The 115,343-nt window shown below is 37.5% G+C and carries 113 protein-coding genes (1 of these 113 running past the window's edge); 32 read left to right on the forward strand and 81 right to left on the reverse strand.

What is annotated here, in order from left to right; genetic code table 11:
* Window positions 1–116 (forward strand): IS3 family transposase (locus LCM23_RS26170; protein ID WP_404826601.1); only part of this gene is annotated, 116 nt, incomplete at its 5' end.
* Between the two features lie 97 nt (window positions 117–213).
* Here LCM23_RS26170 and LCM23_RS09015 read toward each other — a convergent pair.
* The gene (locus LCM23_RS09015) at window positions 214–672 is read right to left on the reverse strand and encodes a GNAT family N-acetyltransferase (RefSeq protein WP_224936657.1); all 459 of its coding nucleotides are present in this window, start codon (window positions 670–672) and stop codon (window positions 214–216) included.
* A 326-nt stretch (window positions 673–998) separates the two neighbouring features.
* Between LCM23_RS09015 and LCM23_RS09020 the strand changes: the two genes are divergently transcribed.
* From LCM23_RS09020 to LCM23_RS09035, 4 genes are all read left to right on the forward strand, one after another.
* Window positions 999–2,354 (forward strand): sigma-54 interaction domain-containing protein, encoded by a 1,356-nt coding sequence (locus tag LCM23_RS09020; protein ID WP_224936658.1) that lies wholly within the window; start codon window positions 999–1,001, stop codon window positions 2,352–2,354.
* Between the two features lie 220 nt (window positions 2,355–2,574).
* Window positions 2,575–3,867 (forward strand): CitMHS family transporter, encoded by a 1,293-nt coding sequence (locus LCM23_RS09025; protein WP_224936659.1) that lies wholly within the window; start codon window positions 2,575–2,577, stop codon window positions 3,865–3,867.
* A 16-nt stretch (window positions 3,868–3,883) separates the two neighbouring features.
* Window positions 3,884–5,200 carry an acyclic terpene utilization AtuA family protein gene (locus LCM23_RS09030; protein ID WP_404826594.1) on the forward strand — a complete coding sequence of 439 codons (1,317 nt, stop codon included), beginning with the start codon at window positions 3,884–3,886 and terminating at the stop codon, window positions 5,198–5,200.
* 4 nt (window positions 5,201–5,204) lie between these two features.
* Window positions 5,205–5,519, forward strand: coding sequence for an AtuA-related protein (locus tag LCM23_RS09035; protein WP_224936661.1), 315 nt, complete (start codon window positions 5,205–5,207; stop codon window positions 5,517–5,519).
* Window positions 5,520–5,568: 49 nt separating this feature from the next.
* Here the strand turns inward: LCM23_RS09035 and LCM23_RS09040 are convergent, their stop codons facing one another.
* The 13 genes from LCM23_RS09040 to LCM23_RS09100 form a co-directional block, all read right to left on the reverse strand.
* A complete protein-coding gene (locus LCM23_RS09040; protein WP_095371690.1) occupies window positions 5,569–5,757 on the reverse strand; it encodes a DUF6440 family protein in 189 nt (62 codons plus the stop codon).
* Between the two features lie 110 nt (window positions 5,758–5,867).
* Complete coding sequence (locus tag LCM23_RS09045; RefSeq protein WP_224936662.1) at window positions 5,868–6,356, reverse strand: small multi-drug export protein; 489 nt, start codon at window positions 6,354–6,356, stop codon at window positions 5,868–5,870.
* Between the two features lie 106 nt (window positions 6,357–6,462).
* Window positions 6,463–7,188: an ABC transporter permease gene (locus LCM23_RS09050; protein ID WP_224936663.1), complete on the reverse strand. Its 726-nt coding sequence runs from the start codon at window positions 7,186–7,188 to the stop codon at window positions 6,463–6,465.
* 14 nt (window positions 7,189–7,202) lie between these two features.
* Entirely contained in the window at window positions 7,203–8,219 is a 1,017-nt protein-coding gene (locus LCM23_RS09055) for a LytTR family transcriptional regulator DNA-binding domain-containing protein (RefSeq protein WP_224936664.1), read from the reverse strand.
* A 955-nt stretch (window positions 8,220–9,174) separates the two neighbouring features.
* Window positions 9,175–10,248 carry an NAD(P)/FAD-dependent oxidoreductase gene (locus LCM23_RS09060; protein ID WP_224936665.1) on the reverse strand — a complete coding sequence of 358 codons (1,074 nt, stop codon included), beginning with the start codon at window positions 10,246–10,248 and terminating at the stop codon, window positions 9,175–9,177.
* Entirely contained in the window at window positions 10,248–10,577 is a 330-nt protein-coding gene (locus tag LCM23_RS09065; protein WP_224936666.1) for a (2Fe-2S)-binding protein, read from the reverse strand. Before LCM23_RS09065 ends, LCM23_RS09060 begins: the two co-directional genes overlap by 1 nt.
* A 32-nt stretch (window positions 10,578–10,609) precedes the next feature.
* A complete protein-coding gene (locus tag LCM23_RS09070; RefSeq protein WP_224936667.1) occupies window positions 10,610–11,668 on the reverse strand; it encodes an NAD(P)/FAD-dependent oxidoreductase in 1,059 nt (352 codons plus the stop codon).
* Complete coding sequence (locus tag LCM23_RS09075) at window positions 11,658–11,981, reverse strand: (2Fe-2S)-binding protein (protein ID WP_224936668.1); 324 nt, start codon at window positions 11,979–11,981, stop codon at window positions 11,658–11,660. The genes LCM23_RS09070 and LCM23_RS09075 overlap by 11 nt, the downstream gene beginning before the upstream one ends.
* Before the next feature lie 13 nt (window positions 11,982–11,994).
* The gene (locus tag LCM23_RS09080) at window positions 11,995–12,795 is read right to left on the reverse strand and encodes an ABC transporter permease (protein WP_224936669.1); all 801 of its coding nucleotides are present in this window, start codon (window positions 12,793–12,795) and stop codon (window positions 11,995–11,997) included.
* A complete protein-coding gene (locus tag LCM23_RS09085) occupies window positions 12,792–13,706 on the reverse strand; it encodes an ABC transporter permease (RefSeq protein WP_224936670.1) in 915 nt (304 codons plus the stop codon). The genes LCM23_RS09080 and LCM23_RS09085 overlap by 4 nt, the downstream gene beginning before the upstream one ends.
* Before the next feature lie 4 nt (window positions 13,707–13,710).
* Entirely contained in the window at window positions 13,711–14,778 is a 1,068-nt protein-coding gene (locus LCM23_RS09090) for an ABC transporter ATP-binding protein (protein WP_224936671.1), read from the reverse strand.
* Between the two features lie 15 nt (window positions 14,779–14,793).
* Window positions 14,794–15,858 (reverse strand): ABC transporter substrate-binding protein, encoded by a 1,065-nt coding sequence (locus tag LCM23_RS09095; protein ID WP_224936933.1) that lies wholly within the window; start codon window positions 15,856–15,858, stop codon window positions 14,794–14,796.
* 171 nt (window positions 15,859–16,029) lie between these two features.
* Complete coding sequence (locus LCM23_RS09100; protein WP_224936672.1) at window positions 16,030–16,752, reverse strand: GntR family transcriptional regulator; 723 nt, start codon at window positions 16,750–16,752, stop codon at window positions 16,030–16,032.
* A 172-nt stretch (window positions 16,753–16,924) separates the two neighbouring features.
* Here LCM23_RS09100 and LCM23_RS09105 point away from each other — a divergent pair, with 172 nt between their 5' ends.
* Complete coding sequence (locus LCM23_RS09105) at window positions 16,925–17,365, forward strand: hypothetical protein (RefSeq protein WP_224936673.1); 441 nt, start codon at window positions 16,925–16,927, stop codon at window positions 17,363–17,365.
* Between the two features lie 335 nt (window positions 17,366–17,700).
* The gene (locus LCM23_RS09110) at window positions 17,701–18,522 is read left to right on the forward strand and encodes a hypothetical protein (RefSeq protein ID WP_224936674.1); all 822 of its coding nucleotides are present in this window, start codon (window positions 17,701–17,703) and stop codon (window positions 18,520–18,522) included.
* A 44-nt stretch (window positions 18,523–18,566) separates the two neighbouring features.
* Here LCM23_RS09110 and LCM23_RS09115 read toward each other — a convergent pair whose 3' ends face one another.
* Window positions 18,567–19,472, reverse strand: coding sequence for a DMT family transporter (locus tag LCM23_RS09115; RefSeq protein ID WP_224936675.1), 906 nt, complete (start codon window positions 19,470–19,472; stop codon window positions 18,567–18,569).
* 118 nt (window positions 19,473–19,590) lie between these two features.
* On the opposite strand from LCM23_RS09115, the gene LCM23_RS09120 reads away from it, so the two are divergent.
* Entirely contained in the window at window positions 19,591–20,277 is a 687-nt protein-coding gene (locus tag LCM23_RS09120) for an ArsR/SmtB family transcription factor (RefSeq protein ID WP_224936676.1), read from the forward strand.
* A 373-nt stretch (window positions 20,278–20,650) separates the two neighbouring features.
* Here the strand turns inward: LCM23_RS09120 and LCM23_RS09125 are convergent, their stop codons facing one another.
* Window positions 20,651–20,920 (reverse strand): hypothetical protein, encoded by a 270-nt coding sequence (locus LCM23_RS09125; protein WP_224936677.1) that lies wholly within the window; start codon window positions 20,918–20,920, stop codon window positions 20,651–20,653.
* 10 nt (window positions 20,921–20,930) lie between these two features.
* Window positions 20,931–22,292: a TRAP transporter large permease subunit gene (locus tag LCM23_RS09130; RefSeq protein ID WP_224936678.1), complete on the reverse strand. Its 1,362-nt coding sequence runs from the start codon at window positions 22,290–22,292 to the stop codon at window positions 20,931–20,933.
* Window positions 22,293–22,473: 181 nt separating this feature from the next.
* Here LCM23_RS09130 and LCM23_RS09135 point away from each other — a divergent pair, with 181 nt between their 5' ends.
* The 3 genes from LCM23_RS09135 (at window position 22,474) to LCM23_RS09145 (ending at window position 25,065) form a co-directional block, all read left to right on the forward strand.
* The gene (locus LCM23_RS09135; protein ID WP_224936679.1) at window positions 22,474–23,217 is read left to right on the forward strand and encodes a GntR family transcriptional regulator; all 744 of its coding nucleotides are present in this window, start codon (window positions 22,474–22,476) and stop codon (window positions 23,215–23,217) included.
* A gap of 129 nt (window positions 23,218–23,346) precedes the next feature.
* A complete protein-coding gene (locus LCM23_RS09140; protein ID WP_224936680.1) occupies window positions 23,347–24,729 on the forward strand; it encodes an acyclic terpene utilization AtuA family protein in 1,383 nt (460 codons plus the stop codon).
* A gap of 15 nt (window positions 24,730–24,744) precedes the next feature.
* Complete coding sequence (locus LCM23_RS09145) at window positions 24,745–25,065, forward strand: DUF4387 domain-containing protein (RefSeq protein ID WP_224936681.1); 321 nt, start codon at window positions 24,745–24,747, stop codon at window positions 25,063–25,065.
* A 741-nt stretch (window positions 25,066–25,806) separates the two neighbouring features.
* Here the strand turns inward: LCM23_RS09145 and LCM23_RS09150 are convergent.
* The 15 genes from LCM23_RS09150 to LCM23_RS09220 form a co-directional block, all read right to left on the reverse strand.
* A complete protein-coding gene (locus tag LCM23_RS09150; RefSeq protein WP_224936682.1) occupies window positions 25,807–27,192 on the reverse strand; it encodes an oligosaccharide repeat unit polymerase in 1,386 nt (461 codons plus the stop codon).
* A gap of 42 nt (window positions 27,193–27,234) precedes the next feature.
* Window positions 27,235–28,443: a lipopolysaccharide biosynthesis protein gene (locus LCM23_RS09155; RefSeq protein ID WP_224936683.1), complete on the reverse strand. Its 1,209-nt coding sequence runs from the start codon at window positions 28,441–28,443 to the stop codon at window positions 27,235–27,237.
* A 165-nt stretch (window positions 28,444–28,608) separates the two neighbouring features.
* The gene (locus LCM23_RS09160; RefSeq protein ID WP_224936684.1) at window positions 28,609–29,136 is read right to left on the reverse strand and encodes an acyltransferase; all 528 of its coding nucleotides are present in this window, start codon (window positions 29,134–29,136) and stop codon (window positions 28,609–28,611) included.
* Window positions 29,137–29,138: 2 nt separating this feature from the next.
* Window positions 29,139–30,296, reverse strand: coding sequence for a glycosyltransferase family 4 protein (locus LCM23_RS09165; RefSeq protein ID WP_224936685.1), 1,158 nt, complete (start codon window positions 30,294–30,296; stop codon window positions 29,139–29,141).
* Between the two features lie 2 nt (window positions 30,297–30,298).
* Window positions 30,299–31,273, reverse strand: coding sequence for an SDR family oxidoreductase (locus LCM23_RS09170; RefSeq protein ID WP_224936686.1), 975 nt, complete (start codon window positions 31,271–31,273; stop codon window positions 30,299–30,301).
* 2 nt (window positions 31,274–31,275) lie between these two features.
* Window positions 31,276–32,664: a nucleotide sugar dehydrogenase gene (locus tag LCM23_RS09175; protein WP_224936687.1), complete on the reverse strand. Its 1,389-nt coding sequence runs from the start codon at window positions 32,662–32,664 to the stop codon at window positions 31,276–31,278.
* An 11-nt stretch (window positions 32,665–32,675) separates the two neighbouring features.
* On the reverse strand, window positions 32,676–33,812 hold the full coding sequence (locus LCM23_RS09180; protein WP_224936688.1) for a glycosyltransferase family 4 protein: 1,137 nt from the start codon (window positions 33,810–33,812) through the stop codon (window positions 32,676–32,678).
* A gap of 30 nt (window positions 33,813–33,842) precedes the next feature.
* Window positions 33,843–34,463, reverse strand: coding sequence for an acetyltransferase (locus tag LCM23_RS09185; RefSeq protein WP_224936689.1), 621 nt, complete (start codon window positions 34,461–34,463; stop codon window positions 33,843–33,845).
* On the reverse strand, window positions 34,460–35,104 hold the full coding sequence (locus tag LCM23_RS09190; protein ID WP_263624187.1) for a sugar transferase: 645 nt from the start codon (window positions 35,102–35,104) through the stop codon (window positions 34,460–34,462). Before LCM23_RS09190 ends, LCM23_RS09185 begins: the two co-directional genes overlap by 4 nt.
* A complete protein-coding gene (locus LCM23_RS09195; protein WP_224936935.1) occupies window positions 35,104–36,219 on the reverse strand; it encodes a DegT/DnrJ/EryC1/StrS family aminotransferase in 1,116 nt (371 codons plus the stop codon). Before LCM23_RS09195 ends, LCM23_RS09190 begins: the two co-directional genes overlap by 1 nt.
* Window positions 36,220–36,721: 502 nt before the next feature.
* Complete coding sequence (galU, locus tag LCM23_RS09200) at window positions 36,722–37,606, reverse strand: UTP--glucose-1-phosphate uridylyltransferase GalU (protein WP_224936690.1); 885 nt, start codon at window positions 37,604–37,606, stop codon at window positions 36,722–36,724.
* 16 nt (window positions 37,607–37,622) lie between these two features.
* Entirely contained in the window at window positions 37,623–39,443 is a 1,821-nt protein-coding gene (locus LCM23_RS09205; RefSeq protein ID WP_224936691.1) for a polysaccharide biosynthesis protein, read from the reverse strand.
* A 195-nt stretch (window positions 39,444–39,638) separates the two neighbouring features.
* Window positions 39,639–40,400, reverse strand: coding sequence for a tyrosine-protein phosphatase (locus tag LCM23_RS09210; RefSeq protein WP_224936692.1), 762 nt, complete (start codon window positions 40,398–40,400; stop codon window positions 39,639–39,641).
* Window positions 40,401–40,498: 98 nt separating this feature from the next.
* On the reverse strand, window positions 40,499–41,191 hold the full coding sequence (locus tag LCM23_RS09215) for a CpsD/CapB family tyrosine-protein kinase (RefSeq protein ID WP_224936693.1): 693 nt from the start codon (window positions 41,189–41,191) through the stop codon (window positions 40,499–40,501).
* Window positions 41,166–41,918, reverse strand: coding sequence for a YveK family protein (locus tag LCM23_RS09220; RefSeq protein ID WP_224936694.1), 753 nt, complete (start codon window positions 41,916–41,918; stop codon window positions 41,166–41,168). Before LCM23_RS09220 ends, LCM23_RS09215 begins: the two co-directional genes overlap by 26 nt.
* 222 nt (window positions 41,919–42,140) lie before the next feature.
* On the opposite strand from LCM23_RS09220, the gene LCM23_RS09225 reads away from it, so the two are divergent.
* Window positions 42,141–42,908, forward strand: a complete 768-nt coding sequence (locus tag LCM23_RS09225; protein ID WP_224936695.1) for an SGNH/GDSL hydrolase family protein — start codon at window positions 42,141–42,143, stop codon at window positions 42,906–42,908.
* Window positions 42,909–42,997: 89 nt separating this feature from the next.
* Here the strand turns inward: LCM23_RS09225 and LCM23_RS09230 are convergent, their stop codons facing one another.
* From LCM23_RS09230 to LCM23_RS09255, 6 genes are all read right to left on the reverse strand, one after another.
* The gene (locus LCM23_RS09230) at window positions 42,998–44,440 is read right to left on the reverse strand and encodes an SLC13 family permease (protein WP_224936696.1); all 1,443 of its coding nucleotides are present in this window, start codon (window positions 44,438–44,440) and stop codon (window positions 42,998–43,000) included.
* On the reverse strand, window positions 44,437–45,615 hold the full coding sequence (locus tag LCM23_RS09235) for a glycerate kinase family protein (RefSeq protein ID WP_224936697.1): 1,179 nt from the start codon (window positions 45,613–45,615) through the stop codon (window positions 44,437–44,439). The genes LCM23_RS09230 and LCM23_RS09235 overlap by 4 nt, the downstream gene beginning before the upstream one ends.
* 231 nt (window positions 45,616–45,846) lie before the next feature.
* A complete protein-coding gene (locus tag LCM23_RS09240) occupies window positions 45,847–46,386 on the reverse strand; it encodes a PepSY domain-containing protein (RefSeq protein ID WP_224936698.1) in 540 nt (179 codons plus the stop codon).
* A gap of 97 nt (window positions 46,387–46,483) precedes the next feature.
* Complete coding sequence (locus tag LCM23_RS09245; RefSeq protein WP_224936699.1) at window positions 46,484–47,224, reverse strand: PepSY domain-containing protein; 741 nt, start codon at window positions 47,222–47,224, stop codon at window positions 46,484–46,486.
* Window positions 47,225–47,301: 77 nt separating this feature from the next.
* Complete coding sequence (locus LCM23_RS09250) at window positions 47,302–48,684, reverse strand: sensor histidine kinase (RefSeq protein WP_224936700.1); 1,383 nt, start codon at window positions 48,682–48,684, stop codon at window positions 47,302–47,304.
* Window positions 48,681–49,376: a response regulator transcription factor gene (locus tag LCM23_RS09255; protein WP_224936701.1), complete on the reverse strand. Its 696-nt coding sequence runs from the start codon at window positions 49,374–49,376 to the stop codon at window positions 48,681–48,683. The genes LCM23_RS09250 and LCM23_RS09255 overlap by 4 nt, the downstream gene beginning before the upstream one ends.
* A 314-nt stretch (window positions 49,377–49,690) precedes the next feature.
* On the opposite strand from LCM23_RS09255, the gene LCM23_RS09260 reads away from it, so the two are divergent.
* Window positions 49,691–50,116: a hypothetical protein gene (locus tag LCM23_RS09260; RefSeq protein WP_224936702.1), complete on the forward strand. Its 426-nt coding sequence runs from the start codon at window positions 49,691–49,693 to the stop codon at window positions 50,114–50,116.
* A gap of 364 nt (window positions 50,117–50,480) precedes the next feature.
* On the opposite strand, the gene LCM23_RS09265 is transcribed toward LCM23_RS09260, so the two are convergent.
* Complete coding sequence (locus LCM23_RS09265) at window positions 50,481–53,672, reverse strand: leucine-rich repeat domain-containing protein (protein WP_224936703.1); 3,192 nt, start codon at window positions 53,670–53,672, stop codon at window positions 50,481–50,483.
* A 391-nt stretch (window positions 53,673–54,063) separates the two neighbouring features.
* Here LCM23_RS09265 and LCM23_RS09270 point away from each other — a divergent pair, with 391 nt between their 5' ends.
* Window positions 54,064–54,966, forward strand: a complete 903-nt coding sequence (locus LCM23_RS09270; RefSeq protein WP_224936704.1) for a hypothetical protein — start codon at window positions 54,064–54,066, stop codon at window positions 54,964–54,966.
* On the opposite strand, the gene LCM23_RS09275 is transcribed toward LCM23_RS09270, so the two are convergent.
* The 3 genes from LCM23_RS09275 to LCM23_RS09285 all read right to left on the reverse strand — a co-directional run bounded on the left by LCM23_RS09275 (window position 54,917) and on the right by LCM23_RS09285 (window position 58,679).
* Window positions 54,917–56,929 carry a penicillin-binding transpeptidase domain-containing protein gene (locus LCM23_RS09275; RefSeq protein ID WP_224936705.1) on the reverse strand — a complete coding sequence of 671 codons (2,013 nt, stop codon included), beginning with the start codon at window positions 56,927–56,929 and terminating at the stop codon, window positions 54,917–54,919. The genes LCM23_RS09270 and LCM23_RS09275 overlap by 50 nt on opposite strands.
* A 103-nt stretch (window positions 56,930–57,032) precedes the next feature.
* The gene (locus LCM23_RS09280) at window positions 57,033–58,409 is read right to left on the reverse strand and encodes an MATE family efflux transporter (protein ID WP_224936706.1); all 1,377 of its coding nucleotides are present in this window, start codon (window positions 58,407–58,409) and stop codon (window positions 57,033–57,035) included.
* A 69-nt stretch (window positions 58,410–58,478) separates the two neighbouring features.
* Window positions 58,479–58,679 (reverse strand): hypothetical protein, encoded by a 201-nt coding sequence (locus tag LCM23_RS09285; RefSeq protein ID WP_224936707.1) that lies wholly within the window; start codon window positions 58,677–58,679, stop codon window positions 58,479–58,481.
* 98 nt (window positions 58,680–58,777) lie between these two features.
* Here LCM23_RS09285 and LCM23_RS09290 point away from each other — a divergent pair, with 98 nt between their 5' ends.
* Window positions 58,778–59,698 (forward strand): nuclease-related domain-containing protein, encoded by a 921-nt coding sequence (locus LCM23_RS09290; protein WP_224936708.1) that lies wholly within the window; start codon window positions 58,778–58,780, stop codon window positions 59,696–59,698.
* Window positions 59,699–60,859: 1,161 nt separating this feature from the next.
* Here the strand turns inward: LCM23_RS09290 and trhO are convergent.
* Complete coding sequence (trhO, locus tag LCM23_RS09295; protein WP_224936709.1) at window positions 60,860–61,810, reverse strand: oxygen-dependent tRNA uridine(34) hydroxylase TrhO; 951 nt, start codon at window positions 61,808–61,810, stop codon at window positions 60,860–60,862.
* A 286-nt stretch (window positions 61,811–62,096) separates the two neighbouring features.
* Between trhO and LCM23_RS09300 the strand changes: the two genes are divergently transcribed.
* Together LCM23_RS09300 and LCM23_RS09305 are read left to right on the forward strand one after the other, a co-directional pair.
* A complete protein-coding gene (locus tag LCM23_RS09300; RefSeq protein ID WP_224936710.1) occupies window positions 62,097–62,984 on the forward strand; it encodes a helix-turn-helix domain-containing protein in 888 nt (295 codons plus the stop codon).
* Window positions 62,985–63,028: 44 nt separating this feature from the next.
* On the forward strand, window positions 63,029–63,253 hold the full coding sequence (locus LCM23_RS09305) for a hypothetical protein (RefSeq protein WP_095371652.1): 225 nt from the start codon (window positions 63,029–63,031) through the stop codon (window positions 63,251–63,253).
* 47 nt (window positions 63,254–63,300) lie between these two features.
* On the opposite strand, the gene LCM23_RS09310 is transcribed toward LCM23_RS09305, so the two are convergent.
* On the reverse strand, window positions 63,301–63,450 hold the full coding sequence (locus LCM23_RS09310) for a hypothetical protein (RefSeq protein WP_224936711.1): 150 nt from the start codon (window positions 63,448–63,450) through the stop codon (window positions 63,301–63,303).
* A gap of 382 nt (window positions 63,451–63,832) precedes the next feature.
* Between LCM23_RS09310 and LCM23_RS09315 the strand changes: the two genes are divergently transcribed.
* Window positions 63,833–64,879, forward strand: a complete 1,047-nt coding sequence (locus LCM23_RS09315; protein ID WP_224936712.1) for a C40 family peptidase — start codon at window positions 63,833–63,835, stop codon at window positions 64,877–64,879.
* Between the two features lie 90 nt (window positions 64,880–64,969).
* Window positions 64,970–65,281, forward strand: coding sequence for a hypothetical protein (locus LCM23_RS09320; protein WP_095371650.1), 312 nt, complete (start codon window positions 64,970–64,972; stop codon window positions 65,279–65,281).
* Here the strand turns inward: LCM23_RS09320 and LCM23_RS09325 are convergent.
* The gene (locus LCM23_RS09325; protein ID WP_224936713.1) at window positions 65,278–66,108 is read right to left on the reverse strand and encodes an alpha/beta fold hydrolase; all 831 of its coding nucleotides are present in this window, start codon (window positions 66,106–66,108) and stop codon (window positions 65,278–65,280) included. The two genes, LCM23_RS09320 and LCM23_RS09325, sit on opposite strands and share 4 nt — an antisense overlap.
* A 20-nt stretch (window positions 66,109–66,128) precedes the next feature.
* Window positions 66,129–66,335, reverse strand: coding sequence for a hypothetical protein (locus tag LCM23_RS09330; protein WP_224936714.1), 207 nt, complete (start codon window positions 66,333–66,335; stop codon window positions 66,129–66,131).
* 83 nt (window positions 66,336–66,418) lie between these two features.
* Between LCM23_RS09330 and LCM23_RS09335 the strand changes: the two genes are divergently transcribed.
* A complete protein-coding gene (locus LCM23_RS09335) occupies window positions 66,419–66,763 on the forward strand; it encodes a hypothetical protein (protein WP_224936715.1) in 345 nt (114 codons plus the stop codon).
* A gap of 10 nt (window positions 66,764–66,773) precedes the next feature.
* On the opposite strand, the gene dnaN is transcribed toward LCM23_RS09335, so the two are convergent.
* Both dnaN and LCM23_RS09345 read right to left on the reverse strand, forming a co-directional pair.
* A complete protein-coding gene (dnaN, locus tag LCM23_RS09340; protein WP_224936716.1) occupies window positions 66,774–67,880 on the reverse strand; it encodes a DNA polymerase III subunit beta in 1,107 nt (368 codons plus the stop codon).
* Between the two features lie 454 nt (window positions 67,881–68,334).
* Window positions 68,335–68,967, reverse strand: a complete 633-nt coding sequence (locus LCM23_RS09345; protein ID WP_224936717.1) for an NAD(P)-dependent oxidoreductase — start codon at window positions 68,965–68,967, stop codon at window positions 68,335–68,337.
* A 154-nt stretch (window positions 68,968–69,121) separates the two neighbouring features.
* On the opposite strand from LCM23_RS09345, the gene LCM23_RS09350 reads away from it, so the two are divergent.
* The 4 genes from LCM23_RS09350 (at window position 69,122) to LCM23_RS09365 (ending at window position 73,414) form a co-directional block, all read left to right on the forward strand.
* Window positions 69,122–69,541, forward strand: a complete 420-nt coding sequence (locus LCM23_RS09350; RefSeq protein WP_224936718.1) for an Rrf2 family transcriptional regulator — start codon at window positions 69,122–69,124, stop codon at window positions 69,539–69,541.
* A 110-nt stretch (window positions 69,542–69,651) separates the two neighbouring features.
* On the forward strand, window positions 69,652–71,232 hold the full coding sequence (locus LCM23_RS09355; RefSeq protein WP_224936719.1) for an ATP-binding protein: 1,581 nt from the start codon (window positions 69,652–69,654) through the stop codon (window positions 71,230–71,232).
* 2 nt (window positions 71,233–71,234) lie between these two features.
* Entirely contained in the window at window positions 71,235–71,933 is a 699-nt protein-coding gene (locus LCM23_RS09360) for a response regulator (protein WP_224936720.1), read from the forward strand.
* Window positions 71,934–72,088: 155 nt separating this feature from the next.
* Window positions 72,089–73,414, forward strand: coding sequence for a CitMHS family transporter (locus LCM23_RS09365; protein ID WP_224936721.1), 1,326 nt, complete (start codon window positions 72,089–72,091; stop codon window positions 73,412–73,414).
* A gap of 60 nt (window positions 73,415–73,474) precedes the next feature.
* Here LCM23_RS09365 and LCM23_RS09370 read toward each other — a convergent pair whose 3' ends face one another.
* A complete protein-coding gene (locus LCM23_RS09370) occupies window positions 73,475–74,329 on the reverse strand; it encodes a hypothetical protein (protein WP_224936722.1) in 855 nt (284 codons plus the stop codon).
* 321 nt (window positions 74,330–74,650) lie between these two features.
* On the opposite strand from LCM23_RS09370, the gene LCM23_RS09375 reads away from it, so the two are divergent.
* The 3 genes from LCM23_RS09375 (at window position 74,651) to LCM23_RS09385 (ending at window position 76,077) form a co-directional block, all read left to right on the forward strand.
* The gene (locus LCM23_RS09375; RefSeq protein WP_224936723.1) at window positions 74,651–75,064 is read left to right on the forward strand and encodes a VOC family protein; all 414 of its coding nucleotides are present in this window, start codon (window positions 74,651–74,653) and stop codon (window positions 75,062–75,064) included.
* A gap of 21 nt (window positions 75,065–75,085) precedes the next feature.
* Complete coding sequence (locus LCM23_RS09380) at window positions 75,086–75,451, forward strand: hypothetical protein (RefSeq protein ID WP_224936724.1); 366 nt, start codon at window positions 75,086–75,088, stop codon at window positions 75,449–75,451.
* Between the two features lie 425 nt (window positions 75,452–75,876).
* On the forward strand, window positions 75,877–76,077 hold the full coding sequence (locus LCM23_RS09385; RefSeq protein WP_224936725.1) for a hypothetical protein: 201 nt from the start codon (window positions 75,877–75,879) through the stop codon (window positions 76,075–76,077).
* A 2-nt stretch (window positions 76,078–76,079) separates the two neighbouring features.
* Here the strand turns inward: LCM23_RS09385 and LCM23_RS09390 are convergent, their stop codons facing one another.
* The 4 genes from LCM23_RS09390 to LCM23_RS09405 form a co-directional block, all read right to left on the reverse strand.
* Entirely contained in the window at window positions 76,080–77,015 is a 936-nt protein-coding gene (locus LCM23_RS09390; protein ID WP_224936726.1) for a hypothetical protein, read from the reverse strand.
* A gap of 58 nt (window positions 77,016–77,073) precedes the next feature.
* Window positions 77,074–77,391, reverse strand: a complete 318-nt coding sequence (locus tag LCM23_RS09395) for a DUF3784 domain-containing protein (RefSeq protein ID WP_224936727.1) — start codon at window positions 77,389–77,391, stop codon at window positions 77,074–77,076.
* Window positions 77,392–77,568: 177 nt separating this feature from the next.
* On the reverse strand, window positions 77,569–77,961 hold the full coding sequence (locus tag LCM23_RS09400; RefSeq protein ID WP_224936728.1) for a hypothetical protein: 393 nt from the start codon (window positions 77,959–77,961) through the stop codon (window positions 77,569–77,571).
* 384 nt (window positions 77,962–78,345) lie between these two features.
* On the reverse strand, window positions 78,346–78,921 hold the full coding sequence (locus LCM23_RS09405; protein WP_224936729.1) for a hypothetical protein: 576 nt from the start codon (window positions 78,919–78,921) through the stop codon (window positions 78,346–78,348).
* 328 nt (window positions 78,922–79,249) lie between these two features.
* Between LCM23_RS09405 and LCM23_RS09410 the strand changes: the two genes are divergently transcribed.
* Window positions 79,250–80,077 carry a DUF817 domain-containing protein gene (locus LCM23_RS09410; RefSeq protein WP_224936730.1) on the forward strand — a complete coding sequence of 276 codons (828 nt, stop codon included), beginning with the start codon at window positions 79,250–79,252 and terminating at the stop codon, window positions 80,075–80,077.
* A 340-nt stretch (window positions 80,078–80,417) separates the two neighbouring features.
* On the opposite strand, the gene LCM23_RS09415 is transcribed toward LCM23_RS09410, so the two are convergent.
* Both LCM23_RS09415 and LCM23_RS09420 read right to left on the reverse strand, forming a co-directional pair.
* Window positions 80,418–81,698 carry an efflux RND transporter periplasmic adaptor subunit gene (locus tag LCM23_RS09415; protein ID WP_224936731.1) on the reverse strand — a complete coding sequence of 427 codons (1,281 nt, stop codon included), beginning with the start codon at window positions 81,696–81,698 and terminating at the stop codon, window positions 80,418–80,420.
* A gap of 14 nt (window positions 81,699–81,712) precedes the next feature.
* On the reverse strand, window positions 81,713–82,375 hold the full coding sequence (locus tag LCM23_RS09420; RefSeq protein WP_224936732.1) for a hypothetical protein: 663 nt from the start codon (window positions 82,373–82,375) through the stop codon (window positions 81,713–81,715).
* Between the two features lie 316 nt (window positions 82,376–82,691).
* Between LCM23_RS09420 and LCM23_RS09425 the strand changes: the two genes are divergently transcribed.
* Together LCM23_RS09425 and LCM23_RS09430 are read left to right on the forward strand one after the other, a co-directional pair.
* Entirely contained in the window at window positions 82,692–84,323 is a 1,632-nt protein-coding gene (locus tag LCM23_RS09425; RefSeq protein WP_224936733.1) for an SWIM zinc finger family protein, read from the forward strand.
* Window positions 84,316–87,144, forward strand: a complete 2,829-nt coding sequence (locus LCM23_RS09430) for a DEAD/DEAH box helicase (protein ID WP_224936734.1) — start codon at window positions 84,316–84,318, stop codon at window positions 87,142–87,144. The genes LCM23_RS09425 and LCM23_RS09430 overlap by 8 nt, the downstream gene beginning before the upstream one ends.
* 40 nt (window positions 87,145–87,184) lie before the next feature.
* Here LCM23_RS09430 and LCM23_RS09435 read toward each other — a convergent pair whose 3' ends face one another.
* The 5 genes from LCM23_RS09435 to LCM23_RS09455 form a co-directional block, all read right to left on the reverse strand.
* Window positions 87,185–87,430 carry a hypothetical protein gene (locus tag LCM23_RS09435; RefSeq protein ID WP_224936735.1) on the reverse strand — a complete coding sequence of 82 codons (246 nt, stop codon included), beginning with the start codon at window positions 87,428–87,430 and terminating at the stop codon, window positions 87,185–87,187.
* Window positions 87,431–88,497: 1,067 nt separating this feature from the next.
* A complete protein-coding gene (locus LCM23_RS09440; RefSeq protein ID WP_224936736.1) occupies window positions 88,498–92,427 on the reverse strand; it encodes a S8 family serine peptidase in 3,930 nt (1,309 codons plus the stop codon).
* A 585-nt stretch (window positions 92,428–93,012) separates the two neighbouring features.
* On the reverse strand, window positions 93,013–93,168 hold the full coding sequence (locus tag LCM23_RS09445; RefSeq protein WP_224936945.1) for a hypothetical protein: 156 nt from the start codon (window positions 93,166–93,168) through the stop codon (window positions 93,013–93,015).
* Window positions 93,107–93,517: a single-stranded DNA-binding protein gene (locus LCM23_RS09450; protein ID WP_373370929.1), complete on the reverse strand. Its 411-nt coding sequence runs from the start codon at window positions 93,515–93,517 to the stop codon at window positions 93,107–93,109. The genes LCM23_RS09445 and LCM23_RS09450 overlap by 62 nt, the downstream gene beginning before the upstream one ends.
* 184 nt (window positions 93,518–93,701) lie before the next feature.
* Window positions 93,702–94,172, reverse strand: coding sequence for a DUF7878 domain-containing protein (locus tag LCM23_RS09455; protein ID WP_224936738.1), 471 nt, complete (start codon window positions 94,170–94,172; stop codon window positions 93,702–93,704).
* 181 nt (window positions 94,173–94,353) lie between these two features.
* Between LCM23_RS09455 and LCM23_RS09460 the strand changes: the two genes are divergently transcribed.
* The gene (locus tag LCM23_RS09460) at window positions 94,354–94,785 is read left to right on the forward strand and encodes a YwpF-like family protein (RefSeq protein WP_095371620.1); all 432 of its coding nucleotides are present in this window, start codon (window positions 94,354–94,356) and stop codon (window positions 94,783–94,785) included.
* Window positions 94,786–94,914: 129 nt separating this feature from the next.
* Here the strand turns inward: LCM23_RS09460 and LCM23_RS09465 are convergent, their stop codons facing one another.
* From LCM23_RS09465 to spoIIID, 7 genes are all read right to left on the reverse strand, one after another.
* A complete protein-coding gene (locus LCM23_RS09465; RefSeq protein WP_224936739.1) occupies window positions 94,915–95,190 on the reverse strand; it encodes a hypothetical protein in 276 nt (91 codons plus the stop codon).
* 182 nt (window positions 95,191–95,372) lie between these two features.
* A complete protein-coding gene (gene fabZ / locus LCM23_RS09470) occupies window positions 95,373–95,795 on the reverse strand; it encodes a 3-hydroxyacyl-ACP dehydratase FabZ (protein ID WP_095371618.1) in 423 nt (140 codons plus the stop codon).
* 147 nt (window positions 95,796–95,942) lie between these two features.
* Complete coding sequence (locus LCM23_RS09475) at window positions 95,943–96,224, reverse strand: DNA-directed RNA polymerase subunit beta (protein WP_095371617.1); 282 nt, start codon at window positions 96,222–96,224, stop codon at window positions 95,943–95,945.
* A gap of 14 nt (window positions 96,225–96,238) precedes the next feature.
* The gene (locus tag LCM23_RS09480) at window positions 96,239–97,075 is read right to left on the reverse strand and encodes a flagellar hook-basal body protein (protein ID WP_224936740.1); all 837 of its coding nucleotides are present in this window, start codon (window positions 97,073–97,075) and stop codon (window positions 96,239–96,241) included.
* Window positions 97,076–97,104: 29 nt separating this feature from the next.
* The gene (locus LCM23_RS09485) at window positions 97,105–97,920 is read right to left on the reverse strand and encodes a flagellar hook-basal body protein (RefSeq protein ID WP_224936741.1); all 816 of its coding nucleotides are present in this window, start codon (window positions 97,918–97,920) and stop codon (window positions 97,105–97,107) included.
* 146 nt (window positions 97,921–98,066) lie between these two features.
* Window positions 98,067–99,068, reverse strand: a complete 1,002-nt coding sequence (mreB, locus tag LCM23_RS09490) for a rod shape-determining protein (RefSeq protein ID WP_224936742.1) — start codon at window positions 99,066–99,068, stop codon at window positions 98,067–98,069.
* Between the two features lie 437 nt (window positions 99,069–99,505).
* Window positions 99,506–99,778 (reverse strand): sporulation transcriptional regulator SpoIIID, encoded by a 273-nt coding sequence (spoIIID, locus tag LCM23_RS09495; protein WP_095371613.1) that lies wholly within the window; start codon window positions 99,776–99,778, stop codon window positions 99,506–99,508.
* A 652-nt stretch (window positions 99,779–100,430) separates the two neighbouring features.
* Between spoIIID and LCM23_RS09500 the strand changes: the two genes are divergently transcribed.
* Window positions 100,431–101,087 carry a LysM peptidoglycan-binding domain-containing protein gene (locus LCM23_RS09500; protein WP_263624189.1) on the forward strand — a complete coding sequence of 219 codons (657 nt, stop codon included), beginning with the start codon at window positions 100,431–100,433 and terminating at the stop codon, window positions 101,085–101,087.
* Between the two features lie 79 nt (window positions 101,088–101,166).
* Here LCM23_RS09500 and LCM23_RS09505 read toward each other — a convergent pair whose 3' ends face one another.
* The 14 genes from LCM23_RS09505 to LCM23_RS09570 form a co-directional block, all read right to left on the reverse strand.
* Window positions 101,167–102,033, reverse strand: coding sequence for a M23 family metallopeptidase (locus LCM23_RS09505; RefSeq protein ID WP_224936743.1), 867 nt, complete (start codon window positions 102,031–102,033; stop codon window positions 101,167–101,169).
* Between the two features lie 201 nt (window positions 102,034–102,234).
* Entirely contained in the window at window positions 102,235–103,266 is a 1,032-nt protein-coding gene (gene spoIID / locus LCM23_RS09510) for a stage II sporulation protein D (RefSeq protein ID WP_224936744.1), read from the reverse strand.
* Between the two features lie 462 nt (window positions 103,267–103,728).
* Complete coding sequence (gene murA / locus LCM23_RS09515; protein ID WP_095371609.1) at window positions 103,729–105,045, reverse strand: UDP-N-acetylglucosamine 1-carboxyvinyltransferase; 1,317 nt, start codon at window positions 105,043–105,045, stop codon at window positions 103,729–103,731.
* A 33-nt stretch (window positions 105,046–105,078) separates the two neighbouring features.
* On the reverse strand, window positions 105,079–105,828 hold the full coding sequence (locus tag LCM23_RS09520) for a YwmB family TATA-box binding protein (protein WP_224936745.1): 750 nt from the start codon (window positions 105,826–105,828) through the stop codon (window positions 105,079–105,081).
* A gap of 220 nt (window positions 105,829–106,048) precedes the next feature.
* Entirely contained in the window at window positions 106,049–106,285 is a 237-nt protein-coding gene (locus tag LCM23_RS09525) for a DUF1146 family protein (protein WP_224936937.1), read from the reverse strand.
* A gap of 209 nt (window positions 106,286–106,494) precedes the next feature.
* Complete coding sequence (nuoN, locus tag LCM23_RS09530) at window positions 106,495–107,994, reverse strand: NADH-quinone oxidoreductase subunit NuoN (RefSeq protein WP_224936746.1); 1,500 nt, start codon at window positions 107,992–107,994, stop codon at window positions 106,495–106,497.
* Window positions 107,995–108,001: 7 nt separating this feature from the next.
* Window positions 108,002–109,495: a complex I subunit 4 family protein gene (locus LCM23_RS09535; RefSeq protein ID WP_224936747.1), complete on the reverse strand. Its 1,494-nt coding sequence runs from the start codon at window positions 109,493–109,495 to the stop codon at window positions 108,002–108,004.
* Window positions 109,495–111,360 (reverse strand): NADH-quinone oxidoreductase subunit L, encoded by a 1,866-nt coding sequence (gene nuoL / locus LCM23_RS09540; protein WP_224936748.1) that lies wholly within the window; start codon window positions 111,358–111,360, stop codon window positions 109,495–109,497. Before nuoL ends, LCM23_RS09535 begins: the two co-directional genes overlap by 1 nt.
* 48 nt (window positions 111,361–111,408) lie before the next feature.
* Window positions 111,409–111,723, reverse strand: coding sequence for an NADH-quinone oxidoreductase subunit NuoK (gene nuoK / locus LCM23_RS09545; protein WP_095371603.1), 315 nt, complete (start codon window positions 111,721–111,723; stop codon window positions 111,409–111,411).
* Window positions 111,716–112,231, reverse strand: coding sequence for an NADH-quinone oxidoreductase subunit J (locus tag LCM23_RS09550; RefSeq protein WP_224936749.1), 516 nt, complete (start codon window positions 112,229–112,231; stop codon window positions 111,716–111,718). Before LCM23_RS09550 ends, nuoK begins: the two co-directional genes overlap by 8 nt.
* Window positions 112,228–112,647 carry an NADH-quinone oxidoreductase subunit NuoI gene (gene nuoI, locus LCM23_RS09555; RefSeq protein WP_224936750.1) on the reverse strand — a complete coding sequence of 140 codons (420 nt, stop codon included), beginning with the start codon at window positions 112,645–112,647 and terminating at the stop codon, window positions 112,228–112,230. The genes LCM23_RS09550 and nuoI overlap by 4 nt, the downstream gene beginning before the upstream one ends.
* 15 nt (window positions 112,648–112,662) lie before the next feature.
* Entirely contained in the window at window positions 112,663–113,670 is a 1,008-nt protein-coding gene (gene nuoH / locus LCM23_RS09560; protein WP_095371600.1) for an NADH-quinone oxidoreductase subunit NuoH, read from the reverse strand.
* Window positions 113,670–114,770, reverse strand: a complete 1,101-nt coding sequence (locus LCM23_RS09565; protein WP_224936751.1) for an NADH-quinone oxidoreductase subunit D — start codon at window positions 114,768–114,770, stop codon at window positions 113,670–113,672. Before LCM23_RS09565 ends, nuoH begins: the two co-directional genes overlap by 1 nt.
* Window positions 114,771–114,776: 6 nt before the next feature.
* Window positions 114,777–115,343: the final stretch of an NADH-quinone oxidoreductase subunit C gene (locus LCM23_RS09570; RefSeq protein ID WP_224936752.1), read on the reverse strand. It continues 612 nt past the right edge of the window; 567 of the gene's 1,179 nt are visible here — the last part of the coding sequence; its start codon lies off the right edge, out of view; it ends in the stop codon at window positions 114,777–114,779.

Consider the following 115,343-nt stretch of genomic DNA (forward strand, 5'->3'; position numbering starts at 1 on the left):
AAGAAGAGCTAGAGCAAGCTCTTGAGGATTACATTTACCATTACAATTACAAACGAAGACAAAAGAAACTAAAGAAACGCGCGCCGATTGAATATCGACACGCGCTCACTGCTTAGCTTATTATGTTGTCTACTTGACAGGGGCAAGACCAATTTCAAAGCTTTTTTGTGTCTTTAATAGGTTGTTCTACATTTAAAGCAAAGGGTTTAGATTTTATTTGCTCTCATTTACTGTGTACTTAAATAAGAGTTCCCCATTGTCAGGGTCCCTTTCATTCATACATTCGAACCCAATACTTTCGTATAAGCGATAGGCCGTTTTATTTTCATCAATGATACTTAAATATATCACGTTTACCCCATATTCTTTTGAAACGATATCAATAAGTTTCTTCATCGCAGTTTTCCCATAGCCTTTGCCTTGATAGTTTTCATCGATCATTATTCTATCAATCCAAGTCTCTTTATTAGGACCAAAAGAACCATACATAGCAAATCCGATCATTTCTTCATCCAAATATATAGCTACTGGATGCCACTCTCGATGGGCATTCGCTTCATTTAAACATTCATCTACGGTTTCAATGAACTTTTCTTGTCCAGACTTTAATTTTATATTTCTAACGTTTAATTCATTCGTAACATCTATATCTTTAAAATGCAGTTTACTCATTTATAAATTAATCCTCCAACACTTCAATCTTATTTTTAAAATTTACTTCCGTATGTTGAAATCTTACCATAAGTATCACAAGCCTTTGTGTTTTCTCATCTGACAAACCCATCTCTATTCAAATAGTACCCTCATTTGCAGGTTGCTACCTTAAGTCTGCAAATATCTCTTAGCAGAAAAGCGTCCCATTAAAACAATTGCGTTGACTTCATCCTATTCTCAGGGAATTTTCTATGGTGTTTTAAACAACTAGATTCGTAGGTAGTACAAATTCTCCAATTACCATATAATTTAAATATTCCGTATTTTTTAAGGAGTTGAGAATCATGCAATTACAAAATAATAAGATTGGCTGGCTTGAAGGGATTATTGAGGCCATTCATGATGGAATTCTGGTAATCGATCACGTTGGTGTGGTGCAATTAATAAATGAGGAGTATACACATATTACAGGTGTCAGTGCAGAACAGATAGTAGGAAAGCTATTACAAGAGGTACGACCAGGAGCACTTCTGCCCACTGTTTTAAAAGACGGCTTGGCACGAGAAGGTGTATTCCGAAAAGAAATGACAATGGAATATGTTGTAGATATGGCTCCCATTTGGGATCAAGGGAAAATCATTGGTGCCGTTTCTGTTTGTAAAAGTATTCCTGAAGTTTATCGATTAAATAAAGAGCTGAAAAAAAGTCGTAAACGAGTCACTATGCTTGAGAGAGCTGTTGGTAGAATTCATCAGGCAAAATACACCTTTGCAAATATTATCGGAAGTGATGTCCAATTAAAGCAGACGATAGAACAAGCCAAAAGAACCGCACAAACAGATATGAATATTTTATTATCCGGTGAATCTGGTACTGGCAAAGAGCTTTTCGCACAGGCCATCCATAATGAAAGTAAGAGACGTGTAGCACCCTTTGTTCCAGTTAATTGCGCTGCTATCCCAAGCTCCTTATTAGAAAGCGAGCTTTTTGGCTATGAGGAGGGAGCTTTTACTGACTCTAACCGTGACGGAAAGATTGGGCTCTTTGAGCTTGCCAATCACGGCACGCTGTTTCTCGATGAAATCGGTGATATGTCATTTGAACTTCAGGCCAAGCTTTTGCGGGTCTTACAAGAGGGCTCTTTTAGAAAAATTGGTGGTCTCGAGGAACAAACGGTTGATGTTCGAGTAATTGCAGCAACGAATAAAGAATTGCAAAGCATGGTAGAAAAAGAACGATTCCGCGAAGATCTTTTTTATCGAATTAATACGGTTCATTTAACCATACCGCCTCTTAGGGAAAGAAGAAATGATATTACCGAAATCATCGCCTTTTTATTAAAAAATGAAGCACACATTACTTTTGATCCAGAAACCATTTTTATCCTTGAACACTACCATTGGCCAGGGAATATCAGAGAACTGAAGAATGCGATTCAATACGCCATTAGCATGTGTGATCATCAAGTCATTCGCCAGGAACATCTACCTGACACAATCAAGAAAGCGTTTAATGCAACGCAACAACAATCAATAACGCTCCAGCCGCTAGAAAAGATACTGAATGATACAGAGAGAACAGCCATACAAAGTGTACTTAATCAAACAGGGACGACAGTGAAAGGAAAAAAGAAAGCGGCACAAATCTTAGGTATATCACTTGCTTCCTTATATAACAAATTAACGAAATATCATATTTAAGCCTGCTTTCTAAGGAATTAGAAATTATAAACCCTTTTCTAATATTCTAGAAATTACGCTATCACTGATATGAAGGGCTCTTTTAAACCTTCATGTTTCTAATTCTTTAGAAATGACAATCCATCATTTTAAAAAATCCCTTTCCTATCAAGGCTTATTTTTTGGCATAAATCATGCATAACGAAATGTAAGCGCTTAATACAGTTAAGGAGGTTTTTATTTGTTATCCATCATGGGGTTCTTAACCATCGCAATTTTTCTATATTTAATTTTATCGAAAAAAGTGTCTGTGATTGTCGCTTTAATATTAGTACCAGTTTTCTTTGGGCTTTTCACAACTGACTTGAACAGTCTCGGCGCGATGATTCTTGAAGGAGTTACTTCTGTGGCACCAACAGGGATTATGCTTGCTTTTGCCATTCTTTTCTTTGGTCTCATGAGTAAAGCAGGTCTTTTCGATCCAATTATTTCTAGAATATTAAAACTTGTGAAAGGGGATCCGTTAAAAATAGTCATCGGTACAGCCATTATTGGAATGGTCACACATTTAGATGGCTCGGGTGCCTCTACATTCCTCATCACGATTCCTGCTTTACTTCCTTTATATGAACGTTTAGGAATGAGCCGGCTTGTGCTCGCAGGTGTAGTGGCCCTTAGTGCTGGGACAATGAATATCGTTCCATGGGGCGGTCCAACTGCACGCGCATCAAGTGCACTTGGTATAGATACGGCAACATTATTCAATCCCCTGATTCCCGCTATGATCGCTGGGCTTATTTGGGTGCTATTTGTTAGTTATTACTTTGGTAAGAAGGAAAGGAATCGCATCGGTATTCAGAACTTTCAATATGATTTTAATCAAGAATTAAGCGAAGAGGAAAAAAAGGCAAGAAGACCTAAACTTCTTTGGCTCAACTTCCTTCTTACTATTTTAACCATTGTTGCATTAGTAAAGGTATGGCTCCCTCTACCCGTGATTTTTATGGTTGCCTTTGCTCTAGCTCTAATTCTAAATTACCCGAACCCTAAAGACCAACAAGAACGAATAACTGAACAAGCTACAGGCATGGTCACAGTGGTATCCATTATATTCGCTGCGGGTATCTTCACTGGTGTTCTCTCAGGCACAGGCATGATTGAAGCAATGGCAAATACACTTGTATCCATAATACCTGAAAGTACTGGTTCCTTTATGGGCCTCATTGTTGCCATTACAAGCATGCCCCTCAGTCTCGTATTTACACCAGACGCTTATTATTTCGGTATCCTACCCGTTCTAAGTGAAACAGCCGCCAACTACGGGGTAGCCGCTGAAAATATTGGTCGTGCAGCTATATTAGGGCAGATGACAACTGGATTCCCTCTCAGTCCTTTAACGGCAGCTACCTTTTTGCTACTAGGATTAGCCAGAGTAGAGTTAGCTGATCATCAACGATTTATTTTCATCTGGGCTTTTGGCACAACCATTGTAATGACAATTGTTGCTCTTATTACTGGTGCAATTGCCATCTAATTTTATATGAAAAGGAGTGTTCGACTTGCTTCGAATTGGATCAGGAGCAGGATTCGCGGGTGACCGTATTGATCCTGCCATCTCTTTAATAGAAAATGCACAACTTGACTACCTAGTACTGGAAGGATTAGCAGAACGAACCATTGCGCTATCTCAAAAACAGAAACAGAAGGATGCCAACAAAGGGTATAACGAATATCTCGAAGACAGAGTTCGCCCACTACTCCCTTCTCTTTTAAAAAATAAAGTCAAACTTATCACAAATATGGGGGCGGCTAATCCAATTGCCGCAGCAAAGACTATTTTACAAATGGCTCGAGATTTAAACCTTACATGTAAAGTTGCAGCGGTTTCAGGCGACGATGTCTTAAACGATTTAAACTTTCATCAGTTCGAAACAGAAGACGGAGAAAATTTAATGACATTTGAACCCATTGTTTCGGCTAATGCCTACCTTGGCATTGAAGCGATCTTACCTGCTTTAGAAGCAGATGTAGATGTGATTATTACAGGTAGAGTGGCTGACCCTTCCCTTTTTTTAGCGCCACTCATCCATCACTTTCAATGGAATCAAGATGACTTTGACTTGATGGGGCAAGGCACTTTAATTGGACATTTACTTGAATGCGCTGGACAAGTGACAGGTGGATATTTTGCTGATCCTGGCCTGAAAGAAGTAAATAACCTAGCAGATCTTGGATTCCCCTTCGCCATCGTAGCTGAAGATGGCAAGGCGATAATTACAAAACTCCCTAATAGTGGTGGTGTCGTCAATACTCAAACAGTAAAAGAGCAATTACTTTATGAGGTGCATGACCCAAGTCAGTACTATACCCCTGATTGTATTGCGAATTTTAGTACAGCACAAATGGAAGAAATAAAGCCAAACGAAGTGCTTGTTTGGGGAGCTACAGGTAAAAGAAAACCAGATAGACTGAAAGTATCTATCGGTTACCATGCAGGTTACCTTGGAGAAGGTATGATTTCCTATGCCGGATCAACTGCCGTCAATCGCGCCAAACTGGCGGAATGGGTGATAAACGAGAGATTACGTGCCAATGTACCTCAATTACGAACAGACCTAATCGGCTTAACGGCTCTCCATCATACAACTTATACTCACACAACACCTTACGAAGTCACTGTGAGAGCTGCCGCTTTATGTAAAGAAGAGCAGACAGCCAAAATGATTGGACATGAAGTTGAAGCACTCTATACAAACGGACCTGCTGGAGGGGGCGGGGCACGGAAAAAAACAGAAGAAGTGATAGGAATCGTTTCTACCTTTATTGATCGCTCAGCAATAACAATTCATACTGAAATAATGGAGTGATAAGATGGCAACAGTTAAATTATTGCACATTGCACATAGTCGAACAGGTGATAAAGGGGATACATTGAACTTCTCCCTCATCCCCTATAACGAAAAAGATTACGCTTCTATCGCCGAACAGGTGACAAGTGAGAAGGTCAAAGACCATTTACAAGCAATCATCAAGGGCGAAGTAATCAGATATGACCTGCCCAACTTACATGCTTTTAATTTCGTTTGTACAAAGGCCCTTCTCGGTGGTGTGACGACTTCCATCGCATGGGATGCTCACGGAAAAAGCATCAGTAGTGCCCTATTAGAAATGGAAATAAATATTTAAATAAAAGAGTTAGAAACGACTGTTTCTAACTCTTTTTTCGCATAAGAGATTACTCTGGTTTCTTTACAACAACCTTCCCGTTTTCATCTAACAACGGTGTAAGTCCACTTCCGCCTGTACTTGCCCATGTATGAACATAATGGACCCCGGTTTCACGATCAACGAGGATAGAAAGCAGCCCTGATGAGTAACTTTCTTTCAATATTTCTACAAAACGGGTCTCTCTTTTTTTAAACACATCAACACTCCTTACAAAAATTCATTATCATCGTATTTAGTAAGATGATTGACCATAATACAAAGCATACTGATAAAAGTATTTGTAATAGTAAGTGGAAGTATTTCATTTTAGGAGAACAAATTAATACCAGACATGATTAAAATTCCAATAACAAGTGCCTGTGCTATGATAGCAATGGTTGCCCATAAACTGACATAGCTTTTTCTTGCCCCTCCTGCTAATCCGATTGCTGCCGAAATATGAAATCCCCATAGAAGTCCTGCTAAAGAAACGCCAGGTACACCATACTTTTCAAAATATTTCTTTGCTTTCATCATGCGTTTACTTGGTTCTTTCTCCTTTTCCTTTCCTTTCATCAACTTTGACCTCAGCGCATTGATGACCCATATAAAAGCCATGACTGATACCCAGTTACCTAATATCGCTACTAAAATAACAGGGACTCCAGGAAATCCTAAAAGAAACCCAAATGGAATGGCACCGTATGATTCAAAAAACGGGATGAGCGATAAAACAAAAATACTCAGTAACTGTAGAAATAAATTATCTTCTAGTGCTGGCATTAAATTTAAATAGAATTCTTGTATGTCTTGCATATTTTCTCCCCTCTCATGTTTGCCTACTTTTAGTATGAAGGATAATCCCTTCTATATCAGCAACTTCTGCATGAAAGGAGGGAAATTCATTCCGAGTGGAGACGATTTATGCCTCAATGGAGACCTTTTTTTGCCTTCTCTTTATGAGAAAGAGCAAAGCAATGCCACCCCAAATGAATGGCACAATCATAAACTTCAATCCAGAGGTAAAGTCATCATTTTCAATCAGAGTAAGACCACGTTCGATGTGATAATTGGGAAAAAGAATGGTTAACTTATTCAGGATCGAAGAATAAACCAATCCTTCTATTAAGAAATAAACAATCATAATTGGCCATCCATATAAACTTACATCAATTGTATTTTTTGCATATTCAGCGATAGCAGTCCCAATTAAAAGCCACATACAAAAAAATGGGATGGTAAATATACTGGCCATCAGTATTTGCACTAAACTATAACCATAAATAATCATACCAATAGTGAACAAAAGATAAGACATACTATAGGTAACGATGGATTTAGCTAAGAAAATATTTATTCGCCTTATCTTCATCAAACGATATAATATGCCTGTCCCCTGCTCTTTTTCTTCAACCATTATGTTCCCTTGTGTATACATTGTCACCAAAATACTAATAAAACTAAGTAGTGAAGTCATGCCTTTGAAAAAGGTAATCTGTTCATTTGAAAAGGTGATGGTCAAATTATTTAATACATAAATGAAAAAAATCATCGCGAAGGCAGTGAAAAAGAGTAATAATACTTGCCCATTAAAGCGCAAATCTTTTAGCTCCCTTATCATTAAGACCTTAATTTGCTGTACATTCATGCAAATCACCCCTTTTACCAGTTCAACAGTTCTTTTAACTCCCCATATCGTGATTTGGATAAAGGAACCGTCTTTTCATTTTCCAATGTTAGGCTATAACTATTCTTACTCCATACCACAACTTCCCTAACACGCTGCAAATTAACTAAGTAAGAGCGATGACAGCGAAAAAAACCGTAAATATGTAATCTCGTTTCAATGTCCTTCATTGAAACAGTTGATATAAACTCTTCATTATTCACATGGAGAATCGTTTGTCTATCTCTCGTTTCCACAAAATCAATCTCTAATGGGTCAAATAGAATAAATTTATCGTCTGATTTAGCTGATATTTTCTCGAATCTTTGTTGGTATATCGTTTCGTCTTCTGTGTCACTAGCCTCTTTTTCCTCTACTTCTTCTTCGGCTTCCTCATTATATTCAAGCCGCTGTAGTCCTCTATCGGTCAAACGGAATACTTTTGTCCCTATACGAATGCTCTCTTCTAAAGAAGAGGTAAGAATAATAATGAAACTATCCTTTTTCAACAATTCATTAAGAATACGATTCAATACCTGCTTCGATTGGAGATCAATGTGATAAGTAGGTTCTTGAAAAATATAAATGGTCGTAGGTTGAATCAAACTGCGTGCAAATTGTAATCGTTTTTTCTCTGAGAATGTTAGTCCTTTGTTTTTCTTATTACGGACTTCATTTAATTCAGCAAGCGCTAAAATCCTCTCTATATCTACTCTTACACCATACAAGTCACACCAAAAACGAATCGTTTGCTCGGGGGTTAACCGTTTATATTCGCCCATATTCGTGCGGTAAAAGAATAAATCCTCCACCCCATGGAGAACACCGTCTGAGAGACGGATTTCATTTGTCATATAACTTCTATCTTCCTCCATTAAGGATAAAAATGCATGCATATATTCCATGTCTGCTTGAATCGCAACCACATCTTTTTTTTCAATGGTCAATTGTATAGAAGGCAAGACAACTGTATTGCCAACGACCTTCCCAAAACCTTCAAAAATGAATGACATATACACTCTTCTCCTTCTGAACCTATTTATTATGACGGATTTCTAGAAGTGGTACCTTCATAATGAACGAAAAAGAGGAAAAAGCAAACGAAAAGGGAGCAAATCTTGGTTAAACTCATCCTTTTATTATTTACGCCTCACCGAGTGGTCATTCATTTTATCCCGGTGTATAAAACTGATACTTTATTGTATTGAAGGAAATTATAAGGAATGAACTGTTTTTTCATCTTGATGAAAGCTGTGAGACATACTGGTCGTCTAAAGGGGCGTACGCGATCAGTTAGCCGAAATTTCATCATAATATGATTGGAGAAGTGGGGAAATTTTGACTCCTTCCGGTAAAGAATAAAAAAGGGGGTGCAGAAGATGGCTCATATTATAACGATCAAGTATAGATAATGGCACAGAGAAAAGGACATTTTGAGATACCATGTGGCAAGATCGATTTACTATCTCACCACATTTCTTTAAGGAAATAAACAATATTGAAAAATAACCGTTATTGCTCCCAAGTCTCAGCTTCACGAACGCTGACTCTCTATATATACAAATTAGAACCTGCTAGTGGCTATGGATTAACGAGAGATACGTGGTTACTTTTCTAACAGCCTGCCCCGGGGAAATATTACGTAAGAAAATCCAATGATTAAGAATTGTTTCATTATATTTTAAGAGGAATATTGCGGATTTGCGCGACTACCTCAATCACATTCCCCCTATTTAGTCGCGTCTCCCTCCTCTCTTCAACAAAATTCTACATTTCCAATCATTTTCCGGGAAATAAGATAAGCATTCGACTAGAAACAATTATTTTCCGTAAGGTAAGAAGCAAGAAATTAAATATATTTCACCATCATGTGCAAAAAAGGAAAAACGCCTTAGGGAATCAGGAGAAATATGGTAATTACAACTTTGATTGCGACAAAAATAACCGTTGTTGTTCCGTTTCTTCTCTTCAGGCAAACCGACTAATCCCATACCTCTCAATCGGAATTGAGGTTTCCTTATCAATTATTAACTCCGTAATTAATGTGCCTATAAGCGGTGATAGGGTTACACCACTGTGGGTAGCTGCTACATATAAGTTTTCAATATTAGGCACGGCACCAATGATAGGAAATCCATCTTCCGGCATGGCACGTATGCCAGAGAAAGCACGAACAATTTTTGCTTTTTTAATGGCTGGCACATAACGGATGGCCATATTGGCTGTTTCTTGCATTACATTAAGTGTGGTGGAGCGATTAAACCCTTTATTTTCCATGGAATACCCCATCAAAACCTCACCATTATTTGCTTGTCTAAGACCGCTCACTGTATGATTCAGAAAAGGTTTAAGCGGTTCGGAAACTAAAATTTGTCCTCTTACTTGATTCATTGGAATATGAACATCAATCATTTTCCCCAACTCTCTGGACCATGTTCCCCCAGCTAGAATAAGCCTTTTACATCGATAAGTATCCTTCGTTGTAGCTACGATAAACCCACCATTGATTTTCTGAAGGTCATGAACAGGGTTATACGTTGAGTATTGCACTCCTTTTCTTTTAGCTGCTCTCATATACATATCTATGAGTCGAAAAGGATTTACATTTCCATCTATGGAGCTATAGGTGGCTCCTTCGACATCCGGATTCATGAATGGCTCTTTTTCCAATACCTCTTCTTTTGATAATACTTTAATATCTATACCAATTTCTTTATATGCTTCTGCTAGTTTCATTGCCTTCACTCTATCCTTTTCATGAAAAAATGGTGATAGTCCGCCTGTTCGTTTATATTCGACATCACCAATTTTTTTCGATAGATAAGGATATAACTCAGCACTATAATAATTCAATTCTGCATACCATGAAGGTGTTTTATTATGCACCCATACCCATGCCTGAGTAGAGCCAGAAGTACCTGCTAAAGGGTATTTTCGATCAATGACTAATATACTTTCTTGGCTTCTTTCTGAAAGATGATAGGCAATCCCGCTACCCACGACTCCTCCACCTATCACAATTGTATCGAATTGAGTGTTCATCACTTCACCTTCCCATCTGTCAGCTCTATTTCATCAAGTACAGACTTGACTGTAGAAAACTGTTGGCTATCTGTCGCTAATGCCTCCAAACTGACAGGCGAAATGGGCATCCGAAAACGAGGTGGATAAATTTGTTCCATCGACAACTCTGTTTGCTTGTGTATCACTTCAGCTACTAATTTACTGCATATTTTTGACTGACATGCACCCATTCCGCAACGAGTTATTCTTTTAATATCATCGAATGTTCTTCCGCCCTGAGTGATTACTTCTTCTATTTCTTCATAGCTTATTTCTTCACATCTGCAGACAATTACTGACTTATCCATTCAATCCCCTTCTTATCTTCAATTTTAATAATCTAAGAAATAAATTGATCTTTTAATTGTGGTGTGGAAAATTGTTTAATATGCTCTTTTCTTGCTGAAAATGTATCGCTCTCTTCTTCATTCTCTAACTTACTATATAGCGAATTCCTTACTACTTCAGTTTCTTCTGGCGGTAATGATTGAAGCGCTTCACACACGCTAGCAGCCGCTAACATTCCCGTTAGAATAAGAGCGGAATGATTACTGACTCCAGTTGCATTTCCTGTGACATATACATGATCCTTACTTGTTTGAAGTTGATGATTGTAAACAGGAAGCCAGCCCCCGAGTTCTGCTTGATATCTAAGGGCACAGTCCAATTGATACACGATATCTAATATAGGAGATTGTCCCCCATCTATTAGAACGATGTCAGGCTTTAAGGTGATCATCCCATGAGGAGTTTGTATGTCAATTTCTTCTAGCTTCCCATTGCCTCTAGCCTCAATAATTGAGCTATTTTCATACAACGGTATATTCATATCCCCGAAAGTGGAGTTTCCTAACTGTTTGTTTTGTTTTACTATAGCGACGATATTTACTTCTACACTAAGCAGAAGTTCACAAACATCGCTGGCAAAGGAGTTATCACCATAAATCACTGCTGAAGATCCTGGTTTTACTCGATCCCGATTCACTACACTTTGTGCTGCTCCTATCGTCATCACACCTGGTAAGGTCCATTTAGGAAAAGGTATCGCATTTTCAGCTGCCCCTGTTGCGATGATGATTTTTTCAGCAAATACCGGGAAAACATCTTTATCATTTGTCACACCAATCTGTCCATCTTCATATACACCAATGACACGATGACCTAACAACCACTCCACTGCCAGTCCTTCTAACCGTTCCACTAAAAATTGAGCAAGCTCAAAACCTCTCATGTTTGGGAATATATCGGGTAAAGCTAATATTTGGCTTTGTTGCCATAATTGCCCGCCTGCTTGTTGATGTTCATCGATGATTAGAACACATAGACCTGTCTTGGCTACTTCATAGGCTGCCGTTAAACCGGCGGGACCAGCTCCAATAATTAATACGTCAGCCTTCATCAATATCTCTCCTTAATTCGGGGTCTTCTAGCCCTTCACTTATTTTCATCCCATCTCTTACTTTCCTCATACAGGTTTTCACGTGATCTTCTCCGTCCACAGTCATATAACAACTACAACATCTACCCTTTGAACAAAACATTCCCCTTGCTTGAACGAGCTTCCTACTTTGCCCTAGCTTCTTCACATTATTGGCCATTAATGCACCAGCAATCGATTGGTTATCATAGGCTTCAAGAGGTTGCTCATTCAAATAAATAGTAATGGGTTTGTTCAATTGCTCACCTAATATTGGATGCTCTTTTATATGCACGACTTTCACCTCTCTAATTTTTAGAAGAGAATATTTTCCCTACTCCCATCACCCGCTCAATTATAATCATTAGAACGACCGTCATAATGATCATGATGCTAGACACCGAGGCGATAATGGGATCATATTGATATTGCATATACGTATAGATTCGTACCGGTAATGTCACTACATCCGTACTTACGATAAAGAGGGCTACGGTTAAGTCGTCAAACGATGTAATGAATGCAAAGATGGCTCCCGCAATAACCCCGGACTTAATCACCGGTAAAGTGATTTCAAAAAACACTCGAATAGAACTGGCGCCTAGATTCATTGCAGCCTGTTCAATCACTCGGTCAAACCCTACTAAACTAGCAACAACTAATCTCATTACAAATGGAACAGTTAATATAATATGTCCAAGGATTAATGACAGTGGGCTTGTTGCTAGTCCAATCCATGAGTAAAATTGTAATAGCGCCACACCAAAGACAACTGAAGGTATAAGTAAGGGTGAACCAATTAATTGTACAATCGCATTTTTCCCCTTAAACTCCCTTCGAACAACTGCTAAAGCAGACATGGTACCAATGATTGTTGCAATGATTGCTGTGCCAAAAGCTACACTGATACTTAAGATGAAGGAATCGATAAATTCCGGATGTTCGATTAACTCTATATACCATCTCAAAGTAACGCCTTCAGGTGGAAAAACGATATATTCTGTCGTGGTTAAAGATGATAATAAAACGACGACAATGGGTGCCAATAAGAATAAATACACTATTAAACAAGAAAGACTTAGTAATATGCTCGGTAACTTTTTCTTCATTGGATCGCCACCCCTTTTTCCGATTTGCTAAGGACTTTACTGTATATAAGGATGGTGATGGTAGCAACTAAGATCAATAAGAAGCCAATCGCTCCACCATAAGGCCAGTTCATCATAACAGCCACCTGTTCATAAGTAATATAGGACATCACTTTCACTTGTGGTCCCCCTAGAATAGATGGAGTAACGAAGGAACTAACGCTTAAACTAAAGACCATTACCGAGCCTGCGAAAATGCCGGGTAAAGTTAATGGCAATACAATCGACACAAACGTTCTCAAGTTACTTGCCCCTAAGTTTTTTGAAGCGCGAATAATAGAAGGATCAATTCTCTCTAAAGCCCCCATAATACTTAACACCATATAAGGAAACAGCACATGTACCATTCCGACAATTACACTAAATTCACTATAAAGTAAGGGAGCCGGTTCATTAATCAATCCCGTTGTCATTAGGGTTTGATTAATCACCCCATTATTCGATAGTAAGATGACCCAACCATAACAACGAATAACCATACTAATTAACAAAGGAGACAGAACCAGCAACGTTAAATAATTTTTCATCCGAGGCTTGGCCTTCGTTATTTGGTAGGCAACAGGATAAGAAATAATAATTGTAATGATTGTCGTAATTAAACCAATTTTTATTGTTCGCCAAAGCACACTTATATAAAAAGGATCAGACAAAAATTGAATATAATTCGCTAGCGTCCACTGATTGCCAATCCCAGTACCAGCATCAAACGTTTTAAAGCTAGTAACAAATAAAAAGAACAAGGGGAGCAAGAAAAAGAAAAGAAAGATAGCTAGTGTAGGAATGAGCAATAACCATGTATCTCTCCGTTTTTTAAAGTTCTTTTTCTTTTGCATAAGGACGATTTCATTATCTACGCGTGTATTTAACTCCATTTCCTCACCTCACATTCCTAGAAGGCAGGATATCCTCTGCTTGCCAGAAGGTTTGCACTTTACTGCCTTCTATAATTGAGTGTGGATTTAAAGCTGTATTCGGAATGTCTGCAATTAAATCTTTATCTTCTACTTTAAGGAAATACCTTGTTTTAGCACCTAAGAACATTTTCTTCATTACGATCGATTGAAATCCCTCTCCCTCATGTTTTTGAGTAATGACAATTTTTTCTGGTCGAACAAAAAAATCAAGTTTCTCATTCGTTCGGAGTTGGAAAGGAAGTAACTGTTCATCTCCATAGAAATTAACTCTACTTTCATTCCCATTCTCCCCGCCTACTACTACGCCTTGTATTTTATTAACTTCTCCAATAAATTGAGAGACAAAGTCCGTTTTAGGTTGATTATAGATGGTTATTGGATCATCGACTTGTTCAATTCGCCCTTCATACATCACGGCAATCCGATCAGATATGGCTAAGGCCTCTTCTTGGTCATGTGTAACAAAAATAGTCGTGATACCTACTTGCTTTTGAATATCCACTATCTCTTCACGCATTTCTTGTCTTAGCTTCGCATCCAGATTACTTAAAGGTTCATCAAGCAACAAAACTTTTGGCTTGATTACTAATGCGCGGGCTAATGATACCCGTTGCTGTTGCCCACCTGATAATTCCTTTGGATACCTTTTCTCATAGCCAGCTAACCGAACCATGTCTAATGCTTCTAACACTCTTTTTTTTGCTTCTACCTTTGATACTTTTCTCAATTTGAGCCCATATGCAATATTGTCAAACACAGTCATATGTGGGAATAACGCATAATTTTGAAATACCATCCCCATTTCTCTTTTGTTAGCAGGAAGCAGATGAACGGCTTGTCCATCTACCTCTATTCGTCCTCCATCGACATCCAGAAAGCCAGCAATCATATTTAATGTCGTTGTTTTCCCACATCCAGATGGACCAAGAAAAGAAATTAACTCCCCCTTACTAATTTCTAAGGTTAGATCCTTCACTACTTCTGTACGATTGAATGTTTTCACTAAATTGTTTATCCGCAAGTAACCCATAATTGATTCACCTCCTTAATGTGATACTTCAATTTCTTTATTCGCACGCTCTGTCCATTCAGCACGCTTACTATTCACTACTTCCCAATCAACTTTAATGAGCTTAGCAATCTCTTCTTCGCCGTAAACGACTTTACTTGCTACCTCTTCATCTAACTCAACTTCTTTATTAGCTGGGCCATCGAATAACTCAGCTGCAAATAATTGCTGCGCATCCTCATCTAAAACGAAATTAACAAACTTCTGTGCTAACTCTTGATTTGGGGCATCTTTCACAACACTAACAGTTGCCATTAAGGCTGGCGCCCCTTCTTCCGGGGTAACATATTCAATCGGAAAACCCGAATCTTGTAATGTTAGGACACGACTACTCCCCCAGGCACTTGCTACCGCTTGCCCTTGTAAGAAGTAATTAGAAACATCGGCTGTTTTGTCAAAAGTAATAGTGTTTTGCGCGATTTCTTTCATCTTCTCAAAACCCGGCTCCATGTCTTCTATACTTCCGCCATTGGCAAGTGAAGCCATTAATAATGTGTGAACGCCATAAGTATTCGCAATTGAAGGCAATACTACCTTGCCTTTATACTTAGGATCAGCTAAATCATTCCATGAAGTTGGGGGTTCCCAGCCATTTTCATCAAAATACTTTTTGTTATATGCAAGACCTGTAGTAATAAATCCAAACCCAACCCCAATATTATCTTTGTCCTTAGCAATATCATATAAATGAGCTAAATTCGTAACGATCTCTTCATCTAAAGGAGCTAATAACCCGAATGATTTTGCTTGTGCCTGTGGTCCATCATCAAGAAAAACAACATCAATTTGTGGATTATCCTTTTGTGCCTGAATTTTGGATAGCGTATCAACAGAGCTACCTGTAATGTAAGTCACTTTCACATTATTTTCCTTTTCAAATTTAGGAATCAACACTTCCTTCATCTTTTGTTCATAGCTACCACCATATGCAGCTAATACAAGTGTCTGTTGTTTCTCCTCACCACTTGACTCAGTCGAACCACCACATCCTGCAACCAAAAGTAACAGTCCAACGATTACGATAACCATCCATTTCTTCATCACTTCCATACCCCCATCATTAGATTGACTTCATTTATAATTAGATTGCCTAATTACCTATAATAGATTTTTAATTTTAAATATTCAGTAATTTAATAATAAAAATATAATAATATGATATTATAACTTTAATAGGGTAAAGGAGAAGAAACAAGCAAACGTCTCTCTCCATTAATTAAAATCAACTTCTGTAAAATAAGTTTCTTTGTCCGGTCTCACATAAAACATTGAGTATTCCACGATTTCCTTTTCCTTAGAGTATGTAAATCGTTCCCACTCAAATACGGCTGTATTCTCAGAAATACCTAATACCTCTGCTTGTTTACCTGTAGCTATATAAGGCTTTATAAAAAGCTTAGCTTTTCCTAAATTGATATGAAACTTATGGCGTAGCATGTTGTAAATTAAATCATTATTAATATCTTCACTTGTTATTCCATGACAATGAACATATGGTAAATATGTATATTCCAGTGATATCGGTTCACCATCAACAAGCTTTAAACGTTCAATTCTTACCACCTGATCGCCATGATTCAACTTCATCTTCTCAACCATTTCACTAGAAGCAATCTCTATAGCAAAGTGTAACAACTCATGGGGGTGCGACTCCGATTGGTCAGTTGTTAACGAGATTAATTGATTAATATCTTGTTCTTTTCTTTTTCCTAAAACAAATGTCCCTTTCCCTCGTTGTCTCATCAAAAAGCCTTTATTGACCAGCTCAATAATTGCCCTCTTTACTGTTATCGTACTAATATTAAATAATGTAGCCAACTCCTGTTCAGTGGGCAATTGAAAACCTTCATCCCACTGACCTGAACTTATTTTATACTCCAACACCTGCTCCACTTGGCGATATAATGGGAGATGTGAATCTTTATTAATTTCCATATATGTATACTCCTCAGATTATAATATTATAACTTTATAAATCATAAGTTTAAGCTGACTTGCTTTATTTGTCAATGTTTTCTGAAAATTCCACCTTGCAAAATCTCCCTTCACCATGCTAGCTATCTAGGCATACACTATGTTGAAGAAAAATGGAATGGAGAGATTAGGTATGTATCCATATAATTATTATCATGTGTATAGAACACAACCCACTCTTTGGTCACCAGAGGAAGCCATTCAGAATCTTAATCAATTTAAAAATCAATATATTCGAGTGCACATCACCGGGCTTGGATGGGTTGTTGCTCAATTATTAGGTATTAGTACAGGAGTGGTGACGCTAAATGTCTATCGCCCTGGTAGTCATGTGCCAGAATTTATGAGGATTAATCAGGCAGAACTAACTGGGTTAACACCACTAGGATTTACCCCACCACCTGAAGTTACCGGTGGTGCAGGCGGCGGTGGCGGAACACCTGGAGGACCAACCGGACAACCGGGAGGCGGTGCACCTGGCGGCGGTGGCGGGATGCCTAATCCAGGCGGCGGAACACCTGGTGGAAAACCACCTTGGTGTGCATATATGCCGTGGCACCCTTATTGTCAATAAGATACAAAATGCGACCATCCCTTTACCATTAAGGGCTGGTCGTGTTTTTTACTTGCCTGCCATTTTTCTCTCCTTTTGGGACCTTATTTTCTTTTTGAACAATCTGTTACTCAGAATATAAAGTGGTTTTCGCTATTACCACCCCGTTTTTAAACTTCTATCCATGGATAACGCATCCTTTGTATAAAATAAATGCTCAAAAGAATACCATCCAAGGAAAATATATGATTTGTATGGTTATAATAGAAAATTTTTTTATTTGGCGAAGCACAATTGGGTGATTTCATCATAAATTATGAAGACACTATACGGAGATTTGCATGAGGAGGCACAGTATGTATTATTATTACGGTCCATTCGGGCCACAACCTTATTATCAACCTCAGAGCTATAACCATAACGTTCGCGGCTTACCAGGAGGATTTCCTGGCGCTGGCGGCTTTACAGGAGGAGATGGGCCCCCATCAGGTGGTGCACCAAACTTAGATGATTTCATGCCTGGCCAAGGCTCACCAAATAACGGCGGTGGTATGCCAAACTTAGGGGATTTTATGCCCGGACAAAATAATGGTGGGAGTATACCCAATCCAGCTGATTTCCTACCAGGACAAAATGGGAATGGAAGCGGCATGCCAAACTTACAAGAATTATTACCAGGACAAAACGGGTCCAACAGTAATGGTGGAGGTTTACCAAACTTACAAGACATCCTCCCTGGACAGGGAGGGTCTGGATCAAATGGCGGTATGCCAAGCTTAGAGGACCTAACCGAACTTATCCCGCAACCGAACGAGTCAAACGGACAAAACGGGCAATCAGAAGGTAGTAGTGGGACAAATGGCAACGGACAATCAGGTGAAAACGCAGGTGAGGAAGGATCAACAGCACCTGCCTTACCAGCACCACCATCACACTATACCGTCAACAAATATCACTCTCTACTAAAAAATCCACAAACCGCCAAAAACATTCTACAAAGCAAAGGTTCCGCCTGTGTAAACAAATGGAGCATCATCCAACTAACGGATGGGCAAATCCTATTAATGCATATTACAGGGCACGACGCAAACGGGCAAACACAAGGCGTATTTTGGCCATCTGGCCGGTATGGTGCGTTTGGTAGTAGTGATATTTCAGGGTATAGTTGCAGAGAATGAGTGAATAAAGGTCGCCTCGGGATGGCGGCCTTTTTGTTTATCTATTATCCACTTTTTGTTTTATTTTGTACGAAAGAAGTTTCGCCTACAACTTCTTTTTTGAAGCTATTATTTACCAGATAGATGCCTAATAAAATAAATGAACCCCCAACTAAAAGCGAAAAAGAAATAGGTTCATCAAGCAAGACGTATCCAGTCAAAACACCAAAGAATGGAGCTAAAAATAAATAGGAACTCGTCCTCCCTGGATTGCCTTTTTGTAAAAGGAAATACCAAACCGCAAATTGCACAATAGAGGACATGATACTTAGCCATAACAAAATAAGCACTGAATGCTTCGTCACATGAAAGAATGGTTCTTCAAATACGCTACTAAAAAATAGGAGAATGCCGCCACCAAACAACATCTGATAAGCAGAAAGCACCCACGTATCGAAACGCCCACTCCAGCGATTAACTAATAAAGTAGAAATAGCCCAAAAAACAGCAGAAAAAGCGCCAAACACTAGACCAACCCTAAAATCATTAATGCCCCCTAATGTAATTCCTACGCCTACGAAACCTAAGACAACACCACTCCACTGATACCATTTATAACGGTGACCCAATAAAATAGTGCCAAAAACAATGACTAATAGCGGATTCATAAAAGTTAAAATAGAAGATTCACTTGCTGTTATCGTTCTTAAACTGATAAATATGCATCCCATGACCCCAGCTGTTTGAAAAGAACCTATTAATAGCACTCTCCCCCAATTTTTCATGCTACGAGGGTGCTCTCTCTTCTGTATCAACACAATCACCATCATGATTAAACCAGCTAGAAAAAAGCGTAAACCTGCCAATAACAAAGGGGATGAGTAACCTAACCCTATTTTCCCTATCGCAAAAGATGAACCCATTAGTGCTGTAGTCAACATAATTAAAGTAAAAAAGTTGAATTTCTTCATGTATATTATCCTCCCAAACAATACCCCCACCTACCTTGTAAATAGGTTTTCTTCGTATTATTATAAAACCTATATCATACGATACTTATCGAAGTATGGAATACAGAGGTGTGAAAAAATGAGTATACATCCGAATATTACGGCACTAACAGCCCTACTTGCTGAAAAATCTAGAGCCACGATACTGGCAGCTTTAATGGATGGAAAATTCCATACAGCAAGCGAACTAGCCTATATGGCCACCATTAAACCCCAGACAGCCAGCTTTCATCTTGCCAAACTAGTAGAAAACAATCTCGTGATCAGTGAAAAAAATGGCCGATTTCGCTATTTCCGCTTAGCAAACGAGGAAGTGGCCAACACACTAGAAATATTTATGTCCATCTCCCCTCCACCTGAAGTTCGCTCTTTAAAACAATCAAGCCAACTAAAAAGATTAGAAAACGCCCGAACTTGTTACGACCATTTAGCCGGCCGTCTGAGTGTGACATTAACCAATATCATGCAAGAAGAAGGATATATTGAGAAATCCAATAAGAGGTTTATCATAACAACAAAAGGCGAGCACTTTTTCAAAGAATTAGGAATAGATTTAATTGCTCTATCTAGAAAACGCCGCTCCTTCTGCCATGCTTGTCTGGACTGGAGTGAACGTACACACCATTTAGGCGGCGCTTTAGGGAATGGTCTATTTGAAAGATATATCGAATTGGGGTGGTTAGAATCTAGAGAAAACTCGAGGGAAATTGTTATAACTACCGAGGGGAAATCTGGATTTAAAGAATTTTTTGGACTATCCATATGACTTCTTTTCAAGTACTATTTCTCATATTATGTTCTAAATAGCCAATAACCTCTAAACAAATTCCGACATCATTAATCATTTCTCGGGAAATAAGGAAAAAATTTGTCAAACACAGCTCCGATTTTTATAACTAATAACTATTACAACTAAGCGCAGCTTCAGCAACAAAAAAAGTGTTAGTTGTAAAGGAAATTACGGTAAACATCTAAACATCACAATACCAGTTGCTGAGAATAAAGTGAAAGAGGCTGCTGGTTGGCAGCCTTTTGTAAAATATTCTTGAACATTCCTTTCCTACTACACTATCAAGGTAAGAAAGACAAAATCTCCTATGGTTTGTTGGCTCTGCTAATAGGCTTATTATCCATAAACCTCACATATATAACTTTTCCTCCTCCTTCTTCCCTTCACTCTTCATCGTTAATGAGTGTTCTTTTCGTATATATATATCAATAATGCCGAACAATACTGCTATCGCCGCTAACTTAATGCACCAATTCATCACTATACCAGCAAAAATGGCTATTAATTCTCCTTGATTCCCACCCATAACGATAGCTATTAGAAAAAGGATTGCCACAATGAACCCCAAAGTTAATGTAATCAATGCAATCATTCCATATATCTTTTTAAATAGACTCATATCATCACCCCTATAACCCTAAAATTGGTAGTATGCCAGTTAGTAAGATCATACACAATATTAAATGAAGAATAACCCATATTACTGAGAGTTTGACCGTTTTTGTAAAATCAGAATTTGCTATCCCCATCGCCACGTACATGCCTAATGCGAGTGGAGGGGTCATTCCCTCTAGCGCACCTGTCATAGCTGGTAATAAAGCTGCAAATAGAATAGGGTCGCCCCCAAGTGCACTGGCGGCAGCAATTACTGCACCACCAAGAATAGCTACTTGCGCAGTTCCAGGTAATACCATACCAAGAGCCATAAAGAAAATTGGAATAATAATAATAAGGAGCGTTATGCTTAAACCTAATGAAACAAACCATTCTTCGATTGCTTTTTCTGCACCAATTCCAGAGAAAGCCTGTGAAGTGGCATAAGCAAAATAAATGGTAACCGCAATAGGTACTACTTGTTGAAGTGAGCCTGAAAAAGTTGACAACATTTTTGATAGAAACTCTTTTCTTTTAGCAAACGACTTTCTACCGATAAAAACAGCATAAGCTCCAGCTAAACCAGGGGTAAACATTAATACCGAACTAGAATAGGCCCCACTACCACTTTCCCCAATTCTACCTAATAACCAATCTTTTGCCTGTGCATCTAAGAATAGAGGGAGGAATATGATGATTGGAATGAATAAAGTAGCCCAACCCGACTTCAAACTTTTTTTGAAAGAAGGAATTTCTGTAGCAGGAATCGGCTGTACTTTATAAACGCGACAAAGCACATACAACGTTAACCATCTTTGGACAAAGAACCAAACACCTATACTGTATGCTGCCACCATCCATCCACTTAATGTGATACTACCAGGTGAGACTTTTTCAAGCACACCATATGTCAAAACAATAATTCCAGCTGGAGGGATAATATTACCTAACATACTTGCTGACATCTCTGTTGTTGCTGCAAAATGTGGAGGAAACCCTGTCCTTTTCATCATAGGAATCGTAAATACACCGGTTGTTGCAACATTACCTGGACCTGTCCCCGACAATGATGCCATAAATGTACTACCTAATAAGGCAACATAGCCTGCTCCTCCTCTAAATCTTCCAACTAAGGAAATTATAATCTGCACAATTCTATTAACAACATTTGTTGCATCGAAAAGTACAGCAATGACCATAAAAGCAAAGATCACATAAAATAAACTACTTGTGGAGGGATACAATAAATACTCTAAAAACTTATTCCACTGTCCTGTAATCGCAATGATAAAAACAAAGGTAAGGGCCATTATTTCATACATAGGTCGCTTGAAAACCACGAAAAATACAGCTACAAAGACTAATAATGCTAATAGTATCCATAAAGCAGCAGGCATTAACATCCCTCTTTCCCCAATTTGTCATAAGTGGTTATATCAATTTATTTGATATTATAGCAGGTATTTTTATTTTTTCAATAAGTATTCAGAAGTTTCTAAATCTTATTAAAATATGGTAGTTATTTCCCTTTAGATGTTATAATCACATAAACTAAGTTGGATCAGGAAGGTGTTAAAAATGCTTAATCGTCATAGTTCTACACCACTCTACGAACAAGTTGCACAGCTTATTCAAGAAAAAGTAAATGAAGAAACTTGGCAGGCCGGTAAAAAACTCCCTTCCGAAAGGGAACTTTGCGATCTTTTTGCTGTAAGCCGCATTACCATTCGTCAAGCTATTAAACAATTAGAAGACCAAGGTATTCTTTATAGAACACATGGAGTGGGCACTTTTATTTCACGAAAAACCAAGTTACAACAACCTTTAGAGCAAATCAATAGTTTTCAACAAATGTTAGAACAACAAGGGGTCATTGCTTCAACCAAAATATTAGCAAACAAACAAGTACTCAGTTCTGTCCAAATGGCTAAAATACTTAATCTTCAACCGACCGATTATGTAAGTAATCTTCAGCTCATCGGATACGGTGATGAACAACCAATGGTCTATTATAATAGTTATTTTTCTATACCTGTCGGGCAATCCATCATACCAAATGCACAAGCAATGGAAACACAAGGTAAACCTTTTTCAACATTGGATCTCTACCCTTTAACAAATACATATCAGCCAACTCACTTAGAACAAACATTTGAAGCACATACAGCAAATAAGGAACTTGCATCTACAATGCAAATTGAAGAAGGTTGGCCCATTTTCCAAGTAACTTCTATCATGTATAAAGATGCTTATCCTTTAGAATATAGGGAAGCCTTCTATCGTGGTGACCAATATCGCTTTTTTATAAAAAGAAAACTGTGAAACCTGCCTAGCCAACTTTTTTGTTGGCTTTTTTTATTTGTTAATTAAATTCTGAATTGACAAATAATTTTATCAGTGTATTATATTGTATTAAGTGGTTATAACAACTTAGCACAAGGAGGAATCTTTATGACAAAAGAACAATTAAGAATCGTTAGTCCGAATGGACATTTAGGATTTGCCCCAACAAAAGAGGAGAGCTTTCGTATTGCAGCTGCTACAAAACCTGATTATTATTGTTGCGATTCAGGAAGCGACGATATTGGAGCTGCCGCTTTAGGTGCAGACCGATCAGTAAGTATGTACCAATGGCAAAAGCATGATCTTGAACTAATGTTGCTCGCCTCACGTGAACAAAATGTACCAATGATTGTCGGTTCTGCGGGTGATTGCGGCACGAAAAGCAGAGTAGATTTATATGTAGAGATCATAAAGGATTTAGCTAAGGAACATCAACTTCCACCTTTCAAGATTGCCTATTTCTACTCTGATGTAGACACTGTATATTTAGCTGACAGAATCAAAGAAGGTACTCGAATAGAAGGTTTAGATAATCGAGAGGATTTAACAAAAGTAGATGTTGAAAAGACAACTAGGGCGGTAGCGGTAGCAGGCATCCACCCTTATATAAAAGCTTTAGAAATGGGGGCAGATGTTATTATAGGTGGTCGCTCAAGCGATTGCGCTGTTTTCGCAGCCCCAGCTATTTTTGAAGGATTTCCAGAGGAACATGCCTATTATTTAGGTAAAGTTCTCGAATGTGCCTCATTTTGTGCAGAACCTTACGGCGCTAAAGAAAGTGTAATTGGTACGATTACACATAATGATGTAAAGGTTACTGCAATGGCACCACATCAAAAATGTACCATTGCTAGCGTTGCGGGCCATGCAATGTATGAGAGGTCAAATCCTTATTTTGAATACTTTGCCGGGGGTATGCTTGACATGACCCATTGCAAGTACGAACAATATGATGAAAAGACAACAAGAATTACAGGACAAAAATATATACCTATTCAGGGAGACACAAAAATAAAAATAGAAGGCTCTGGTAAAGTCGGCGAAAAATATATTGGCATCGCAGGAGTTCGTGACCCCTATACCATTCAACATATTGATAAAGTCATACAGTTAAGCAAAGAACAAGTAAAAGAAGAATTCCCAACTACAAACTATCATCTGAACTACCGTATATTCGGCAAAAATGGTGTGATGGGTGAAATGGAACCTATTCGAGATATTCAATCACACGAACTCGGCATTGTAGTCGAAGGGATAGCAGACACAAAAGAACTAGCCGAAGCGATTACACTCATGGGCACAAGACAAATCTTCTACGCACGCTTACCAGAAGTAAAGGGAACGGCTGGTACAGCTGCATTTATTGTAGACGAGGTCCTTCCTTCCACCGCTTCTTATTCGTGGACCATTAATCATACTTTACCAGTTAAAGACCCTATGTCCCTTTTCAAACTAAACATTGAAACAATACAAGAAACCATTAAAGTGTAATGAGGAGTGAATAACATGAACACAATACCCTTAGGCGAATTAGCCAAGACCATTCGAAGTAAAAACGCAGGAACCGATCGCATCACATTTGACATTATTTTTCGAGAACAAGAAAACTATGATTTAGTCAAAAAAAGCGGTGTAATAAACAAAGAAAGCATTGCCGCACTCTTCCATATCAACAAAGATCGCATCACTGATTTAGTAGAGTTTGACCCTGCCTACGCCATTAAATTTACAATCAGCAGAACCGCCCCGAGTGGTAGTCCAGGTGAAGGAGATATATTTGGGTGTCAGCAGTATCCTCCTTTGTTGGGGGTGGAGGTGCCGGTGTAAAAAACGTATCTTAACTATGCAAGGACACAACAAAACATTTACCTATCGCAATTGTCAATTCCCCCCTAAATCAGATAGGAAAATCCGAACTTGTTCGGGTTTTCCTTTAGCTTACATATAACTCTTCATTTATATTGCACCGAATGATCTGTGCAACAGGACAAAAAATAACTCCTCCAGACTACCTTTTTTAACCAGAACTATTCTCGTATTAAATGACAATATAAATATATATTTCCAATTCAATATGTGCAATGTTTGTACGTGAACTATGAGGTGATTTGTAATGAAGGAATTAGATGTAATGAGTTACATACAGGCGTAAATGAAACTTTAAATGGATTGCAAGAAAGTAAACTAGAAGTAGCATTTCAAAACTTATCAATGAGACATTAAGTCTATAAACCTAACAGCCTAACAAGCTTGCTAGCATCAAAAATAATCCATCATTGAGGCATGGCATCACCCCATCCAATGGCATTCGGGATGATGTCATCCTATGCACCACTTTCATCCATGAACTCCGCCGTCAACAGGCAACCCGTCAAAGATGTCGAAAAAAACAATTAGAAAAACTTGTTTCTTAACTTGAGCAACAAAATGCGGGTAAGCGTCATTTCTTCCTCTAACGGACAAACTAATTTTTTGATGAAGAAAAACAAAGCCAGTGAAATTTTACTTCTCGTAAAATTTTACTGGCTTTGTTTGTTTTTAGAGGAGTGTTTTGTCTCAGCCTCCTGACTATTTTACTTTTAACCTATTATTAATGTAGTAAATTATTATAAATAATAATAAGAAGAAAGATATATCATTTGCAAGTATTGAACCATTTTGCCCCATTGCAAAACCTATTCTTGCAATCGGTATGCTTAAAAAGAAGTACATATCAATTCTATTATGATTATCTTGAATCTTTATAAAATATTTAACTAACAGTAAATATAAAATCATTATTATTGGTGAGAATAAAAAGCCTAAATAAAAATAGCCTTGTCCTATAATAGGTATAATTTGAGATACATGGTCACTAAAAAAAATCCGTTCATTAAAAAATGTAGAGCTTGGTTTTATATCAATTTCTTTTAATATTAAATTTAGACCTAAGACTGGCCTTAATAATTCATGCCCCAAGTGCCATAGCTTTCTTTCTCCTTCATTTAGGTGAGCAGCCTCAATTGCAATTGCAACATTATATGGCCCGCCTAAATAAATTTGTAAAGTACTTGTTACATCTAATAATTTATCTTCTCCACCGGATAGACTTGCATGATTACGTTGATCATTAATAAATGAAGTAACAAGAAGTATACTTAGTAAAAATGGTATTAATGAACGTTTTATAACCTGAGGATATAGTTTGAAAAATAATAGAATACTTGCTATCGCAGTAATGATGAAGTCTGCCCTGTTATCACCAAAATAAATGGATATACTAAATAAAACTAATAAAAATGAAAGGAAAATATAAAATTTATTTCCACTTGAAGTAAACTTTTTATTTAATAAATTTAAGATAATAATAAATATTAAATATTTTGCTATAACTAAACAATAAGTAAGGAGCGTAACAAATAGTGGTCCTTGACCAAAATCTCTAAAATCATCCGATACTTTTAAAAATGAAAAGCTTTTTAATGCCTGTGGGAATAATGTAGTCATTCCAAATGATAGACTAATAAATAAAATATATATAAAAATACTGCTAGGTGGTTTTAATACCTTATTAAGTCTATTGCTTGGTTTTTTATAGTTTTTAAAAATTATAAAGGTAAATAATGATACTATAATCAATTCATAACTCATAAGATATATAGCGCTATGAAAAGATTCACTTAAAGGTGGTATTGTGGACCTTCCTCCATAATATTTTGTCATAGTGATTAACAGAGGTAGGATAACATATCTCGTAAAACTTACTGCAATAAATACATGGATAAAAATATTATTTAACCTTCTCCTAATAGGTGATATAAATATCACATACACAACGCCGTATATTAGTGGTAATAAAAACAAATTTCTATAACCCGGGTGTGCAACATTATAAGCGACAAATACAGATATCATTGTTGATAATGTAAAAACTATTATAGATATAAAAATATCTATTTTTTTGCTCAAATACAAAATTATATCCCCCTGAAGCTAAATTTCAGTTTAATTTTTAATTTAATTAATTGAGTTGATCTTTTTAGTTATAAAGTATACTCGTAATAATAACTGAAAGATGGCACTTATTATCAAAGTAATTGCTGCTCCCTTAATACCATATGTTGAGACGAACCAATAACCTCCAATAATTGTTAGAAATAAGTTAAGAAGGTTAATCTTTGGTTGTATACTGATATATCTCATAGCCATCATTGCATTATCGAAATTAAAAACAAATAAATTTATTAAAACTGAAAGCACACAAAGAATTAGTATATTATGGAAATCTGCGTAATTATCACCATAAAAAAATCTTAAAAATTGTTCACCAAATAATATTGCAAAGCCCATTATCCAAATTCCAATTAGGAAAGATAATAAAGGTAAATAAATAAAAATATATTTTTTGAATAATAATATTTGCTTATTTTTATAAAATGACGATAACTTAGGCAAAAGCACTTGTGTAATAGAAGTCATAAAAAGGTTAGCAATATTGGCGAGATAGATTATAGCTGAGTAATAACCCAAGACCTCTGGGTCTTCCAAATACTCTAAGACATATCTAGTGTAATTTGTATTTATCGAAACAATCATCTGTACAAGACCTAATGGTAATCCTAATAATATTAGTCCCTTTATACCCAGCCAACTAGAATTTTTTGTGTTAGTTTTATATTTGTATAAAATGATGTTTCTTTCTACCATTAAAAGAAAAAATAACTGTAAAATTATTTGAGATAATAAGGCAATCGTTAAATCCCTAAAAATTATTAAGAAACAAGCAAATATTAGTAGTAATATTGTTTGTTTACCAATCATTAACTTACCTACTAAGTTGAGATTGTTATATTTATGTGGAACTGAATAGTATAAATCGGAATCTAAATCTAGAATTTTAGATATTCCTACAAGTATTATTACTATAGTATATTGTGGATAAACAAAAGCCCCAATAATCACCATTATCAATAGAGCAGTTATACTAAATAGTCTTCGTGTCACGATGTAATCACTGAGGTCATCTGTAGTACCAGTAATATACAAAGACCTTAATTTCATATTAGCAAAAAGGGAAATTGGTGCTGCTACTGCAAACCCTAAGGAATATATACCAACCTCTATTGGTGTTAATGTCTTTGCAATTAATATAACCATTACCCATTTAGCAAGTGCGACAAATGCATTTGCAAAAAATATCCATGAAAGATTTTTAATAAGTTTCATAGTACCCACATTCTTCTAGTATTATCAACTTTTTAAACCATTGCTTATTCATGTCTTTTGTCTTTAATGTTCAAAGTCAATATAAATTTAACTGATCCAAATTTAATTTAAGTAGCATCCATAAGATGATTAAAAGTTGTCAAAAAATTAGTTTATATAAATAGGTTAAATTCTTGGTTGAATCATCTTAGCTGGTATACCTGCAACTTTACCACCTGCCACGATATCTTTTGTCACAACGGCTCCAGCAGCTACAATACTTGATTTACCAATAGTAACTCCTGATACGATTACAACGTGACCACCACACCACGTACCATGACCAATACTTATAGGTGCACTAATTCCTTTATTGAGCACTTTACCATCTTTAATTAAGTGATTACTGCTTGCAATAACAGACATCGGGCCGATAATTACATTATCACCAAATTCAATTCTACCCTTACCTTGAACATAACAATAATGTGAAATGTAACAGTCATTCCCTATGAAAATACTTCCGGGATTATTGATGATAACGCCTTTTCCAATTTGAAGCCTTTTCCCACAACTCCCTAAAAATAGCCCTATAAGGCCTCCTCTTATTCTATTAGTCACAATATGATTTGGGAGCAAAGCAGTAAATAAGTTAATCAAATGAATTGGAATATCTCGGCCAAAAAAACTCACTAAAAATTTTAAATACTTCACTTTCAATTCCCTCTTTTTAAATTCGCAGATTCTTCCACAAATTTTTTTAAAAATTTTGTTCTTCGATTATATAATTCTGATTTTAAATATCCTTTCGAATTATTATGATTTTTTATGGCTTGTTCTACCATAAGATCCGGTGTGAAATTTTTAAAAACTGTGCAAAAACTATCAACGTTACCTTTTTTAAAAACAAACTCGTCATCTATTAATTCTGGAATGCCTCCAGCGTTTGATCCCACAATTGGACAACCTCTACTCATTGCCTCTATAACAGCTCTTGGTAAACCCTCTGTTAAACTAGATTGAATATAGATATCTATTTCATCTAACCATAAAAATACATCATTATGATTTAGTTTACCTAAAAACTTTACCGAATCAGCCACTCCATAACTATTAGCGATAGATTTTAGGGAGTTCTGATCCCCCCCACCTACTAATTGATATTCTATGTTATACCCTTGAGATTTTAGATCTGATATAGCTTTAATAACATCTTGCTGCCCTTTATAGATGTTTAGAGTAGCACAAGTGCCTACTACCAATTTCTCTTTCAAATTTTTACTCTTTATCTTTTCTAAACGTTTATTAATTGAGTCACTTATATTAGGTAAAGTTACATTAGAACAGGAAATACTTTGACCATTAGTGGGATAGACTTTTTGTAAATACTGCTCTGTCACATACACAACATAAGGTGCGTCAGATATTGCCTTTTTACACAAAATTGACATTATTGGTGCAACTACTTTCTTAGAAGTGCTTTGATTCCATAAGCTATCCCAAGCACTTCCAACAACTTCGACAAGAAATGGCTTGTTTAATTTCTTAGTACTTCTTAACGCATATAATCCTAAAATACTAGGTAATCTGATTATCACGTAGTCACTACTAGCAATTTTTTTATCTATAGCTTCTCGTACTTTAAGTAATCTGAGTTGGCCAAAACTTTTCACATTTAGAAACTTGATATTATTGTTAACCCTTGGAATGTTCTTTGATTCTTCTAAAGAGATTTCAGCATCTCGTCCGACTATTTCTAATTCGTTAAATACTAGCAAATACCTGTTGAAAAATTCGTCATCAAATCCATATGAATGGTAATAAACTCCATCCCTATGTGGAAATTTATGATCATGAACAAATAATGCCTTCATAACTATAGATTCTCCTTATACCACTCAATGGCAGCTTGAATTCCTCTTTCAAAACTCCATTCTGGATTATATTCCAGCATCTCTTTCGCCTTACTAATATCAGCATTACTATGCTTAATATCACCTTTTCTCTCTGGTCCAAATATCGGTTGAATATCTTTACCTAATGCGCTTAACAATTGAGTATAGATATCAATAAGAAATTCTCTTCCGCCATAAGCTATGTTGTAAGCTTGTCCTGCAGCTTTATGAGCTGCTTTACATGCTTTCAAATTTGCTTCAATTACATTCTCAATGTAAGTAAAGTCACGGCTTTGCTTTCCATCACCATTTATTGTAGGTTGTTCATTATTAAGCAACTGCTTTATAAATTTTGGAATAACGGCCGCATATGCACCATGGGGATCTTGTCTTCTACCAAATACATTGAAATAGCGTAACCCGTAGGTATCAAGGCCATATAATTTGGAATATAGCATCCCATACTCCTCAACTACTTTTTTAGTAAGAGAATATGGTGATAAAACGTTACCTTCTCTTCCTTCCTTTTTGGGAAGGTTCGGTTCATCCCCGTACACCGATGAGCTTGATGCATAGACAAATTTCTTAACACTATTTTGCCTCGCTGCTTCCATCATGTTTAAAGTACCTCTTATGTTAATTTGTTCATATAACAATGGCATCTCTATACTTCTTGGAACACTTCCCCATGCTGCTTGATGTAAAACAAAATCGACACCTTTACAGGCTTTCATACATGTTTCAAAATCGCGTATATTCCCCTCAATAAATTCATAATTAGGGTTATCGATAAACTCTTCAATGTTTTCCTTTTTCCCAGTTGAAAGGTTATCAAGCCCTCTAACTTGATAGCCCAAATTAAGTATAGCCTCTACTAAATTAGTACCAATAAAACCAGCTGATCCAGTCACTAAAAATCTAGTTTTCTCTGAAAACCTAATACTTTCATATCCCAACTTTATAACCTCCAATATAATAGACCAGCATTTTCAGCTTCTTTTCTATCAAAAATTCCTTTGATATCAATCAATACACGGTTATTATTTCTATCAAGTTTTTCTAATACATTCTCCGATGTGGCAGCAATTTCAGCCATTACTACAGAATTAATATAATCTGAGGACCCGAACATTGCTAATACATCTTCCAAACTAATTGCTCTAAACTCCTCGTGTGGAACTGCAAAGATAACTGCGTCCATTTCTTTTATATCTTCAATTTCGTATAGATTAATTCTATATTCATTCCATAAATCTTCTTTATCTGCTGAAGGGTCCACAACTTTGACTTCTATTCCGTACTCTTCTAATTCTTTAATGACATCTACTACTTTAGTATTTCGTACATCAGGAGTATTCTCTTTGAATGTAACACCAAAAATAGCTACTTTTGCATCATTTATTTGTTTATTTGCCTTAATCATCTTCTTAACTGTGCTTTCAGCTATATATTTACCCATATCATCATTTATTTTCCTTCCCGAAAGAATGATTTGGGAATGGTAACCCATTTGCTCTGCTTTATACGTTAGATAGTAAGGATCAACCCCTATACAGTGACCTCCGACTAGCCCTGGAGAGAAATTGAGAAAGTTCCATTTGGTTCCTGCTGCTTCAAGAACTTCTTTTGTGTCTATTCCCATTTTATTAAATATTATAGATAGCTCATTCATAAAAGCGATATTGATATCACGTTGTGAATTCTCAATAACCTTTGCAGCTTCAGCCACTTTAATACTTGTTGCTTTATGCACACCAGCTTCAACCACTAATTCATATACTTTGGCAATAGTATCTAAAGTTTCTTTATCTTGCCCTGATACGACTTTTATAATGGTCTCTAATCTATGAATTTTGTCTCCAGGATTAATTCTTTCGGGTGAATAACCAACTTTAAAATCAACACCGCATTTCAATCCTGACTCTTTTTCTAATATTGGTACACAAATATCTTCAGTTACACCTGGATAGACTGTAGATTCAAAGACAACTATCGAACCATTTATTAGATTCCTACCCAAAGTACGGCTAGCGGATTCCACCGGAGTTAAATCAGGTGTATGATCATCCTTTACAGGTGTTGGAACGGCTACAATATGAAACCTTGCTTCCCTAAGTCTTGCTTCATCTGAAGTAAATTGAACTGTTGTATCTTTGATTACTTCATTTCCCACTTCTTTTGTAGGATCTATACCATTTTGATATAGATCGATTTTTTCCTTATTAACATCAAAACCAATTACATCAACCTTTTTTGCAAATGCAACCGCTATTGGCATTCCTACATAACCGAGGCCAACTATTGAAATTTTCTCATCTCTAGTAACAATTCTTTCAAAGATTGTCATACTTACCACTCCTAAATTATCTTGTACTGTTTATCTAGGTTCTTCAATTCCATGTGTTCTAAAATAACATTATTTATTTTATTTACATCAAACATATCAGTTGCCCTTTTATATCCTTTTTCCGCCATCTTAATAGTCATCTCGGGGCTGTCATACATTGCTATCATTTTTTCAGCCAGCACATCAGAATTCTTAAGAGGTACCAAATAACCAGTTTGCCCGTCATCTACTGTCTGTCTACAGCCTGAAACATTTGTTGCAACAACTGCCCGTCCAATTGCCATAGCTTCAACCAACACTCTACCTTGTCCTTCGTGATATGATGGAAGGGTGACTACAAAACTTTCCTCGATAAACGGGCGAACGTCATCAGTCTTGCCTAAATATTCTACAATACCTTCATCTGTCCATTTTTTCAGTTCTTCGGGGGAGACTGCTGTTGGATTTGTATCAAATGGACCAAGAATTTTAAATTTCATAGTTGGTCGTTTTTCTTTTGCAATTTTTGCAGCGTTTAGAAATTCATAAATACCTTTGTCTCTTATTAACCTAGCAATAAATAGAAAAGTATCCGAATTTCTTAAAGGCCTTTTATTAAATAAACTTAGATTTATTCCCGAACTTCCTATTATAATAACCTTTTGTTTATCAACAATTTTTCTTTTCTTAAACAACTCTAAATCATCGTCATTTAAAAAGAATAAAGCTTTACATTTTTTAAAAGCCAGTTTATATATAGGTACCAATACCTTTTGTATCATTCTTAACTTTAAAGAACTCCCACGAATAACAGACCCTGCACCAGTCATAAGTCCATAAATGTTTTTTACGCCACTCAAATAGGCCGCCAAACTACCATAAATATTGGGCTTTATTGTATATGATAGAAAAACATCTGGCTTTTCAAGACGGAGTAGTCGAATAATATCCAAAACTAGAACAACATCTTTCAGAGGATTCATACCGGTCCTGTTCATTCTAATTGGAAGATATTTTGCACCTAGTTTTAATACTTTTTCCTCGATATCTCCGTTATCATTTGGAGCACACGCTACTACTTCATGGCCATTATCAACCATAGCTTTAATCATGTCCCCTCGAAAATTCACCAATGAGGGTCCATAACTTCCTAAAATGAATACTTTCATACATTCCACCCCCAAAAACTATATACAAAATCAGTTAATTTTTTTTGCTGGGACCCCAACAAATATCCCAGATTCATTTGTATCCCTAACAACAACAGCGCCTGCACCAACTTTGCAGCCACTGGAGATGTTTACGTTATTACTTACCACACTACCAATACCTAACCAAGAACCTTTTCCTACCTTAACTGTTCCTGCTAGATTCACGCCGGGCGATATATGAACAAAATCTTCTATTTGATTATCATGATCTATAGTAGAACCAGTATTAACGATGCAGCCTTTTCCAATATTTGTACAACAGTTAATAATTACTCCCGCCATAACAACGGTCCCAAATCCTATCTCTACTTGTTCTCCAACCACTGCATTCGGGTGAATTAATACAGGAATACTGGCCTCTACTGTTTCCAGCATTTCATGAATCCTTTGTCTTGTAACATTATTACCAATACCAACAAATACTTCATACTCATCCAAATGAGAAAAAACATCATCTGATGTTCCAATGACTTCTAAACCCATCGATGATTTAAGGCTTTTGTCGTCATCTAAAAACGCAATGTTTTGCCATTTATTCATTTTCAATGCAATATCTGCAACAACTTTTCCATGGCCGCTAGCGCCAATTATTAAAAGCTTGTTTTTCATATTTCCATTCTTTCCTTTTCGGTTCCCTTAAAAGGCTCAATCGTAGCAGCAGTTTCTGAATTAATACCTTCTCTGACGAAGACCTTTTTTATAGTTAAAAAGATTATCTTCCAATCCTTAATGAAACTTACATTCTCTACATACTCAACATCTAGATTAAATTTGTCTTCCCAACTAATCGCATTTCTACCACTAACCTGCGCCAAACCAGATAATCCCGGCCTTACTTCATGACGTCGTTTTTGATGATTGTTGTATAACGGTAAATACTGCACCAATAATGGCCTAGGGCCAATTATGGACATATTACCCTTCAAAATATTAAAAAGTTCCGGTAGTTCATCAAGAGATGTAGAACGCAGTAACTTACCAAACTTCGTCAACCTAACACTATCAGGTAGTAACTCCCCTTTATCATCTCTTTCATCCGTCATGGTCCTAAACTTATACATTAGAAAAACTTCTTCATTAAGCCCAGGTCGTTTCTGCTTAAATAGCACAGGGCTACCTAACTTTGTTCTCACAAGTACAGCAACTATTAAAAATACTGGACTAAGAACAATAATAGCTATTAAAGAAAGTATAAAATCCATTGGTCTTTTCAAAAACGTTCTATAAATACCACCTTTGGATTTCTTCATTATTCTAACCATAGCCCTTTAATAGTTTTAACGACTCTTTCCAAATCCACATCCGTCACCTTCGTATCAGACGGCAAACATATACCATTCTCAAACAAATTCTCCGATACACCATCACCAACAAAATCAAATTTCTCAAAGAAAGGCTGCATATGCATGGGTTTCCATACTGGTCTTGACTCGATGTTTTCTGCTTCCAATGCTTCAAAAATATCAATCGGTCTTACTTTACCAGTCAACGTCATCGAACTTAACCAGTAATTTGGTTCATCCCATTCATTACTAGGCATAAATTCAACACCTTCAAGCCCACCAAGCTCTCTTTTATAAAACTCAAAAATGTAGTTCTTTTTGGCAACTCTTTGATTTAACACTTTAAGCTGCCCTCTACCAAGCCCAGCAACCACATTACTCATTCGATAATTAAACCCTAATTCGCTATGCTGATAATGTCTTGCTTGATCCCTTGATTGAGTAGCCCAAAATCTCGCCTTTGCAATTCGCTCTTCATTATCAGAAACAAGCATCCCACCACCTGAAGTCGTGATAATCTTGTTCCCATTAAAAGAAAAGATGCCATAATCACCAAAAGTCCCTGTATGCTTCCCTTTATAGTAAGTACCTAAAGACTCCGCAGCATCTTCTATAACCGCTACATTATGTTTCTTACAAATCTCCATAATCTTATCCATATCTGCGGACAAACCATATAAATGAACAACAATTACTGCCTTCACTTCTGGATACTTTTCAAATGCTTCTTCCAAAGTTTTCGGACTCATATTCCATGTTTCGTAATCACTATCGATAAAAACAGGAATTGCATTTTGATAAATGATTGGATTTGCAGTAGCTGAAAAGGTAAGTGTTGGACAGAAAACAATATCACCTTCCCCAACTCCTGCTGCTTTAAGAGCTAAGTGAATAGCAGCTGTTCCTGAAGACAGTGCTGCAGCAGCTTTAGAACCAACCTTCTCAGCAAGTTCTCTTTCAAATCCATTTACGTTTTCACCAAGGGGTGCAATCCAGTTTGTATCAAAAGCTTCCTTTATGTATTGCATTTCATAACCTTCATCACTCATATGTGGTGAAGAGAGGAATATTCTTTCTTTCACTTTTGTCGATTCCATCTTCTAGACTTCCTTCCCTTGTTAAGTTAAATATTAGTAGATTAGTACTTAATTAAAATTAGTTATTTTTCCATTCCAATCAACTACTAACCCACTAAACGTTATCTATGTCGAAGGCTACCTTGGAAAATCTATTCAATCAATCTCTATTTCTCACAAAAATGATTGATAAAATTATTGCAAAGACCTGACTTTGAGATTCTTATCATCTTTAAACCCAAAGAAAAAGCAGTTACAGCGAAATAGCCATAAACGCTTTTACCTTGAAATTACTAATAACTAGTAACTTTTCTTAACATATGCAGTTACTTTATATAGAATAAACAGGCATCCAACCCCACCTCACACCACACTACCGACAACCAAGTGTCTAAGGTCTATCCAAGACCCACAGCATAACCGAGTGCCTTCATTGATAAAGGTTAGAAGACATCACCTTTTTCGTTTCTTTGATCGTTTTTTATTAAAAAAATCCGAGAATCTACTATTATATAGTGCTGTTTTTGTGTTCGTTTATTTTTTCGTCTAGGAAGGTTAGTAGTTCGGGTTGTAGTGCTTTGTTTTTGAGTGCCATTTCGATGGTTGTTTTGATGAATCCGAGTTTTTCGCCGACGTCATGGCGCCTGCCTTCGAAGTCGTAGGCGAAGACGCGTTGGATTTGATTTAATTCCTGGATGGCGTCGGTTAGTTGGATTTCACCGCCTGCTCCTCGTTGTTGTTTTTCAAGGAACAGGAAGATTTCTGGCGTGAGCACATATCTTCCCATGATGGCTAGATTAGAAGGAGCCGTTCCTTCTGCTGGTTTTTCAACAAAATGATTGACTTGGTAGCGACGATTGCTTTGTATCGCTGGGTCAATAATGCCATAACGATGCGTTTCTTCCATTGGGACAGTTTGCACACCGATGATGGAGGAAAGGGTTTGATCGTATTCATTGATGAGCTGTTTCAGACATGGTGTTTCCGCTTCAACAATATCGTCACCAAGAAGGACGGCGAATGGTTCGTCGCCGATGAATTTGCGGGCACACCAAACAGCATGTCCTAGCCCTTTCGGTTCTTTTTGGCGAATATAGTGAATATCGACTTTCGAAGGCTCTTTCACTTTTTCGAGCAAGTCGAATTTTTGTTTCTGTAACAAGTTTTCTTCTAGTTCATAGGAATGGTCGAAGTGATCCTCGATCGCTCTTTTGCCTTTTCCAGTGACGATAATAATGTCTTCAATACCTGATGCCACTGCTTCTTCGACGATGTATTGTATCGTTGGTTTATCGACGATCGGCAACATCTCTTTTGGCATAGCTTTTGTGACAGGTAGAAATCTTGTTCCTAAGCCTGCTGCAGGGATAATTGCTTTTTTTACTTTTTTCATTTCTACCACTCCTCATTTATTCGACTAGAGATAACATTTTATTCTTCCTACGATTAGCTAGATTCACGACAAACTCGCTGATTTCTTGCTGGTTCATTTTTGTAAATTCACTGATTAAATATTGAATTTCGTTCTCTTGTTCTAAGATGGCTTTGCCAATGAAAATTTTTGGGAAAACGGCCTCATCATGCACTTCTTTCTCGCCTAGTAGTTCCTCATACATTTTTTCACCAGGGCGTATGCCTGTATAACTGATTCCTATATCCTCAATATTATATCCGGATAGTTGGATTAAATTTTTGGCAAGGTCTACAATTTTTACCGGTTGCCCCATATCAAGAACGAAGATTTCTCCGCCTTTTGCCAAAGAACCTGCTTGTAAAACCAATCTCGATGCTTCGGGTATGGTCATGAAATATCGGGTCATTTCTGGGTGTGTCACCGTTACTGGACCACCTTGTTGAATCTGTTTCTTAAATAAAGGAATCACACTTCCTCGGCTACCAAGGACATTACCGAATCGTACGGCAACAAATTTCGTTTGGCTCTGTTGATCAAGCTGTTGCACGATCATCTCAGCGATTCGTTTTGTCGACCCCATGACATTCGTTGGATTTACCGCTTTGTCTGATGAAATCATGACGAAGGTGCCAACTGAAAACGTATCGGCGGCCTCAGCCACATTTCGAGTTCCTAGAATGTTGTTTTTTACTGCCTCTTTTGGGTTGAATTCCATTAGTGGCACATGTTTATGTGCAGCTGCATGATAGATGACGTCAGGCTGATGGATTTCCATGATTTCAAAGATGCGATCGCGGTCTTGAATATCAGCAATGATCGGTACGATTTCAATTGTTTGTTCATACATTTTTCTTAGCTCGATATCAATCTGGTAAATCGAGTTTTCCCCGTGACCGAGGAGAAGAATTTTACTTGGTGAAAATTTACATATTTGCCTTGATACTTCAGAGCCAATGGAACCACCTGCACCCGTAACGAGCACGACTTTATTGGTTATTTTTTTTGAAATACTCTCCATATCTAATTGAACTGGATCTCTGCCAAGTAAATCCTCCACTTGTACATCACGGAATTGATTAACAGATAGATTACCGACCATAATGTCTTCAATTCTTGGCATGATAACGGTCTTGGCACTCGTTTGTGCACACGCATCAAAGATTATTTGCATTTCTTCTTTTTTTAAAGAAGGGATTGCGATTATAATCTTATCAATCAGCAAGGTATCTACCTTTTCGATAATTTGATGGGACTGACCAACGACAGGCACATTATGTATTTGCAGCTTATATTTCGTTCGATTGTCATCGATAAAGGCAACCGGCAATATTCCGGTTTCTGGGTGATTCTTTAACTGTTTAACAAGCATTGTACCAGCAGCACCTGCGCCAATAATTAGTGCTCGTTCCATTTGGTTTTGTGGCTTAATGTATCGATCACGATAAATACGCCAAGAAAATCTTGATCCACCAATCAGGAGGACATGTAACATCCAAGTCATAATCATGGCACGATAGCCCACATGACCTACTAGCAGTTGTTGAAGAATAATCGTAACGACGATGGAGAAAGTTACTGCTCTGACAATAGCAAGTAGCTCTCCGATACTAGCGTACTCCCAAGCTTTATCATATAACTTATAAATAAAAGCAAATACGTGATGACTCACGAGTAGGCTAATAGACGTTACGAGTAATAATTTAGAACTTAATAACTGCAAACTAGGATGCAAAGTAAAATAACTTATATATATAGCTGATAGCACAATGATAGAATCAAGTGCCACCCAAAAAGTCATCCTTTTTTGATAAGTCATTAGCCATCTCCCTCTTACCTAAATGATTTCTTCTTTAGGATCGGGCCTACTTATTATGTAAATCATTTATCTGTGAACACCGTTCTTAAAAAGGTAAAAGTTTTAGTATTATATACCTATATAAAAACCAAACAGCTTCACCGATAATAGACATAGCAAAACACAATAAGAAGATAGGTCCGTCCTATTTTCAATCTAAAACAACCCAAATACCCTCTTACGCTTGATTTTTCCGGGCATTTCCTTCATAACGTTTTCCCCGTTAAGGAGTAGCTCGGCATTTTCTGTGAAGAGGTAGACGATTTCTGTTCCGTAAAGCTTGTCGAGGGCGTCGATTGCTTTGTTGAAATGGAAAGGTCTGGTTGTTATATTGTGTGCATCAGAAGCGATGAAATGGGTGAGATTCGCTTCGATGATTTGCTGTGTAAACTTTTTTACATTTTTGCCAAAGTGGCCGACGAGACTTCCGGCGGTCACTTGGGTGAGTGCGCCCTTTTTAACAAGGCGATATAATAGTTCCGGTTGTTCAATCAGCTGCTGGTTTCGTTCTGGGTGGACGATAATGGGTATAAGCCCTTCTAGCTGCATGTCATAAAACAATCTTTCTGTGTATTTCGGTACATGATTTGAAGGAAATTCAATAAACATATAGTTGGTGTCTGCTAATGTTTGAATTTTCCCTTCTTGCCATTCCTGCAATACTTCCCCAAATATCCGCACTTCTTGTCCTGGATGGATAGACAGCGGGAAATCTTCTGCTTGCAATCTTTCGTTTAGACGATATGCCTCTCTAACAATCTTTTGTTTGTCATTTCTATACTTCTCTTGATAGTGAGGTGTGGCAATGATTGCAGTGATTCCTTCATTTATTGCCTGCTTTGCCATGTTGTATGATTCTTCGAATGTTTGTGCGCCATCATCTAAATGGGGTAGGATGTGGCAATGGATATCAATCATTACTTTCCTCCTTTTAATAATTTAAATATTATAAATTGACTGATTATTAAAAATGACAAAATGATAGTTTCTATAGTCGCGTAAAAAGGGTGTGGTTTTTACGACCCATAGTAATAGTAAGTTGTTTTTTTCATATTCATCTTATTTAGAACAACCCCGAGGATTTTCCCCTTTGCAGCCTGCAATAGTTCCTTCGCTTTTAATAGTTGTTCTCTCTCAGTCTTTTTACTCTGGGCAACGAGCACAGTGCCATCACATTTATTCGAAAGAATTTGCGCATCCGTTACAGCTAATAATGGTGGTGTATCAAATATCACGATGTCGAATAGCGTTGTCGCTTCTGCAATCACGCGATCCATCGCCCGTGAGCCAAGCATCTCCGATGGGTTCGGTGGAATGGGCCCGCTTGTTAGAATAAAGAGATTCTCTACTTCTGATTCTTGAACAGCATCTGTAAGTACCGCCTGTTGAGAGATAACATTAGCTAAACCTCTCGTATTCAGGACATTAAAGGTGTATTGCACAGTTGGTTTTCTTAAATCCGCATCAATAAGAAGTACTCTTTTACCTTGCTGAGCAAAAACAACAGCAAGATTAGCAGTAGTTGTCGATTTTCCTTCCCCCGGTCCTGCTGAGGTGATCATCATTGTACGAACATCTTCGTCGAGCGAGGAGAATTCAATATTTGTTCGAATCGTACGGTATTGCTCTGATATCGGTGACTTTGGTTGATGTCTCGTAATGATATTTCGTTTCAGCTGATTATTAAGCTTGTTCCGTTTTAGAGCCAACGTTACTCCTCCTCGTCTTTGGATTTTTTTGATTGTCTTTACCTTTTTCATTTCCTTCTTCAATGTTCGCCACTAATCCAAGGACCGGTAAACCCACGGCTTTTTCAATATCTTCTTCATTTTTTACTGTGTTATCCATATATTCAAGTAAAAACGCTAGACCAACACCAGCCATTAACCCTACTACAAATGCAATGGCAATATTCAATAGCGGGTTGGGTTTGATTGGTGATTGATTCTCCGTTATCTCTGCACTGGCTAAAATGGAAACATTATCTATATTCATAATGTCTGGTATCTCACTTCTGAACACTTCAGCTGTTTTATTTGCAATGAGCGCCGCTTGTTCAGCACTTTCATCCTCCACTGTGATCTTTACAACTTGAGAGTTTTGTTCACTTTGGACGGATATTTTTTCATTTAATGCACTTGTTGAAACACTTAAATTGAGCTCTTCCTTAACGATATCTAGTATCGCCGGGCTCTTGATGATGACGTTATATGTATTAATTAATTGTAAATTACCATCTAAATCATTTTTTGTTATTTCTTGATTATCTTTTGCTTGGTTCACTAAAATTTGTGTAGACGATTGATAGACAGGAGTTAATACAAAGTAACTGACCACCCCACTAATAAGGGCCGCTGCAATAGTAATTGACAGGATTAAGACGATTCTCTTTTTTAATGTATCATACAGTTCTTTTAGACTAATAGTTTCTTCCATTTGACCCTCCCAGTTAAGAACTAAGCAAAATTGATTATATCATATAAAATGCAACATTTGTTACATTATGTTATTTTTAAGGAAAAAATTTATATTTTTTTGGTACTATTGTCTATATACTCTATTATTAAACAATAAAAAATTAGGTTTTTAGGTGTATTATTTCGAAATTGTCATGTTTTGTTGATTTTTCTGACTAAATAGGTTGAAAGGAGTGATTATATGAAAATAATATCCATCATATTAACTGGAATACTCAGTCTAGTCTTTATCGTGGTGAGCCACGTTACTTGGGTGGAAAGAACAAGCGTCAATGGAAATACGAATGTAAGTACGGGAGAAAAAGAGAGACAAAACGAGGATAAAGCAAACCATTCAAACTATTTAGCAATGGCTGCTAATTGGCCAGAAGATGCCATCCAATCTTATGCAAATACATTAGAAAACAACGTCCCATATATCGTTGTGCTCGTTGGTTCTACTTCTACTACTGGCGAAGAAGACAGTTGGGCTGCGCAGTTATCAGCTTCATTACACGAACATTATCAAGACACAATGAAGGTAGAAACCGTTCATTTTGATCGTTTTTCAGGTGACTTTAATATTGATGAAGTAGTCCGGTTATCACCTGATCTAGTATTAATTGAACCGTTCTTAATGAAAGATAATGATTGGTATGAGGACGTGACTGCACCGCTAGAGAATATCGACAACTGGAGGGAAACACTTTCAGAAACGAATCCAGAAGTAACCGTGATGTTACAGCCTGCCAATCCATTTTATTTACCGCAAAAATATATGCAGCAAGTGGATGCGTTAGAAACGTATGCTTCTGTACAAGGATTAACTTATATTAACCATTGGGAAGCTTGGCCAAATACTAATGATCCATTCATACGAGAGTACTTGGAGGAAGATTACTACCCGAATGAACAAGGTCATCATCTATGGGTAGAATATTTACGAGAATATTTTATAGCAGAAGAGTGATTAAAACTGTATATACATCTCACGCTCAATGATTATAGCTTTACTAATATAATGCAAAAGGAGCCGAATGAAGGCTCCTTTTTTTACACTTATAACCCTGTCCAGTTCCAATAAGTAAAGTAAAACAAAATCATCAATATAAAATAAATCGGCATTAAGAACATATTTAACTTTAATAAAATATTGGCACGATAACTCATCGTGTCATGCTCATAGTATACTAATAGTGCCTTCGAACTGACCGGGAAAGTTAAGCAATAGTTCATCCCTACTAAGCTTAAAAAGAGCATGGAGGATGGCTCTAAATTAAGTGTCATACTAAGCATTAATATACCTGGCACCATCACTACAGCCCTTGTCGTATGAGAGGTAATATAAATGTGACTGGTAATAGCGATAAGGATGATAAGACTCACAAGACCCCATGCAGGGATAGGTGGAAAAGCACCAATTAGCTTGAATACTTCCTGCTCTATCCAGCTTACCGCACCAGTTTCCACTAAGTTCTTACCTAATGCTGTTGCAGCAGCGACAAATAAAATCAAATTCCACGAAACAGCCTGTAAGCCTTTTTTCCAGGTAATGACGCCATACTTAGGCAGCATAAAAACAAAGGCACCCACAATTGTGATTAAACCTATTTCATAGCCATGAAGTGCTTCTGTTAGCCACAACAAAATCAAGACAGTTAAAAGGATAAGTGTTTGCTTCTCCTTTTTGGAAACAGGCTTTACTTCAAATATATTGTTGACATCGCTCGCTTCAAAAGGGGCTGCAGTTAATTCCTTTGAAAAAAATAGTTTAAAAACAAAATAAGTGATGAAACTGATGATGAAGGCAAAAGGGAGGCCCCATATCAACCAATTTATATAAGAGATACTATCTCCTGTCGTCTTCTCTAATATTTCTATCCCGATTAAATGTGAACCTGCTCCTAATAATGTCGAAGAGGTCGTCATTAAAATGATGACTGGTACGAACAATGCGATGATTTCTCTTTGTTGCTTATTCTTAACAAGATTCGCTATTTCTTTTACAATTGGCAACATTAGTACCGCTCTGCCTGAAGTGGATGGAATAAAGATAGCCAATGGAAACAGGGAAAACATCAAATACAATAATAGTTGGTTTGTGTTTTTTGCTTTATGAATGATCACTCGCGTCATTCGAAGAGATAGACCAGAAGAACTAAATGCTTCTCCAATAATAAAAGCGCCAATCATCAACCAAATGATTTCCGAAGAAAGAGATGAATAGAGCACATCTGTATTTGCCCCATTTAATAAAATGAGTAATAGTAATGCACCTAAAGCAACATAGGCGGCAGGAAGTTTTGTACATACCCATAAAGCTAGTGTAATAATGAAAACAATCATAGAAACCTTTGCATCATAAGCTATATTGTCTGTGAAAACAATAAATGAACACACAAATGAGAGAAGAATGACGATGATTTGTGTTACATTTGGCAGCTTAGTTAAGTATGTTTTAGTAGATTGTTGCTTGGTTTCTAGTAAACGATTAGATTTCATATGATACCTTTACCCAATTTCCTTTCAGCAATACGATAGCCAACCTGAATTTGACGTACAGCTGCCTCTGCACAATCAGCAATTAAATTTGCTGCGTCTTCCATCGCCTTTTCTAATGAAGTTGGCTTCTGAATAATGCTCATATAAGCATCAATCCCATTTGTATAGTTTACCCATGCATCCTTTCCAATGGACCCAGTAATTGCAATCACCGGTATGCCCAATTGTTTTGCTAATCTAGCAACTTCCGCAGGAATCTTCCCGTTTGGTGTCTGTCTATCTATACACCCTTCCGCTGTTAATACAAGGTCAGCACCTTCTAGATGTTCTTCAATTTGAATATATTTCATAATAATTTCATAACGTGGAAATAGTTTTGCACCTGCAAATGCCACTAAACCTGCCCCTAACCCCCCAGATGCGCCACTACCTGGTAGCGTTTTCACATCATGCCCCGTAGCCTTCTCTATTAAATTAGCAAAGTGCGATAAACCATTAGCCAATATCTCTACCTCTAGTAAGGAAGCTCCTTTTTGGGGTGCAAATACGTGCGCCACCCCCTTTGGACCACAAAGTACATTATGCCAATTACACGCGACATGCATTTGTACTTGAGATAATCTTGGGTCTATATTGGTTAAATCCATATATGCAATATCACTTAAGCAGCCCCCTCCCGTTATTTCTATTGGTTGATGATTTTGAGAATAAAATTTAGCGCCCAACGCTTGTGCCATACCCGCTCCACCATCGGATGTACCCGAATCACCACAGCCAAATAAAATATGAGTCGCTCCTGAATCTAAGGCAGCTAAAATTAATTCTCCTACACCATAAGTATGAGTATTTAAAGGGTTACGTTTGTGAAGAGGAACCATTCTAAGCCCAGCAATAGCGGCCATTTCAATTACGGCTGTTTTTACGTTGTTTTCCTCATACAACCCAAAGTATGTCTGTACTTTTTCACCTACAGGATTTGTGGCGTCAATAAATTTAAGTTCACCTTTCTTAATTTTAATAATTGTTTTGACAAAACCTTCTCCACCATCAACCATGGGAATAACATGCGTATCCACAGCGGAATCAAAACGCCTGATCCCTTTATCAATCGCACTCGCTACTTCCTCAGCTTCCAAACACTCCTTAAAACCAGATGGGATAATCACTATTTTCATTTTACTGCCTCCAAGTCATTTTTTTTTAGGAAAATGAGCCATTTCCATTTAAATCCGTCACTTCTAAGCTTTTTCACTTTCCTTGTTATCTTCTATACTAGTTTTTGAAGATGAGAACTCTATGTAAGAACCATGATAGTTAGATTAGAAATCAATAAGAATGAACCCAAATAATCAACCGAAATAAAAAAGACATGTAAATGGTTCTCACCAAATACATGCCAGGCCTCATTAATCCAAATCTTTTTTTATTATCTCTCCAGTTTTTGCATTCATCTCTATTTCCACTTCGCCTTTTTTGGAATCAGCTTCAATTTCATAAACAATGAGACCATCTTCTTCATCCAGTTCAATTTCATTCACTTTACCGTTAGAAGCCTTTTCTGCAATTGCTATCGCATCTTTTTCTTGTATGATCCGTTGCTTGATTAATTGCTTATCATCATCGTTAGCGTCGTCTCTATCTCTTTCGATATCATCATCTTCATTATCTTGATCCCTTTGGATAGAATCACCTGAAGAGGCATCTACTTTTACGTCCTGTACATCATCGTTATCGTCATCGTATCCCCTATCGTCAGATTGATTCTCCCCATCATCTTGTTTACTGATGGCAATGACATCCGCCTCTCCGGCCTGAGATACTTTTTCATCTAATTCTGTATTGATAGAAGTAGCATTTGTTTCATCATTATTTGTAGCCCCAACAGCAACCGCTCCACCCATAATTACACCAGTTATGATTAAACCAACAAAAATTTTATTTTTCATGATTAATATCCTCCTTTAATCTTCTGATTACTTATAATATAATCGCATAAGATTAAGGAATGAGGTGAGTAACATTAGAATTTGCTAAAAAGTAAGATTAATCATCAAATGAAATAGTAGCTTTCCCTGTTAAAGTATGAACTTGTACGGTTGCCTCATTATCATCATCGGTTTCAATTTCAATGAGATAATAAGTTTGGCCTCCAATATTTTCAATTTCGATATCATCATCGACTGCCCCTTTTACATGTTCCAACGCGATTTTAATTGCTTCATCTTTAGAAATAGCCACTGGACGATCTTCTTCTTTTTGTTTGCCTTCTTCCGGGTTTTCTTCTTTAGGTTTTTCAGCTTTATCTTTTGAAACAATTGAACCTGTTACTGCATCTACTTTAACAATATACTCCTCTTTATTCTCCAGAACTTTAGCTACATAAACATCTTTCTGATTTTCTGTTTTTTTACTAATAGATAAAATATCATCGCTTGACAGTAATAAGATACTTTCTATTTCCTTTTCATTCTTTATCGTTTTATTACGATCATCACCGCCACTTGAGTTATCTCCAAGTTTCTTTAAAGATATTATATCTCCATTTTCTGCATTTAAAGAAACTTCATATATTCCGCTTTCTCTCGTCATTTTTATGTGATAAGCACTTTGCTGTAATTCGATATTTGTTACTTTGCTGCCTTTATACCTTTCCTCAATTAAGGAAAGGGCGTCATCTTTAGTAATTGTTTTCGCAGAAGTAGTTACTCCTTGCCATGTAACAATAATAATAAAGGTTGCAATGACAACTAACCCAAGAGTAATCCATAACCCTTTTCTTCTCATTATTATCCTCCATTCTATATCCCTTTCCTTTATTATCTAATAAAAAAATTAAAAGAAAATGAGAAAGCACTGATCGATTAATTAATTTTTGTTTTCCTATGTTCGTTATTAAACACCATAGTAACCGTTGTTCCTAGATTTTCAACACTTTGTAATTTTATCTCAATGGCTAAAGCGTCGGCAATTTCCTTCGCTAAAGAAAGTCCAAGTCCGACTCCTCCTGTTTTTCTGGACCTTGCTTTATCAATACGGTAAAAACGTTCAAATATTTTGGGAAGCTCATTCTCATCTATACCTATTCCACGGTCAGAAACATGAATAAGTATTTCTTCGTTACTATTCTCACTCAAAGTGATTGTAATTTCATCATTACTATACTTTCTTGCGTTATCAAGGAATATAAAAAGTAATTGCTTTAACTTTTGTTCATCTGAGTAAATGGACGCATTGCCATCAATTTCACTTTCAAAAATAATCCTTCGATTGTAGCCGTTCTGGAAAGCTTTTGCTGAATCTACCAAAAAGTCGCTTAGGCTAATTTTGGTTGTTTCTATATTCCATTGTTGATTATGTTGTGCTAGGAGTAATAGTTGTTCTGTCAAATTTTTCATTCTAATGGCTTCAGAATGTATCGCTTCAATTGATTCTTTAAAAAGTTCCTCATCATGCAATCCTCGTCTTTTTAAAAGACTGGTATAGCTTTCAATTACAGTTAGTGGTGTTTTTAGTTCATGGGAAGCACTTGAAGCAAATTGTTTTTGCTTATCAAAGTTGACTTCGAGTAAATCAATCATATGATTAAAAGTCGTACCCATTTCATGCAATTCGTCATTGGAATCTTTATTTAATGGCAGCCGTTTAAATTTCCCACTTTCTCTAATTTCACTCATCGTCTTAATCATTGAAGTAATCGGCGCAATAATAAGGTTGCCTAATAACCTACTAGAAATAATAACTGGAATCATTGCAACTAAGGTTACAATGATTAAAACCAACCGTAATACTTTTAAATTTTCTGTCGTTCTTACAATGCTCTTGGCGATTTGCAGGTTAGCTATTTCACCATTGCTCAAAATAATCGGAATCGAACCAAAAGTATATGAGGTTTCACCCTCTTTAATCTCGACATTTAATGAGGAACTAAATGATTTCTCTATGTTATGAGCCTCTTTATTAAAAGAAGGATCCACAAATGTACTAGCTGCTTTTTGGCTATCCTCATAAACGATACGAACCATACCGTCGATAGGAATATAAGCCCGAAGTAACGTGTCCATTGGTACCGTGGCAAGTGACTGATCGATTTCAGCAGCATTTCTTTCCAATTCCAGTTTCCCACGGTCAAGTTCACTATTCATCATCATATTGCTAAACAGCAAATAAATAGAGATATTCATGACGATTAGTAATATGATGAACAAGATAGAAGTATATAGATTGATTTTGTTTTTTAACTTCATTTCATCTCCCTTATTACATAACCTACACCTCGTACCGTATGGATAAGCGCAGGGAGATTTTCAACGTCAATTTTCTTCCTTATATAACGAATATAAACATCAACAACATTTGTATCACCAATAAAATCATATCCCCAGACTGCTTCAACAATTTGATCACGATTCAGTACTTGTCGTTGATTTACCAATAAATAAACAAGCAAATCAAACTCCCTCGGTGTCAAATCAATAGATGTATCCCCACGAAAAACTTCTCTTGTTTTCTCATTCACTTTTAAATTAGCAATCGTAAGCACATCTTCTTCATTTTCTACTTCCTCAGTGACTTTATTTCGGAATGCCACACGGACTCTGGCCAGCAACTCTTCTATTTGAAAAGGCTTTGTTATATAATCATTCGCACCTAAATCTAATCCAGAGACTTTGTCTTCAACTGAGCTTTTCGCAGTTAAAAGAATGACCGGTGTATGGCTATCATTAGCCCTAATTCTTCTTAACAACTCTATTCCGCTAATACCCGGAAGCATAATATCTAATAATACGAGATCCCATATTTTGCTTTTATAAGTATGGAATCCTTCTAACCCATCAAGCGCTTTTGTCACTTTATATCCTTCATATTCCAGCTCTAATTCTAATAACCGTGCAATTTTTTCTTCATCTTCAATGACGAGAATTGATTTTTTGTCCATTAAATACCCACCCTTTACAATCCACTTTATGATTGATTGTAGATTCTTTTTATTAAGATTCTATTACTTTATGAATATATTTATATTAATACCTTTCAACCCCAGTTTCTGTTAAAATTTGTGTTTATTAAACGGCCAAATGGCTCATTTCTCATCATTTTTTAAAAGAGGCAATTAAATATGAGCTTTCTTTTTTGAAAGGACTTATCTAGTACAATTGTTTGTTTTTGAATTGAGACTTTTATTGGATGAATTTAACCGGAGCATTTGTTATGGTTAATTAAAATTATATTTACAGGAGATGAAATTGCATCATGTATAAATGGCAACTTGCACTAATTACTGGGATACTGCTCCTCTCTGCTTGTAACAGTAATTCCGTTGAGGAATCGGACATGAATAAAGAGAAGACCCACGAAGTGTCTCAATCATCTGATGAAAAAGAGGCAAACTCAAACTCAGGTAACCATTCAGTCCCTGTACAAAACATAGCAAATGATAAGATTTCTAACGAAAAGGATTTGTCTTCATTACCAGAATACGGCAAAATTATAGAACTAATCGGTGATCAAGATTATCTCTTCACAAAAGAATCAGATACTGGAAGTAAACGCGTGTTTATTATTGAGCAAAATGGTGAAAAACAATATAAAACTATCTTCATCAAGAAAACAAATCGACTTAAAGTGATAAAAATTCACGGTAATGGCGGAGAAGTTTTCAACCAAATATTACCATAAAAATAATGACAGAAAAGACACTAATAGCAGGTGGAAGTAATGAAAGTCGACCGGACCCTTTGAGGTTATTCTTTAAGTATTTATACCATTTCTATGGCATGAAAGAAGTTTAAGGAAATTCGCGCCATGATTTCCTATCCGATTCAAACCAATTGTTTCTAGGTAACTTGCACATCTTCATACCTGTTGTTCGCATTTTGGCTTTGCCTATACCTTTTCCCCAAAGGTATAGGTATAACTTATGCTCATGTGTTTGGTTGTAAAGAGGCTAGAGCAAAACAAACACAATAGAAACTAATTTTCCTCACATTGTTCGCCGGAACTTAATAAAGAGTGACACCATTTTAGTGTCACTCTTTGTTCATCATTTCACTGACGGCTGTTTTTTCCTTGCAAGGAATAACATGATGGTACCTGCTAGTAAGATTGTCATACCCATTGCTAAATAGTTATAGCTGTTGGTTGACGTATTTGGTAGAGACTTACCTGTTTTCTCCTCTGGTTTGGCGCCAGATTTCATTTGTTCTTTTTTCCCTTTGATGACATCTGCTGGTGTTTTACCATCAGTTGGTTTTTTATTGCCATTGCCTGGGTCTGGTTTTTTCGTTGGTGGAGGAGGGGTGTTGCCCTCGCCCGTTCCGTCTTCATCTACTGTTGTTGCTTCTGCATAAGTATAGCCAAGGATTTCATATTCTTCGTCATAGGCCATCAATTCAATAGTATATGTTGTATCTTTTTCAAGTTCTGTCCAAATATGCGAGAGTGTATCTGCATCCACGATTTCATACTCTTCTCCATTTAGAGAGATTTCATATTCATAGACTGCTCCTTCACCATCGTATATCCATTCTGTTTCAATAGAGTCTTCTGTTGCTTCTACTTTTGTGAAGTAAAGATCTTCACTAATCGTGAATACATAATCGAAATAAATTTCAATTTCTTCTCCATCCGCATTTAGTGCTGCAATAGCAACTTCATACGGCGTTCCCGGAGACAGTCCAGTAAATACGTAACTAGATTCTGTTCCTGATACTGTATCTACTGATTCACCATCTATATACAATTCATAAGCTGCTACTTCTTCTTCTCCATTATATTCCCATTCTGCATAGATCGAATCATGTGTCGCTGTTAAAGAGGTAAAGCTTAAGTTCCCCATTTCTTCTTCATAGAAAACTTCCACACCGCGCATTCTTAATTCTTTAATCACTTCCATCGCTTTCGATCCTTCCGAAATGTCAAGCGTTGGGACCGAGATGAAAGAGACAACAGCTAAGTAAGGTAAATCTAGTAATGGCGAAATATCCGTAATAGCTGTTTCATCCATTGCTAAGAATAATAGATTATTACCATTCTTAAGTGGCGTAATGTCAGTAATAGCATTACCCGAAATAATGAGACCTTGTAAAACATGGGCATTCTCAGAATTTAACCAATCAAGATTCGTCATATTTGTATAATCTGCAAGTAAAAATAACAACTGTAATTTCGCTAGTGATTTGAAATCACTAATTGGATTATCCGATACGATTAAGTATTGCAGATTGGTTGCTTTTTCAATTCCTTTAAGACTTGTTAGTTCATTATCATATAGTGATAATTCGATTAAGCTACTTGGCAAAGCAGGGAGCTTTTTATATCCATTGCTATCTGCTGAAAGCGATTGTAAGTTAGGTAAACCTTGTATTGGTGATAAATCTAGTCCAGGATTGTAGGAAGCAACAAGCATATTCAAGTTTGTTAAGCCCGACAATGGTTTTAAATCTTTCACTTTCGTGTCATCGATATATAATACCGATAACTTACTCAAGCCTTTAATCGCTGTTAGATCACTGACTGGGTTCCCTGTTATCGATAGCTCTTCAAGGTTTGTAGCCAGCTCTAGCCCAGCTAAATTCCGAACACCTTCATAATCAACATACAGTGAAGTTAAATTTTTCATATCACTTTCAAATATGTCACGGCTAATGCCAAGAGTCATCTTAATCATGTCTCTTAACCCTTTATCCTTAATCGACACTTTTTTTCCTTCAGGTAATTTTGCCGTTTTCACATCCATTGTTGCCCGACCAATTAATTGTTTACCGTCGTAAGCCTTAATAACGATATTATAGGTTGTATCTGCCTTTAAATTCTTAAATACATGTTCTTCTAAACCAGATACTTTCGTTTCTTTCCCATCAATAGAAACAATATAATGATCTGGGTACAAATTGATATTGGCTTCAGGCCAGAAACTCCAATACACTTGGATACTTGATTCATTGACAAATCCACGCTCTACCATCATATTTACATCATCTGCTTCATTGCTGTACACGGTTACGCCTTTTGCAGTTAAATCTTTCAGTACAGCTTGTGCCGCAGCATTTTCACCAATCCAAGGCAGACCATAAGCATAAACTGTTTGAAGATTCGTTAATTTTTTAAGAAAGTCCAGGTTGGCTAGGGAAGTATGAGAGATATTTAATTCCACTAAACTTGTACTAAAAATACTTGTATCTGTAATAGCTAATCCTGTGACATCAAGGTCTTTTAACTTTGTTAATGCTTTGATTGGTGTTAAATCAGCAATGTCATTATAACCGAGATGCAATGTTTCTAAATTTGTCGCAAATTGTAACCCTTCAATAGATGTTACCCATAAATTCGAGATTGATAGACTGGTTAAACGGTCTAAGTCAGCTTGATAAATAGCGCGCTTTAAACCTAATTCATCTTTAATTGCTTGCTCAAGTGCTTTATCCTCGAATGGAATAACGTCTCCTGTCGGCACTGCCGATGTTGATATTTCTACCTCTGCAAAAGAAACTACACTACCTTTTTGAACACCTTCTACTTTCACTTTATATGTAGTAGCAGGGGCTAATTTCGTTAATGCATAAGTGGTTTTATTTGGTGAAACGACTTCTTTTAAATGGCCATCAACGTATAATCTAAATTCATCAACATCCACTAAACTCCACGAAATGTCAGCTGTTGTATCAGTTATCTTATGAGCAACAATATTTATGGTAGGGACAGGTTCATCTTTTACTGCTGCTTCTTCATCCGCAACTTGTTCTTCTTCCTCAACAACTGTTTCATCTTCTTTTGGTGACTCTTCGCTAGCTTCCTCTTCTACAACCGGCATTTCAACCGTTAACGTTGTTTCGTTACTTTGCGCCTTACCTTGCGCAATCGCATAAGTCACTGTATCTCCAGGTTTCACCTCAGAATCAATCAATTCATATATACGATAAACGCCATCTTCCCCAGTTTGTTCTTGACTCATTTCTGGTTGGCTGGCAAGAACCGAACGTTCTCCGTTTTTAACGAGGGTGAACAATTCTGCATTCCCGTTTGCAGATTCTTCATATTTCACTCGCCATTTCAGTTTCACTTGTCCATCAATATATTCTGGATTTTGCAATTGAATATCTAATGGTTGTTCCACATCAGTTGTTTCTGGTGATGTCGGTGTTTCCTCCGTACTCTCTGTCTCCGCTAGGACGGATGCAGGGATGAAAGAAAAAACGAGCATCATGGATAAAAGTAGATGGATAGCTTTTTTCATTCCCAATTCCCCTATTCTCTCTATTTTTAGAAATATATTCCTTTCAATACAGATGTATCATATAACGAATAGATGAGCTTGTATAGATACTTACGATAGAATATTTTTCGACATCATCCCTTGAGAATAAATGAGGTTTTTGTCGAAAGTTGACTAGGCTGGGTTGCTCTCCCCATCACCAGACTAAGCTTGTTTGATAAGCCATTGCGGGGGAGACGTCAGTTAATGTTTGAGCGTTGATTTGCGATGTAGGTCATGTCATGTGCTGCTTATCTCTTCCGGAGGTTTGATCGGTTGGGGATGGTTATAGGGGTGATAGAAATTTTTGAAAGGTAACCCCTCAAGAAAGGAGAATCGTGGGTCGGGTTGGTAGCCATAGGGATAAGCTCTGTTGTGGCGACTATCCCCGTTATCCTACCATTTTTTCTTGCTCACTCTGATTTTTGGTACGTTTCTCGACGTTTCCTACCATATTTTTCGACTCACTCCGATTTTTGGTACGTTTCTGAACGAATCCTACCATCTTTTCATGCTATCTCCGGTTTTTGATACGTTTCTCGGCGTTTCCTACCATATTTTTCGGCTTACTCCGGTTTTTGGTACGTTTCTCGGCGTTTCCTACCATCTTTTCATACTCTCTCCGGTTTTTGGTACACATCTCGGCGTTTCCTACCATCTTTTTATGCTCTCTCCGATTTTTGGTACGCTTCTCGGCGTTTCCTACCATCTTTTTCGACTCACTCCGATTTTTGGTACGTTTCTCGGCGTTTCCTACCATCTTTTCATGCTCTCTCCGATTTTTGGTACGTTTCTCGACGTTTCCTACCATATTCTCATGCTTACTCCGGTTTTTGGTACGTTTCTCGACGTTCCCTACCATATTTTTATGCTCTCTCCGGATTTTGGTACGTTTCTGGACGAATCCTACCATCTTTTCATGCTATCTCCGGTTTTTGATACGTTCCTCGGCGTTTCCTACCATCTTTTCACGCTCTCTCCGATTTTTGGTACGCTTCTCGACTTTCCCTACCATATTCTCATGCTCACCCCGATTTTTGGTACACTTCTCGGCGTTTCCCACCATCTTTTCATACTCACTCCGATTTTTGTACGTTTCCACTCAAACCACCCTCAACGCAGCACTCCTCTTCCTTACCACTACACCCTCATGTTATTACATCAAGCATCTAAAAATAATAAAAGGCTGGAACTATTTAGTCCCAGCCTTCAGTATTTATTCTTTATTAGAAACGATCTTTGTTTTTCTCAAATGTATCTTTCACTTTTTCGATGACGATTTTACTGCCACCTTGTTCTTCGACACCTTCAACCATCATTGAGATAAGGAGATGAGGGTCATCCGGGTTATAGGCAACAAACCAACCGTTTTCTTTACCCTCTTCATCAGCGGTCTGTTTCAGTTCCGCCGTCCCCGTTTTCCCTGCTAGCGGGTAGCCTTCAATACGTGCCGTACGTGCTGTACCGCCTGGTTCGTTCACTACTTTATTCATCGATTCAGCTACAGTTTTAACGGTAGCTTCATCAATTATATTTTCCTTCCATACTTGGCTCTTTTCTTCCTCATTCAGGAGCAAGATCGGTTTAATCATTGACCCATTATTGATAAAAGGTGTATAAGAAGTAGCCAAGTGAAGGATGCTCATTTCAACATGTCCTTGCCCATAACCGGAATCGGCAATTAATGTTTCTTTATCCAGCTCGCCGATTGTAGAAGATTCGAGTGGATAGGCAAAGGGAATATCCTCTGTAAAGCCAAATTCTTTTAATCCAGCAGTTAATTTGTCTTTTCCTAGCTCTAATGCTGCCCTTGCAAAGTAAATATTATCCGAATACATCATCGCCAAATCGAAATTGACTGGCTTTCCAGGATCGCTTACCCTTGTGATTCGGTAATCACCCCAGCGATTATCATCCGGCCACTGCAGGCCCTTCACTTCTATTGTATCTTCAGGTTTAATGGCTCCTTCTTTTAATGCAAGCGCACCTGTTATTGGTTTAATCACGGAACCTGGTGCATACGTGTGTTGAAAACGATTCAAGAATGGATTATCACCACTCTCTTCTAGCTCTTCTAATTGAGAGGCAGAGTATCCAAGTGTTGCTTGATTCGGATCGAACCCTGGACTAGAGACAAGGGCCAATGTTTCACCAGTAACAGGGTCAATGGCGGCCGCAGTGCCTGGCTTATGATCCAGTTCTTTATACAAGTCCTCTTGTAATGTGAGGTCAATGGTTAACTGAACGTTGCTACCATTTTCTACTGGTGTTTCGGCCACTACTACCTCTGAACCGTCCTCTTTCTTAATCCCTATTAAGACACCATTTGAACCACGCAGCTTTTCCTCATATACTTTCTCTAAGCCGCGGCGTCCGATGACATCATTACTGCCATATCCTTTTCCTTCGTGTTCCTCCAAGTCGTCAGCCGTCACTTGAGCGACATTACCAATTAAGTGTGAGGCCGCCTCGCCGCCAGGGTATACTCGACCTTCAATATCCTTTTTTAATACACCTGGTATGCTCATCAAGTTATTTAATAGTTCTTCTTGATCCGTCGCAATTTTCTTGATTGGCACAAATTGATTTGCCTGCACCCAACTCGCGCCTAGTTTATCCTTAACAGAGTTCTCTGAGATCTCAAGTAATTTTGCCACTTGCTTAACCGTTTCATCTTCAGAGTCCATTTGTTCTGGGACAATGCCGATTTCTAAAATCGTCCCATTGAAAGCAAGTGGATCGCCTGAACGATCGACAATTTCTCCCCGTTTTGCCTTCACTGTGTTGTATGTAATTTCATCATTCGGGCCAAGTTCAGGGAAAATATAAGTCGTATCCCATTCAATATACCAATTTTCCTCTTCGTCTCTCTCTTCTTTCACTAATGTTGCTTGGTGATCAAAGGCAATCTCTCCTGCTAAACTATCCATTTTTGCCGAAAATGGTAGTTGTAATGATTGCTGATCTGTATCTTGTTCTTTCTCTGATTTTTTATGTGAAATGTCTAAGTTAGCAATGCCTAAATCTGTATATACTTTTTCATAGCGACTGACAAAGTCTTCTTCACTAACTGATTCCTTTGCCTCTTTTGAGAGCATGCCATACATTTTTGCGAACTCCTCTTTATTCCAATATTCTATATATTGAGATAACCGTTGTTCTGGATCAACCTCTTTATTGCATGCACTAAGAATGGCTAAAACCGTAATGGCCACAAATAAATAGACTACCTTTTTCATGTCTCTCCCCCTCATCAACCATTTTAACACTACGGTCACTTTCATACCATATATAGAACAACGGTTTCATGCGAACATTTTATGAACAAAAAAATCCGAGCCTTTATGACAGCTCGGATATTCCTACTTGTTTTTCCTTTTCCTTATGATGAATGCTTTTCAAACGAATGTAGAAACCGATTGCCGCTGCAGTTAGCCCTACGGAAATACCAATCCAAAAACCGTATGCCTCAAGCTTTGTAAAGGCAGCTAAACTATAGCCAACTGGAATACCAATCACCCAATAGGAAATAAAAGCAATGATAAATGGTATTTTCACATCTTTATAGCCTCGTAAGACACCTTGTAACCCCGCTTGAGCAGCATCTGAAATCTGATAAAAAATAGCAATCACAAAAAAGTTAGCCGCAAGTAAAATCACTTCTGGATCATTCGAATAGATGGCGGCAATTTGTTCTTTGAAGAACAACAAGAAGATAGAAGCAAAGCCCATAAATGCCATTCCACCTAAAACACCAAGCAAACTGTATTTTTTTGCATTGTCTAAACGTCTGCCCCCAACAGAGTACCCGATCATAATTGTCATCGCCATTGATAGACTAAGAGGGATCATAAATAATAAGGAAGTGAAACTAAACGCCACTTGGTTGGCTGCTACTGTAATCGTTGAAAACATCATACCAACTAAAAGGGTCACAACCGCAAAAATACTAGATTCAAAGAAAATTGTTAATCCTATTGGGATTCCAATGGATAATTGTTCTCTCCATGCTTTTATTGATGGTTTAAACCAAACTTTCCCAATTTTGTAGTTTCTAATTTTTTCGATTTTAAAACTGATCAATATACTAATGATTAGAATGAACCAATACGTAAAGCCCGTTGTATAACCTGCACCAATTCCGCCGAGCCTTGGAAAACCAAAATGACCAAACACTAAGCAGTAGTTCAAGAATATATTTATTGGTACCGCTAATATGGTAATAATCATCGTGATTTGTGTGAATCCTTGTGCATCAAAGAAGTTCCTTAGCACATTGTATAAAAATAACGGCACAATCCCGATTGATAAGCCAAGTAAATAATGAAAAGCAATATATTCAACATTTGGAGCCAAGCTCATTAAACTTAAAATCGGCTCCAAGAAAAAAATACCGATTAAAAGTATAATAACAGCAATAATAGCAGCTAAGTATAACGCTTGTGTCACACTATAGGATATTTTCTCCTTTTTACCTTGTCCTAGTAAATGCGACACAATAGGAGTTATAGCAAGCATAATCCCATTGATCCCTGTAAATACCGGCATCCATATGTTGGACCCAATTGCCACTCCAGCCAAATCATCCGTTCCAACGCGGCCAGACATCATCGTATCCGTTAAATTCATTGCATATAGCCCTATTTGCGTCACCATAATCGGCCATAGCACTTGCAAAAATAGCTTAATTTTCTCATTCCACGTTTCTGCATGATACATTTTTTATTCTATCTCCTGTTTCGTCTGATTTTAGCGATGATTTATTTTAGCACTGGAATGATGTTGTTTTCAATCGAACATCAGAAGTGGATTATAACATATCACTAGCTGGAGCCCACCTTGCATAGAGAATAAGATCCCCTTTGTCCCTGCTGGAATAACCGTTACCACCTGCCCCGCAGTATTAGACCAATTCACAAATCGGTAACCACGTACTGGTCCTGGTGGATTTAAAATAATTGGCAGTTCTGAGGCTGTATACGTTTGCATGTCCTTTTATAACATATGAAGGACTGGACTTACTGATGAAAAGGAATGACAGTGGCATTCTTATCGTTTATAATTTTGGAAAAGAAAGGATGATGTTTTTGACTGTTTATAAACCACTCGAAGCTTCGACTACTCTCCGTTTTTATCGAGCAATCCACACTCGCACCGAATTACCTCCAGAATCTGCGTACTATCTACAATCTTTACAAAAGGGCTATAATGGTGAGAAGAATTGGGCCACCTATTTGAATGAACTCCCCGAGAACATCCCGATTCTATACGACCTTCAATTTGAAGTGAACCAATCTTCTATTCAAATTGATGCCCTCTGTATTCTCCAAAACAAACTAGTACTTTTTGAAGTAAAAAACTTCAAAGGGAATTTTACAATAGATGGAGATAAGTGGTATAGCCCCTCTCACAAAGAAATGAAGAATCCCCTCAACCAGATCAAACGTGCCGAACCCTTATTCCATCAATTCTTAAAAAAGCACCAACTTAACATACCGTTTGACTATTACCTTATTTTCGTCCATCCTACCTTTATCCTCTATGGTGCCTCTCATCAAGAACAACTCATTCTTCCAGGGCAAATCCCTGAATTCTTGGATGGTCTCAAACAACAAACCTTTTCACCCCCACGGATGCACACAAACATTATTGATACCTTACTAACTAATCACAAAAACGGTATCCATTTGCTCCATAAACCTCAATATCACTTTGATCAGATGGTGAAGGGGCTATTTTGCGGGGTTTGTGGAGGGAAGATGAACAGAACACATAAAATGATTTTCTCCTGCTCGGGATGTCATCACCCAACCTCGGTGAACAATATTGTCCTGTGTAATATTCAGGATTATATGACTCTATTTCCGGAACGCAAGGTAACTACGGCAAGTATTTTTGAATGGGTTGGTGGGGAGGTTAGTGCAAATGCCATAAAGAAAATCCTTTATAATAACTTTGAGAGAACAGGAAAAGGTAAATCTACCCACTATATAAAAACAGATAAATAACTTATTCATATTGAAGTAAAATTCAGCTCATAAAATAGGTAAAATTGATAATGTGTAGCCTTTTAAACTCATCTTGTTGATCTTTAGCACTTTTATGTTCGTTTTTTGGATTTACTAACACATCTCACTGAGTTTCAGCTTCAGTATGTTCGTTTTTTCGTTTTACCAACACACCTCATTGGTTTCCAGCTTCAGTATGTTCGTTTTTCCGTTTTACCAACACATCTCACTGAGTTCCACCTCCAGTATGTTCGTTTTTCCGTTTTACCAACACATCTCATTGGTTTCCAGCATCAGTATGTTCGTTTTTCCGTTTTACCAACACATCTCACTGGTTTCCAGCTCTAGTGTGTTCGTTTTTTCGTTTTACCAACACATCTCACTGGTTTCCACCTCCAGTATGTTCGTTTTTCCGTTTTACCAACACATCTCACTGAGTTCCACCTCCAGTATGTTCGTTTTTTCGTTTTACCAACACACCTCATTGGTTTCCAGCTTCAGTATGTTCGTTTTTCCGTTTTACCAACACATCTCACTGAGTTCCACCTCCAGTATGTTCGTTTTTCCGTTTTACCAACACATCTCACTGAGTTCCACCTCCAGTATGTTCGTTTTTTCGTTTTACCAACACACCTCATTGGTTTCCAGCTTCAGTATGTTCGTTTTTCCGTTTTACCAACACATCTCACTGAGTTCCACCTCCAGTATGTTCGTTTTTTCGTTTTACCAACACATCTCATTGGTTTCCAGCATCAGTATGTTCGTTTTTCCGTTTTACCAACACATCTCACTGGTTTCCAGCATCAGTATGTTCGTTTTTCCGTTTTACCAACACATCTCACTGGTTTCCACCTCCAGTATGTTCGTTTTTCCGTTTTGCCAACACATCTCACTGAGTTTTATCTATCATGTACAGTATTAATTGCCTACTAATGGTCAATTGTGATCTTATTTTCATGATACTAATACGTTCGGATACTCTACGAACATAAATACTCAGCATAAAAAACTTTTCCGTACAAGGCTAGTACGTCCTCGAAGACTATCATGCCCACCTCTCCACACAAAATGGGTTGATTGCATCTTTCAAACATTCATCTAGTAAGACCAAATCACACCAAAAAACCCCCACAGACCAAAGCCTGCGGGGGTTTCCACTATTTATGATAATACTGCTAATCTTTCTTTAACTTCTTCTTCAGTTAACCCGTGCTCTGCAATGTAGCGGTTGCGTGGGTGTGAGCGGCATTCTTCGGAACAGCTACGTAAATGTTTGTGTTCATTTTCCTCAGAACAAAGGATTTTTTTGTTACATTCTGGGTTGGCACAGTTGACGTAACGTTCACATGGCTCACCAGAATAGTAATCCTTCCCTACAACTACATGTTCTTTGCGGTTGACGGGTACTGCGATTCTTTCATCGAATACATATAATTGGCCATCCCATAGATCGCCTTGGACTTCGGGATCTTTTCCGTAAGTGACGATACCGCCATTCAGTTGTCCTACATCTTTAAAGCCTTCTTGAAGTAACCAGCCAGAGAATTTTTCACAACGAATACCACCAGTACAATAAGTGACAATTTTCTTCTCGCCTAACAATTCTTTATTATCTCTTACCCATTGAGGGAGGTCGCGGAAGTTTGTAATATCTGGGCGAATGGCACCACGGAAGTGACCTAGATCATATTCATAATCATTTCTTGCGTCTAAAACAACTGTATTTTCATCATTTAAGCTCTCGTAGAATTCTTTCGCGCTTAAATGTTTACCTGTTAATTGATTTGGATTGATATCGTCTTCTAATCGAAGAGTAACTAGCTCTGGACGATAACGTACTTTCATTTTTGGAAACGCATGTTCATCTACTTCATCGATTTTGAAAATCATATCAGCAAAACGTGGGTCTGCTTTCATATGCTCGATGTAGCGGTCTGTTTGTTCTACAGTACCTGAACAAGTCCCATTAATTCCTTCATCTGCAATCAAAATACGGCCTTTTAATCCTAGTTCGTTACAAAATGCTTTGTGTTCAATCGCGAACTCTTCTCCGTTTTCAATTGGTACGTACATGTAGTATAACAATACGCGATAGTTATTCTTTTCTTCCATTTTCTTCACCTATTCTTTTTATATTTGCAAGATATAATGGTTCAATAGGTTTTTTACACCATTTTCTTACTGACAGTATTATAACAAAAAAACGCTAGGAAATAATGTCGATTTATTGACCTTTTTTTGGTATTCTTACCCGACTAACAGTTTATCCACCGCAATATAATTTCATACTTAATAAAAAAAATCGAAAAAATACTTAATTTTACCTATATCTGAACATTTAAAATTATTGATAAATATACAAAATTTACTTATTATAAAAGGAAAAGGAGGTATGTTTATGAGCCTTGCACCAGTAAGTTTTGGAGAAATTCTCAGCGATCTTCGGCAATTTAAAAAACTATCAATTGAGGATTTAGCAGAAGGAATTTGTTCGTCAGAAGAAATCATCGAATATGAAAAAGGCAAGAAGTATCCAACATTAGATCAGTTATATGAATTGGCTGAACGGTTGAATGTAGAAGTCAGCCATTTCATTGACTATGCATCATCAAGTACCTTCAATTATGTTACGGCTGTTTTTTTATTAATTAAGAAGTATAAACGCGAACGCGATTATCAAGCGATTTATGGGATTATTGAACAAGAGAGGGACAACCCTTTATTTAAGCAGCGGATTTCTATGCAATTTATGCTTTGGCATGAGGGGATTTGTGAGTATTATTTACACCAAAATGAGGATGATGCGGTAAAACTCCTTTATCAGGCAATCGATTTAACGAACCCTGATAGAAGTAGACTGACAGAGAACGAAATTGAAATTCTTACGAGCTTAGCGATTATTAAGCTTGAAGAAAAGGACTTCATATTTGCCTCTAATATGTTTGAGGATGCGTTAGATAATTTGGATTCGCTTCCGCATATACTGGATCCGAAAGTGAAATTGCGGATTTTGTATGGGCTATCACAAACATTAGCAGCAATGAATAATTATGAGGACTCGTTGAAATATAGTAATTTAGGGATTAATTATTGCATTAATAATGAGATACTTTATTTATTTGGGGAATTTTACTTCCAATCGGGCGAAAGTTACATCAAAATTGGTGAGATAGATATAGGTACGGAGTATATTAATCGGGCAAAATCTATCTTTTTACTACAAAATGATGAAAAATTTGCCAAATTAGTAGGGATAGAGCTAGATAAATTATTAGAAAAGTGTTAATATTTGTATTGTAAGATATTTCTATATTGAAAGGAGAAAGGGAAATGAAAAAATTCGTTTCTGCATCAGTTGTTGCACTTTCAATGGTTGCTTTCGGAGGATTTGTTGGAGCTGAACCACTACCGACCCAACATGGCGCTGAACCACTTCCTACTCAGCACGGTGCTGAGCCGCTTCCAACTCAACACGGATCTTCACCACTACCAACTCAACATGGCGCTGAACCGCTGCCGACTCAACATGGTGCACCACTACCTACCCAACATTAATAAGGTTTGAGCAAAAGCACTTTCCCGCCAGAAGGTGCTTTTTCTTGTTAAAAGGAACGACTCGGGCTTAGTAAGTGTTTAAGGTCCACTGCCAATTGTTCGACATATTTCTCTACATCTACATCCCCTTGACTCATTCCATTTTCGTGCGCCTTCAATAATAATTCTAGTAGATTAATAGGGTTTTCTGCATCCAAACCAAACTATCCTCCTAGTATTTCTTAGGAATATTATACTAAAATCCCCAATATGAATCAATATAAAATTGTCAAAAAATTTCCGTTTTTGTAAATAGACTTATATAAAATTATTTACATATATCCTTCCACCTAATTTGCCCCCATTTTTCAACATCATTTGACATATGTCTGCCCATTCGATGATAGTCGACATTTTTCTTCGACAAGAACTTTAGCATAAGCTGTCACATTATGTCATATGTTCTAAGAACCAAGTCGAAAGTCCTCGAAATTAATGTTTTTTCATCTTATTTTGTAAAAGGTTGTAAAAAATATAATTCTATAGACGATATTATGATAGAATTGACGAAATCTTGGAGTAAAGGAGAGATTACTAGACGTGAAAAAACATATGGTGTCGATGGCCACGATTGCTGTCGTTTCCTCTGCTTTTGCCGCTCAAGCGTCCGCTGACTCAACTCATACTGTAAAACAAGGAGATACATTATGGGATATAGCTAAGAAATACAATACTTCTGTTTCTCAGCTAAAAAAATGGAATGATTTAAACTCAGACTTCTTACAAATTAATCAAAAGCTCATTGTTTCTAGTGAAAACTCAGCACCTGCAAAAGAGAATAATTCTTCTAATCAGTCTAGTTCAGGTACATATAAAGTGGTGTCAGGAGATACTTTATCTAAGATTGCACGCCAACATAATATGACTGTCAAAGCTTTAGTAGATCTCAATAATTTAAAAGGCGATCTCATTTTCCCAGGACAAGCACTTAAAGTGAATGGTTCATCCTCAAGTAATTCTGGAAATGCTTCTTCCAAACCATCAGGCGGTTCAAATGGAAGTAGCGGGAATTCCAATTCCAAGAAGGATACATATGTTATTCAGCCTGGAGACACACTAAGTGGCATCGCTAAAAAGACAAACACGACTGTTAGCAATTTAAAAAAGTGGAATCAGTTAAGTTCTGATTTAATTTTTGCCGGAAAAAAATTATATGTAACGAGTAATAATGCTGGTAAGGATACAGAGACGAAGCCGTCTAATCCAACAAATGACAATATCTCAGGAAATGCCGCTGCCATAATTAATGAGGCTAAGAAGCACTTAAATACGCGCTATGTTTGGGGCGGATCAACGCCAAGTGGGTTTGATTGTAGTGGATTTATCTATTACGTACTGAAGCAAACAGGAACAAACATTGCGAGAACAAACGCCGAGGGTTATTTTAGCCGTTCGTATTATGTAAACGACCCTGTACCGGGTGATATTGTTTTCTTTGAGGGTACTTATAAAAAAGGAATCTCTCACTTAGGGTTTTATATCGGAAATAATCAATTCATCCATGCTTCATCAAGTGGTGTTATGATTACCAGCTTAGATAACCCTTATTGGAGCAAACATTTTGATAGTTTCAAGCGACTTTATTAAACAAGTTTATCTTTACCGTCAATGGTAAATAAATAAAAGGGGGTCCATGTCAATTCACCCCCTTTCAATTTCTAAAAGAGGTGAATCGAATTGAGTATCTTTATGTTTATTAGCATCATGACATTAATATTGCTTTTGATTAGTTTTCTACTGATCTTTTCAAAGCTCTATCGAAAAACAGCTACACGATTAAGTCTATTGATTTTACTTTTCGGTGCCGTCTCTTTTCCTCTGTTTTCTGTGATGTACCAAGTGCGAACAACGAATTATCTAATTGATTTTTCAACAATCGGAACCGTCTTTTTTCTTACTTGGACTTTAGTTGTCATAACACTTCTTGGAGGTATTTTCTTTCGTTTCCGTGTGAATATTTCCGAAGAAAGTGAGATGTACCGTCATTAATTCAAGGCTTGATCGATCACTTTCTGGAATAAGTCTTTCTCCTCCAAAAATGGATAATGATTGCTTTTTTCAAAAATAAATAGCTGTGATTGGGGTATTTCTTGGTGGATTTCCTTCGAATACTCAACTGGGCACTGGACATCATAACGTCCACAACAAATGTTCGTCGGTATGTTGATATGCTTTAATTTCCTTGTTATATCAAAAAGAACCGCCTCTCTACTGAAAAAATTCAACCTCGCCCCTGACATACCCTTACATATGTTGCCCGTAAAATATTGGGTATATTTTTCGGGTTCAAATAGAGAAAGCTGGATACGTTTCTTTTTTAACTGTTCTTTATCTATTGCCGTTATATTTGGCTGAGTCAATGCAAATTGATACTGTTGCATTTCAGCAAATTTGGGATGTTTTTCATTATAGATGCATGCTGAGGACTCTGTGTAGTCTCTTGCTGCTGAACCCACGATAACAAGTGATTCCAACGAAGACTGATGAAGCAGCGCATAAAGAAGGCCAATCATTCCACCTGTTGAATGACCGGCATAAATCCATCTTTCATACCCTAATGCTACTCTTATTGCCTCTATATCTAATACGCTATCTACCATACTATATTCATATGGCTCATGTGCTTGCTCTGATTCTCCCACCCCGCGTAAATTTATTAACGTTACGCAAAAACGTTCAGAGAATGTATGAGCAAAATAGTCTCCTGTTTCATTAAAGACGGCATAAAGATGCGCAACGCATAAAGGCTTTCCAACTCCCTTTTGAAAGATTTCAAACGCACCTCTTTGGGTTTGGAGCATTTTTCTTTTCCACATCCTTCTCCACCATCCCTACTTTAATGATACTTGCAAGATACTTTTGAAAATACACCGTTCTTCTCAATCGTCAATGATCGGTCACCTGACTCCTCATAACAGCGCTCAATAATCTGTTCATTTTCGACATGTTGGTTATATATTTTGAGCATAATAACCATCGCAGCACCCAGGATAAACACACTTCCTAATAATAATATAAGTAATTTCACCTTGTCTTTTTGCATTTTTATCCCTCCTTACTCAAACACATAATTTAATAACAAACTGAGCAAACTAAAGTATTCTTTTTATATAGGGAGCTCAACATATGATATTCTTAGCGATTCTATTGATGGTTTGTGGATTATTTATTATCAATGGCATTTATGCCTATCAAACGAAGCACATTGATGCCTTTTTTCTTTCTACACTTTGGTACTTTATTAAACTTGTTCCTTTATTTATTGCTGCCAGTTTAATGATTGGCTATGGTGTAAAGTTTTTAAGCAAACATGTCGATAACCTCTCTTTTTCCCTCATCGCCTCTAAAGGGATTGAGATTCTTGTTAGTCTAATCATTGGCTATCTCTTTTTTAAAGAAACACCTACTCTTCGGACAGGGTTCGGAATTGTAGTGATATTGGTTGGTTTTTGGTTATTAAAAGGTAAATGAACATGATTTCTTAAAAAGATCGCACTTGTGATATCAGATGTTGGAAATGAGAACCCTTCACTGGTTCAAATAAAACGGGCTTCATCGTTCCACTGTATGTACAGCAAATATATTTATCATCTATTACGCGCAAATAATCTAATAAAAAGTGATTATCAAGAAATACTTCTACATCACCTTTCCCTGATAACTCTTCAATTGGTTGCCATTCTTCAATCATACCTATTTGTTTGGCATTGGAAGATATCCTCAGTCTCCCATTTTGTATTTGTAATTTAATATGATGATTTTTCTTAGCATCCGAAAAGAGTGCTGCTCGCTCAATTCCTTGTAGAAAGGTTTCAGTATGGATTTGAAAAGAACTGATCTTTTGCTTTGGAATAAAATCACTTGTGGCCGGATATCGTCCTTCTATAAGTCTTATATAAAAATGACAATGTTTACTTTTTAAAGCTAGATGGTTTTTAGAAAGTGATAATGCAACCTCTTCCTCTGTATGTAAGCTAAGTTTCGACCATTCAAGTAAACTTTCACTTGGAACAATCATTTCTGTTTCTAACTGTGAAGTTATCGCCAATGAACTAATAGAATAACGATGAGCATCTGTACTTATGAAAGTGAGCTCGCCATGACGAGCAACGATTTTAACACCAGTTAAGACCGGACGATTGTCATGAACAGCAGCAGCAAACACTGTTTGCCGGATGAGCGCATGAAGTTCTGCTGCATTCAATGAAAGGACCCCTTCTGCTGGCACATCAGGAATATTTAGTGTCTTTACGTCTATTAAAGCGAAAATTCTCGTATGAATATCTTCTGATTGAATGTTAATCGTACTGTGCTCACTCAAGTAAATATGTATATTGGCTGGTAACTTCTTAATAATATCAGAAAAGTATTTGGCAGAAATAATAACTGAGCCTGTGCGTTTAATGATGAGCCCCTCTTCTGTTTCGGAGGGTATATTTATTACCATAAGCACATCTTCATTTCCAGCAATGAATGTGACTTGATGATTGCTTACAATTATTTTCATAGGAGATTGACTATTTTTTAACACCTTACTAATATTTTTTAGTATGCGCTGCAACGTAGACTTACAAATGGTTAATTCCATGTTATTCTTTCCTCACTTTATCGCTATGTCTAGGCTATACATTCGGTAGAAACATGTCGAATCCTGCCAGTAAGTACTAATTTTTATCTCCAGAACAGGGAAATCATAATGAAAGATACTTGCCCATTTACAATAACAACAACAGGGTTTTGAAGGTGCGGGATTGTGAGTATGTGATGAGTTTTCGCTATTGAGATGGGCTGGATTTATTTATATACGTACAACTAGTGACTTGCGCGCAAGCTCCTCTACTTTCACGTCCGTTTGTTGGAAAATCAATTTAAACACCTAGGAAAAGAGGATAAGCTCCATACACACCTTACAACTTGAATTTACATTTCACGACTAACCTGGGCTATTTTGTTTCTTCTCCTCTCTTGTGTTCGCATCTTCATTTGCTCATAAAAAATACCCCATCTATATAGAAGGGGTAAATTCATTGTTCTCGATTCCTTTATGCTCTGTCGCCAACAACAGCAATGCGTTCATTTAAATGTTTGCCTTGTTCAGCTTCATCAAGGACAGCGATAGCAAAGTCTGCATAGCTTATATAACTATCTCCTTGATTGTTGAAGAATAGTTTGTCTTTACCTTTTTGATAGCTTCCGCTTCGTTTACCTTCTGCGTCGAAGAAAGCACCTGGGCTAATATATGTCCAGTTGACGTTTTGGCTGTTTTGAAGTTGCGCTAAATCTTTCCCCATTTGTGTAGCAGTTGGCAGGTAAGCTTTAGGAAAATCTGCTGTTTCATATAAACGAGTTTCTTCATCTACATATAGACTGCCTGCACCACCCACAACAATTAGCCTAGATTGCTGACCTTTTAGCGCATCCATCAGTACTTTGCCTGCTTCCACATGTTGTTCCTCTTGACCTTGAGGTGATTTAAAAGCATTCACAATGATATCGTATTTATTTACGTCATTAGCTTGTATATCGAAAATGTTTTTTTTTATCACTTCTACTTGGCTATTACTTATTTTTTCTGCATTTCTAACGATTGCCGTTACTTCATGCTCTCTGGCTACTGCTTCATCCAAAATGAATTGACCTGCTTTTCCACTTGCCCCAATAATGCCTATTTTCATAATAAAAATACCTCCTTGTTGTAATTAAGTTGATTACATGTAATCATTATAGTTACAGGTATCTTTTTTGTCAATTCTCACCTTTTTCCTTTTCTTGTGATTGCGGTATAATAATATTCACTATGATTCTTCCTTTTAAAGAAAGGTGATAAACATGACCATAAGCAGTCGATTTGCTGTGGGAATTCATATATTAACATTACTTGAATTGAATAAAGAGATTAATACCTCTGAAACAATAGCAGGCAGTGTTAATACAAATCCAGCCGTCATTCGCAAAATTATCGGGATGCTGAAGAAAGTCGATCTCGTTGAAGTCCACCCTGGGAAAGCTGGGGCTAAACTTAAAAAGGGCTTAGCAGACATTACTCTACTTGACGTCTATCAAGCCGTTGAAGTCGTTTCGGAAAATGAATTATTCAGTCTCCATGAACACCCGAACCCTGATTGTTTTGTAGGGAGAAATATTCAACAAACGATAGAGCCTATTTTTATCTCAGCACAGCTTGCCATGGAAAAGGTTCTTTTAAATGTGACGCTTGAAGATGTTGTAAGGGAAATTGATAATAAATAGAAGGCGCCCCGAGGTCCATTTTCGGGCGCTTTCTATCTGTTAAAGGAACGACTATCTCGTGTTATAATATCATTATTTTCACTATTACAAATTTACTAGGGGCGGAGCAAATGAAGTGGAAAAACTTTGGCTTAAAAGGAAAAATGATCGCTTTAATTAGCTTACTCATTTTGCTTGTATTTTTGATTTTTACTATTTATTTATTTCGCTACCTCTCCGATATGGTAGAAGAACAAACTGGACAAAAAGCATTAAGCTTAGCACATACAGTTGCCAATATACCTGAAATTCAGGATGCCTTTGAGCTAAGTAATCCCGCTTCTACTATTCAGAAAATCGTTACACCTATTCAAGAGGCATCAGGAGCTGAGTTTATTGTTGTTGGCAATAGAGAGGGCATTAGATATTCTCACCCTAACCCTGATTTTATTGGGAAGAAAATGGTTGGCGGCGATAATAAACGGGCGATTTTGAACGGTGAATCTTATCAATCTAAAAAAGAGGGAACATTGGGATTATCTATTCGAGGGAAAGTACCGATTAAAAAGGATGGGGAAATCATTGGTGTCGTTTCCGTTGGTTTTCTTAACGGAAATATTCAGGAAATTATTCAAGATAAAAGCAAACCACTATTCGTTGCACTCCTATTAGCGATTTTATTAGGTATGGCTGGGGCCGCTTTAATTACTAACTATATAAAAAGAATATTATTTCATATGGAGCCGGAGCAGATCTCTCAATTATATTATCAAAATAAAGCGATTCTACAGTCCACACATGAAGGAATGATCGCTGTTGATCATTTAGGACACATCACTGCCGTTAATAAGAATGCGAGAGAGATCATCGGGACAGATGCCGAAGAGAGCGAATTTATAGGACGCGAGATTCGCGCATTACTGCCAGTTCCTCAGCAGATAACAGGACTTATTCGTGATCAAGAATTAATATTAGGTGAGACGATTATTCTCCTAAACGGAGTCTCCCTTCAAGGAGAACAGCCTGGGGCCGTTTATACCTTTAGGAAAAAAACAGAGTTAGCAGGCGTAGTCAAAGAATTGAGTCGAATTAAACAATATGCTCATGCACAAAGGGCATTTACCCATGAATTTTCTAACAAAATGCATATCATTCTTGGACTATTACAAAATAATGAAACGCAAAAAGCGATGTCCTTTATTCGTAAAGAAAATCATTCGCAAATGACCCGTTTAAATTTTTTAACGAAAAGGATTGCTGATCCCCTATTGCAAGCATTATTACAAGGTAAGTACAATCAGGCAAATGAGTGGGGCATCGAGATGACTATCCATGAAGAGAGTAGAATGATGATATCATTTTCGCTAGAAAGACAGAATGCTATTTTAACAGCACTAGGGAATATTATTGAAAATGCCTTAGAAGCTGTAAGAGGCCAAAAAAATGGCGTGCGCGAAGTAAGTATTTATTTTACAGATATCGGAAATGATTGTGTTTTCGAGGTTCAAGATTCAGGTACTGGCATTGAAGACAAGTTGCTGGAGAAAATCTTTGATCAAGGATTTACGATGAAAGAAGGCGACTATCGTGGAGTAGGCTTAGCTATTTCTAAAAAAATGATTAACGACGTAGACGGCGAGATTCTTGTAGAAAGTGGGGAAAATAGTGGAACGAGTTTTATCATTATTTTACCAAAGAAGGGAGAAGAGTAAGGATGGAAAAATACCACGTATTCATCATTGAAGATGATTTCCGAGTAGCAGATATTAACAAAAGTTATATTGAGCAAAATCATCAATTCTCCGTTAAAGAGGTTGCTCGAAGCGCTGCAGATGCACTATTTTATTTAGAAAAGAATGCTCATGAAATTGATGTTATTTTTCTAGATATATATATTCCTGATGTGGAGGGTATGTCATTACTTTGGAAAATACGTTCGCTTTATCCATCCATTGATATCATTATTATTAGTGCTGAAAAACAAGCCCACTCTGTTAGAATCGCATTAAGAGCAGGGGTATTTGATTATGTAGTGAAACCCGTTAGTATGGATCGACTCCTCCAAAGTTTAAATCGCTATGAACGTTTTAGACAACTATGGACAGATGAGCAATTAGATCAAGAACAAGTGGATGAACTAACAAACGTATTTCATATTCATCCTACCCCTGTGGAAGAAGAGCAATTACTCCCAAAGGGCATTGATGCAATTACGCTAGAAAAGATTTTACACTTGTTTGAAGGGTTAGTAGAAGAAGGTTTAACAGCAGTTGAATTAAGTGAGCAAACTGGTATAAGTCGCTCAACCTCTCGTAGATATTTAGAATATCTCGTATCTATGAATCGGGTAGAGACGAGACTCATTTACGGTAGTGTCGGTCGACCACAAAGAAAGTACGTGATCTGTTCATGAAACTTATGAACAAAATAGATAAGAAAGAATAATATTCAGATTATGAACAAAATATTCTTTCTTTTTTCTCCTCGTGTTATTTTCATACTAATCTTATTTTTATGATATTTGAAAACGCATTCATCAATGAATGAACGAAGAGGGGAAGGAAAAAATTGAGTTTGAGTTTAATAGGTATTATTACAATTATAATTATTGTCGCTTTACTGATTAGTGGAAAAGTCAGTCCGATTGTTGCGATGGTGATTCCACCAATTATCGGCGCTATGCTTGCAGGATATAGTTTTGCTGAGGTTGGGGGATTTTTTGAAAGCGGTATAAGTTCTGTTATTAACGTCGCAGTCATGTTTATGTTTGCTATTATTTTCTTTGGTATATTACAAGATGTTGGCCTATTTGATCCGTTAATTAATAAGCTTGTTTCCTTTTCAAATGGAAATATTATCGCTGTAACGGTCGGTACTGTATTGGTAGCAACAGTTGCTCACTTAGATGGCTCTGGTGCATCAACATTTTTATTAACCATTCCTGCACTATTACCTCTGTACAAACGATTAAAAATGAATCCTTACCTATTACTTCTGTTAATTGCGGGAAGTGCAGGGATTGTCAATATGATTCCTTGGGCCGGCCCTTTGGGAAGAACAGCGTCGGTATTAGAAATGGATGTAACGGAGCTTTGGCAACCGCTTATTCCTATCCAACTTATTGGATTTGTATTAATACTCTCATTGGCCGTTTATATGGGTATAAGGGAGAAGAAACGTATTACAAAAATGTATGGTTCCTTAGAAGCAGCTGCTGCGATTGAAGTTGCTGAAGACTTCCATGATCAAGAAGCAGAAAAGGCAGCAGCAAATCACCTCGCTAGACCCAAGCTAATTTGGGTGAATGCAATCTTAGCCCTGCTCGTCTTAGGGGTTCTTGTATCAGGTATTATCCCTGCAGGACTGGCCTTTTTAATTGGTGTTAGTATCATCTTACCTATTAACTTTAGAACAGTCGATGAGCAAATGGCGAGAGTTAAAGCTCATGCACCAGGAGCAATGACAATGGCATCCATTATCATCGCAGCAGGTCTATTTTTAGGTGTCCTCAATGGAACCGGTATGTTAACAGCTATCGCTGAGGATGCAGCTAGTATTTTACCTGCCTTTATTGGCCCATTTGTCCATATTATCGTTGGAATACTTGGTGTTCCTTTTGATCTAGTGTTGAGTACTGATGCGTATTACTTTGCTTTATTACCAGTAGTTGATCAAATTGCATCCACATACGGAGTCGCCTCTTTATCAACGGCTTATGCTATGATTATTGGTAATATTGTTGGTACCTTTGTCAGTCCACTTGCTCCAGCTGTTTGGCTTGCCCTAGGTCTTGCTGGTCTTGAGATGGGCAAACATTTACGCTATTCTCTCTTCTGGCTTTGGGGACTAAGTATTGTGCTCGTTCTGACTGCTGTAGTCATTGGTGTGATATAAATATGATTCGTTCGCTACTAATCTACAAGTTCTACTTGTTTGTTGGTAGCGATTTTCTAATTAAATGACTAAGCTTTGATCTGTTTTCAATGCATCCAACCATTTTATCGTCAACAGTTTTGGCAATGGACATTGATGAAACTGGACAAATTTATCGCATTTATAACGAATCTGAGCTAGTTGATTCTCATATACTCGCGCTGTGGTCATTTCTCCATAAACCTCTTTTCTGTTATTAGTCGTGATTCTCGCTTTTGCGCTACTTATCTTTTCCTTTCTTCTTTTTTTAGTCTGGATTTCTGCTTTTACGCTACTTATCTTCTCCTCTCTTCTTTTATTAGTCGCGATTCTCAATTTTGTGCTACTTATCTTTTCCTTTCTTCTTTTTTTAGTCTGGATTTCTGCTTTTACGCTACTTATCTTCTCCTCTCTTCTTTTATTAGTCGCGATTCTCGCTTTTGTGCTACTTATCTTTTCCTTTCTTCTTTTTTTAGTCTGGATTTCTACTTTTACGCTACTTATCTTCTCCTTTCTTCTTTTTTTAGTCTGGATTTCTACTTTTACGCTACTTATCTTCTCCTTTCTTCTTTTTTTAGTCTGGATTTCTACTTTTACGCTACTTATCTTCTCCTTTCTTCTTTTTTTAGTCTGGATTTCTACTTTTACGCTACTTATCTTCTCCTTTCTTCTTTTATTAGTCGCGATTCTCAATTTTGCACTACTTATCTTTTCCTTTCTTCTTTTTTTAGTCTGGATTTCTGCTTTTACGCTACTTATCTTCTCCTCTCTTCTTTTATTAGTCGCGATTCTCAATTTTGCGCTACTTATCTTTCCCTCTCTTCTTTTTTTAGTCGCGATTCTCGCTTTTGCGCTACTTATCTTTTCCTCTCTTCTTTTTTTAGTCGCGATTCTCAATTTTGCGCTACTTATCTTTTCCTTTCTTCTTTTTTTAGTCGCGGTTCTCGCTTTTGCGCTACTTATCTTCTCCTTTCTTCTTTTTTAGTCGCGGTTCTCGCTTTTGTGCTACTTATCTTAGGAAAAAACGATGTTTAGACGATATTATATTATTTTCTATTTGAAAGAGTCCGAGGGTGAAATGATAGTAAAAATCACTTTCACATCTAATAATTCTTTTTTTCAATTCCATTTATCATCTATCTTTTATTGTTTCTTTTATCCATTTTTAGTACAATTAAGAAAAATCTTACTATTAATCTAGCAGAGGACGTGATGTGCATGAAACCTCAAATCACTGTGATTACACTAGGAGTCGATGATTTAGAGAAGGCTGTTTATTTTTATCATCATGGTCTTGGATTTCCGACAGATGGAATTGCTGGTACAGAATATGAACATGGTGCTGTCGCTTTCTTTGACTTACAATCAGGTTTGAAAATGGCATTGTGGAAACGGGAGGATTTGGCTCATGATGCTCAAATTCAGCAGGGGCCAGCTAGTGCCACGGAATGTTCACTTGGTCACAATGTGAATAGTAAGGAAGAAGTAAATACAATCATGCAGCGTGCAAAAGAAGCAGGTGCGACGATTACAAAGGAAGCGCATGAGACTTTTTGGGGCGGATATGCTGGATATTTTCAAGATCCGGATGGACATCTTTGGGAAGTTGTATGGAATCCAGCTTGGTCTTAATTCATATTGAGGGATGAAGAAATGAAATGGATAACTGTATTAAATAGTCTGACACTCATATTATTCACCGTTCTTTTCTTTGCTGATTATTTTCCTAAAAGTATAGTAGCAGAGACAATACCACAAGGCATCTTACTCCTTTTGTTAATTGGCATCCTAATTGGGAAGGGGTATCTTGTCAAACATGCCTACAGTCTGAAAGATCAAATCATTTCCTTTCTTTATATAATCTTTTTAATGAGTCTATTCACTTTTCTAGGGGGGAAATCTCAAATTGGCTTTTCTTTTGATGGTTATCTCTTCTGGTTTTCAAGCATTATTGCCTCCATCAATATATATAAAGAGTGGAAAGAGATGAAACAGGAGGAGGTTATAACAGCTAACTAGAAACGCCATGCTTATTTGTGCCGTTTTTGTTCTTCCTTCTTTTCGAATTTGATCACAGCTTGTCCAATTGTTACTAATAGCAACAATACCCCTACACCTATGACTAAATAGAGAATCGTAAACCCATTCATTACTTATTGTTGGGATCCGGAACTAGACCTGAATTCACACTGGAAGGAATGAGACTGACAAATGAATAAAAAAAGAATCAATCCAATTCCACCCTCTGTGATAAAACATCGTACCAGAAAGAAGAATAAATAGCAGCGTTGAATTGCTCGATACACTGCCGAAAGCAGTCGACCAATTGTAATAACTAAGGAAATCACCCACTCTTGCCTTTTCTCCTATTGATTTCCTTATTTGTTTGTATCAACATTCATTTTCATACTCTTTACCTACTAGTCATAAGGAGTGAAATACAGATGAAAGAAAAATTCAAAATTGCTATCATCTTAATTATGGTTGCCTCACTTGTTTCCTCTTTTGTACTCTTCTTTATCGGATATTACTTTGTCGGTTTTTTTGTTGGAGGGTTATTCATATGCATCGCTAGTATTGTGGGTCAATATGCGAACCAAACAAGTGGGATGTATGTGCAAAAACACAATAGAAGAGACCTATAACGTTACCGCTCAAATATTTGCATACGCTTTTTCTCTATTTCCTGTAGTTTTTTCTGCATGACATCTTTTTCACCTCTAATTTGATGAAGCACTGCCTGCACTTTTCTTTTTGTTTTCTCTGTCTCGTCGTAGCTATCATTGATTTTTCCATGAACGACCCAATCAACAATAATACCATCGAAGAAATAATCAGCAAAGGTTAACAGATTACCGATCTCATGTTGAGAGGAAAAATGATTGTCTATATCCAAAAGCTCTTCTTGGAACTGTCTTAACAACCGTTGTGCAATATGAATCGCTGATTTCGCCTGATCTAAATGGCTATGCTTCATCGCAGTAGAAAGGGCTCCGCCACCGAACATATCAAAAGTGGACCAACTTTTTGACGAAGAGAGTGAATCTAAAGCTTGATCAAATGCTCTTACGGTCCTGCTACCAACTTCAATCGCTTCTTCAAATTCCTTTAAATTCGCGTGCACTTCCGCTTCTTCATTTGCCAAATCAAATAATCGCTTACTTCCCATCTCATCATGAGAATGAATCATTCTCTCTTTTTCTTTTAATAATGACTTATATTGCACATCTGCATCTGCTACTTCTTGCCACTTCCCTTTATATTCAATAAGCTCTGCATTCATATCATCAATCGCTTCAATCGCTTCAGTATATTTCAATTTTGCCGCTAACACCTCTTGTTGTTCTTTATCTAACTTCTCGAGCTTCTGCCCTGTAATCGTATAGAAAATGTTTGTTAAACTAAATCCTTCTAGCTTTTTCACATCTTCTTTTTCTTTTTCTAACTGAATTTGTAATTGTTCCTTCTTCAGGCCCTCTTCTCGTAAGTGGTCTGTCAGACGTTCTATATGCATTTCGTATTTTTGTTTCTTTCTTTGATTATCCTTCGTTATAGCTAAACGCTCATTAATATTTTGAAACATTGCCATCCCCCTTGAAAAGGTTCTAATGATATCTTTACGTTTTAAATGGAATAAAGTTTCATTTTTTAAAACGATCTCCTGTGTTTGCATAAATGATGGTAAAAAGAAGAATGGCTACAAATAGAACCATACCTAGTATATAGAGCCAAGTTAATTTCAATAGATCACTTAATGCCCATAATAGGATGCTTAAACAGATACCATAGATCACCTTGCTCATGAATTTACACAAAGCAACCCGATTGTATTTAGCTTTCTCACTATCCGACATTGTATTAAAACCCGCAATTAACCATGCACCTTTTCCTTTTGATAGAGCAATAGCGAAAATAAGGAATGGGATAAGGATGATGATATAAATGATGAAACTTGTCATCATTGACTCTCCTTTTTATTTTTAGTATAAATCTTCAGTCAAAAGTTAACTAATTACTGATTTAATGAAAAAGAGAAAGGATTAAACGATCGACGAACGGCACTCATTTTATTAGATGGGTGCCTCTCGACGAGCTGAATTCACCTGAAGTTCATTTAACTATGGGAATTTCTCTTATTACATCAATCTCGTAAAAACAACCATTGTCCCAGGAATTGCGATAATCATTGTACTGAAAAGGACAATTAATACTTGGTTCGCGCTCAATTGCCACATACCTAAAGACCCTTGTCCAGTAATTAAGAATAATATCAAAATAACAACAAACAAAATAAAATAATTCGCAGTCATTGCCTTACCAATAATTGCTTTCGCTCGTTCATCCCTAGGAAAAATATGCGGAGATAAATATGCAAAGAAAAGTTGACTCACACCCAATGCCAAGATCATGACAGAATCAACAAACTCCCCTCGAATAAAATCTTCATAAGAGAAATAAATACCTAAAATAGTTAATAACACACCTAAACTTAAGTACAGATAACGATTTTCTTTCGCTTTACCTACCACCTGCGCCACTTCCTTTCAAAACAAAACAATCTAGATAATCTTGTATTTGTTTAGCCATATTAAATGTTAAGTTTACTTTACAATATTTGATTATGCAGAGCAAGGTACAATTGATTGTTTTGTGTACTCGTTACACCGTTATAATGAAATCTCGGTGAGCACAGAACCCCTATTTTTGCGGGAATGGAATGAATTAAATGGATGAAGATATTGTGAGTGGTTTTATCGTGCCGGTCGCTTCACCTCAGTGAACCTGGACTTACTTTAGGCTAGGGGTTTTGGCAGATAACCTTCCTTTTCTAATGTGATTTACTGCTTTCACGCAAAAGAACAAATGCATCTATTGATGTATTGCGCGTATTTTGGTTTTTCACGTAATTGTGCTCAGACCTCCTTTCGCTTTTGCGCGTATTCGAGCTTTTCGCGCAATTCCGCTCGGGCTTCCTTCCACTTTTGCGCGCATTTTGGTTTTGCGCGCAATTCTGCTCGGACACCCTTTCGCTTTTGTGCGTATTCGGGCTTTTCGCGCAATTCTGCTCGGGCTTCCTTCCGCTTTTGCGCGTATTTTGGTTTTGCGCGCAATTCTGTCCGGACTTCCTTCCGCTTTTGCGCGTATTTTGGCTTTGCGCGCAATTCTGCCCGGACTTCCTTCCGCTTTTGCGCGTATTTTGGCTTTTCGCGTAATTCTGCTCGAATTTCCTTCCGCTTTTGCGCGTATTTTGGCTTTGCGCGCAATTCTGCCCGGACTTCCTTCCGCTTTTGCGCGTATTTTGGTTTTGCGCGCAATTCTGCTCGAATTCCCTTTCGCTTTTGCGCGTATTTGAGCTTTTCGCGCAATTCTGCTCGAACACCCTTTCGCTTTTGCGCGTATTCGAGCTTTTCGCGCAATTCTGCTCGAACACCCTTTCGCTTTTGCGCGTATTTGAGCTTTTCGCGCAATTCTGCTTGCCAATCGATCATGTTTTGCGCGCTAGTAGGATTCACGCTCAAAAGGTCTTGGAGATGGCTAATGAAGTTGTAGTTATATAAATATTCGACCTAACACCTAACTTTATTTACACATTCTTAAGTAATTGAAGATGGTAACTTGATAGCTTGACTTTCGACTTTAATAGATTTTGTCTTTCTTGATGTGATTTAGTAGAACCTTTCATTATCAGATACGCTGTTGAAACTAATTAAGTACGAAGCAAAAGAATAATTATTTTTCTTATTTCATTATTTTTTTATTGAAAAACAATAAATAACCTGTTAAAGTAACATTAACAAAATTCGGAGGTATCCATTCATGTTTTTTTCCATACAACAGCTCGTACGATTTGGTTGGTCACAGGCGTTATCTTGTATTTTTCCAGTTGTTATTTTTGCATCATTGGCAATTACGCAGATCATCCCCCTCCCTCTATTACCAAGATATGATTGGCTCCTGCTCATTTGTATAGTGACTCAGTGGTTAATGATTCGTTCTGGACTTGAAACGAAAGATGAGTTGAAAGTCATCACTCTTTTTCATATCATTGGGTTGGCATTGGAGATCTTCAAAGTACATATGGGGTCATGGGCTTATCCAGAGGAAGCTTACTCGAAGGTTTTCGGGGTTCCCTTGTATAGTGGCTTTATGTATGCAAGTGTGGCGAGTTATTTATGTCAGGCTTGGCGAAGACTAGATGTCAAATTAATCAAATGGCCACCTTTTATATTGTCAGTACCACTCGCTACAGCTATCTATTTAAACTTTTTCACTCATCATTTCTGGATTGATATACGTTGGTGGTTAGGCGCGGCTGTAATAGTTGTATTCTTCAGGACTTCGGTAGCGTATAAAGTTGGTCAAAAGTTTTACCATATGCCACTGGCCCTCTCGTTTGTACTCATCGGCTTCTTTATTTGGATTGCTGAAAATATAGCCACTTACTTTGGGGCGTGGCAATATCCAAACCAAACAGATGCATGGAGTTTGGTTCATTTAGGAAAAGTAAGTTCATGGCTCTTACTTGTTATCGTGAGTTTTCTGATTGTCGCTACTTTGAAAAGAGTGAAGGAAAAGCAACCTACCATCCGATTAAAAGTGGATGATTATGAATCACTTCACTCTAACAGATTAGGAGAAAACTAAAAATAGTTGCTCACACTTCTTAATCATTTTGTTTTCACTTGTGTGGGCATTCCCTGTTTGCCCACACTTCCTGCTCATTTTGTACCCTCTTGTGTGGGCATTCCCAATTTGCCATACTTCTTGCTCATTTGGTACCCTCTCGTGTGGCTATTACCTATTCATCATACTTACTGCTAATTTCGACTCATATTGTGTGCTCACTCCCATTCCCCTTGATCAGTCTACCCGCTTGGCTTTATCTCTCTTTACCTCTTGACTTATTTTATTTTGCCAACCTCCCTTTTTAGAACCCGCTGGTACCACGAAAAAGCACGAACAAAAAATTGCTCGTGCCTCCAATTTATCTAGATAAAAATCCTTTAGAGATTGTTTTAAAGATCTCCATACCTGACATAGCCCCGTAGCTGGCCTTTGTGTTTTTGGTTGGCGAGAGTGGTGTAATGAACGGGTGGTTAGATTTGATTAGTAGTGGACGGTCGAGTACAATTAGTTCTCCTGCTTCTACTCCCTTTTGTACCTCTACTGTATGGTCGAGTTTCATCCCGGTATCCAACTGTCTTCGTTCGACATAACCTCCAGCACCAAGGATATAACTCACTTGTTTTTTATCTGTGTGTTTAATCGTTTTTACCGGAACGGTCGTTGCTCCCTGTACTTCATTGGTAACGATTTTTACGTTGACATGCTGGCCAAAAACGCTTGTTCCATCTTCTGGCTCGGTTAATTGTACCGTATACAAGTAGCTATTCTCCTTGCCAATCTCTGGTGTTTCTTCTGGATATACGGAAACGGTATCAATAGTCCCTTCTAATTGCTTATTACTATTTTCATAAGTAATCAGGACCTTCATGCCCGGTAAGATTTGTTGCACTTCATCCTCTGTTAATTCCCCTTCGATTTTTTGCTCGTTAGAGATGATTGTGAGAATGGGATTTTCAAGCGTATGCTTCAATTCCTTTACCGTTCCTGAAATCATGCTTTCTGCAGTGAGTTCTATCATGCTTGAGTCAGCTGCGGTTAACATTTCTTCGTATTTCTCGATTTCGCTTTCCAACTTACTTTTATCCAATTCTTTATTCTCTATATCGCGAGCGATCGATTGTTGTATATACGCTGTGCTATCAAATGGCTCTACTTGTACAATAATTGAATCATCATTTGGGGTCTGCAATTGCTGATTCTGACTCGTTCCTGTTGACGAAGCTGGCATTGTGTTCGATGTGGCAAGTAACTGTTCCATCTGAGAAATATGCTGATCTAAACTCGCCACTTCCTGATTGAGACGATCGATTTCCATTTGAAAAGCACTCTTTGTTTCATTAATATTTTGTGGGGAATATTCAAGTACGGCTGTGCCTGGTTCTACTGCCTGACCTTTCTCCACAAGAAAGCCCTGAAAACTTCCTTTATCTTGATCGTGGTAGAAAAACTGCTCTTCCTTTGGCATAAACATACCAGCAACAGGTAGCGTTTCTATTAAATCCTGTTCGTTGGCAACGGTCCATTTTGAAATATAGTTTACGCGGTTAATCTCTTTTTCACTTGTAAATATAAGTGTGATATTCAAAGCAATGAACAACGTAATCACTGCTGCTATCAAAAGCTTCCATTTCAGCTTCATGAGAGAACCCCTTCTTAAATAATATTTTCGAATTTAATGTATGAAAGTAAGGATGATATAACGGCAACAAATAAATAAAAACCTATTAAAGTCCAAATAATAAAACGTGGGGACCGCTCAGATAAGTGGCGATAATACTTATATGTAAGAATGATAGCCCATACTTTGAATAACGTAATATTGGCTAGTAAGAATATAATGAGCTCAATCGAAGTAAACGTTTGGGCGATAATTCCTAGTGAAAATATATTCGATTCAGCACTGATTCCTAAAAACAAATGTACTGGAATGAAAACTAATTTTTCTATTAAAAATATCATCGTAATAATCAGTTGCACAAATAGTAATTTACGATAATCTACTTCTAATATGGTCCAAAAAAAGAGCGAAGGGATAAAGATAGCTAATAATATCCAGATGAGTCCCCATGTTACCTGTCCCGCAGCAAAAAGAGTTTGATAGGCTTCATATCCACTCCTCGTTAAATCTGGCAATGATCTTGAAACATACTCACTACCTATACCGAAAAAAGCTGAAATGCCCGCAATAATGATACTCGCTAAAGTAATCCAAACAACCGGTTTCCATAAACCGACAACTTCCTCCTCTTTTCCTAATTGATATGCGACAAATTGCGGCTGTTTCAATCCACGGAAAAGAGGTACTCGTTCACTCATACTATGTCCCCCAAGCCAAAAATTTCTAGTCTATTTATATTGTAACTGAAAAATCATATATTTGAATAGTTTAAAGGTACCATTAAGGCACGAAAAACCCTTTTATGTCAAGGTTCGACACGATTCGTCATCTATCGTTCTTTTTACATAAATAGACCGATTAAGAAATGGATATTTTCGTTTGTATTAAAGGGTATTTTTTTACGAAAGCCATTCTTTCCATAATCCTGCGGGCGGCTTCAACCTTTGCCTAGAAAATGGTATAATGGAGGAATGCTAAAAAGGTACAAAAATTGATGTGAATGGAGTGAAGGCTATGGATAATGGGATTCCTGAGCGTTTTTTAGAGCCGTTAGAGGATATGGCACGCAAAGTGAAGGAAGAGCTAGACGCACACGCAGCTACTGATCAAGCACTTGTGCAAAAAGGGTTAATTCTATACCGTCAAGGGCTCGTGAAGCAGATTCGCTATGAGTCACACTCCATCACAGCAGCTGTATTAGATGTAAACCGAGTCCAAGTGTCCCTTAATATAGAAGATTATCACATAAGTCGTTGTTCTTGTCCTGCGGAAGGTACTTGTAGACATATGATGGCGGTATTCTTTTATTTGTTAGCGAAAAATAACAGTGTTTCTAATTGGATAGAGAGTTGGCGTGCCCCCATTAAGGAACGGAAGACCTTAGCTGACCTTGGCTTGAAGCGCGCACGTGACCTTATGCAAACGAATCCAACAAAACAACCTGATTATGATAATTGGATTCGTACCTTTACAGAGAATTTCCAGCAAATTATGTATCAATCTGGACAATATCCAAAGCCATACGTCGTTTCTGATTTATTTTATATATATTTACGAAAAATAAATGCCTATGCCCCTATAAAAAAAGAATGGAAATTGCTATACCAATTAATTGGTAGCATGCATACATTTCTGCTACTCGAACAATTTGCTAATGAATGTAAACATAGTGAAAAGGAGATAGAACGCCATTATCTCCACCTTTTTCAAGACTTAATGGAAGAGTCCTCTGTCATGATGGAAAGACTTTCCCAGCAAACAGTCCCATTTGCCTTTGATCCATTTATCGAACGGTTAAGAAATGAAGCAACAGCCTTAATAGACCATCGTTCTGAGATTGTTCAATTTGAAAGAATTCAACTATACCGTAGACTTTGGACACAATTTTTCAAACAAAAGAGTTGGCGTGAAGAAGAGTTAGAGAAACTACGTACACTATATGAAACTGATGCCTCGCTATCATGTATTATCGGCATGGCTCATTTACATTTTTTACTACATGATGATCAAAAAGTGTTTCAATTGATCGATGAGGGCGATTATGATTATACACCTTATTTCTTTTATTGGATATATCAACTAAATGCTCAAAAAGAATGGAAACGTGCAGAACAATATATCGAAACACTTCTTCCTTATGCAATTAAATATTTAGAGGAAGAAGATGATTTTCATAAATGCTCAGACCTCGTAAAAATGGTTTTAGAGGTCATTACACCTTATTGCCAACAAACAAAACGGAATGACTTATACGAAAAAGTTTTAACTGAAACTTTACCTTATAGCTTTTATTATTACGATGATTTCTTATATGAATATGAACAATGGGAGAAATGGGTGGATCTCCAAGCACTGCTCAGCATCCGACTCACTGACATTTCACAAGAGCGGCTAGAGCGTCTTGAAAAAGCAGAGCCCACATTGCTACTTCCCTTATACCATCAAGCAATCCAACACGATATCCATTTAAAAAGTCGTGAGCAATACCGTCAAGCAGTGAAGAAAATGCAAAAACTTCGTTCACTTTATGAAAAATTATCATTGGCTAGTGAATGGGAACAATTCCTAGAGGAGCTGTTAGAAAGTACAAAACGACTACGTGCTTTTCAGGAAGAATGTAAAAGAGGGAAACTAATTCATGCTTAAAACGAGGATGATCTCCATACAAATAAATATGATTAAAGCGGATGCCTTTTTCATTTTCGCTAAAGATGATAAGGAAAGAACGATACCTCCTGTTGACTGGAAGCCCATGCTTTTTTACTCTCATCGCGAAAGCTTCTTTGGCACGATGATTAATGAAAAAACTATCGAGGGTATCAGTGGCTTTCTTTTAGATAGTTGGGAGATTGTTACATTATTTTCTAACGAGCAGTTTAATCGTTTTATTCATTGGAAATGGGATGAAACAGCAGAGATTCTACTAGCTGCTGCTCCTATCCTCAAAGATTGCATCGATGAGCGTCAATGGATGCCCGATTTTGATGCTTGGGAAAGTGACCACTTTCGCTGGGCATTGCCAGCTGACGTCATTAATGAATTTCACCCTGATTTTTGGGAACAGTCATTGTTAGGTGAACCAATCAAACCGATGATTCAGCAGCTTTTCCATCATGCCCTTGACCATTATTTACAAAAAAACAAGCAGGCGAAAGCGGCGTTCGGAGAGAAGCTACTTGCTTTACGCAACGAGCATCTCTCTGCAAGAGCATTAGCTGCGTATTTTGATGAAGAAAAGTGGCAGGAATGGATAGGGATAAAAGAAATTCTTACACCATTTTCACTCGGGATTAAACTTGAGGAGCCAGCAGAAGATGACCTCACATGGTCCCTTTCGGTATTTTTAAGAGGAAAAGAAAATCCAGATCTTTTTGTTGATTACAAAGATGAAGGGAATTATCCTCCTGGTTGGCTCGATTATGAGAGGGAAGTAGACAAGGAAATGATCCGTATTCTCGAGATGTTTCCATGGTTAGAAGGAAAGAAACAACAATTGACCACTCAACTTACAGAGGAAGAAGCATGGTTATTCTTAACTGAAGCGAGTGAGACCTTACTTGCTCTTGACGTTGAAATCCTTCTTCCTTCTTGGTGGCAAGCAATGAAAAAGGCAAGCATGAATGTAAAGGCAAAGGTTAAAGCATCAAGCAGTCACAGGCCATCCTTTGTTGGATTGCAGGCTATGCTTGATTATGATTGGCGCTTCTCAATGAATGGTGTCGAACTATCTGAAGAAGAATTTCGGCAAATGGTTGAAGAAAAACGTCGCCTTATATATATTCGCGGCCGATGGATTAAGCTTGATCCCCATTTCGTAAAACATATTCAAAGTTTAATGAAGAAAGCCGAGCAAGAAGGACTTCATGTCCGGGATTTAATCGAACAAGAATTGCTTGGTGGGGAAAATGATGAAGATCAAGCACAAAGCCAGCGGGCATTCGCCAAAGTACAAATAGAATTAAATCGTCAATGGAGGAAAATGGTTAATCAACTACGGAATATTCATGATATCCCCATTGAACCTATTCCAGCTGGATTGGCAGGCGACTTACGGCCCTATCAAAAACTCGGCATGAGCTGGTTATTATTTTTACGTTCGTTTAAATTTGGTGCCATCCTTGCTGATGATATGGGACTTGGAAAAACGATCCAATTAATTTCATATATACTGGCTGTAAAAGAGCAAGAGGACGGAAATCATACACAACCTGCCCTTATTGTCTGTCCTACTTCTGTTTTAGGAAATTGGCAAAAGGAATTTGAAAAGTTTGCTCCTGATTTAAATGTTTATCTTCATTACGGTTCTTATCGTGCCAAAGGGAAAGTATTAGAAAAAGCAGTGAAGGAAGCAGATGTTGTGCTTACTTCGTATGGGTTAACTCACTTAGATATTGATAGCCTAAAGGAAATCGAATGGAGTTCTGTAAGTATTGATGAAGCACAGAATATTAAAAATGCCCAAACAAAGCAATCGCAAGCCGTCAGGCAATTACAGGGAACGCATCATATCGCCTTAACAGGAACACCCATGGAGAACCGTCTCTCTGAGCTTTGGTCCATTTTTGACTTTACCAACCATGGTTACCTTGGTAGTCTAGGTGCTTTTCATAAACGCTTTGTTCTTCCGATTGAAAAAGACCAGGATGAGGAAAAAGTTAAACAACTGCAAGCATATATTCGTCCCTTCCTTTTACGTAGAACGAAGAAAGATGAAGAAGTGGCGTTAAATCTGCCCGACAAGCTCGAACAGAAGGAATATTGTCCACTCACTTCAGAACAGGCTGCTCTTTATGAGCAATTAGTGCAAGATACATTTGCGCAGATTGAAAAGCTAACTGGTTTTGAAAGAAAGGGACTTATCTTACAGTTACTTAGTCGCCTAAAGCAATTATGTAATCACCCAGCTCTCTATTTAAAGGAAAAAGTCGAAAATCATGCATTAATTTCCCGCTCTTCAAAATTAGAGAAACTTGATGAATTAATTGCTGCTGTCCACGAGCAAGGAGAAAGCTGCTTAGTGTTTACGCAATACATCGAGATGGGGCATATGATTCAACAACTGCTTGAGAAGAAATATGGCTTTGAAGTCCCTTTTTTGAATGGCAGTGTGCCTAAAGGGAATCGTGATATCATGATTGAACGTTTCCAAAACAAGGAGTTCCCGGTCTTTCTTTTATCATTAAAAGCTGGTGGAACGGGGCTAAACCTTACCGCTGCAAACCACGTCATTCATTATGACCGCTGGTGGAATCCTGCTGTTGAAAATCAAGCGACTGACCGCGCTTATCGAATTGGGCAGAAACGATTTGTCCATGTCCATAAGTTAATATGCACAGGAACATTAGAAGAAAAAATTGACCGCATGCTTGATCAGAAGCAATCACTTAATGAACAAATTATTCAAAGTGAAGCCTGGTTAACAGAATTATCTACAGATGAGTTACGCGATTTGATCTTGCTGTCATAGTGTGTTGAAGAAGCTGCCTTATTCGGGCAGCTTCTTCTTTTTAAGCCTTTAATTCCTGCTTATCTTTCTTATGATTACTTAAGAAGATAACCGCTTCGTTACACATAAATAGCGTTTGCTTCAATAACGGATCATTGATGGGAGTAATTCGTTGGATGGATGTGTGTTGTTGGAAGGAAACACGGTGGAAATCTTTAGAGGTTGGATTTGAGATTAATTGGAGGGCATCGTAAAAACTAAGCGGACATAGAACTTCTTTTCTTTGGTAGACAAGAGGTTTATTCATGACTTCACCTCCTCTTTATAGGTATTTATGACCATTTCGACAAAGTTTGCTGAATATCCTTTTGGAAAATGGTTGTTTTTCTTTTTTAATTAGATGGCTGTTCGGATGGCCGTTCGCACATGTGATGGCATGTCTGTATGGGTTGTGTTACGCTCTCATTTTTGTTTTTGCTTCTGAGGGACTTGCTAAACCTATTTGCGAGGCGCTCATCTCTGGGTTTTCTTCTGAGGGACTCACAAATCTTATTTGCTACGCGCTCATTTTCATTTTTCCTTCTGAGTGACTCTCAAACACTATTTGCTAGGCGCTTATCTTTAGTTTCCCTTCTGAATGACTCACACATCCTATTTGCTACGCGCTCATCTCTCGGTTTCCTTCTGAGTGACTCTCAAACACTATTTGCTACGCGCTCATTTCTAATTTCCCTCCTGAGGGACTCACACATCCTATTTGCTACGCGCTCATCTCTAGTTTCCCTTCTGAGGGACTCACAAACTCTATTTGCTACGCGCTTATCACTAGTTTCCCTTCTGAGGGACTCACACATCCTATTTGCAAGGCGCTCATCTCTAGTTTCCCTTCTTAGGGACTCACACATCCTATTTGCTAGGCGCTCATCTCTAGTTTCCCTTCTTAGGGACTTTCAAACACTATTTGCTACTCCCTCATCTCTGGGTTTCCTTCTGAAGGACTCACAAACTCTATTTGCTACGCGCTCATCTCTGGGTTTCCTTCTGAGTGACTCACAAACTCTATTTGCTACGCGCTCATCTTTAGTTTTCCTTCTGAATGACTCACAAACACTATTTGCTACGCGCTTATCTCTAGTTTTCCTTCTGAAAGACTCTCAAACACTATTTGCTACGCGCTCATCTCTAGTTTCCCTTCTGAAAGACTCACAAAACACTATTTGCTACGCGCTCATCTCTAGTTTCCCTTCTGAGGGACTTGCTAACCCCACTGGCCCTTATTTTCATTTAACTACTGAATACCCCTTCACCCATTTCTAGTCTTTTCTATACGCAAATAAATAAGAGCCTAGCAATCTGCTAGACTCTTACGCTCATTTAGAACCCTATTTTACCACCAATCACAGGTTTTCCTGGTGCAATTGGATTTGTTGGTAGTGGATTCGGTGCTTTAATGCCACCTCCGCTACCTGGTAGTGTTGGTTTCACAACATTTCCAGGCTTTTCTGGAGAAATCGGGAATTGGTTGTTTGGTGTGTCTCCATTAGGTGCTTCTTCCCCTTCACCTAATTTGTATAATTCAACTGTTTGTACCGTTTTGTTGCCTGCAATGTCAGTTGCCTCGAACGTAAATTCATTCGCTCCGTCTTGTAATTCAAGCTCAATATCTGCCACAACATGTTCAAAGCTTCTCATTTCATAAGGTTCTTGGAATTCTTTGAAATAAATCTCATCGCCATCTAAATAAAGACGAATTTGATCAAAATTATCGGCTACTCTTACATCCACAACTGGATTTTCGGCATCATGTTCAATATATTCACTTTCAGGTAATCCAAGTACCTCAACCTCTGGTGCGGTTGCATCTACTAAAACTGTTCGTTTGAACTGGGCCACATTCCCTGCTGCATCGACTGCCTTAATGGCAAAGGAAGGTGCACCGTCTTCAGAATGAAGAATTGTATCAAAAGTATATTGTTTCTTCTCTTGATCATAAGTCAGTTCTACTTCCTCACTTGCAATAGTAAATTCACTAATCTCAGATTCATCAGTAATGGTACCAGTAAATTGAATATCATTTGTATTCACTGTACTTAAAGCTTCAGGAGTCGTTAAACGAACAGTTGGTGCCTTTTGATCGGCAGGTTTCACTTCTAGCTCCTTCGTTGTTACATTGCCCGCATAGTCAAATGCTTGTACGGTTACAGTCGAACCAACCTCTAATGGTTCTGAGAATGTATATTCCTTTGTATCCCCTGCAAGCGGTGTCTCTAATACAGACTCACCATCTATTAAAATATCAAGATAAGATACGCCAGAACCTTTTTCATGATCCGATGCATTAATCGTTAACTTTTTATTTCCCTCAGTCACTTTGAATGCCAATTCTGGTGCCACTGTATCAATGATAACCGGAATTTTTACTGACTGCCATTCAGCATCAGGGAAGTCAATGACAGATTTAATTTCAAAATAATACTTACCATCTGCAGCAAGTTTATTTTTGACTTTTCCATCCCATTTCCATGCTGAGTTAATTTTGTAATAACTACCTTGACCAGCGTCATAATAGTCTTTTCTCAGATCATTGTCTGTTCTCAACTTGCGCAATTGCTTACCATCTTCATCTAATACATTAAATACCACTTGATGGGCATTTCTCAAGAATGATAGGGCAGGAATGATGGCATCTTGCACACCATCTCCGTTTGGAGAAATTGCTACTTTATCTGCTTTATACGCATCAGCTATAGGGTCATAACCAAGATAATAGTAACTGTCGCCAGATTCATAAACAGCACCACCCATACCATAGAAGGATGATTCATCATACTTTAATCCATCTAATATTGGGGATTGATCCCATTCACCTTTGAATCCTACATATGGTACAGAAAGTTCTGGGTGAGTATCTGCTGAATCAGTTAATGTCACATACCCCTCTACAAAATAACCGTTCGGAAATACTTCATCAACATCAACTGGTGTTGTCCAATTACCCGTTTGGCTCGGTTCAACTACTTGTGCATCACTTACATCTGCTTGAACGGTAAACGTAACTGTTTCTCCTGCAGGAACAGTTATTTCAGCCGATTCTTGATTATCAACAGTAACCTCAACATTTAATAATTCTTGTGCTTCAAGTTCATTTGGATTCCAACCTAATTCTCCATATGCAGCAAAATCCGTTTGGATATTTGCAGCTGCGTCATAAGTGACGTCTTCATCACTAAAGTTTTCTGCTTGCAATGTGAACTCAAAAGTATCCCCAACTTCTTTTAAGGCCACCTTTGCCTCATCCGTTTCTACCTCTGTTACAACGACTGGTGTAGAAAGAGCGGAGTGTAATTGCATGATGCCCGATCCTTGTCTACGAGGGGAATAAGGAACATCCCACTCAAGTGACTCATTAACAAGGCCTTGATCATCGATTGGTTGAGATGTGTTCATCATAATATTTTTCGCTGTATATACACGATCATAACCTGTTAAACCAAAGTCAGCATCTACTCTTTGTAGAACGAGTGCTGCACCACCAGACACATGTGGAGCTGCCATGGATGTACCACTCATCATGCCGTATTGGCCATTTTCTAATGTCGAGTAAATTTGCCCACCAGGCGACGTAATTTCAGGCTTAAAGTCTAAGTTCGGTGTCACTCCCCATGAAGTGAAGGCACTCATCTTGCCTGCCTCAGGGTTTGGTGCTGTTGTTTTTTCACCAGTAAAAGTAAATGTCACTTCTTCTCCAGCACGAAGCGCTTCAACAATTGGATCACCATTTACTTTTGGCATAAACAATTGTGGAATTGTAATAGCTGGATCTGTCTGCATATTGACGAAACCATCTGTATTATTATAGATAATTACGCCAACAGCACCTGCCGCTTGTGCATTTACCGCCTTATCAACGAATGACAATTCTCCACGTTGAATCATTGCATATTTTCCTGCAACGTCTGTTAATTGCTCAGGGTAACCAAGTCCTCCATCTGCAACATCGAACGTTTTTGTGTCGATATCGTTAGGGTGCTTGTCACCAGCTGAAAGAAATGGAGCATCCACCTCTTCGCCATTTATATTCACCTTAATGGCATCGAGATCCATAAATGAATTCTCAGAAGATGCCACTTGTAATGAATCTGTGTATACTCCTGGTGAACCAACTACACCAAAGTCAGGATTTTCTGGCGTTGGGTTGGCAAAGCCATTTCCAAAATGAGCAGAGTTACCAGCTGAAATAGACATCAGGACGCCATTATCAACTGCTCGCTCAATCGCTTTATATTCAGCAGATTCTGGCGAAACAAATCCTGCTGTTGATCCAAGACTCATATTTAATACGTCCGCTCCTAAAATAATCGCATCATCAATGGCTTTTACATAGATATCTCCATATGTAGAACCGAATTCAGGATCGTTACCAAATACTTTCAAACCGAGAATTTGCGCTTCCGGTGCAATACCTTTAATTCCACCATCTTCTTCATCCCCATTTGCGCCTACTGTCCCTGATACGTGCATACCATGCATACTTGCTCCTTCAGCCACATCACCGATTACTTCGTCTTCATCCATATAATTGTAAGCATATGGTACTTTTTCAGTATAATAGCTTCCCGGTAGCTCGTTATCTGCTTTTATTCTATTAACCTTAGATTCTGTTAAATCGACTTCCGTCTCATCTGATAAAATCATATCTTGATGATCTGGATCAATACCTGTATCAATAACCCCGACAACCATACCGTTACCTTTGTAACCATATTCTCTCCAAGCCTCTTGAGCTTGTACCAATTCTTTACTGTAAACCATGTCAGGTTTTTCCTCTGGGCGTTCATATTCATTCACTATTTCAACAGAGGATACATTTTTTACTTCTTTAATTTTCTCAATATCCCCATACATTACATCTGCACTAAATCCATTCACAACTGTTGTGAAACTTTCATGTTCGACGAGCTTTACTTTGTTGTCTTTAACTTTTTGCTTCACCGCTTTTTGTTCTGCTAGTTTCTCGTTTGTCAGTTTCTTCTTAGTTGCTGCGGGTAGTTCTTTAAATGTTTTTTTTGTTTTCTGTGCGTATGCAATGGTCGGCTCACTATCCATTTCGACAATTACACGAACAATATCAGACTTCTTATATTGTTCCTCTGCATCCGTTTTTTCTATTTTTTGTAGATTGAGCTGATTTTCTTTCCCTTTAGTATTTTCTACCTTCTTCTCAGGTACTGCTGCTGACACTGATCCAGAGAAAATAAGTAAAAAGGCCATTAATACGACAAGAATCCTGCTTTTTTTCAACATTCAACTCCCCCTCTGTAAATAAAATTCAGAATTTTTTGTTTCTCTATTAAATTAACATAAGGAAAAATTTAGTTTTAGAGTACTAAAGTACCAATTTATGCTAATTTGCCTAGTAAAATATAATTATTTTATAATTCGAAATATTTTTTATTAATGAACCATTCACATATACCCACTTTTTCCTCTCTCAAAATAAAAACAAACGGGAAATCGTAAATGGTATAGTGGAGAAATGTAACTATAACAAGCGCACTTTTTTTCAGCATAAAAAAGTAAAGGAAACGAAAAATGATATATTGTCATGGTTCTATACTGCTAAGTGTTTTATAGCACCCTTTTGCTACAATGACTTAGCCTTCCTATTTAAGTGTAGATTTCTCCATTCTCCACTTGCTTTCTTATTTTGTTGAACTTCAAAACTTACTTTTAAATATCCTATAAACGACGCCATTTTTTTGTCATCCTAATACTTACAAGAAAAAAACAGTGCGATAGGCACTGCTTCAAGTTGGGGATATGATGAGGATGTTCATTGATTCTTTCTAATAGAGGGTAATAAGGGGATAAAAGTAAATTGAGGTTCCTTTAAGCTCTTTTTCTTCCTCTATCATACGATTCTTTCAATATACATTCTAATTGTGCCAGTCTACTCTCCATCTCACTCATTCGATAGTTTGCATTACCAAGCATTTTGATAAGACTCTCTATGAGTGTTTCCATCACTTTTTGTTCTTGAGTCATCTGGATTCATCTCCTCTCTTTGTTGTTTTTCTTTCTTTCGATTATCGAGGAAACGCACTTGCTCGACGATCACTTCCATCACATACTTTCTTTTTCCATCCTTTTCATATGATCTTGATTGTAATCTGCCAGCAACACTTATAAGCGACCCTTTCGTACAATACTGAACGAGATTTTCCGCAGATTTATGCCAAAGTGTACATTGAATAAAATCAGTTTCTACCTCTCCATTTTGATTGCGAAATTGACGATTGACCGCAACCGTTATATTTGCCACTGACCTTCCATCTGATACAAGTCTTAAATCCGGCTCTTTCGTCAACCTTCCAACAATGCCAACTTGATTCATCATCCTCCTCCTTTCTGACACTAGGTTAATATAGGTTGTATCACTTGTAAAAAAACGGAAAAATAATTTTCGTTTACGATAGGCTTTCAAAACTGCGGATAGATGGTCAGAATTTAAATTTTTCCATAAAAATAGGCCAAAAAATTAACTTTTGCAATAAAGGTAAGATAAATTTCGACAAATTTCAACATTCTTCTCTATAAGGAATATGAGGCATAAATGAACTGATTTTAATATCAAAATAACGTTCTATATCGTTTTTTAAATTTCCTTCTAATAAGCTTAGCTCGTTTACAAGATATTGGTGGGCAAAAACATGATAAATCTCAGCTTCTGGCCAGCTAGTGTTCAATCGTGCTAACTGATGAAAAGGAATCATTTCCAAAATAGCTCCTTCATCATACTCAATTGAAAAATAATAAAATGCCGCTTGTTGATTTTTCAACCATTTCTTTTGCCATTTCGCCAATGCTTTATAAAATTCAAAGGCAGGTAAATCTGCTTGGAAATATAATTGATTGTTAATCTTTATTGTAAAAAAAATATCTATCGACAGAATTTTTGCAGTATCACGTTTATCGCTTGCTGTTATTTCATTGGGAGAGCATGTGAAATGGTATGTAAAATGTAAGGTATTGGTCCGATATTTTTCCAACTTTTATCTCCTTCAATCTGTTTTCCTTAAGCATATACTATTTCTTTTTATAAGTGTGAAGGGGACCTAAAAAAGGGGTAAATAATCTATAACTTACCTTTTGTAAGATATTTTCGTTTTGTATATCTTCTATGATATAATTTAGACAACTCAGTTAACTTTTGAGAAAGGGAGGGGTCGCATGAAGACATTTAAGCTAGTTTCCATGCAGGTTTGGGATGAGGATGAGTTAGTAGATGTCGAATTGGAGGACGGACTCATTATTAATAAAGAGGATGAGAATAGTCGGTGGCTACTCGAGGCCTTTATTGATAAAAAGCACCTTTCCTTCTTTTCCAATCTCCGCAAAAAAGAAATCGACGTGCCGCTACAAGTAGTAATTACGAAAAAAGATAATGATCCAGCACATTTCATAACTAAAATTGCATCCATTAATGAATTTGAAGAACATATGAGTGTCCTTTTCTTAGGGAGCATTCGTCATAAAAGAAATGAATTCGCAGAGATATTACTTAGTGATCTCGTTTCTAAAGGGTTAAGCGGCGAAAAACTTCTTGCTGAATTTAAAGGACAAATGAAAAGAGCGCAAAGATTGACGAGTAATAAAAAATAAGGAAAAGCTAATATATGCTTTCTCCGAGGATCTCTACCCGATTTTTTGAGATGTACATACTCGAAATATTCGTGTGGATATCTTTAAACTTTTGAGGCTCCGATTGATTAATCGGAACCTCTTTTTTATTTACATATTATCTTTGTTTTCTTCGTCCGCAGGTGCCTCTTCATTTAAATTTTCATCTGTATTATTGTCTTCTTCAAGCATACCATCATCATCATTGTTTAGATCGTCTTGATCATTATTATTAATGTCATTTCCATCCTCTAATTCTGCTGGCTCTTCAATATTTTCATTATCTTCTGGCGGTGGATCTTGCTCATTGTTGTTTGCTCCACAACCTACAAGCATTGTCGCCGCTAAAGCAGATGCAGACAGTAATTTTAACAACTTTGTATTCATGGGTAAAACTCCCTTCCAATTTCAAAAATTTTTGACCTCTATTGTGGTCTTTTGTTATCGTTCCCGAAAACCTGAACAAAATTTCAAATTGGTTGATTGTAAAATTTTCCGCCTGTGAAGTGCCTTGCAGCGAAAAAAAAGAAGTAATGCCCTATATAAAGTGGGCATTACTTCTTTTGATGTTATTTCAATGCAAACATCATTTCTGTTTCACAAACTAGTTCGCCGTCGACGGTTGCTACACCTTTTCCTTTACCAATCGGGCCCTTCACACGAGTCATTTCGACCTCTAATCGTAACTGATCGCCCGGCTTCACTTGTTTTTTAAATCGACATTTATCAATCCCAGTGAAGAAAGCGAGCTTGCCTTTATTTTCTTCTTTTTTCAGCATTGCCACTCCGCCTACTTGTGCTAATGCTTCCACAATTAAAACACCAGGCATGACGGGGTAATCAGGGAAATGTCCATTAAAGAATTCTTCATTAGCCGTTACATTTTTAATGCCAATAGCTCGTTGACCTTCTTCTACTTCAAGGATTTTATCTACTAATAAAAAGGGATAACGATGAGGAATAATTTCTTTTATTTCATTAATATCAAGCATTTTTAGTACCTCCTACTAATAATAGGTATAATATTAATTATTATTGTACTAAAAAAAAGGCCAAATGCAAAGATAAAACAAGTTCATTTTCAAATTCTTCAAATAAGACAAAACAAAAAGGAGGCATATCAATGCGCTCCCCATTCTTCAGTTCTCTTTATTAACCAAATCAATCATATGCATCCACGTTTCTTTTTTAAAGATATCTGTTGCCTGGCCATCACCAAGCACACTATATCCAAACGCTGCACCCGCGATGATACAAATGGCAAGTAAAACTAGCACAATAATAATTCGTAGCCAGATCGGTATAAGTCGCACTCTAATTCGGTTCACTGTGGTTTTATCTTCACGTGTAGTAGTTGAATTATGTTGCGCTTTTTGTTTAGTTATTCTTGTTGACGAATCTTGCTCGTTATTAAGTGACATCGTTTTCTTCCCCTTTAACGAATTCCATTAATGAGGCCCATCATTTGATCAGCCATCGTTATTGAACGTGATTGAAATTGGTATGAACGTTGTGTGTTCATTAGGTCGGTCATTTCCTTTGAAAGGTCGACATTTGATTGTTCTAGGACACCTTGTGACAGTGAAATATCGCCACTAAACTGCCCAGCTAAATCAGTATAAATATCAATGCCATCCATTTCAGCCTCTGCAGGCAAGCTTAACATATTTTCACCGATTTGTGTTAAATATTGTGGTTTATGGACGACCGTAATCCCAAGATTTACCGTTTGAGTGCCTCCATTAGCAGTCTGAGCTTGGAGTCTGCCTTGCTCCAATAATGTAAACTGGTTTACATCTGACGAAAAAGTAATGGGTTCATTATTCTGTCCTAAAACGGCATCACCATTCCCAGTTACGAGCATCACTTCATTATTCCCTGACGGCGTAAGATGGAAAGAACCGTCTCTTGTATAACGGATTTCAGCACCGTTTTCGGTTTGTTGAAGAATGCGGAAGTATTGACCTTCTCCTGTTAAAGCGAAGTCTAATGCCCGATCAGTTGATTTTAGACTGCCTTGTGTGCTCACTAGCTTAGCTTGGGCAAGTTTAGCCCCTACACCTTGTCTAACACCTTCTGGAGTCATTCTCTGTACGCCCATTAGTTCTTCAGCAGGTTGATTATTAAATTGTTGAACGAGAAGTTCACCAAAAGACGCTTCTCTTCTTTTAAAACCTGTAGTATCGACATTCGCCATATTATTGGCATGTATATCCATTTGCTTTTGTAATTGTGATAAGGTGTTTGTTGCTGTAATCATTACACGGTTCATTTCATCGCCTCCTTATAACTTCCTAGTTGTTATCCAAGACGGCCAACTTCGTTTACTGCTTTCTCCATACTGCGGTCGTATGCTTGTAACACTTTTTGGTTGGCTTCAAACGTACGATAGCTTGCCATCATATCTGTCATCGTTCTTGAGGTATCAACATTGGAACGTTCTAAGAAACCTTGTTGGATACGAAAGGCAACATTACCGTAACCATTTTGCAAAGCAGTATTATCTTCCGTAGCGAAGAGCCCATCTCCTTGTTTTAGAAGATTTTCTGTTGTTTCCGCATAAGCTACGCCAATGCGTGTGGTATTTCCAGCTGCATCTGTTAAATACCCTTCATCATTAACGGTAAATGATTCACTACCCGGTTGGATTCTGTTCCCGTTTTGATCTAAAACGTATAGACCACTTGCTGAAGTCAAATATCCTTGGCTATCTAATGTGAAATTACCATTGCGTGTATATTTTGTATTGCCATCTTCACCAGCAACAGTAAAAAACAATGCACTACCGTCCGGAAGATTACCATTTTCAAGCGATAAGTCTGTAGCCAGACCTGTTTCATTTAAATCACCCTGGGTATATAAAGGCATAGCTTCTTGTAAATATACACCTGTACTAATACTTCCAACTGTTTCGTTAACTGGTATACGAAACCCGTTTTCTGTAGGGATATTTTGACTATCTATTCTTTGCAGTAACATATCAGAGAAACTGCTAATTGCTGTTTGATCTGCTTTAAAACCAGGTGTATTTGCATTGGCCATATTATTAGCTAACATTTCCGTTCTTCTTTGCTGCGTTAACATACCTGATGCTGCAGTGTAAAACCCTCTAAACATATCGGTCACTCCCGTATATTATCGTCTCCCTTTTATATCGGAAAGGGTGCATAATTAATTAGCATTATTTACTTAGAGGTAAATGCATTGCTCTTCAACGAAAAGGCTGGCCTATAGAAGATCATTAGGTCAGCCTTACTCATTTGTTAACTTAATTTTTTTCGTGGTAAACGATCAATGTTATCAAGCATAATTCCAGTTCCAACTGCGACACAGTCCATCGGATTTTCAGCAATGAGAACAGGTACTTTTAATTCTTCAGCAAGAAGCATATCGATACCATGAAGCAATGCTCCTCCACCAGTCAGAATAACGCCACGATCAATAATATCTGCTGATAGTTCAGGTGGTGTTCGTTCTAAAACACTTTTTGCAGCTTGGACAATCACGTCTACAGGCTCTTTTAAAGCTTGTTCGATTTCTTTTGAGTGAACAGTAATTGTGCGAGGTAATCCAGAAACCATATCACGACCACGAATTTCCATGCTCTCATTTCTAGAGTCAGGGAATACCGTTGCAATAGAAGTTTTAATATCTTCAGCCGTACGCTCACCAATTAAAAGCTTATATTCCTTTTTAACGTATTGGAGAATTTCATTGTCAAATTTATCACCGGCCATTTTAATTGAAGAAGATGTAACAATATCACCCATAGATAGAACAGCCACATCCGTTGTTCCTCCACCAATATCTACGACCATATTACCACTTGGTTGGAAAATATCCATTCCCGCACCAATTGCGGCAACTTTCGGTTCTTCTTCAAGATAGACTTTCTTACCGCCACTTTTTTCTGCTGCTTCTTTAATCGCCTTTTGCTCAACGCTCGTTACATTGGTAGGGCAACAAATAAGAATACGCGGTTTAGATAGAAAACCCTTCACATTTAATTTGTTAATAAAGTGCTTAAGCATCGCTTCCGTTACATCAAAGTCAGCAATTACACCATCTTTTAGCGGGCGAATAGCAATAATATTTCCAGGCGTTCTCCCCACCATACGGCGTGCTTCTTCACCGACAGCTAGTACTCTATTCGTGTTTTTATCAATGGCTACAACAGAAGGTTCATTTAAAACGATCCCTCTTCCTTTTACGTGTATCAGTACATTTGCCGTACCTAAGTCAATTCCAATATCTCTTGCAAACATTGTTCCTAACTTCCTCCTCGCAACTAAATCTTCTTCTCATTTTTTACAGTTCAAATGGCTTAATAGGCTAGTAAAATGCCTTTTGTGTTTTTTGCTTATGTAAGCAATCTATCATTGATTTTTCGTTTCCGCACGAATATTTCCCCATACAAAAGCCTTTCTCAAGCAACCTGAGAAAAGAGTTATTTTATGTATATTCTAGGGCTTCCACGTTAACAAAAGCACATATCAAGTTCATTATATCCTAGTTAATTATTTTAGCACATCTCTAGGAGAATAAATAACTATTTGTCAAAATATATTGTGACTTTTTAAGGAGAAATTGTTGAAATGGTTGATTCTTGGGATAAAAGCTGCGGGAACACTTTGAAGTAATAAAGGAGTGAGGTTAAACAGGCAGATGGTTGTACCTTACCTCCCTCTGCCCGCTTCATACATTATTTGATGGGTTCTTCTTCAAGCTCTTCTTTCTTATACTTTAACTTTGTTGCTTCTCCCCCTCGCAAATGACGAATGGACTTATGATAATCTAATATTTCTTTTACTTCATTAGCAAGGTCAGGATTTATTTCAGGCAATCTTTCTGTAAGATCTTTATGGACTGTACTTTTGGATACGCCAAACTCCTTCGCAATTACGCGAACCGTTTTTCTCGTCTCCACGATATACTTTCCAATCTTGATGGTTCTCTCTTTGATGTAATCGTGCACACTACTCGCCCTCCCTAAATTGGATGTGAGAAGTGTGAAATGAGACTCGTTTTTACTTTGTCTTATAGTGTGTGTTTTACTAGTTGTTAAAAGAGTAGCAGGTAAACCTGCCGAGCAGTAGCTAAACATATCCTAGAGATTATACAGCTGTTACTAAACAAACGACCCCTCACCTCAAACATTCTCTTTGTAAGGTTTGTAACAGTTTATTAGCTTGGATTAAAATATATGCACAAAAAACACAAGTAGGACAAGTAACTGTATGTTTTTTTCATTTTAAGCAATCTTTTTTAAGAAGACATTCTCTATATAACATGATTGTTATTTAATACCTGCGACTTATGACTTACAAAAGGGTTATTAGACCTGATTATAAGTACTTATTTTTCGACAAGTTTCGCAAACCCTTTTTCTTACGCTATATTACAAATTAGAATTTTTAGTTCTAATCACTCAATTAAATGTATTTCAGTAACCAACGAAAAGTGATAAAAGTCTATACATAAAAACCAAATACCCAATTCTTTATAATGAACAAGAGATTCTTTATTCCTATTGTTGTTTAATCCATCCCTGACTTACACTAAAATTCGAGCCAATAGATAAAACATGGTTATATAACAATTATTTTCCAATTGAAGGGTGATTTATTTTGACAGTGTTAAAGCCACGGAAAGAGAGAATCTTTGAAGCGAGACAAAGAAGGATGAAATTAAGAAGAATGAAATTAACAGGCATCTTGGCTGCTACAGTCATTATCCTTGCTGTCATTTTCAGCTTGAATGAGCAATCATCAGAAGCCGCTACTTATAAAGTTCAAAAAAATGACACACTCTATCGTATTGCCAAAAAACATAATCTTTCTGTCGAAGAATTAAAGATACATAACCAACTTGTAGACAATTATATTACTGTAGGGCAATCGCTAGACATTCCATATCCTACAAATTATCAAGGTTTATCAGGTGAACCATTTATACATATTGTCGCTCCTGGGGAAACATTATGGAGAATTGCCGGTAGATACGGATTAAGCGTTGAAGAATTAAAAGCTCTCAACAACCTTAAGGATAATCATATTTACGCTTTTCAACCATTAACCATCATTGATGAAATGTATACATCGCAAGCTAAACTTATTGGGGCTGCAGATGATCGTGTGCTCGAATTCCAAGACGATGAAGAGTTTTTCACTTTACTGGCGCCTCTACAGTCTGCTTCTAGACTTCAAGCATTTACTGGACAAGATTTATTCATTACATATAAGAGAAATTCATTACTATCAATACATTCTACTCAAACTCCATAAGAAATAAAAAGGGAAATATTCACGAATGAATATTTCCCGAGAAATGTCGAAACTTTTCCATTTTTGTCTCAACATTTATTTATGATTCTTGTGTATCTGAAGAAGCATCAGCGTCTGTTTCATCTTCATTGCTTGCACCATCATCTTCTGATTGGCCTTCATCACTTGGCGCAGCATCTGATTCATCATCAGCACTTTCCGTTGAACCTTCTTGGGCTGCATCTTCAGCAGGTGTACTCTCTTCAGCTATTTCAGCTTTTTCCAATTGACTTAACGTTTTACCAACAAACTCCTCTGGGTTTACAGCTACACCATCTTTACGGATTTCAAAGTGTACGTGCTCTCCAGCTTCTTGGTTAATTTGGCTTTGACCAGATTGAGCAATTGTATCTCCTTGCTCCACTACACTACCTTCTTTTACTTTCATATCAGTAATGGATTGGTAGCGTGTCACAATTCCTTCAGCATGCTGAATTTCAACGACATTTCCTAGTGTTGCATCTTCTTCCACCTTAGTCACTGTTCCACTTAATGCTGCACGAACTTCAAATGTTTTCCCATCTTCCATAACAATGTCAATACCTGCATTTGGTTGGTATGTGTTATTGTAGAATACCAAAGCTTCTTCTTGAGCCGCTTCCTCACCATGTACATCATAGAATTTAGTTTGGATTACTGCTCCGTCCGCTTTTTCTACCGGTAGCACAAAGTTCTCCATTGCATTATTCACTTCAACTGCATCCTCATTACCTTTGCCAGTAAGATCTGTCTCACCGTAATCAAATCCATCTGTGTCTGAAGCATTTTCATTGCTGTTTTGGAACCATAGAACGCCACTAAGTATGAGTGCTGCACTCGCGATGTAAATTGCTGGATAAGCCCAACGTTTCTTCATAAACTTTTTAAAACTAGAATCTTGAGAAGTCTTTTTTTCTTCCTCTCTCATTTTTCATCACCTCTGGCATCAGTTTGAACAGATTCCAGAAGATATATACATCATCTAAAAATTTTTTTGGATTTATTTTTTACTAACTCGATTTTTATATACATGTTTTATCAAAATAATTATATTCTGAATATTGAAGTACCAATAGGTCTATATTCAAACAGAAAACAAACAGCTCCGATTGAAGCTGTTTTTTTAAACTTACTTTTGTGCAGTTAATTTTGCCACCATCGTATCAGATTCACTAATTTTGATTCCTTTATAGTAATAAGAAACAATTTCTTTATATGATTTACCTTCTTTCGCCATACCGTTTGCACCATACTGACTCATGCCAACCCCATGTCCATACCCTTTTGTTTGTATATTAATCTGATCACCATTTCTCTTCAGGGTAAAGTCAGTTGATTGCAACCCTAATTTCATTCTAACATCTGTTCCTTTAATCATGGTTCCATTAATATCTACTTTCCCTATTCGATTACCATCTGTTTTCTCAACAATTTTAGCAACAGTTTGACCCGAAGGTACTTTCACATTTAACTTTTTTTCAAATTCGGATACAGGGATAGAGATTTGATCAGCAAATTTTGGTGTATCAATGTCCCAGGGGCTTTTGACACTTTTTAAATACGGCGTGGCATTCGCCCAAACATTTTCCGCATTTTCCGTATAGCCATTACTTGTTGAGAAGAACGCTGCTGTTATAGGATTACCATCATAGGTAAGAATTTGCCCACTTGTTTCTTGAACTGCTTGCGTAATTTTCTCGATTTTCCAATCATAATCGGACTTCCATATTTTCTTGAGCTCTTCTTTGTTTTTAAAAACTTGATCATCAGTGGAATCAGTAATCATGGCACCATCTGGTAATGAGCCCTCATCTGCCAGTAGATGCTGCATGGTATACGTTCGCGCTGCTAGTGCTTGTGCCTTCAACGCCTCTAACTCAAACTCAGCAGGCATCTCAGAAGCAACAACCCCAATAAGATAGTCTTCAAAAGCAAATGTCTCCACTTTTTTGGCATCGGTGCGATAAACTGCCACATCAACTGCAGGTTCCATCGAGTTGAAAGGCGTTGCCTCCTCCTTCTTCTTCTCCGCAGTCACAGCCTCCCGATTCTCTTGCTTCTCATCATTTCCGAAAGGAAGAACTACTAGTAAGGCTGGAATAATTAATACAAGTGTAAAGAGTACTGCTGATAGTACGATGAATGGTTTGAATTTTGTCATATGCTAGCCTCCATCAAGATTCACGTCTCATTCAATCATATGGTCGAAATAGAGCCATTATGACAAAATCCCACTATTGAATTTCTCTAGTAAAGTAGCTATTTCGTATGTAATGGTAGAGATAGAGAACCGAGAGAAAATGGAGTGAGGGCTTTTTACGAGAGGTAAATGTTCACCTTCACTATGGTAATGAATAGTTTTGAGTCCACAACCAAATCATAGATAGAGTCCTACAACACTTAAAAAAATTTGTGGATGAACTTCTGTCTTTTTTCGCCCACACATCTTGATGGTTTTGTGAACTCTATTTGTGCGCATTTCCTGTTTGCCACACATCTCATCAGTTTTATACACTCTGTGCGCCCACACATTACTTATCTCACATATATGTACATCTGCATTTTCATCCTTAGCCCAAAAAAAAACCACTCATCTTTAAAAAGATGAGTGGTTCAGCCATTTTTAGGCATTCAAATCAGTAATGATGGTTTGTTCAGTTGTAGACATATCTTCGTCTGCTTCAGTCACACGTTCAATGTCTGCACCTAAGCTCGCTAGTTTCTTATGGAAATCGACATAGCCACGGTCAAGATGTTTTAATTCTGTTACACGTGTTATGCCGTCTGCTACAAGTCCTGTTAAGATGAGAGCAGCTGCAGCACGTAAATCGGTTGCGGCAACTTCTGCACCTTGTAGGTTGGATGGTCCTTCCATAATAACAGAGCGACCTTCGATTTTCACATCTGCATTCATGCGACGGAATTCTTCCACATGCATGAAGCGGTTTTCAAATACAGTCTCCGTAATAACACTTGTGCCTTTGGCATGAAGCAATAGTGCCATCATTTGAGATTGCATATCTGTTGGAAAACCTGGGTGAGGCATCGTTTTGATATCTACAGCTTTAAGCTCTGACGGGCCGATGACGCGAACGCCTTCTTCCTCTTCGATAAACTGAACGCCCATTTCTTCCATTTTTGCAATTAAAGATGTCGCATGTTCTGGTACAGCACCTTTGACAAGAACATCGCCGCCTGTAATGGCTGCTGCTACCATAAATGTACCTGCTTCAATTCGGTCTGGAATAATATGATGCTCAGCACCAAATAATACATCCACACCTTCAATACGAATCGTTCCTGTTCCAGCACCACGAACTTTTGCACCCATTTTATTAAGGAAGTTCGCAAGGTCCACAATTTCTGGCTCTTTTGCTACATTTTCTAGAATCGTTGTACCCTTTGCTAATGTAGCGGCCATCATAATATTTTCTGTTGCGCCTACGCTAGGAAAATCAAGATATATTTTTGCACCATGTAGTTTTCCTTCTGGAGCTTCTGCTTCAATAAAACCGTTGCCAACCTTAACTGTTGCACCCATTGCTTCAAAACCCTTTAAATGTTGATCTATCGGGCGTGAACCAATCGCACAACCGCCTGGCAATGCTACTCTTGCTCTTCCATTTCTCGCTAATAGTGAACCCATGACTAAAACAGATGCACGCATTTTTCGAACATATTCAAATGGTGCTTCTACTTTTAACTCTCTAGATGCATCAACAGTTACTGTATTGTTATCAAACCCCACTTCGGCGTTTAAAAAACGTAATACTTCATTAATTGTATATACATCGGAGAGAGTTGGGACATCACGAATTACGCTTTTTCCATCACTTGCTAACAATGTTGCAGCGATTACCGGTAAAACAGCATTTTTTGCGCCTTCTACTTTGACTGTGCCACTTAACCGATTTCCGCCGCGGACGATGATTTTTTCCAAAGTGTATTCCCCTCCGCGTCCATTTTCTCTATATTAATATTCAATCGTTATGATGGGTGTGCCGATAACAATAGTTGTCTTAGCGCCCAACCCTTCTTTTCTTAAGCCAATTTGTAAATTCATATCTTTGCCATCCGTTGTAACAGACTCTTTGAACATAGGTGAATATGCCGATGTCGAAATAAATTGCTCTTCTTCTAACGCTTCTATTTCTTTCGCATTAAATGTGGACAATAATCCGTTCATTTGTTCAAGCATAGACTCCCTCATATTACCATCATAATGACCAATGATACAAGAGAAAATATTGGGTTTTTTAGTAAAAATGTCAGACATCTGACTTTTCATATAGTTCCCCATATTTTCCTGGATACTGCCTTTGTAGCCAGCACCTTTCGCCTCATAAATGACATACGTTTGTACATTGTTTTTTGTGTCGGTTGAAAGTATTTTTATCGTTTCAGTCAGATCATTTTTTTTAAGCGTCCCGATGACTTCATATCTTTCTTGAGATTCCTTTTGGACAGACCATTTCCAGTCTGTAAAACTCTTTTTCATCTCTTTAGTATATGCTTTTACTTCTGCAAAGGTTTGTAATGTTTCCAAGTTTTCCCTTGCATGAACTGACCATTCTTGAATCAAAATATTCTCGTCCTGTACAGTTTGAGCGATTTGTATTAGTGAAAGCTCTTCTACAGATGCTGCATCCGAATGATTGCCGAAAATAATCCAAACTAACCCGACAATTCCCATTATAGAAAATATAAATGAATACTTCTTCATTTAAACTCCCTCCCTTACTACCATTGTTACCAAAGGAGAGATCCGCATACTTGGGAATTATCGTCACATTTTGACATCCACTAGTTGAGTGAAGATTAAGTCAGTTTATATGTATAGTTTTAAGAAAATTTATAGCAACATCATGCATTGTACTCAAACTTTGAGCAAATGAAAACATGTACGAAGACCTATATTTCAGGTCTATTTTTTGACAAATGGATTATTGCAAAATAAATGGAAGTTGTTGAGACCAAAGAAGATAATCAAGCACAAAGTTACCGACAATCGATCCAAGTGCGATCGATAACAATACATATAATACCCTTGCTTGGAAAACATGGTTCGCCTTGATCCACGTATCAATTTTAATCGCTTGCAAAGCATACCAAGCTACAGCAATAAATATTAAATGTACAATAATACTAACCAATGCCTGTTGGCCAAATCCAGAGATCACATGACCCACTCCTTCAATCAAAAACTACACCATTTATTTTAACTCAAATCACCTTCAGAAAGATAGCACACACCCTCTTAACAATTGACGTTTTTGTTTCACTTTTCGTTTCACCTAAATTTATTTTTCCATAATTTACTTTACTTTAAGCCCTTTGCTTTCCATAAATTAAAAAGAAGAAGGAGCTCTCCCTTCTTCTATACCCGTTTCTACTGTAAGAAATCATAAAATGATAAAAAATTTTGATGGAGGAAATCATAAGCTAATTGTGGAAAAACGCCAAGTAGTATTGTCATCATCACGCAAATACTTATGATAACGCCATTCAACTTCTTCCCACTCATTTGAAAAGTATGATTCGCTTCTCGGAAAAAGGCGTAAACAATCAACTTAAAATAATATATATAAGATATCACCGTAGTGGCGATTAGAATAACAGCTAATAGATAATGCGTTGGTTCTGTGCTTAATGCGCCTAGAAAAATATTCAGTTTGCCAATAAACCCTGATGTTCCAGGTATTCCCGCTAACCCTAGCATAGTAAGTGCGAGTGCAACAGCTAAAAGGGGAGCGCGTTTGGAAAGCCCAGACAATTGCTTTAACTCTTCAATATTCATTAATTGTAATAAGGAAAAAACAGCGATTGTCATAAATAAATAGGCGGTTAAATAAAACCAAATCGTCTCTACCATAAAGGCTGAGAAAGCTGTTACCGCAACTAATAAATATCCCGCATGCGCAATGCTTGAATAAGCAAGCATCCGCTTAATCTTCGTTTGCCTTAGAGCCACTAAATTCCCCCATATCATCGTCACGGCAGCAAGAACGGCTAAAAAGTTTTGCAGCGCCATTAATAAAGAAGAATTGTTACTCACATCCGGAATATGATAAAAAACCGTGATGAACATTCGAATGATTAAAATAAACCCTGCTGCTTTTGAAATAATACTCAAAAAAGCGGTAACTGGTATCGGCGCTCCTTCATAAACATCTGGTGTCCACATATGAAAAGGTGCTGCAGCGATTTTAAATGATAAACCAACTAAAATCATTAGAAAAGCTAGTGCTAATAAAAATAGATGTTGAGTATTCGTTAACTCTTGAAGCCTACCAGCCATTTCTAAAATATTGGTTGTCCCAGCAATCCCATATAAATAACTCATGCCGAACAAGGTAATAGCTGTGGCAATTCCTCCATTAATGACATATTTCATTGCTGACTCGTTTGAAGGGAGATGCTTCTTTCTTATTCCTACTAATATATAGGATGATAAGGTCATTAGCTCTAAACCTACAAAAAGAGTAATTAAATCCGCACTGGAGGACATAATCATCGCACCAAGTAATGCTACTAAAAATAAATAGAAAAACTCTCCCCTGAACTCCGTTAATTTTTCTTTCGGTTCATAAGAAATAGCTAACAACAACACAAAGCCTGCTGCAACTAATAACACTAATTTAAAAGCAATCGCAAAGGAATCTAATCGGAAGGTGTCATAAAGGATCGCAAAAGGTGTGTCCCCTATGAGTGTAAGTAAAAAGATTAAAGCTGCAATGATACTTCCTACACCAAGCCAACCGAGCCATTTCCGATGAAACGATCTCGGTAGAAATAAATCTAGGAGGGATAGTAGAGTAGCTGTACCAAGAATAATAAATTCTGGCACCATCGCATGCCAACTAAATGATAATAATGTATCAAGATCCATTTTTATTTCACCCCCCTAATCCAATGATGATTGATTTTAAAGTTGAACTGATAATATCCGGATAAACACCAATACCAACAATACACAAAAGCAAAATAATTGCTGGCCAAATCTCTAATGGCGTCATATCTCTTACCCTTTTCGCCTTCTCTTGTTGGCCAAAAGTAATCCCTAGCACTGCTCGTAATATATATACAGCCGTCAATATAATGCCTAAACATGCGATTACTGCAAGCACTGGCCATTCTTGGAATAGACCTAGGAACGCGAGAAATTCCGCGACAAACCCTGACATACCGGGTAAACCTAATGAGGCGAGACCTGCTACTAACAAAAAACCTGAAGCGATTGGCATTGTTTTCGCTAGCCCATTTAAATCATCCATGGAACTAGATTGATATCTTTCATAAAAGATGCCGATAAGATAGAAGAATAAGGCGGCAATTAACCCATGTGAGACCACTTGGAACATCGCTCCTTGTATCCCCGCTTCATTTAATGCAGCCAATCCGATAAGCACGATACCCATATGCGAAATCGATGAGTAAGCTAAAATTTTTCTCAGTTCTTTTTGGGATAATGCTAAAAATGCACCATAAAGCAAGTTGATTACACCGAGTATCCCCAGCCATAAAGTGAGCGATTGAAACTGGTTAGGAAAGAAACCTAAACCAAAATGGATGAGACCATAGGCGCCAATTTTCAATAGTACACCTGCATGAAGCATGACAATTGCTGCTGGCGCTTCAGAATGAACCTTAACCATCCAGCTGTGAAACGGCCAAATAGGAAGCTTAATCCCAAAGGCAATGAATAAGGCAAGCAACAAGCCCGTTTTCACTTTTGGCGAAAAAACCGTTCCATCATCCGCACTTAAAATAGACATTAAGGCCTCGATATTCGCTGTACCTGTTTTGGCAAACAATACCATGATGACAACTAAAAGGATTGCTGACCCAATCCCGTTATAAATGAGCAAAGAGAAGGCTGTTCGTTCTTTTTCATATAGCCCCCATTTACCTATTAAAAAGAAGGTTGCCACTAATGTCACTTCAAAAAAGATAAAGAATAAAACTAAGTTCTCAGCAGCAAACACCCCGAGCATGCCAACTTCTAATAATAGGAATAGCATGTAATATCCTTTCCACCCTGCTTTGATCTGAAATGAAGCAAAAGCGGCTAACGTAGAGAGTAAGGCAGTTAATAACAATAGAGTAAGAGAAAAACCGTCTACTCCTAATTCATAATCAATACTGTATAATTTGCCAAAGACTTCGGGATTACCAAATTGCATCCAACTTAATTTCCCGGAATAACTAACTAATTCTACACCCATCTTAGATGAGATAATTAAGTAGATTGATAGAAAAAGAGAAGGAAGGGTACTAAGTATAGCGACTGTTTTAATCGTTTTCTCCTTCGTTTTTGCAACCAGTGTTAATAATAAGAGACCGAGAAGGGGCGCAAATACAATAATGCTCAATATAAACGGAAATCCCACTATAAGCCACCTCCTGTCAATGCAAACACTACAATCAGAATGGCTAACCCAACAAAAGCAACCGTCCCATACAATTGAGTCTGCCCATTTTGGAACTTTGAACCAAGCATGCTCAACTGTCTTATTGTGATGGTTACGAGAGAAATGAGACCTTCAATCAAATAAACCTCCACGAAATGTAGTACTTGACTTACGAAGCGGCTACCTTTAACAAAGATATACTGATACACTTCATCGATATAATATTTATTCACTACCAGCTGATACGTATAAGGAGCTCTTGATGTAAACCAATCTCGGGAAATAACTTTCTTACTATACATTAACCAAGCAAGCAAGATACCTAAGAATGCTACAACCGTGGCTACAATCATCACCCAAAGCGGACCATCAAGATGACCATGTACATTTGCAGCTATGCCCGTTGTTAACCAATCTCCTAAAAATGTTCCGAACCAAGGGGTTTGTATATAACCAGCAACAATCGCTAACAAAGCAAGAACCAGCATGGGAACAGTCATCCAATTGGATGATTCTTTGACCATTGAATGCTCTTTCTTTTCTTCTCCACCAAATACTAAGAAAAATAGGCGGAACATGTAAAATGCAGTGAAGAAAGCAGCAACGATTGCAAGTGTGAATAATAAGTAATGACCACTCACCCAGGCAGACACTAATATTTCTTCTTTACTAAAAAACCCTGATAATAAAGGTACTCCACTAATCGCCATTGTCCCGATTAGAAAGAATGGCGCAGTCCATTTCATCTTCTTCCATAAGCCACCCATTTTCTCAATATCTTGGGTATGAACAGCATGGATGACACTACCAGCAGCTAAAAACAATAGTGCCTTAAAAAAGGCGTGTGTTGTTAAATGGAAAACACCTGCCACGTAACCTCCCACCCCTAATGCAAGCATCATATAACCTAGCTGACTTACAGTAGAATACGCTAATGCTCTTTTAATATCTTTTTGGGTCATCCCAATCGTTGCAGCAAAAATGGCGGTAAAACCACCCACAATAGCTATGGTAAGCATGGCCACCTCACTATAGGCGAATAACGGATAAAGCGCTGCTACAAGGTAAACACCAGCTGCTACCATTGTGGCAGCATGGATTAAAGCCGATACAGGCGTAGGTCCTTCCATCGCATCAGGTAACCACGAATGCAACGGGAACTGACCAGACTTCCCAACGGCTCCGATAAAGATAAGAATAGCTGTTAAGGTAGCCATCGTTTCTGATAGATCACCCGCTGAGATAGCAGCAAAAATCTCATCATACTCAAAGCTCCCTACTTGCCAAAAGAGAAGAATCATACCAATGAGAAGGCCGACATCACCAATTCTCGTCATGATAAATGCTTTCTTGGCAGCTACTTTTGCCTCTTCTTTATAAAAATAAAAACCAATTAATAGAAATGACCCAACGCCCACAAGCTCCCAGAATATATATGTTTGTAATAGATTGGGAGAAAGAACAAGTCCAAGCATCGCAAAGGTGAATAGTCCTAAGTAGGAGAAAAATACTGTTATGCGCTCATCTCCCTCCATGTATGCCTTTGAATACATATGTACGAGGAAGCTAACGAGCGAAACAATGACAAGCATTAGGGCATTTAATTGATTGACCTCAAAGCCTGCAGTCAATTGAGTCTCCCCTATGGTTAGCCATATGAACTCTACCTTTACATTTTCCTGTGTGAAACGCGCAAATAAAACCAGTAAGGCACATATAAAACTAACCAAGGAAAGAATTACTGCGAAATCAATTTGCCCTCTCCGCCACTTCCTTCCAAAAATAAGTAGCACTAAGAAGGAGAAAAGCGGAAAAAGCGGTATGATCCATGCAATCTCCATCATTTCTTCATGTCCCCTTTTATTCATACGAATGACGTATGTTCATTCAAGCTAATTTTTCAAAGAGTTGTAATCATCTACATTGACGGATTTACGGTTTCGATAGATAGCTATGAGGATAGCGAGCCCAACTGCCGCTTCAGCCGCAGCAACTGCAATGGCAAAAAGGGCAAATATTTGACCATCTATTGAAGGCATCATGCCATACTTACTAAAAGCAACGAGGTTAATATTAACCGCATTTAACATTAATTCAATGGCAATAAGTACAATGACAGTATTCTTCTTCGTTAATGCCCCGTATAATCCGATACAAAAGAGGATAATGGCTAGAGTTAAATAGGCAGATAACGGCACACTACTCACGTTCTTCCCCCTCCTTATCATCCCGTTTCGCTAACACTATCGCACCAATAAGAGCGACGAGTAAAATAACCGAAGTTAATTCAAAAGGAATAATATATTTCGAATAAAGGGCAATCCCTATTTGCTCTGTATTATTTTCATGCAATGAAGTGGATGGTTCCCCAAGTTCAAGTTGGTATATACCTAAGTAGAAGACGAGCCCGAACCCAAGGATGGCAAGAAAGATGAGAAATTTTCTAAAGCCTCCTCCACTCGTCTCGCTCTTGTCATTATGACGCGTTAACATAATGCCAAAAAGCATCATAATTGTGATTGCACCTGAATAGATGAGGATTTGAACTACTGCAATAAATTCTGCAGAAAGCATGACGTAAATGCCAGCAATACTAATGAAAGTAAAGACGAGAGCGACGACCATATGAACAACCTTCGTTAAGTTGATCATCATGATCCCACCGCCTATAGCGATGAGTGATAAAACAATAAATATGAAAAACTCGCCGCTCATGCCTTATTCTCCTTTCGTAATTGGGTATCATTTTCATCCAACCACACAAGATCTTTAAATAATTCATCACGGCTATATTCTGCGAGTTCAAACTGATTTGTCATAATGATTGCCTCAGTAGGACAAACTTCCGTACATAAATCACATAGAATACAAATTTCGAAATTTATATCATACGTATCAATAATTTTCCCCCGCTTACTTGAATCGGGATGCTTTTTCCCCGTGAGTGTAATGCAATCTGTCGGACATATATTGGCACATTGATTACAGACGATGCATTTTTCTGGGTAAAATTTTTGAATTCCCCTAAAGCGATCGGGAAGTGGTAAGGGTTCATTAGGATAATCATAGGTTAGTTTCTTGCGCGTCATATTTTTCAACGTGTATTTCAATCCTTTTGCTAATCCAAACATACCTTTGTCACCCCTTTAAAATAGATTGATCCATTCTTTTAATAATGCAGTGAGGAAGATATTCGCAATTGCTACTGGCAATAATACCTTCCAGCCGAACTCCATTAGTTGGTCGGCACGTATCCTTGGGAAAGTAACACGGAACCAAATAAGCAGAAAGATAACAACCATAAATTTAAGCGCAAACCAAACGGCTCCCGGTATAAACCCTAAATAGGGTAATGGTAGCCAACCACCTAAAAAGACGACAGTTATTAACGCTGACATTGCGAACATATACACATACTCAGCTAACATAAAGAACGCCCAACGAAAACCGGTATACTCAACAAAATAACCTGCAACAAGTTCCGACTCCGCTTCAGCCAAATCAAACGGCACCCGATTCAATTCAGCTACTGCTGCAATAAAGAAGACGATAAAGGCAATCGGTTGCCAAAGAATATACCAGCCATTTTCTTGTGCTAACACAATATCATTTAAATTCATACTTCCTGTCAGGAGAATGACACCAATGACCGACATAACTAGTGGAATTTCATATGATATCATCTGTGCGGCTGCCCTCATTGCCCCCATTAATGCATATTTATTATTCGAAGCCCACCCTGCGGTCACAACTCCGACAGTCGTAATACCAGAGACAGCAATATAATAAAGCAAACCAACACCGATATCAGCGAATTGAAATCGATCAGTGAATGGAATGATTGCTAAAACCATAAAAGCAGGTGTAAAAGCAATTAACGGCGCAAGAATAAATAATGGTTTATCTGCTGCTCGCGGAATGGCATCTTCCTTAATCAGTAGTTTCAAGACATCCGCAACTGTTTGTAATAGCCCCCATCTTCCTCCTACTTGGTTAGGCCCATGCCGCAATTGCATAAAGCCCATAACCTTTCTTTCTGCTAAAATGGCATAAGTGACAAAGCCTAGAACAATAAATAACAGCAGAACCGTTAATGCAAAATAAATGAAGAAATGGAGCCATGTCGCTTCAGAGGTTAATAATCCTTCAATCATTATCCGTCCACCTCCCCAAGCACGATATCAATTGCGCCAAGGATCGCGATTAAATTAGCCATATTCTGTCCAACTAGTAACTTCGGTAAGATTTGCAGATTATAAAAAGACGGCCGTCTAAATTTCAGACGATATGGCTCTTTCTTACCTTCACTGGCAATATAACAACCGATCTCTCCTCGAGGAGACTCAATGCGTACAAATGCTTCTCCTTTAGGCGGTTTAATGACTTTAGGAACCTTACCCATGACTTCACCTGTTTCAGGGAATTGCTCCACTGCTTGCTCGAGTATCCGTAAACTTTGTTCTATTTCCTGGATACGCACTTGGTACCTTCCCCATGCATCACCTGTATCTGCTGTACATATTTCAAAAGAAAAACGGTCGTAAATGGAATAAGGTTCACTTTTCCGTAAATCCCAAGCAAGCCCAGTACAACGTAAATTGGCTCCGCTTAAGGAATAGTCCATTGCCTCTTCTTTTGTGTATTGACCGATACCCTTTACACGATTAAGGAAAATTTCATTCCCGGTTACGAGATCTCCGTAACCCGCTAACTGCTCTCTCATGTAAGGAATAAACGCCTTTACTTTTTCTATCCAACCGTCTGGTGCATCCCACTTCACTCCGCCTACTCTCATATAATTAAATGTCAGACGGCCACCTGAGATTTCATTTAATAAATTAATGATCATTTCTCTTTCTCTAAAAGCGTATAAAAATGGACTTGTCGCCCCTAAATCAAGCAAATATGTACCCCACCAAACAAGATGACTAGCAATTCTACCGAGTTCCATCGTGATGATGCGAAGGTATTCCGCTCGTTCAGGAATGTCTAGCTCCATCATCGTTTCAACTGCATGGCACAGCACATAATTATTTGTCATCGCGGCCAAGTAATCTAAGCGATCTGTATAGGGAATGATTTGTGTATATTGTAGGTTTTCAGCTATTTTTTCTGTTCCTCTATGGAGATAACCGATGACTGGTTTGGCATCAATAATCATTTCTCCATCTATTTTGATAACAAGACGAAAAACGCCATGTGTACTGGGATGCTGTGGTCCCACATTTAATAACATCTCTTCTGTTCTAATCATTGCCTTTTACACCTCCACATCATAAGGTTCATAATCCTTGCGGAGAGGATGACCAACCCAATCTTCCCCAAGCATAATGCGATGTAGGTCAGGGTGGTTGGTAAATTGAATACCAAGGAGGTCATATGCTTCACACTCTGGCCAGTTCGCACCTGGCCATATAGATGCAATAGAATCAACCCTTGGATTTTCACGATCCATTTTCACTTTCAAAGCGACAGACTGCTTATTTTTAAAGGAGTATAAATGAACATAAATCTCCATATATGTTTCAAAATCAGTTCCATGTAATTCTGATAAAAATTCAAAATGAAGACCACTATGTTGTTTGAATAACAAGGCAAGGGAATAGTAATGTTCTAGCTTAACAACAATAGTTGGCACATGCTTGCTCATACGATTAATATAGGAATCTTCTAAAATATCATCTTTGTAGTGTTCTTTTACAATGTTGAGGTAACGATCTAAGATTGGTTGTTGAGGTGATGGTGTGATAGGTTCTGGCTCTTCTGTTTCTTTTGCTTGAGTTGTTTTCCCTCTTGCCTTTGCTGCTGTAGCTGCCTTTGCTTTAGC

It is taken from the genome of Cytobacillus kochii (assembly GCF_020171845.1).
GTDB lineage: Bacteria > Bacillota > Bacilli > Bacillales > Cytobacillaceae > Cytobacillus > Cytobacillus kochii.

Excerpts from the sequence above, each read along its gene's own strand:
- LCM23_RS09015 (WP_224936657.1), bottom strand. The coding sequence starts at position 672 with ATGAGTAAACTGCATTTTAAAGATATAGATGTTACGAATGAATTAAAC.
- LCM23_RS09020 (WP_224936658.1), top strand. The coding sequence starts at position 999 with ATGCAATTACAAAATAATAAGATTGGCTGGCTTGAAGGGATTATTGAG.
- LCM23_RS09035 (WP_224936661.1), top strand. The coding sequence starts at position 5,205 with ATGGCAACAGTTAAATTATTGCACATTGCACATAGTCGAACAGGTGAT.
- LCM23_RS09045 (WP_224936662.1), bottom strand. The coding sequence starts at position 6,356 with ATGCAAGACATACAAGAATTCTATTTAAATTTAATGCCAGCACTAGAA.
- LCM23_RS09050 (WP_224936663.1), bottom strand. The coding sequence starts at position 7,188 with ATGAATGTACAGCAAATTAAGGTCTTAATGATAAGGGAGCTAAAAGAT.
- LCM23_RS09055 (WP_224936664.1), bottom strand. The coding sequence starts at position 8,219 with ATGTCATTCATTTTTGAAGGTTTTGGGAAGGTCGTTGGCAATACAGTT.
- LCM23_RS09060 (WP_224936665.1), bottom strand. The coding sequence starts at position 10,248 with ATGAACACTCAATTCGATACAATTGTGATAGGTGGAGGAGTCGTGGGT.
- LCM23_RS09065 (WP_224936666.1), bottom strand. The coding sequence starts at position 10,577 with ATGGATAAGTCAGTAATTGTCTGCAGATGTGAAGAAATAAGCTATGAA.
- LCM23_RS09070 (WP_224936667.1), bottom strand. The coding sequence starts at position 11,668 with ATGAAGGCTGACGTATTAATTATTGGAGCTGGTCCCGCCGGTTTAACG.
- LCM23_RS09080 (WP_224936669.1), bottom strand. The coding sequence starts at position 12,795 with ATGAAGAAAAAGTTACCGAGCATATTACTAAGTCTTTCTTGTTTAATA.
- LCM23_RS09085 (WP_224936670.1), bottom strand. The coding sequence starts at position 13,706 with ATGGAGTTAAATACACGCGTAGATAATGAAATCGTCCTTATGCAAAAG.
- LCM23_RS09090 (WP_224936671.1), bottom strand. The coding sequence starts at position 14,778 with ATGGGTTACTTGCGGATAAACAATTTAGTGAAAACATTCAATCGTACA.
- LCM23_RS09095 (WP_224936933.1), bottom strand. The coding sequence starts at position 15,858 with ATGAAGAAATGGATGGTTATCGTAATCGTTGGACTGTTACTTTTGGTT.
- LCM23_RS09100 (WP_224936672.1), bottom strand. The coding sequence starts at position 16,752 with ATGGAAATTAATAAAGATTCACATCTCCCATTATATCGCCAAGTGGAG.
- LCM23_RS09105 (WP_224936673.1), top strand. The coding sequence starts at position 16,925 with ATGTATCCATATAATTATTATCATGTGTATAGAACACAACCCACTCTT.
- LCM23_RS09110 (WP_224936674.1), top strand. The coding sequence starts at position 17,701 with ATGTATTATTATTACGGTCCATTCGGGCCACAACCTTATTATCAACCT.
- LCM23_RS09115 (WP_224936675.1), bottom strand. The coding sequence starts at position 19,472 with ATGAAGAAATTCAACTTTTTTACTTTAATTATGTTGACTACAGCACTA.
- LCM23_RS09120 (WP_224936676.1), top strand. The coding sequence starts at position 19,591 with ATGAGTATACATCCGAATATTACGGCACTAACAGCCCTACTTGCTGAA.
- LCM23_RS09125 (WP_224936677.1), bottom strand. The coding sequence starts at position 20,920 with ATGAGTCTATTTAAAAAGATATATGGAATGATTGCATTGATTACATTA.
- LCM23_RS09130 (WP_224936678.1), bottom strand. The coding sequence starts at position 22,292 with ATGCCTGCTGCTTTATGGATACTATTAGCATTATTAGTCTTTGTAGCT.
- LCM23_RS09135 (WP_224936679.1), top strand. The coding sequence starts at position 22,474 with ATGCTTAATCGTCATAGTTCTACACCACTCTACGAACAAGTTGCACAG.
- LCM23_RS09140 (WP_224936680.1), top strand. The coding sequence starts at position 23,347 with ATGACAAAAGAACAATTAAGAATCGTTAGTCCGAATGGACATTTAGGA.
- LCM23_RS09145 (WP_224936681.1), top strand. The coding sequence starts at position 24,745 with ATGAACACAATACCCTTAGGCGAATTAGCCAAGACCATTCGAAGTAAA.
- LCM23_RS09155 (WP_224936683.1), bottom strand. The coding sequence starts at position 28,443 with ATGAAACTTATTAAAAATCTTTCATGGATATTTTTTGCAAATGCATTT.
- LCM23_RS09165 (WP_224936685.1), bottom strand. The coding sequence starts at position 30,296 with ATGAAGGCATTATTTGTTCATGATCATAAATTTCCACATAGGGATGGA.
- LCM23_RS09175 (WP_224936687.1), bottom strand. The coding sequence starts at position 32,664 with ATGACAATCTTTGAAAGAATTGTTACTAGAGATGAGAAAATTTCAATA.
- LCM23_RS09180 (WP_224936688.1), bottom strand. The coding sequence starts at position 33,812 with ATGAAAGTATTCATTTTAGGAAGTTATGGACCCTCATTGGTGAATTTT.
- LCM23_RS09185 (WP_224936689.1), bottom strand. The coding sequence starts at position 34,463 with ATGAAAAACAAGCTTTTAATAATTGGCGCTAGCGGCCATGGAAAAGTT.
- LCM23_RS09190 (WP_263624187.1), bottom strand. The coding sequence starts at position 35,104 with ATGAAGAAATCCAAAGGTGGTATTTATAGAACGTTTTTGAAAAGACCA.
- galU (WP_224936690.1), bottom strand. The coding sequence starts at position 37,606 with ATGAAAAAAGTAAAAAAAGCAATTATCCCTGCAGCAGGCTTAGGAACA.
- LCM23_RS09205 (WP_224936691.1), bottom strand. The coding sequence starts at position 39,443 with ATGACTTATCAAAAAAGGATGACTTTTTGGGTGGCACTTGATTCTATC.
- LCM23_RS09210 (WP_224936692.1), bottom strand. The coding sequence starts at position 40,400 with ATGATTGATATCCATTGCCACATCCTACCCCATTTAGATGATGGCGCA.
- LCM23_RS09220 (WP_224936694.1), bottom strand. The coding sequence starts at position 41,918 with ATGGAAGAAACTATTAGTCTAAAAGAACTGTATGATACATTAAAAAAG.
- LCM23_RS09225 (WP_224936695.1), top strand. The coding sequence starts at position 42,141 with ATGAAAATAATATCCATCATATTAACTGGAATACTCAGTCTAGTCTTT.
- LCM23_RS09230 (WP_224936696.1), bottom strand. The coding sequence starts at position 44,440 with ATGAAATCTAATCGTTTACTAGAAACCAAGCAACAATCTACTAAAACA.
- LCM23_RS09235 (WP_224936697.1), bottom strand. The coding sequence starts at position 45,615 with ATGAAAATAGTGATTATCCCATCTGGTTTTAAGGAGTGTTTGGAAGCT.
- LCM23_RS09240 (WP_224936698.1), bottom strand. The coding sequence starts at position 46,386 with ATGAAAAATAAAATTTTTGTTGGTTTAATCATAACTGGTGTAATTATG.
- LCM23_RS09245 (WP_224936699.1), bottom strand. The coding sequence starts at position 47,224 with ATGAGAAGAAAAGGGTTATGGATTACTCTTGGGTTAGTTGTCATTGCA.
- LCM23_RS09250 (WP_224936700.1), bottom strand. The coding sequence starts at position 48,684 with ATGAAGTTAAAAAACAAAATCAATCTATATACTTCTATCTTGTTCATC.
- LCM23_RS09255 (WP_224936701.1), bottom strand. The coding sequence starts at position 49,376 with ATGGACAAAAAATCAATTCTCGTCATTGAAGATGAAGAAAAAATTGCA.
- LCM23_RS09260 (WP_224936702.1), top strand. The coding sequence starts at position 49,691 with ATGTATAAATGGCAACTTGCACTAATTACTGGGATACTGCTCCTCTCT.
- LCM23_RS09265 (WP_224936703.1), bottom strand. The coding sequence starts at position 53,672 with ATGAAAAAAGCTATCCATCTACTTTTATCCATGATGCTCGTTTTTTCT.
- LCM23_RS09275 (WP_224936705.1), bottom strand. The coding sequence starts at position 56,929 with ATGAAAAAGGTAGTCTATTTATTTGTGGCCATTACGGTTTTAGCCATT.
- LCM23_RS09280 (WP_224936706.1), bottom strand. The coding sequence starts at position 58,409 with ATGTATCATGCAGAAACGTGGAATGAGAAAATTAAGCTATTTTTGCAA.
- LCM23_RS09285 (WP_224936707.1), bottom strand. The coding sequence starts at position 58,679 with ATGCAAACGTATACAGCCTCAGAACTGCCAATTATTTTAAATCCACCA.
- trhO (WP_224936709.1), bottom strand. The coding sequence starts at position 61,810 with ATGGAAGAAAAGAATAACTATCGCGTATTGTTATACTACATGTACGTA.
- LCM23_RS09300 (WP_224936710.1), top strand. The coding sequence starts at position 62,097 with ATGAGCCTTGCACCAGTAAGTTTTGGAGAAATTCTCAGCGATCTTCGG.
- LCM23_RS09305 (WP_095371652.1), top strand. The coding sequence starts at position 63,029 with ATGAAAAAATTCGTTTCTGCATCAGTTGTTGCACTTTCAATGGTTGCT.
- LCM23_RS09325 (WP_224936713.1), bottom strand. The coding sequence starts at position 66,108 with ATGTGGAAAAGAAAAATGCTCCAAACCCAAAGAGGTGCGTTTGAAATC.
- LCM23_RS09330 (WP_224936714.1), bottom strand. The coding sequence starts at position 66,335 with ATGCAAAAAGACAAGGTGAAATTACTTATATTATTATTAGGAAGTGTG.
- LCM23_RS09335 (WP_224936715.1), top strand. The coding sequence starts at position 66,419 with ATGATATTCTTAGCGATTCTATTGATGGTTTGTGGATTATTTATTATC.
- dnaN (WP_224936716.1), bottom strand. The coding sequence starts at position 67,880 with ATGGAATTAACCATTTGTAAGTCTACGTTGCAGCGCATACTAAAAAAT.
- LCM23_RS09345 (WP_224936717.1), bottom strand. The coding sequence starts at position 68,967 with ATGAAAATAGGCATTATTGGGGCAAGTGGAAAAGCAGGTCAATTCATT.
- LCM23_RS09350 (WP_224936718.1), top strand. The coding sequence starts at position 69,122 with ATGACCATAAGCAGTCGATTTGCTGTGGGAATTCATATATTAACATTA.
- LCM23_RS09355 (WP_224936719.1), top strand. The coding sequence starts at position 69,652 with ATGAAGTGGAAAAACTTTGGCTTAAAAGGAAAAATGATCGCTTTAATT.
- LCM23_RS09360 (WP_224936720.1), top strand. The coding sequence starts at position 71,235 with ATGGAAAAATACCACGTATTCATCATTGAAGATGATTTCCGAGTAGCA.
- LCM23_RS09375 (WP_224936723.1), top strand. The coding sequence starts at position 74,651 with ATGAAACCTCAAATCACTGTGATTACACTAGGAGTCGATGATTTAGAG.
- LCM23_RS09380 (WP_224936724.1), top strand. The coding sequence starts at position 75,086 with ATGAAATGGATAACTGTATTAAATAGTCTGACACTCATATTATTCACC.
- LCM23_RS09385 (WP_224936725.1), top strand. The coding sequence starts at position 75,877 with ATGAAAGAAAAATTCAAAATTGCTATCATCTTAATTATGGTTGCCTCA.
- LCM23_RS09390 (WP_224936726.1), bottom strand. The coding sequence starts at position 77,015 with ATGTTTCAAAATATTAATGAGCGTTTAGCTATAACGAAGGATAATCAA.
- LCM23_RS09395 (WP_224936727.1), bottom strand. The coding sequence starts at position 77,391 with ATGACAAGTTTCATCATTTATATCATCATCCTTATCCCATTCCTTATT.
- LCM23_RS09405 (WP_224936729.1), bottom strand. The coding sequence starts at position 78,921 with ATGATCGATTGGCAAGCAGAATTGCGCGAAAAGCTCAAATACGCGCAA.
- LCM23_RS09410 (WP_224936730.1), top strand. The coding sequence starts at position 79,250 with ATGTTTTTTTCCATACAACAGCTCGTACGATTTGGTTGGTCACAGGCG.
- LCM23_RS09415 (WP_224936731.1), bottom strand. The coding sequence starts at position 81,698 with ATGAAGCTGAAATGGAAGCTTTTGATAGCAGCAGTGATTACGTTGTTC.
- LCM23_RS09420 (WP_224936732.1), bottom strand. The coding sequence starts at position 82,375 with ATGAGTGAACGAGTACCTCTTTTCCGTGGATTGAAACAGCCGCAATTT.
- LCM23_RS09425 (WP_224936733.1), top strand. The coding sequence starts at position 82,692 with ATGGATAATGGGATTCCTGAGCGTTTTTTAGAGCCGTTAGAGGATATG.
- LCM23_RS09430 (WP_224936734.1), top strand. The coding sequence starts at position 84,316 with ATGCTTAAAACGAGGATGATCTCCATACAAATAAATATGATTAAAGCG.
- LCM23_RS09435 (WP_224936735.1), bottom strand. The coding sequence starts at position 87,430 with ATGAATAAACCTCTTGTCTACCAAAGAAAAGAAGTTCTATGTCCGCTT.
- LCM23_RS09440 (WP_224936736.1), bottom strand. The coding sequence starts at position 92,427 with ATGTTGAAAAAAAGCAGGATTCTTGTCGTATTAATGGCCTTTTTACTT.
- LCM23_RS09445 (WP_224936945.1), bottom strand. The coding sequence starts at position 93,168 with ATGACTCAAGAACAAAAAGTGATGGAAACACTCATAGAGAGTCTTATC.
- LCM23_RS09450 (WP_373370929.1), bottom strand. The coding sequence starts at position 93,517 with ATGAATCAAGTTGGCATTGTTGGAAGGTTGACGAAAGAGCCGGATTTA.
- LCM23_RS09460 (WP_095371620.1), top strand. The coding sequence starts at position 94,354 with ATGAAGACATTTAAGCTAGTTTCCATGCAGGTTTGGGATGAGGATGAG.
- LCM23_RS09465 (WP_224936739.1), bottom strand. The coding sequence starts at position 95,190 with ATGAATACAAAGTTGTTAAAATTACTGTCTGCATCTGCTTTAGCGGCG.
- fabZ (WP_095371618.1), bottom strand. The coding sequence starts at position 95,795 with ATGCTTGATATTAATGAAATAAAAGAAATTATTCCTCATCGTTATCCC.
- LCM23_RS09475 (WP_095371617.1), bottom strand. The coding sequence starts at position 96,224 with ATGTCACTTAATAACGAGCAAGATTCGTCAACAAGAATAACTAAACAA.
- LCM23_RS09480 (WP_224936740.1), bottom strand. The coding sequence starts at position 97,075 with ATGAACCGTGTAATGATTACAGCAACAAACACCTTATCACAATTACAA.
- LCM23_RS09485 (WP_224936741.1), bottom strand. The coding sequence starts at position 97,920 with ATGTTTAGAGGGTTTTACACTGCAGCATCAGGTATGTTAACGCAGCAA.
- mreB (WP_224936742.1), bottom strand. The coding sequence starts at position 99,068 with ATGTTTGCAAGAGATATTGGAATTGACTTAGGTACGGCAAATGTACTG.
- LCM23_RS09505 (WP_224936743.1), bottom strand. The coding sequence starts at position 102,033 with ATGAGAGAGGAAGAAAAAAAGACTTCTCAAGATTCTAGTTTTAAAAAG.
- spoIID (WP_224936744.1), bottom strand. The coding sequence starts at position 103,266 with ATGACAAAATTCAAACCATTCATCGTACTATCAGCAGTACTCTTTACA.
- LCM23_RS09520 (WP_224936745.1), bottom strand. The coding sequence starts at position 105,828 with ATGAAGAAGTATTCATTTATATTTTCTATAATGGGAATTGTCGGGTTA.
- nuoN (WP_224936746.1), bottom strand. The coding sequence starts at position 107,994 with ATGGATCTTGATACATTATTATCATTTAGTTGGCATGCGATGGTGCCA.
- nuoL (WP_224936748.1), bottom strand. The coding sequence starts at position 111,360 with ATGATGGAGATTGCATGGATCATACCGCTTTTTCCGCTTTTCTCCTTC.
- LCM23_RS09550 (WP_224936749.1), bottom strand. The coding sequence starts at position 112,231 with ATGAGCGGCGAGTTTTTCATATTTATTGTTTTATCACTCATCGCTATA.
- nuoI (WP_224936750.1), bottom strand. The coding sequence starts at position 112,647 with ATGTTTGGATTAGCAAAAGGATTGAAATACACGTTGAAAAATATGACG.
- nuoH (WP_095371600.1), bottom strand. The coding sequence starts at position 113,670 with ATGATTGAAGGATTATTAACCTCTGAAGCGACATGGCTCCATTTCTTC.
- LCM23_RS09565 (WP_224936751.1), bottom strand. The coding sequence starts at position 114,770 with ATGATTAGAACAGAAGAGATGTTATTAAATGTGGGACCACAGCATCCC.